Annotated in this window: 89 protein-coding genes; 44 read left to right on the top strand and 45 right to left on the bottom strand. The window is 67.5% G+C overall.

Features of this window, described 5'->3' with window-relative positions; translation table 11 throughout:
* Positions 1-85 precede the first annotated feature (85 nt).
* A complete protein-coding gene (locus tag H3H37_RS11500) occupies positions 86-1648 on the top strand; it encodes a fatty acyl-CoA reductase (protein ID WP_182162507.1) in 1563 nt (520 codons plus the stop codon).
* A gap of 84 nt (positions 1649-1732) precedes the next feature.
* The gene (locus tag H3H37_RS11495; RefSeq protein ID WP_182162505.1) at positions 1733-3178 is read left to right on the top strand and encodes a WS/DGAT domain-containing protein; all 1446 of its coding nucleotides are present in this window, start codon (positions 1733-1735) and stop codon (positions 3176-3178) included.
* A gap of 80 nt (positions 3179-3258) precedes the next feature.
* Here the strand turns inward: H3H37_RS11495 and H3H37_RS11490 are convergent, their stop codons facing one another.
* On the bottom strand, positions 3259-4152 hold the full coding sequence (locus tag H3H37_RS11490) for a LysR family transcriptional regulator (protein WP_182162502.1): 894 nt from the start codon (positions 4150-4152) through the stop codon (positions 3259-3261).
* A gap of 113 nt (positions 4153-4265) precedes the next feature.
* On the opposite strand from H3H37_RS11490, the gene H3H37_RS11485 reads away from it, so the two are divergent.
* The 5 genes from H3H37_RS11485 (at position 4266) to maiA (ending at position 9435) form a co-directional block, all read left to right on the top strand.
* Positions 4266-5501 (top strand): 3-hydroxybenzoate 6-monooxygenase, encoded by a 1236-nt coding sequence (locus tag H3H37_RS11485; RefSeq protein ID WP_182162500.1) that lies wholly within the window; start codon positions 4266-4268, stop codon positions 5499-5501.
* A gap of 31 nt (positions 5502-5532) precedes the next feature.
* Entirely contained in the window at positions 5533-6585 is a 1053-nt protein-coding gene (gtdA, locus tag H3H37_RS11480) for a gentisate 1,2-dioxygenase (RefSeq protein WP_182162498.1), read from the top strand.
* A 36-nt stretch (positions 6586-6621) separates the two neighbouring features.
* Positions 6622-7332: a fumarylacetoacetate hydrolase family protein gene (locus tag H3H37_RS11475; protein ID WP_182162496.1), complete on the top strand. Its 711-nt coding sequence runs from the start codon at positions 6622-6624 to the stop codon at positions 7330-7332.
* A 100-nt stretch (positions 7333-7432) separates the two neighbouring features.
* Complete coding sequence (locus H3H37_RS11470; RefSeq protein ID WP_182162494.1) at positions 7433-8794, top strand: MFS transporter; 1362 nt, start codon at positions 7433-7435, stop codon at positions 8792-8794.
* Positions 8791-9435 (top strand): maleylacetoacetate isomerase, encoded by a 645-nt coding sequence (maiA, locus tag H3H37_RS11465; RefSeq protein WP_182162492.1) that lies wholly within the window; start codon positions 8791-8793, stop codon positions 9433-9435. The genes H3H37_RS11470 and maiA overlap by 4 nt, the downstream gene beginning before the upstream one ends.
* A 112-nt stretch (positions 9436-9547) precedes the next feature.
* On the opposite strand, the gene H3H37_RS11460 is transcribed toward maiA, so the two are convergent.
* From H3H37_RS11460 to acsA, 8 genes are all read right to left on the bottom strand, one after another.
* Entirely contained in the window at positions 9548-12658 is a 3111-nt protein-coding gene (locus H3H37_RS11460; protein ID WP_182162490.1) for an efflux RND transporter permease subunit, read from the bottom strand.
* A gap of 10 nt (positions 12659-12668) precedes the next feature.
* A complete protein-coding gene (locus H3H37_RS11455; RefSeq protein ID WP_182162488.1) occupies positions 12669-13808 on the bottom strand; it encodes an efflux RND transporter periplasmic adaptor subunit in 1140 nt (379 codons plus the stop codon).
* A gap of 39 nt (positions 13809-13847) precedes the next feature.
* A complete protein-coding gene (locus H3H37_RS11450; RefSeq protein WP_311197463.1) occupies positions 13848-15353 on the bottom strand; it encodes an efflux transporter outer membrane subunit in 1506 nt (501 codons plus the stop codon).
* Between the two features lie 108 nt (positions 15354-15461).
* Positions 15462-15707, bottom strand: a complete 246-nt coding sequence (locus H3H37_RS11445) for an acyl carrier protein (protein WP_182162486.1) — start codon at positions 15705-15707, stop codon at positions 15462-15464.
* A gap of 13 nt (positions 15708-15720) precedes the next feature.
* Entirely contained in the window at positions 15721-16980 is a 1260-nt protein-coding gene (locus H3H37_RS11440; protein ID WP_182162484.1) for a dihydrolipoamide acetyltransferase family protein, read from the bottom strand.
* Positions 16977-17936 carry an alpha-ketoacid dehydrogenase subunit beta gene (locus H3H37_RS11435; protein ID WP_220456415.1) on the bottom strand — a complete coding sequence of 320 codons (960 nt, stop codon included), beginning with the start codon at positions 17934-17936 and terminating at the stop codon, positions 16977-16979. Before H3H37_RS11435 ends, H3H37_RS11440 begins: the two co-directional genes overlap by 4 nt.
* Positions 17937-17956: 20 nt before the next feature.
* Positions 17957-18937, bottom strand: coding sequence for a pyruvate dehydrogenase (acetyl-transferring) E1 component subunit alpha (gene pdhA / locus H3H37_RS11430; protein WP_182162480.1), 981 nt, complete (start codon positions 18935-18937; stop codon positions 17957-17959).
* Positions 18934-20700 (bottom strand): acetate--CoA ligase, encoded by a 1767-nt coding sequence (gene acsA, locus H3H37_RS11425; RefSeq protein WP_182162478.1) that lies wholly within the window; start codon positions 20698-20700, stop codon positions 18934-18936. Before acsA ends, pdhA begins: the two co-directional genes overlap by 4 nt.
* Positions 20701-20962: 262 nt before the next feature.
* Between acsA and H3H37_RS11420 the strand changes: the two genes are divergently transcribed.
* The 6 genes from H3H37_RS11420 to H3H37_RS11395 all read left to right on the top strand — a co-directional run bounded on the left by H3H37_RS11420 (position 20963) and on the right by H3H37_RS11395 (position 31320).
* Positions 20963-21670, top strand: coding sequence for a phosphoribosyltransferase (locus H3H37_RS11420; protein WP_182162476.1), 708 nt, complete (start codon positions 20963-20965; stop codon positions 21668-21670).
* On the top strand, positions 21651-22325 hold the full coding sequence (locus tag H3H37_RS11415) for a dienelactone hydrolase family protein (RefSeq protein ID WP_182162474.1): 675 nt from the start codon (positions 21651-21653) through the stop codon (positions 22323-22325). Before H3H37_RS11420 ends, H3H37_RS11415 begins: the two co-directional genes overlap by 20 nt.
* 182 nt (positions 22326-22507) lie before the next feature.
* On the top strand, positions 22508-24355 hold the full coding sequence (locus tag H3H37_RS11410) for a DUF885 domain-containing protein (RefSeq protein WP_182162472.1): 1848 nt from the start codon (positions 22508-22510) through the stop codon (positions 24353-24355).
* Positions 24356-24444: 89 nt separating this feature from the next.
* Entirely contained in the window at positions 24445-28215 is a 3771-nt protein-coding gene (locus H3H37_RS11405; protein WP_182162470.1) for a DUF748 domain-containing protein, read from the top strand.
* Between the two features lie 406 nt (positions 28216-28621).
* The gene (locus H3H37_RS11400; protein ID WP_182162468.1) at positions 28622-29944 is read left to right on the top strand and encodes an NRAMP family divalent metal transporter; all 1323 of its coding nucleotides are present in this window, start codon (positions 28622-28624) and stop codon (positions 29942-29944) included.
* A 17-nt stretch (positions 29945-29961) separates the two neighbouring features.
* On the top strand, positions 29962-31320 hold the full coding sequence (locus H3H37_RS11395) for a carbohydrate porin (RefSeq protein ID WP_182162466.1): 1359 nt from the start codon (positions 29962-29964) through the stop codon (positions 31318-31320).
* 26 nt (positions 31321-31346) lie between these two features.
* Here the strand turns inward: H3H37_RS11395 and H3H37_RS11390 are convergent, their stop codons facing one another.
* A complete protein-coding gene (locus tag H3H37_RS11390) occupies positions 31347-32120 on the bottom strand; it encodes a transporter substrate-binding domain-containing protein (RefSeq protein ID WP_182162464.1) in 774 nt (257 codons plus the stop codon).
* Positions 32121-32170: 50 nt separating this feature from the next.
* Positions 32171-32938: a type 2 periplasmic-binding domain-containing protein gene (locus H3H37_RS11385; RefSeq protein WP_182162462.1), complete on the bottom strand. Its 768-nt coding sequence runs from the start codon at positions 32936-32938 to the stop codon at positions 32171-32173.
* Positions 32939-33103: 165 nt separating this feature from the next.
* Here H3H37_RS11385 and H3H37_RS11380 point away from each other — a divergent pair, with 165 nt between their 5' ends.
* Both H3H37_RS11380 and H3H37_RS11375 read left to right on the top strand, forming a co-directional pair.
* Positions 33104-33811 carry a glutathione S-transferase N-terminal domain-containing protein gene (locus H3H37_RS11380; RefSeq protein ID WP_182162460.1) on the top strand — a complete coding sequence of 236 codons (708 nt, stop codon included), beginning with the start codon at positions 33104-33106 and terminating at the stop codon, positions 33809-33811.
* A gap of 236 nt (positions 33812-34047) precedes the next feature.
* Positions 34048-35409: an amino acid permease gene (locus H3H37_RS11375; RefSeq protein ID WP_182162458.1), complete on the top strand. Its 1362-nt coding sequence runs from the start codon at positions 34048-34050 to the stop codon at positions 35407-35409.
* A 149-nt stretch (positions 35410-35558) separates the two neighbouring features.
* On the opposite strand, the gene H3H37_RS11370 is transcribed toward H3H37_RS11375, so the two are convergent.
* The 8 genes from H3H37_RS11370 to H3H37_RS11335 form a co-directional block, all read right to left on the bottom strand.
* Positions 35559-37271, bottom strand: coding sequence for an AMP-binding protein (locus H3H37_RS11370; RefSeq protein WP_182162456.1), 1713 nt, complete (start codon positions 37269-37271; stop codon positions 35559-35561).
* A gap of 283 nt (positions 37272-37554) precedes the next feature.
* A complete protein-coding gene (locus H3H37_RS11365; protein ID WP_182162454.1) occupies positions 37555-38895 on the bottom strand; it encodes an MFS transporter in 1341 nt (446 codons plus the stop codon).
* 98 nt (positions 38896-38993) lie between these two features.
* Positions 38994-40124 carry a porin gene (locus H3H37_RS11360; protein WP_182162452.1) on the bottom strand — a complete coding sequence of 377 codons (1131 nt, stop codon included), beginning with the start codon at positions 40122-40124 and terminating at the stop codon, positions 38994-38996.
* Between the two features lie 129 nt (positions 40125-40253).
* Positions 40254-40724 (bottom strand): type II 3-dehydroquinate dehydratase, encoded by a 471-nt coding sequence (aroQ, locus tag H3H37_RS11355; RefSeq protein ID WP_182162450.1) that lies wholly within the window; start codon positions 40722-40724, stop codon positions 40254-40256.
* Between the two features lie 11 nt (positions 40725-40735).
* Positions 40736-41623 carry a sugar phosphate isomerase/epimerase family protein gene (locus H3H37_RS11350; protein ID WP_182162448.1) on the bottom strand — a complete coding sequence of 296 codons (888 nt, stop codon included), beginning with the start codon at positions 41621-41623 and terminating at the stop codon, positions 40736-40738.
* Positions 41620-42465, bottom strand: coding sequence for a shikimate dehydrogenase family protein (locus H3H37_RS11345; RefSeq protein ID WP_182162446.1), 846 nt, complete (start codon positions 42463-42465; stop codon positions 41620-41622). Before H3H37_RS11345 ends, H3H37_RS11350 begins: the two co-directional genes overlap by 4 nt.
* Positions 42458-43342 (bottom strand): 4-hydroxyphenylpyruvate dioxygenase, encoded by an 885-nt coding sequence (locus tag H3H37_RS11340; RefSeq protein ID WP_182162661.1) that lies wholly within the window; start codon positions 43340-43342, stop codon positions 42458-42460. The genes H3H37_RS11345 and H3H37_RS11340 overlap by 8 nt, the downstream gene beginning before the upstream one ends.
* 211 nt (positions 43343-43553) lie before the next feature.
* Positions 43554-44792, bottom strand: coding sequence for an MFS transporter (locus H3H37_RS11335; protein ID WP_182162444.1), 1239 nt, complete (start codon positions 44790-44792; stop codon positions 43554-43556).
* Between the two features lie 227 nt (positions 44793-45019).
* Between H3H37_RS11335 and H3H37_RS11330 the strand changes: the two genes are divergently transcribed.
* On the top strand, positions 45020-45802 hold the full coding sequence (locus H3H37_RS11330) for an IclR family transcriptional regulator domain-containing protein (RefSeq protein WP_182162441.1): 783 nt from the start codon (positions 45020-45022) through the stop codon (positions 45800-45802).
* 1 nt (position 45803) lies between these two features.
* Here the strand turns inward: H3H37_RS11330 and H3H37_RS11325 are convergent, their stop codons facing one another.
* From H3H37_RS11325 to H3H37_RS11300, 6 genes are all read right to left on the bottom strand, one after another.
* The gene (locus tag H3H37_RS11325; protein ID WP_182162439.1) at positions 45804-48221 is read right to left on the bottom strand and encodes an efflux RND transporter permease subunit; all 2418 of its coding nucleotides are present in this window, start codon (positions 48219-48221) and stop codon (positions 45804-45806) included.
* A gap of 5 nt (positions 48222-48226) precedes the next feature.
* On the bottom strand, positions 48227-49426 hold the full coding sequence (locus tag H3H37_RS11320) for a WD40/YVTN/BNR-like repeat-containing protein (protein WP_182162437.1): 1200 nt from the start codon (positions 49424-49426) through the stop codon (positions 48227-48229).
* Positions 49427-49558: 132 nt separating this feature from the next.
* Positions 49559-50905, bottom strand: a complete 1347-nt coding sequence (locus H3H37_RS11315; protein ID WP_182162435.1) for a DUF1329 domain-containing protein — start codon at positions 50903-50905, stop codon at positions 49559-49561.
* A gap of 13 nt (positions 50906-50918) precedes the next feature.
* Positions 50919-52883, bottom strand: coding sequence for a DUF1302 domain-containing protein (locus H3H37_RS11310; RefSeq protein ID WP_182162433.1), 1965 nt, complete (start codon positions 52881-52883; stop codon positions 50919-50921).
* Positions 52884-52983: 100 nt separating this feature from the next.
* A complete protein-coding gene (locus tag H3H37_RS11305; protein WP_182162431.1) occupies positions 52984-54936 on the bottom strand; it encodes an alkyl/aryl-sulfatase in 1953 nt (650 codons plus the stop codon).
* Between the two features lie 28 nt (positions 54937-54964).
* Positions 54965-56629 (bottom strand): GMC family oxidoreductase, encoded by a 1665-nt coding sequence (locus H3H37_RS11300; RefSeq protein ID WP_182162429.1) that lies wholly within the window; start codon positions 56627-56629, stop codon positions 54965-54967.
* A gap of 139 nt (positions 56630-56768) precedes the next feature.
* On the opposite strand from H3H37_RS11300, the gene H3H37_RS11295 reads away from it, so the two are divergent.
* Positions 56769-57716, top strand: coding sequence for a LysR family transcriptional regulator (locus tag H3H37_RS11295; RefSeq protein WP_182162427.1), 948 nt, complete (start codon positions 56769-56771; stop codon positions 57714-57716).
* Between the two features lie 75 nt (positions 57717-57791).
* Here the strand turns inward: H3H37_RS11295 and H3H37_RS11290 are convergent, their stop codons facing one another.
* Positions 57792-59426: an AMP-binding protein gene (locus H3H37_RS11290; RefSeq protein ID WP_182162425.1), complete on the bottom strand. Its 1635-nt coding sequence runs from the start codon at positions 59424-59426 to the stop codon at positions 57792-57794.
* 44 nt (positions 59427-59470) lie between these two features.
* Positions 59471-60208: a 3-oxoacyl-ACP reductase FabG gene (fabG, locus tag H3H37_RS11285; RefSeq protein WP_182162423.1), complete on the bottom strand. Its 738-nt coding sequence runs from the start codon at positions 60206-60208 to the stop codon at positions 59471-59473.
* A gap of 89 nt (positions 60209-60297) precedes the next feature.
* Here fabG and H3H37_RS11280 point away from each other — a divergent pair, with 89 nt between their 5' ends.
* Complete coding sequence (locus tag H3H37_RS11280) at positions 60298-61029, top strand: TetR/AcrR family transcriptional regulator (protein WP_220456406.1); 732 nt, start codon at positions 60298-60300, stop codon at positions 61027-61029.
* Between the two features lie 55 nt (positions 61030-61084).
* Here the strand turns inward: H3H37_RS11280 and H3H37_RS11275 are convergent, their stop codons facing one another.
* The 6 genes from H3H37_RS11275 to H3H37_RS11250 are packed head-to-tail and all read right to left on the bottom strand — an operon-like array spanning position 61085 to position 66191.
* Positions 61085-61546, bottom strand: a complete 462-nt coding sequence (locus tag H3H37_RS11275; protein ID WP_182162421.1) for a cache domain-containing protein — start codon at positions 61544-61546, stop codon at positions 61085-61087.
* A gap of 9 nt (positions 61547-61555) precedes the next feature.
* A complete protein-coding gene (locus H3H37_RS11270; protein WP_182162419.1) occupies positions 61556-62545 on the bottom strand; it encodes a branched-chain amino acid ABC transporter permease in 990 nt (329 codons plus the stop codon).
* A gap of 10 nt (positions 62546-62555) precedes the next feature.
* Positions 62556-63440, bottom strand: coding sequence for a branched-chain amino acid ABC transporter permease (locus tag H3H37_RS11265; protein WP_182162417.1), 885 nt, complete (start codon positions 63438-63440; stop codon positions 62556-62558).
* Positions 63441-63446: 6 nt separating this feature from the next.
* A complete protein-coding gene (locus H3H37_RS11260; RefSeq protein WP_182162415.1) occupies positions 63447-64655 on the bottom strand; it encodes an ABC transporter substrate-binding protein in 1209 nt (402 codons plus the stop codon).
* A gap of 58 nt (positions 64656-64713) precedes the next feature.
* Positions 64714-65421 carry an ABC transporter ATP-binding protein gene (locus H3H37_RS11255; RefSeq protein ID WP_182162413.1) on the bottom strand — a complete coding sequence of 236 codons (708 nt, stop codon included), beginning with the start codon at positions 65419-65421 and terminating at the stop codon, positions 64714-64716.
* Complete coding sequence (locus tag H3H37_RS11250) at positions 65421-66191, bottom strand: ABC transporter ATP-binding protein (RefSeq protein WP_182162411.1); 771 nt, start codon at positions 66189-66191, stop codon at positions 65421-65423. The genes H3H37_RS11255 and H3H37_RS11250 overlap by 1 nt, the downstream gene beginning before the upstream one ends.
* Before the next feature lie 415 nt (positions 66192-66606).
* On the opposite strand from H3H37_RS11250, the gene H3H37_RS11245 reads away from it, so the two are divergent.
* The 12 genes from H3H37_RS11245 to H3H37_RS11190 all read left to right on the top strand — a co-directional run bounded on the left by H3H37_RS11245 (position 66607) and on the right by H3H37_RS11190 (position 84898).
* The gene (locus H3H37_RS11245; RefSeq protein ID WP_182162409.1) at positions 66607-67833 is read left to right on the top strand and encodes a porin; all 1227 of its coding nucleotides are present in this window, start codon (positions 66607-66609) and stop codon (positions 67831-67833) included.
* Between the two features lie 100 nt (positions 67834-67933).
* Positions 67934-69127: an E22 family MetX-like putative esterase gene (locus H3H37_RS11240; protein ID WP_182162407.1), complete on the top strand. Its 1194-nt coding sequence runs from the start codon at positions 67934-67936 to the stop codon at positions 69125-69127.
* Positions 69128-69251: 124 nt separating this feature from the next.
* Positions 69252-69488 (top strand): antitoxin, encoded by a 237-nt coding sequence (locus H3H37_RS11235; RefSeq protein WP_182162405.1) that lies wholly within the window; start codon positions 69252-69254, stop codon positions 69486-69488.
* Positions 69488-69913: a type II toxin-antitoxin system VapC family toxin gene (locus tag H3H37_RS11230; protein WP_182162403.1), complete on the top strand. Its 426-nt coding sequence runs from the start codon at positions 69488-69490 to the stop codon at positions 69911-69913. The genes H3H37_RS11235 and H3H37_RS11230 overlap by 1 nt, the downstream gene beginning before the upstream one ends.
* Positions 69914-70113: 200 nt before the next feature.
* Complete coding sequence (locus H3H37_RS11225) at positions 70114-72369, top strand: TonB-dependent receptor (RefSeq protein WP_182162401.1); 2256 nt, start codon at positions 70114-70116, stop codon at positions 72367-72369.
* Positions 72370-72473: 104 nt separating this feature from the next.
* A complete protein-coding gene (locus tag H3H37_RS11220; RefSeq protein ID WP_182162399.1) occupies positions 72474-73322 on the top strand; it encodes a carotenoid biosynthesis protein in 849 nt (282 codons plus the stop codon).
* The gene (locus H3H37_RS11215; protein WP_182162397.1) at positions 73322-74710 is read left to right on the top strand and encodes an oxygenase MpaB family protein; all 1389 of its coding nucleotides are present in this window, start codon (positions 73322-73324) and stop codon (positions 74708-74710) included. The genes H3H37_RS11220 and H3H37_RS11215 overlap by 1 nt, the downstream gene beginning before the upstream one ends.
* Positions 74707-78279 (top strand): hybrid sensor histidine kinase/response regulator family protein, encoded by a 3573-nt coding sequence (locus H3H37_RS11210; RefSeq protein ID WP_182162395.1) that lies wholly within the window; start codon positions 74707-74709, stop codon positions 78277-78279. Before H3H37_RS11215 ends, H3H37_RS11210 begins: the two co-directional genes overlap by 4 nt.
* Positions 78276-79223, top strand: coding sequence for a diguanylate cyclase domain-containing protein (locus H3H37_RS11205; protein ID WP_182162393.1), 948 nt, complete (start codon positions 78276-78278; stop codon positions 79221-79223). The genes H3H37_RS11210 and H3H37_RS11205 overlap by 4 nt, the downstream gene beginning before the upstream one ends.
* A gap of 13 nt (positions 79224-79236) precedes the next feature.
* The gene (locus H3H37_RS11200; RefSeq protein ID WP_182162391.1) at positions 79237-79920 is read left to right on the top strand and encodes an Hpt domain-containing protein; all 684 of its coding nucleotides are present in this window, start codon (positions 79237-79239) and stop codon (positions 79918-79920) included.
* Between the two features lie 132 nt (positions 79921-80052).
* Positions 80053-84000: a PAS domain S-box protein gene (locus tag H3H37_RS11195; protein WP_182162389.1), complete on the top strand. Its 3948-nt coding sequence runs from the start codon at positions 80053-80055 to the stop codon at positions 83998-84000.
* On the top strand, positions 83981-84898 hold the full coding sequence (locus H3H37_RS11190; RefSeq protein ID WP_182162387.1) for a diguanylate cyclase: 918 nt from the start codon (positions 83981-83983) through the stop codon (positions 84896-84898). The genes H3H37_RS11195 and H3H37_RS11190 overlap by 20 nt, the downstream gene beginning before the upstream one ends.
* Before the next feature lie 57 nt (positions 84899-84955).
* Here the strand turns inward: H3H37_RS11190 and H3H37_RS11185 are convergent, their stop codons facing one another.
* The 3 genes from H3H37_RS11185 to H3H37_RS11175 form a co-directional block, all read right to left on the bottom strand.
* The gene (locus H3H37_RS11185) at positions 84956-86032 is read right to left on the bottom strand and encodes a GGDEF domain-containing protein (protein WP_220456405.1); all 1077 of its coding nucleotides are present in this window, start codon (positions 86030-86032) and stop codon (positions 84956-84958) included.
* A 409-nt stretch (positions 86033-86441) separates the two neighbouring features.
* Complete coding sequence (locus H3H37_RS11180; RefSeq protein ID WP_220456404.1) at positions 86442-87299, bottom strand: pyridoxamine 5'-phosphate oxidase family protein; 858 nt, start codon at positions 87297-87299, stop codon at positions 86442-86444.
* The gene (locus tag H3H37_RS11175) at positions 87296-87931 is read right to left on the bottom strand and encodes a glutathione S-transferase family protein (protein ID WP_182162385.1); all 636 of its coding nucleotides are present in this window, start codon (positions 87929-87931) and stop codon (positions 87296-87298) included. Before H3H37_RS11175 ends, H3H37_RS11180 begins: the two co-directional genes overlap by 4 nt.
* Before the next feature lie 106 nt (positions 87932-88037).
* Here H3H37_RS11175 and H3H37_RS11170 point away from each other — a divergent pair, with 106 nt between their 5' ends.
* The gene (locus H3H37_RS11170; protein WP_182162383.1) at positions 88038-89123 is read left to right on the top strand and encodes a LysR family transcriptional regulator; all 1086 of its coding nucleotides are present in this window, start codon (positions 88038-88040) and stop codon (positions 89121-89123) included.
* On the opposite strand, the gene H3H37_RS11165 is transcribed toward H3H37_RS11170, so the two are convergent.
* From H3H37_RS11165 to H3H37_RS11150, 4 genes are all read right to left on the bottom strand, one after another.
* Positions 89029-91479 carry a hybrid sensor histidine kinase/response regulator gene (locus H3H37_RS11165; protein WP_182162381.1) on the bottom strand — a complete coding sequence of 817 codons (2451 nt, stop codon included), beginning with the start codon at positions 91477-91479 and terminating at the stop codon, positions 89029-89031. The two genes, H3H37_RS11170 and H3H37_RS11165, sit on opposite strands and share 95 nt — an antisense overlap.
* Positions 91476-91862 carry an Hpt domain-containing protein gene (locus H3H37_RS11160; RefSeq protein ID WP_182162379.1) on the bottom strand — a complete coding sequence of 129 codons (387 nt, stop codon included), beginning with the start codon at positions 91860-91862 and terminating at the stop codon, positions 91476-91478. Before H3H37_RS11160 ends, H3H37_RS11165 begins: the two co-directional genes overlap by 4 nt.
* Positions 91859-93547, bottom strand: a complete 1689-nt coding sequence (locus H3H37_RS11155; protein WP_182162377.1) for a sensor histidine kinase — start codon at positions 93545-93547, stop codon at positions 91859-91861. Before H3H37_RS11155 ends, H3H37_RS11160 begins: the two co-directional genes overlap by 4 nt.
* Positions 93548-93657: 110 nt before the next feature.
* Positions 93658-94308, bottom strand: coding sequence for a response regulator (locus H3H37_RS11150; protein ID WP_182162375.1), 651 nt, complete (start codon positions 94306-94308; stop codon positions 93658-93660).
* Between the two features lie 241 nt (positions 94309-94549).
* Between H3H37_RS11150 and H3H37_RS11145 the strand changes: the two genes are divergently transcribed.
* The 4 genes from H3H37_RS11145 (at position 94550) to H3H37_RS11130 (ending at position 98034) form a co-directional block, all read left to right on the top strand.
* Positions 94550-95428 carry a GGDEF domain-containing protein gene (locus tag H3H37_RS11145; RefSeq protein WP_182162373.1) on the top strand — a complete coding sequence of 293 codons (879 nt, stop codon included), beginning with the start codon at positions 94550-94552 and terminating at the stop codon, positions 95426-95428.
* 16 nt (positions 95429-95444) lie between these two features.
* Complete coding sequence (locus tag H3H37_RS11140; RefSeq protein ID WP_182162371.1) at positions 95445-96506, top strand: response regulator; 1062 nt, start codon at positions 95445-95447, stop codon at positions 96504-96506.
* Positions 96503-96748, top strand: a complete 246-nt coding sequence (locus H3H37_RS11135) for a helix-turn-helix domain-containing protein (protein WP_182162369.1) — start codon at positions 96503-96505, stop codon at positions 96746-96748. Before H3H37_RS11140 ends, H3H37_RS11135 begins: the two co-directional genes overlap by 4 nt.
* Before the next feature lie 116 nt (positions 96749-96864).
* Positions 96865-98034: a GGDEF domain-containing protein gene (locus H3H37_RS11130; protein WP_182162367.1), complete on the top strand. Its 1170-nt coding sequence runs from the start codon at positions 96865-96867 to the stop codon at positions 98032-98034.
* 54 nt (positions 98035-98088) lie between these two features.
* Here H3H37_RS11130 and H3H37_RS11125 read toward each other — a convergent pair whose 3' ends face one another.
* Both H3H37_RS11125 and H3H37_RS11120 read right to left on the bottom strand, forming a co-directional pair.
* Positions 98089-98337 (bottom strand): hypothetical protein, encoded by a 249-nt coding sequence (locus H3H37_RS11125; protein WP_182162365.1) that lies wholly within the window; start codon positions 98335-98337, stop codon positions 98089-98091.
* Positions 98338-98422: 85 nt separating this feature from the next.
* The gene (locus H3H37_RS11120) at positions 98423-99871 is read right to left on the bottom strand and encodes a M20/M25/M40 family metallo-hydrolase (protein ID WP_182162363.1); all 1449 of its coding nucleotides are present in this window, start codon (positions 99869-99871) and stop codon (positions 98423-98425) included.
* Positions 99872-100074: 203 nt separating this feature from the next.
* On the opposite strand from H3H37_RS11120, the gene H3H37_RS11115 reads away from it, so the two are divergent.
* The gene (locus H3H37_RS11115; protein ID WP_182162361.1) at positions 100075-100650 is read left to right on the top strand and encodes a GNAT family N-acetyltransferase; all 576 of its coding nucleotides are present in this window, start codon (positions 100075-100077) and stop codon (positions 100648-100650) included.
* Between the two features lie 104 nt (positions 100651-100754).
* The gene (locus H3H37_RS11110) at positions 100755-101231 is read left to right on the top strand and encodes a YMGG-like glycine zipper-containing protein (protein ID WP_182162359.1); all 477 of its coding nucleotides are present in this window, start codon (positions 100755-100757) and stop codon (positions 101229-101231) included.
* 68 nt (positions 101232-101299) lie between these two features.
* Here H3H37_RS11110 and H3H37_RS11105 read toward each other — a convergent pair whose 3' ends face one another.
* On the bottom strand, positions 101300-101965 hold the full coding sequence (locus H3H37_RS11105) for a hypothetical protein (protein WP_182162357.1): 666 nt from the start codon (positions 101963-101965) through the stop codon (positions 101300-101302).
* 445 nt (positions 101966-102410) lie between these two features.
* Here H3H37_RS11105 and H3H37_RS11100 point away from each other — a divergent pair, with 445 nt between their 5' ends.
* The 7 genes from H3H37_RS11100 to H3H37_RS11070 all read left to right on the top strand — a co-directional run bounded on the left by H3H37_RS11100 (position 102411) and on the right by H3H37_RS11070 (position 111582).
* Positions 102411-102785, top strand: a complete 375-nt coding sequence (locus H3H37_RS11100; RefSeq protein WP_182162355.1) for a four-helix bundle copper-binding protein — start codon at positions 102411-102413, stop codon at positions 102783-102785.
* A gap of 99 nt (positions 102786-102884) precedes the next feature.
* On the top strand, positions 102885-103925 hold the full coding sequence (locus H3H37_RS11095; protein ID WP_182162354.1) for a serine/threonine-protein kinase: 1041 nt from the start codon (positions 102885-102887) through the stop codon (positions 103923-103925).
* Positions 103922-106555, top strand: coding sequence for an FtsW/RodA/SpoVE family cell cycle protein (locus tag H3H37_RS11090; RefSeq protein WP_229218781.1), 2634 nt, complete (start codon positions 103922-103924; stop codon positions 106553-106555). The genes H3H37_RS11095 and H3H37_RS11090 overlap by 4 nt, the downstream gene beginning before the upstream one ends.
* A gap of 12 nt (positions 106556-106567) precedes the next feature.
* Entirely contained in the window at positions 106568-108223 is a 1656-nt protein-coding gene (locus tag H3H37_RS11085) for a hypothetical protein (RefSeq protein WP_182162352.1), read from the top strand.
* Between the two features lie 20 nt (positions 108224-108243).
* A complete protein-coding gene (locus H3H37_RS11080; protein ID WP_229218780.1) occupies positions 108244-108801 on the top strand; it encodes an SH3 domain-containing protein in 558 nt (185 codons plus the stop codon).
* Positions 108798-109856 carry a PP2C family protein-serine/threonine phosphatase gene (locus tag H3H37_RS11075; protein WP_229218779.1) on the top strand — a complete coding sequence of 353 codons (1059 nt, stop codon included), beginning with the start codon at positions 108798-108800 and terminating at the stop codon, positions 109854-109856. Before H3H37_RS11080 ends, H3H37_RS11075 begins: the two co-directional genes overlap by 4 nt.
* A gap of 175 nt (positions 109857-110031) precedes the next feature.
* Positions 110032-111582 (top strand): FHA domain-containing protein, encoded by a 1551-nt coding sequence (locus H3H37_RS11070; protein ID WP_182162348.1) that lies wholly within the window; start codon positions 110032-110034, stop codon positions 111580-111582.
* A gap of 33 nt (positions 111583-111615) precedes the next feature.
* Here the strand turns inward: H3H37_RS11070 and H3H37_RS11065 are convergent, their stop codons facing one another.
* Entirely contained in the window at positions 111616-113274 is a 1659-nt protein-coding gene (locus H3H37_RS11065) for a methyl-accepting chemotaxis protein (protein WP_182162346.1), read from the bottom strand.
* An 83-nt stretch (positions 113275-113357) separates the two neighbouring features.
* A complete protein-coding gene (locus H3H37_RS26135; RefSeq protein WP_311197456.1) occupies positions 113358-115145 on the bottom strand; it encodes a sigma-54-dependent Fis family transcriptional regulator in 1788 nt (595 codons plus the stop codon).
* Between the last annotated feature and the right edge of the window lie 198 nt (positions 115146-115343).

The raw sequence follows: 115343 nt of genomic DNA, 5'->3' as shown, positions 1-115343 counted from the left end.
AAGCCGTAACAGTACAAGCGCGGTGTGGATATTTTCCTGCCGTACAGATCGAAGGTTGCAGACAATTAAAGAGGTTGAGAAGCTTATGAACAGTGTTTTGAACGCCGGGCCCACCCTGGGTGTCGGACCGGCGCTGGCCGGCAAGCGCGTCTTCATCACGGGCACCACCGGCTTCCTGGCCAAGGTGGTGCTGGAAAAACTGATCCGCGCCGTGCCCGACGTGGGCGGCGTCATCCTGCTGATACGCGGCGGACGCAACGGCGTGACGGCGCGCGCCCGCTTCGAGCGCGAAGTGGCCGCCTCCTCCGTGTTCGACAAGCTGCGCGCCGAACGGCCCCGCTACCTGGAACAATTCTTCGCCGAGAAGCTCGAATGCGTGATGGGCGAAGTGACGGAGCCGAGCTTCGGCCTCGACCCGGCCGAGTTCTACGCCCTCTCCCGCCGCGTGGACCTGGTGATCAACGCCGCCGCCAGCGTCAACTTCCGCGAAGCGCTGGACCAGGCGCTGGCCATCAACGCCCTGTCCATCGCCAACCTGTCCACGCTGGCGCGCGCCGCCAACGCGCCGCTGATCCAGGTCTCCACCTGCTACGTCAACGGCTACCAGCGCGGCGCCATGCAGGAAGAAATCGTGCGCCCGGCCCGCGCCAGCATCGCGCGCCACGCGGACGGCTATTACGACCTGTCCAACCTGCTCGACTACCTGAACCACCGCATCAGCCAGGTCAAGGCGGAAGTGAGCGACCCCGAACAATTGGCCACGCGCCTGACGGAACTGGGCATCGCCGAAGCCAACTACCACGGCTGGAACGACACCTACACTTTCACCAAGTGGATGGGCGAACAACTGGCCATGCGCGCCATGCAGGGCCGCGCGCTGACCATCGTGCGCCCGTCCATCATCGAAAGCACGCTGCAGGAGCCGGTGCCGGGCTGGATCGAGGGCGTGAAGGTGGCCGACGCCATCATCCTGGCCTACGCGCGCGGCAAGACCAGCTTCTTCCCGGCCCGCCCGGACGAGGTAATCGATATCGTGCCGGCCGACCTGGTGGCCAACAGCATCCTGCTGGCCAGCGCCGAGGCGCTGACGGAGGCGCCGGCCCGCCGCATCTACCAGGCCTGCACGGGTTCGGGCAACCCGATCAAGCTGGGCAAGGTGATCGACCTGTTCCAGACCGAGGCCAAGCGCAACTGGCGCCAGTACGACCGTCTGTTCTACAACGTGCCCAAGCGCGACTTCCAGGTGGTGAGCCGCCCCGCCTTCCTGCTGATGCTGCGCGCCATGCGCGCCGGCACGGGTGTGTGGAACGGCGTGCGCCGGCTGCTGGGCGCGGGCGAATCGCCGGCCATCGAAGCACTGCGCACCACCCAGACCCTGGCCGTGACGTTCTCGTTCTACACGGCGCCGCGCTACCGCTTCCACAACAACCAGCTGATGGCGCTGGCGCGCCGCTTCGGCGCCGAGGACGCGGCCCGCTTCCCGGTCGATCCGGCGCAGATCGACTGGCCCGACTACCTGTGCCGCATCCACATGGGCGGCTTGAACCGCTATGCGCTGCGGCCGCGCGGCGTATCCAAGGCCGCCGCCACGGCCGCAGCAGCGGCAGCGGCGCCGGCCAGCTGCCAGGAGGCCAGCGTGGGCAGCTAGCGAGGGCAGCCAGTACAGCATCGCATCGATAACAGGCCGACGCCACTACAACTATAACGGCGCGGCAAGAGGAGACAGCAGCACATGAACCAGACTTCCGCACCGCGCGCCCACGCGCACCCGCAGCCGGACCAGCAAGGCGCCGAGCCGGCACGCCCGGCTGGCGCGCCCCGTTCGCGCATGACCCGGCGCGACTACGCCTGGCACCGCATGGACACCAACAAGAACCTGATGGTCATCAACAGCATCCTGCTGTTCGAGGGCGAGGTGGACATGGAGCGGCTGGTCTCGACCATCGCCCACCGCTTGCCCAACTATCCGCGTTTCACGCAGAAGGTGGTGACGCGCTGGGGCCGCACGCACTGGGTGGAGGACGAGGAATTCAACATCCTCGACCACATCAAGCACGAGCGCATGGTGGAGGAAGTGAGCCGCGCCGAACTGCAGAACCACCTGACCCGCATCGCCCACCTGCCGCTGGCCACCGACCGGCCCATGTGGCACATGACGGTGCTGGACCGCGTGAACGGCGGCCACGCCATCGTGTTCCGGGTCCACCACTGCATCACGGACGGCCTGGGCCTGGTCCATGTGCTCAACCACCTGACCGACGACAACGGCCTGCACGGCCGCACGCCCTCGCCCGTGGGCCATCCGCACCGCGCCGCCGTCACCGGCAATCCGGTCTGCTTCAACCTGGCGCGCGCCGTCTCGTGGCTCAAGATCGCCTTCCACGTCACGCGCCTGTCGGTACTGTGGCCGGACGCCAGCACCCGCCTGAAAGCGCCCATGCACGGGGAAAAACAACTGGTCTGGCTGCCGCCGCTGGAAATGGACCGGGTGCGCACGCTGTCCAAGCGCATGGGTGTGACGCTCAACGACGTGTGGGTGGCCGCCGTGTCGGGCGCGCTGCGCGCCTACCTGTCGTCCAACGGCGAACACGTGGACGGCCGCTCGCTGCGCGCCGCCGTCACCTTCAACCTGCGTGAGAAGGCCAATGCCTTCCAGCTGGGGAACGAGTTCGGGCTGGTGGCCGTGGAGCTGCCCACCAACGTGGACGACCCGTGCCAGCGCCTGCGCCAGTCCAGCGCCCGCATGACGGCCATCAAGCGCTCGCACCAGCCGCGCGCCACCATGACCTTCCTGTCGATCGCCGGTTGCCTGCCGACGGCGCTCCAGCACTTCGCGCTGAACCTGTTCACGTCCAAGGGTTCGGTGGTGCTGACCAATATCGAAGGCCCGGGCAGCCGCCGCTACCTGGCCGGCTCGCGCATGACGGACCTGATCTGCTGGGTGCCGCAAGCGGGCAAGCTGGGCGTGGGACTGGCGTTCATCTCGTACGCGGGCCAGATCCAACTGGCCCTGTTCGTCGACACCGACCAGGTGCGCGATCCGGACCGCCTGATGGCGCTGACGGTGGAAGCCTTCGCGGAACTGGAGACGGCCACGCGCGCCATGATGGAAACGGCGCCCGAAGCGGCAAGCGAAGGCGTGCCCGGCGTGCCGCTGGCCTCCGCGCGCGCCGCCTGAGTTGCCTTCGCCGCCGTAGTCGCCCGAATCGCCCGGGTCGACTTAGCCGGCGGCGTCGCCTTGCATCGCCGCCGATCGCGCTAGTGGGAAAACAGCTGCGCCATCACCTGGCGCAGCCAGCGGTTCGACGCGTCCTCGTGATAGCGCTCGTGCCAGTGCTGCTTGACGGCGAAGCTGGGCAGCGCTACCGGTGGCGCCAGCAGACGGATGTTCTCGCGCCCCACCATCGCCGCGCCATAACGGTGCGGCACGATCGCCACATAGTCCGTCTGCGAGACGATATGCGCCACCCCCAGGAAGCTGGGCATGTGCAGCACCACGTTGCGCCGTATGCCTTCACGCGCCAGCACCTTGTCCACGATCGAGTGGCCGGTGCCGGAACTGCGGATCACCAGGTGCCCTTCCCGTTCCAGATCCTCGCGCGTGAGCGTGGCGCCGATGCGCGGATGCTCGGTGGCCACCAGGCAGATGAAATCCTGGTCAAACAGCTTTTGCTGGTAAAAACCCGCCTCCAGGTGGGGCATGAAGCCCACCGCCAGATCAACCAGCCCCTGCTCCAGGTCCGCCGGACTGTCCGGTGAAATGCTCGACACATCGAGCTTGATGCCCGGCCCCACTTCCCGCAAATGATTGAGCAGCGTGGGCAGCAGCACCACCACGCTGATGTCCGTCATGCAGATGCGGAACTCGCGGTCGCTGCCGGCCGGATCGAACACCGGACGCTCGGCCAGCGCCGATTGCAGCGACGCCACCGATTGCCGCACGTGGGCCAGCGCGTTCTGCGCGCGCGGGGTCGGCTCCATGCCGCGTGCGGTCCGCACGAACAACTGGTCGTCGAAGGCCGCCCGCAGCTTGCCCAGGCCGATACTGACGGTCGACTGGGGCAACCCCAGGTTATCGGCGGCCTTGGTCACGTTGCGGGTCTTGTAGATCTCGTCGAAAATCAGCAGCAACTCCAGGTCGAAGCGGGCCATGTCGGTTCCACCAATATTTAAAAACACGATTATAACAATCAAATTTAATCCGTTTCCTAAATACAGCGATGCGCTCACACTGTGTTCACCAACTCAACACAGTGGAGACCAGCATGAACACCCAGACTCAACTCCCTCCTTCAGCACTGATCGCGGGCGGCGGCATCGGCGGCATGGCAGCGGCATTGTCGCTGGCGCGGCTTGGCATGCCCGTCACCGTGCTCGAACAGGCCGCCCAGCTGGGCGAAATTGGCGCTGGCATCCAGCTTGGCCCGAACGCCTTCGCCGCGCTCGACGCGCTGGGCGCCGGCGCCAACGCCCGGGCCCGCGCCGTGTTCACCGACCGCCTGATCATGATGGACGCGGTGGACGCCACTGAAGTGGGTACCTTCGAAGTCGGCCAGGCCTTCCGCCACCGCTTCAACAATCCCTACGCCGTGATCCACCGCGCCGATATCCACACCGCCATCCTGGAGCAGGTGCAGAAGACGCCCGGCATCACGCTGGTGACCGGCTGCCACGTTGAAGCGATCCGGCAGGACGACAGTGGCGTCGCCGTCACCGACAGCACGGGCCGCAGCTTCCACGCCGACGTGCTGGTGGGCTGCGACGGCGTCCGTTCGGTGGTGCGCGACAAGGTGGTAGGCGACAACGTGCGCGTCTCGGGCCATGTGGTCTACCGCGCCGTGATCCCGGTTGAACGCATGCCGGCGGCGCTGCGCATCAACGCGCCGGTGGTGTGGGCCGGTCCCAACTGCCACCTGGTGCACTACCCGTTGCGCAATGGCGAACAGTACAACCTCGTGGTGACCTTCCACAGCCGCGAACAGGAAGTGTGGAATGTGCGCGACGGCAGCAAGGAAGAAGTGCTCAGCTACTTCACCGGCATCGATGCGCTGCCGCGCCAGTTGCTGGAACTGCCCGAGAACTGGAAGCGCTGGAGCACGGCCGACCGCACCCCGGTCGCCAACTGGACCGACGGCCGCATCACGCTGCTGGGCGACGCCGCCCACCCCATGCTGCAATACCTGGCCCAGGGCGCCTGCATGGCACTGGAAGACGCTGTGACGCTGGGCGAAGCGATCCGCCACTGCCGCTTCAACATGGGCGCCGCCTTCGCGCTGTACCAGAAGTCGCGCATCGCCCGCACCGCGCGCGTGGTGCTGTCGGCCCGCGAGATGGGCCGCCTGTACCACGCCTCCGGCGTCGAGCGCCTGGTGCGCAACGACCTGTGGAAAGGCCGCGACGCCAACGGCTTCTATGACGCCCTGGCCTGGCTGTACGGCTGGACCGTGGATAACTGCCTGGCGCTCGAACAGCCTGCCGCCCCCCTGGCCCAAGCGGCCTGACCGCCCCGCCCACCATTTGAAGGAGACCGACATGAAAGACGACCTGCGCACCGCAAGACTAGCGCTGTACGAAGACATGCGCGCACAGAAGCTGATCCCGTTGTGGGAATCGCTGCACGCGCTGGTGCCCACCCACCCGGCTGCCCAGTACCAGCCGGCACTGTGGCGCTATGCCGACATCCTGCCGCACCTGAAGCGCTCCGGCGAAGTGATCACGGCCGAGGAAGCTGTGCGCCGCGTGCTGGTGCTGGAGAATCCCGCGCTGCCCGGCAGCGCCGCCATCACCAGCACGCTGTATGCGGGCCTGCAGCTGATCCTGCCCGGCGAAGTGGCCCCCGCCCACCGCCACAGCCAGTCCGCGCTGCGCTTCGTGGTCAGCGGCCTGGGCGCCTACACCACCGTCGATGGGGAGCGCACCTCCATGCATCCGGGCGATTTCATCATCACCCCGTCGTGGACCTGGCATGACCATGGCAACACGGGCGTGGACGGCGCCTGCGAGCCCGTGGTCTGGCTCGATGGCCTCGACATTCCGATGCTGAGCTTCTTCGGCGCCGGCTTCGCCGAGAACGCCGACCAGGCGTCTCAGACCGTGACCCGGCCCGAGGGCAGCAGCTTCGCGCGCTATGGCTGCAACATGGCGCCCGTGCGCCAGTTGCACCAGGGCCGCCATTCGCCCGTGTTCAGCTATCCCTATGCCCGTTCCCGCGAAGCGCTGGAAACGCTGCGCCGTACCGCGGCCATCGACGCATGGCATGGCGTGAAGCTGCGCTACGTGAATCCGCAGACCGGCGGCTACCCGATGCCGACCATGGCCACTTTCATGCAGCTGCTGCCGCGCGGGTTCAGCGGCCAAGGCCACCGCAGCACGGACGGCACGGTCTACAGCGTGGTGGAAGGCAGCGGCGTGGCGACCATCGCCGGCCAGCGCTACACGTTCGCGCCGCGCGACACCTTCGTGGTGCCGTCCTGGGCCACGGTGGCCTTCGACGCGCCCAGCGAGGACGTGGTGCTGTTCAGCTATTCGGACCGCCCGGTGCAGGACGCGATGGGCATCCTGCGCGAAGAATTCCTGCCGGCCTGACCGTCCCCCAACACTTATTTGACAGCGAAAACCATCATGACCACTTCCTTCATCTTCCCGCCGCAAGCCATCGTCGGCTTGCCCGTGGCCGGCACGGACAGCCGCTTCCCCGTGCGCCGCATCTACTGCGTGGGCCGCAACTACGCCGCCCATGCGCGCGAGATGGGCTTCGACCCCGACCGCGAACCGCCTTTCTTCTTCTGCAAACCGAATGACGCCCAGTCCGTGTTGCCGGTGCAAGCCGGCACCACGGCAGAAGTCCCCTACCCGGCCCAGACCAGCAACTACCACCACGAGATCGAACTGGTGGTCGCCATCGGCAAGGGCGGCAGCAATATCGCAGCCGACGACGCACCCGCCCACATCTACGGCTACGCCGTGGGCCTGGACATGACCCGCCGCGACCTGCAGATGCGCATGCGCGAACAGGGCCGCCCATGGGAGATCGGCAAAGCCTTCGATTATTCGGCCCCCATCGGCCCGATCACCCCGGCCAAGGCGATCGGGGAAGTGCAATCCGGCGCCATCGCGCTGGAGGTGGACGGCAAGGTGGTGCAGCACAGCGACCTGTCGCACCTGATCTGGAACGTGAGCGAAACCATCGCCCAGCTTTCCACGCTGTTCGAACTGCACCCAGGCGACTTGATCATGACGGGCACCCCTGAAGGCGTCGGCCCGGTCGTCGCCGGCCAGACCATGGTGGCCAGCATCGCCGGCCTGGAGACGATCCGCGTGCACGTGGCCTGACCACGAGACCGCAGCTGGCGCCACGGGGCCGCAGAAGTCCCGGGCCAGCGCGCAAACCCGGCCGCCCGCGTGGCGGCACCCCAACATCATCGGAGATACCATGACTGACACCACACTCGATGTCCAGGCGTTCATCGACCGCCAGCCGTTCGCGCGCTTCCAGAAAACCATCCTGGCGCTGTGCTTCCTGATCGTTGCCATCGACGGCTTCGACACCGCCTCGATCGGCTTCATCGCCCCCGCCCTGCGGGCCGAGTGGCACATCAGCGCCGCCGCGCTGGCGCCGCTGTTCGGGGCAGGCCTGTTCGGCCTGATGGCGGGCGCCCTGCTACTCGGCCCCCTGGCCGACCGCATCGGCCGCAAGCCGGTGCTGCTGGTGTCGGTCGGCTTCTTCGGCCTCACGTGCCTGCTGTCCGCGTTCGCCACCGACATGCAGTCGTTGCTGGTGCTGCGCTTCCTCACCGGGCTGGGGCTGGGCGGCGCCATGCCAAGCGCGATCACGCTCACGTCCGAATACTGCCCGCAGGCGCGCCGCGCCACGCTGGTGACGACCATGTTCTGCGGCTTCACCATCGGCTCCGCGTTCGGCGGCCTGGTGGCGGCGCAGATGCTGTCCACCATCGGCTGGCGCGGCGTGCTGGGTATCGGCGGCGCGCTGCCGCTGCTCCTGCTGCCGGTGCTGATGCTGGCCTTGCCCGAATCGCTGCGCTGGCTAGTGCTGAAAGGCCGCAAGCCGGCATCGGCACGCCGCATCGCGGCCCGCATCGCGCCCGCGCTGCGGGACACGCCGGCGCTGGTGGTCAGCGACCGCAAGGCCGTCGGCTCGCCGGTGGCCGCGCTGTTCCGTGACGGCCTGCTGGGCGGCACCCTGCTGCTGTGGCTGACCTTCTTCATGAGTTTGTTGATCGTCTACCTGCTCTCCAGCTGGCTGCCGACGCTGCTGACCAAGGCCGGCCACGGCTTGTCGCAGGCGTCCTTCATCAGCTCCGCGATGCAGATTGGCGGCACCGTCGGCGCCATCGTGCTGGGCCGGTTGATGGACCGCTTCCGCCCGCACAACGTACTCGGCGTGGCCTACCTGGCGGCGGCTGGTTTCATCGTACTCGTGGCCGCAGCGGCCAGCACCGTGGCGCTGCTCGTGGTCGCCGTGTTCGCCGTCGGCTTTTGCGTGAGCGGTTCGCAGGTGGGCGCCAATGCACTGGCAGCCGCGTTCTACCCCACGGCCAGCCGTGCCACCGGCGTCAGCTGGGCCAGCGCCGTGGGCCGCAGCGGCTCCGTGCTGGGCTCCATGGTGGGCGGGCTGCTGCTGTCGCTCCAGCTCAGTAACGAAACCATCTTCTACCTGCTGGCTGTGCCGTCGCTGATCGCGGCAGCGGCGATGACCGCCATGGGCGTCATCACGCGCGCCCGCGCCAGCACCGCCATTCCCCATCCACTCACCCTGTCGGAAAGCGCAGCATGAAACTCCATACGTATTACCGCAGCTCGGCCTCGTACCGGGTGCGCATCGCCATGAATCTCAAGGGCATCGAAGCGGAGCACCTCCACGTGCACCTGTCGCGCAATGGCGGCGAGCAGTTCGGCGCCGCGTTCGACGCGCTCAATCCCCAGCACCTGCTGCCCGTGCTGGAAGACAGCGCGGTACAGCTGACGCAGTCGCTGGCCATCATCGAATACCTGGACGAGACGCAGCCGGGCCAGCGCCTGCTGCCGGAAGACCCGGCGGGCCGGGCGCGCGTCCGCGCCATCTCGCAGCTGATCGCCTGCGACATCCACCCGCTCAACAACCTGCGTGTGCTCAAATACCTGAGCGAGGAACTGAAGCTGACGCCCGATGCGAAGAACGGCTGGTATCGCCACTGGACCGGGCTGGGACTGGCCGCGCTGGAGCAGCAATTGGCGCGCGACGGCGCCACCGGCAGTTACTGCCATGGCAACACCCCCACCATGGCCGACTGCTGCCTGATCCCGCAACTGTACAACGCGCGCCGCTTCGAATGCGACCTGTCGCCCTACCCCACGCTGCTACGCATCGCCGCGCGCTGCGAGGAAATGCCGGCCTTCCAGCTGGCGCGGCCGGAGGCACAACCGGACGCCGAATAGGCGAAACCACCAGTGACGACTCTGCGGAGTCACCGCGGCTGCGCTCCGGCGACGCTCCGGCAATACTGCGGCCGCATCTGCCGTGCACACCCAGTTCCGGTGCGCCGCTGCATCAGCCATGCGCCCCCAGTTCCGGCCCGCTGGGGGCGGGGCCGCCCTCGCCAGGCGCCGCTTCCGCCGCATCCGGCTGCGGCGACGGCGCGACCGCCACGTGCTTCCCGGCCAGGAACATATACATGGCCGGCACCACGAACAGCGTGAACAGCGTGCCGATGGCCAGCCCGGTGAAGATCACCAGCCCCATCGCGTGGCGCCCTGCCGCACCCGCGCCGGAGGCGATCACCAGCGGCACCACGCCGAACACCATGGCCGCCGTGGTCATGAGGATGGGACGCAGCCGGGTGCCGGCTGCTTCCTCGATGGCCGCCCGCTTGTCCTTGCCGGCCGCTCGCAGATGGTTGGCCACCTCCACGATCAGGATGCCGTGCTTGGAAATGAGGCCCATCAGCGTCACCAGCCCCACTTCCGTGTAGATGTTGATCGAGGCGAAGCCGAGGAAAATGAAGATCATGGCCCCGAACAGCGCCAGCGGCACCGACACGAGGATCACGACGGGATCGCGGAAGCTCTCGAACTGCGCCGCCAGCGTCAGGAACACGATGATGACGGCAAAGCCCATCGTGACGAGGAAGCCGCCCGACTCCTGCACGTACTGGCGCGACTGGCCGGAATAATCGACCGTGTAGCCGGTCGGCGCCACCTGCTTCAGGGTGTCGCGCATGAATTGCAGGATCTCGCCCTGCGATAGCCCCGTCACGCCGGCGAAGGTCACGGCGTTCAACTGCTGGAAGCGCGTGATCGATTCCGGCACCACGCTGTATTTGAGGCTGGCCACGGTGCTGGCCGGGATCATGCCACCATTCGGCGTCTTGATCTGGAAGTCCAGCACCTTGGCCGGATTGAGCCGGTCCACCTGCCGCACCTGCGGAATCACCTTGTACGAACGGCCCGCGATGGAGAAGTAATTGACGTAGCCGCCGCCCAGCCCCGCGCCCAGCGCGTTGCCGAAATCCTGCTGGGTCATGCCCAGCGAGGTGAGCTTATCTCGGTCGACCACCACCGTCGCCTGCGGTGAATCGACCTTCAGATCCACGTCCACGAAATAGAACTTGTTGGCCGCACGGACCTTCTCCAGCATCTGCTCAGCCACCGTGTTGAGGTTCTCAAACGGCTCCGTGGTCGTCACCACGAACTGCACCGGCAAGCCCGAACTGCCCGGCAAGGCCGGGAACTGGAACGCCGCCACCCGCGCGCCCGCGATCGTGTTCCACTTCTGCTGCAACTCCTGCTGGATCTCGTGCGCCGACCGGGTACGCCGGTCCCATGGCTTGAACAGCACGCCGCCAAAGCCGGAATTGATGGTCGGGACGCCCGTGATCTGGAACATCTGCTCGTATTCGGGGATAGCTTTGCCGATCGCGAAAATCTGCTGCGCGTAGGTCTGCATCTGGTCGGAGGTCGCCGTGGGCGCGCCCACCACCTGGGACAGCACGATGCCCTGGTCCTCCTCCGGCGCCAGCTCCGACTGCGACATCTTGAACATCAGCGCCAGCAGCACGCTCAGGATCACGCCCATCACGATCAGCACCGGCCACGTATCGAGCAGGCTGTGGAGGATGCGCAGGTAGCGTCCATGCACGCGCTCGAACACGCGGTCGATGGCCTTGACGAAGCGGCCCTCGTCCTGGCTGGCCCGGAAGAAGCGCCCGCACATCATGGGCGACAGCGTAAGCGCCACGATCCCCGACACCGCCACGGCGCCGGCCAGCGTAAACGCGAATTCCGTGAACAGCGCGCCCGTCAGCCCGCCCTGGAAGCCGATCGGCACATAGACGGCGATCAGCACCACGGTCATCGCCACGATGGGGCTACCGAGCTCGCGGGCCGCCACCAGCGCCGCGTCGAACGGCGCCATCCCCTGCTTCATGTGACGGTCCACGTTTTCGACGACGATGATGGCGTCATCCACCACCAGGCCGATGGCCAGCACGATGGCCAGCAGCGTGAGCAGATTGATCGAATAGCCGAACATCAGCATCACGAAGAAGGTGCCGATCAGCGACAGCGGCATGGCGATCACCGGCACCACCACGGCCCGCAGGCTGCCCAGGAACAGGTAGATGACGATGGTGACGATGATCAGCGCTTCCACCAGCGTCTTGACCACTTCATGGATCGAGGTATTGATGAAGTCCGTGGAGTCGTAGACGATCTCCCCCGTCAGGCCGTTCGGCAGCTGTTCCCGGATCGGCGGGAAGGCCTCGCGCACGCGCTTGGCCACGTCCAGGATATTGGCCTCCGGCGCCACCTTGATGCCGATGAAGACCGAGCGCACGCCGCTGAAGGCCACGTTGAAGTCATAGTTCTCCGATCCCAGCGTGACGTTGGCCACGTCCTCCAGGTGCACGATGGCGCCGCCGCTCTGGCGGATGGCGAGCTGCTTGAATTCCTCCACCGTGTGCAGGTCGGTGCCCGCCGTCAGCGGCACGCTCACCATCTGGCCCTTGGACGAGCCGAGCCCCGTCAGATAGTTGTTGGACGCCAGCGCGGCGCTGACATCGGCCGCCGTCACGCCATGGGCTGCCATCTGGTCGGCATTGAGCCACGCCCGCAACGCGAACTGGCGCGCGCCCAGCAGCTCGGCCGTCTGCACGCCTTCGATGGCGTCCAGCTTGGGCTTGACCACACGGGCCAGGAAGTCCGTCACGTTATTGGTGGGCAGCGTGTTGCTGTAGAAGCCCATGTACATGGCGTCCGTGGTCTGGCCCGTCTGCACCGTCAGCACGGGTGTCTGGGCCTGGGCCGGCAGCTGGTTCTTGACGGAGTTGACCTGGGTGGTGATTTCCGTCAGCGCGCGATTGGCGTCGTAATTGAGCCGCAGCGTGGCCGTGATGACGGACACCCCGCTATTGCTGGACGAGGACAGGTAATCGATGCCCTGGGCCTGCGCCACGGCCGATTCCAGCGGCTGGGTGATGAAGCCGGCCACGGTCTGCGCATCCGCCCCGTAGTAGGTGGTGGAAATGGTGACCACCGCGTTCTGGGTGCGCGGATACTGGTTGATGGGCAGGCTGAATAGCGACCGCAGCCCCAGCACCACGATCAGCAGGCTGATGACACTGGCCAGCACCGGCCGCCGGATGAAGATGTCGGTGAATTTCATGGGAGCGCCCTCAATGTTCCTGCGGCGTGGGCGCGGGGCTGTCGGCCGGCTGCACCTTGTTGTCGATCACCACCGGCGTGCCGTTCTTCAGTTTGAGCTGGCCACTGGTGACGACGGTCTGCCCTTCCTTGAGCCCCGTGAGCACGGCCACCTGGTCACCGCGCGTGCCGCCCGTGGTGACGAACTGCTGCTGCGCCACCAGCAGCGGCTGGCCCTTGTCATCCTTCGGGGCGTCCTTGCCCTGCCCCGGCGCCAGCACGAACACGGTCGAGCCATACGGGTTGTAGGTGATGGCCGTCTGCGGCAAGGTCAGGTGACGCTGTTTGTCGCCCTGCTCCAGGCTCACGTTAGCGAACATGCCGGGCACCAGCTGGCGTTTGCCGTTGGCGACCGTGGCCTCCACCAGCACGTTGCGAGTGGCGGGGTCCACCTTGGGACTGATGGCCGTCAAGCGCGCGGGAAAGGCCGCACCCGGCCACGCATCGCTGACCAGGCTCAGTTTCTGGCCCACAGCCAGCCCGGCCAGCTGTTTTTGCGGCACGTAGAAGTCCACGTACACCGGGTCCATCGTCTGCAGCGTCACCAGCTTGTCGCCGGGATTGACGAACTGGCCCGGATTGATGGCCGAGATCCCCAGCTTGCCCGCGAACGGGGCCCGTATCGTCTTCTTGTCCAGCAGCGCCTGCTGCTGGGCCGCTAGCGCGCGTCGGCTTTTCAGTTCGGCCCGGTCGTTGTCCAACTGGGCCTGGCTGATGGCCTGGGCCGCGAACTGCGCTTCGTCGCGCTTGAGCACCGTGGCCGCCAGTTCCGCCGCCGCCTGTAGCGCATGGAGCTGGGCCAAATCGGCATCGGCGTTCAGCGCGAACAGCACCTGGCCGGACTTGACCTCGTCGCCCGAGCGGAAGCGCACCTCGCGCACCATGCCGGCGATCTCGCTGCTGATGTCCACGCCGCGCACGGCCACCAGCGTGCCCACGGAATTGAGCTGCGGTTGCCATTCCAGTGCTTGTACCTTGATCGCCGTGACGGTCTGAGGGCCCGGCTTGGGCGAGCTGGCTATCATCTGCCGGATCTGCAGGAATTTTCCCAATGCGAGCACCGCAACCAGCAGCACAACACAGCCCACCATGATGAACATACGCTTGGTCATGTCACCCTCTGCTCAAGGAACGATGAAAGAACTACGGAACTACGGCGTGGCCGCGCCGGACGGCGCGCGGTTCCACCAGCCGCCGCCCAGCGCCTGGAACAACGCGGCCGTGTCGGCATAGCGGGCCGCTTGCGCCTGGGCCAAGGCCACATGCGATTGCTGGTAGCTGCGCTGCGCATCGAGCAGCGACAGGTAACTGATGGCGCCCAGCTGGTACTGGCGCTTGGCCAGCGCCAGTGTCTCCGCCGCCAGCGCCTCGGCGTCGGCCTGCGCCTGCAACGCACTGGCGTCGAACTCCAGTGCCCGCAGGCTGTCGGCCACGTCCCGGAAGGCGGCCAGCACGGTGGCGCGGTATTGGGCGGCGGCCGCGTCGTAGGCCGCTTCGGCGGCGCGCCGTTTCGCGGTCAGCGCGCCGCCATTGAACAGCGGCTGCGTCAGGCCGGCGGCCAGATTCCAGAACACGTTATTGGCCTGGAATAGCTCGTGCGGGCTGGCGCCGGCCGCGCCATAGCTGGCGCTGAGCGTGAATTGGGGATACAGGTTGGCCGTGGCCACGCCGACCTGCGCGCTGGCCTGGTGCAGCAGCGCTTCACTGGCGCGCACGTCGGGCCGCTGCCGCGCCAAAGCCGAGGGCAGCGACACAGGCAATTGCTCTGGCAGGGCCAGCGCGGCCAGTTCGAACTGGGGCAAGTCCGGCGTGCTCGGTAGCTGGCCAACCAGCACGGACAAGGCGTGGCGGCTTTGCGCCAGCGCTTTTTCCAGCGGCGGTACGGTGGCCGCCGTCTGCGCCACCTGGCTGCGCTGCGTCAACAGCACGGCGCGCGCCACGGCGCCGGCCTGCAACTGTTTGTCGATCACGTCTAGCTGCTGGCGTTGGGCGGCCAGCACTTCGCCCGTGGCCTGCAACTGCGCCCGCAACGACGCCTCGCGGATGGCCGCCGTGACCACGTTGGCCGTCAGCGCCAGTTGCGCCGCCTCCAGCTGGAAGCGCTGGTAGTCAATGGCGGCCTGCGCGCCTTCCAGTACGCGCTGCGTGCCCCCGAACACGTCGGGTGCATAGCTGACGTTGACGGAGGCGTTGTACAGGGAAAAGACGCCATTAACGGTCTTTCCCTGGTCCGCCAGGTGCTCGCGCGCCGCGCTCAGTTGCGCGTTCACGGCCGGGAAAACCCGGTTGCCCCGCTCTGCATTGTAATTTTCCTGCGCCTGCCGCAAGGCCGCTTCGGCCGCCGCCAGCGTGGGGTTGTGTTCCAGCGCACTGCGGACCAGCTGGTCCAGCGCCTGGGAGCGGAACACGGTCCACCAGAGCGCCGGAATGTCCTGTCCCATCGCGAGGTGCTGCGCCGCGCCGCCGGGCACGGGCGCGGAGACCGTATCGGATGGCTGGGCGGCGGGCGTGTAGCTGTCGTCGCGCAAACCCGATGGCGGTGCGGGGGGATGGTAATCAGGGCCGACGGCGCAGCCGGCCACCGCCAGGCCGAGCAAGGCAGCCAGGGCACAGCGGCGCCCTCCCAACGGAAACTGCTTGAAGTCGTGGTTCTTCACGCAAAGCCCCCCGCGATAACTGAATGCAGGGTCGATTATAGGGAAAAACCTGAAGAAATTGACAATATATTCTACGGTGCGGGCTGGACTATTGCCCTGCAAGCCGCGTCAAGGTAGCCGCGCGGCAAGATAATCGGCCAACTCATTCAAGGTGCGCAGGCGGCCGTAGTCGGCCTCGGGGATATCGACTTTCAAGGTGTCATGCAGGCCAATCAAGAAGTTCAGCCAGTCCATCGAATCGAGATCCACCTGGGCGCGCAGCGCTTCGTCCGGCGCCAGGTCGGCCGCGCTGACCTCGGGTGCGATGGTTTGCAGCGTCGCGATCACGGCGGCCATCAGTTGTTCGCGTTCCATGGATACCTCCGTTTTAAAGCGCGGCCGGGTTTTGCAGCAGGTCGCGGATCGCGGCCAGGAACAGTGCGCCCCGGTGACCATCGGTGACGCGGTGGTCGGCTGCCAGGCTGGCCGTTACCGCCGGCATCACGCACAGGCCACCGTCGCGCACCCACGGCCGGTCCGTGAGCCGGCCAAAGCCGACCAGCGCCACCTGCGGCGGGTAAATCACGCCCGACACCATCTCCACGCCCTGTTCGCCCAGATTGGTGACGGTGATGGTGGCATCGCCCATTTCGGAACTGCGCAGCGATCCGGCCCGGGCGCGGCGCACCAGGTCGGACAGTTCGCGCATCAACTGATCGAGCGGTTTGTTCGCCGCGTCGAGCAGGGCCGGCGCGACCAGGCCCCCCTGGCGCAGCGCGATGGCGACGCCCACATGGGCCGCCGCGACGGGCTGGAATGCGCCGTCCCGGTAGTAGCCATTCATGTCCGGGAAGCTGTGCAGCGCCAGCGCGACGGCCTTCAATTGCAGCACGGCCAGCAGCAATCGCTCGGTGATTGGGCGCTCGGGATTCGTCGCGGCCAGCCAGTCCAACGCGGCGCGCATGGGCACCGGCTCGCTCAGGTAATAGTGCGGAATCTCGCGCTTGCTGCGGCTCATGGCGGCGGCAATCGCTTTGCGCATCTCGGCGTGCCGGTCAGCTGGCGGGGCCTGGACAGCCTGCGCAGCCTTAGCCGCCTGCGCTGCGGCCTCCACGTCCTGCAAGGTGATGGCGCCGTCCGCGCCCGTGCCGGTAAGCGTATCGACATTGATGCCGCATTCGCCTGCCTTCTTGCGGGCGGCGGGCGATATGCGGCGGCGCGCCCGTTCGGCCCCAGATGCAGTAGCAGGCGCAATGACAGTTGTGGCGACAGCGGAGGCCGCACCGGCAGCGCGCCCAGGACGGGCCGTGTCTGGGGTCGTGGCTGGGGATGGGGCCGGGTTTGGGGCTGAGGCGGACGGCATGGGCACTGCACCCGCTCCGCTGCGGAGCGCCATCGCGCCGGCATCCTCCCCCTCCTCCAGCACCGTGGCCAACACCGTGCCCACCGGGACCGTCTCGCCGGGCTGCACCAGCAATTCGGCCACCGTCCCATCCTGCCAGATTTCCACGTCCACGGCAGCCTTGGAGGTATCGACCACGGCCACCACCTGCCCGCGCTTGACGGTGTCGCCGGGCTGGATATGCCAGGCCAGCAGCTTGCCCTCATCCATGTCCGAGCCCAGCGACGGCAGTTTGAATTCGATCATACGGCCCCCAGCATGCGTCGCGCAGCATCGACAATGGCGTCAACTTGCGGCAAGGCCGCCTGCTCCATGTGGGCCGCATAAGGGATGGGCACCTCCGCGCTGCAAACGCGTGCAGGTGGCGCGTCGAGCTCATAGAACGCTCCTTCCACCACGCGCGCCATGATCTCGCCCGCCAGGCTGCCGCTCTTCCAGCCCTCGTCCACCACCAGCACCCGGTGCGTCTTGCGCACGGATGCCATGATCGTGTCCGTATCGAGCGGGCGCAGCACGCGCAAGTCCAGTACTTCCGCGTCCACGCCCTGCGCGGCCAGTTGCTGCGCCGCCTGCATGGCCTTGGGCAGACAGCCGCCATACGCGATCAGCGTCAATTGCGTGCCGGGACGGCGCACGGCGGCATGACGCAGATCGCACGCAGGCGGCCACGCGACGCCGCCCACTTCCTCCTCCATGTTGTACAACTGCGCGTGCTCGAAGATGACAACAGGGTCGGGATCGGCCAGCGCCGGCGCCAGCATGGCGCGCGCGTCGGCCACCGTGGCCGGGGCCAGCACAGTCAGGCCGGGCACGTGCGCGTACCAGCATTCCAGGCTGTGCGAGTGCTGTGCCGCGAGCTGACGGCCCGCCCCCGTGGCCATGCGGATCACCAGCGGCACATGGAACTGGCCACCGGACATGTGACGCATGGCGGCGGCCGTGTTGACGATCTGGTCCAGCGCCAGCAGGCTGAAATTGACGGTCATGATCTCGACGATGGGCAGCATACCGCCCAGGGCAGCACCGATGCCCGCGCCCACGAAACCGAGTTCGGACAGCGGCGTATCGCGGACCCGTTCCGGCCCGAACTGATCGAGCAATCCCTTGGACACGGCATACGAGCCACCGTAGCGGCCCACGTCCTCGCCCATCAGGAACACGCGCGGATCGGCCAACATGGCTTCCCGGATCGCCTCGCGCATGGCTTCGCGGTAGCTGATCTTCACGGCTGGCCCTCCGGTGCGGATACGCCGTCGAGCAGCGTGTCCACGCTTTCCCACGGCGCCGCTTCAGCGTATGCAACGGCGGCCCGCACTTCACTTTCAGCCTTCGCGTCCAGCGCCAGGAAGTCCGCTTCCGTCAACACGCCCTGCTCCTTGAGGCGGGAGGAATAGCTGTGGATCGGGCCGCGCTGCTTCCATTGCTCCACCTCGGCCTTGTCGCGGTACAGTTCCGGGTCGAACATGGAGTGGGCACGAAAGCGGTAGGTGCGGCATTCGAGGAAGAACGGGCCATGCCCTTCGCGCACATGATGCGCGGCCGCGCGGGCGGCGGCCAGCACGGCTTCCACGTCCATGCCGTCCACACTGGCCGTCGGCACTGCGTAACTGGCTGCCTTGGCGCACAGGTCCACCTGCGATTCGGAGCGTTCCAGCGCCGTGCCCATCGCGTACAGGTTGTTCTCGCAGATGAACAGCACGGGCAGCTTCCACAACGCGGCCAGATTGAGCGACTCGTGGAACGCGCCTTCGGCCATCGCGCCTTCACCGAAGAAGCAGGCGTTGACGCGCTTCTCCTTGCGCATATGATCCGCCAGCCCCAGTCCGGCCGCCAGCGCCAGCCCGCCGCCGACGATGGCATTGCCGCCATAGAATCCATGCGCCTGGTCGAACAGGTGCATGGAACCGCCCCGGCCACGCGAACAACCGGCCGCCTTGCCGAACATCTCGGCCATGATGGCATCCATCGCCACCCCGCGCACCAGCGCGTGTGCGTGCTCGCGGTAGGTGGCCACCACCCGGTCTTCGGCGGCCAGGGCGTGCAGTACGCCCACGGCCACCGCTTCCTCGCCCACGTACAGGTGCAGGAAACCGCGTATCTTCCCCTCGCCGTACAACTGGGCCGACGTTTCCTCCATACGGCGGATGCGCAGCATGTCGGCCAGCAGCGCAAGCCGCTGCTTGGTGGCGGGTTTGGCACTCATGCGCCGGCCTCCAGGGTGGACGTGTCGCCCTCGGGCAGGCCGAGTTCGCGCGCCTTGAGCAGCCGGCGCAGGATCTTGCCGCTGCGGGTGCGCGGCAGCGAGGGGAGGAAATCGATCTCCTTGGGCGCCACGGCCGCCCCCAGCCGCTTGCGCGCGTGGCCCAGCAGTTCCATGCGCAGCGCCGGCGTACCTTCGTAGCCGGGTTTGAGCGAGACGAAAGCCTTGATCATTTCGCCCACCGTGGGATCGGGCTTGCCGATCACGCCCGCCTCGGCCACGGCCGGATGTTCGAGCAGCGCGCTCTCCACCTCGAACGGCCCGATCAGGTGGCCGGACGACTTGATCACGTCGTCCGAGCGGCCCACGAACCAGTAATAGCCGTCCGCGTCGCACCGGGCCAGGTCGCCCGTCAGGTACAAGTCCCCGTCGAAGCACTTGCGGTAGCGGGCATCCTCATTCAGGTAGCCGCGCCACATGGACGGCCAGCCGCGCTTGAGGGCCAGTTCGCCCACCGTGTCCGGCTCGGTGGCCACGTGCACGGCGCCGTCCGCATCGCGCGTGACGATGCAGGCGTCCACACCCGGCAGCGGGCGGCCCATGGAGCCGGGCTTAATGTCGAAGCCGGGCGTGTTGGCGATCATGATGCCGCCCGTCTCGGTCTGCCACCAATTGTCGTGGATCGGATGGCCCAGCACTTCCTCGCCCCACCACACGGCTTCCGGATTGAGGGGCTCGCCCACGCTGGCCACCATGCGCAGCGCCGGATAGGTGGATACCCGCGCCGGCGCCGGGCCGGCCCGCATCAGCATGCGGATCGCGGTGGGCGCCGTGTACCAGACCGTCACCGCCTGCTCGCGCAGGATGCGATACCAGCGCTCGGCGTCAAATTCGGCTTCGTCGATGATGGACGTCACGCCATGCAGCAGCGGCGCGACGATGCCATACGAGGTGCCGGTCACCCAGCCCGGATCGGCCGTGCACCAGTAGATATCGTCCGGATGCAGGTCGAGCGCGTATTTGCCGGTGGTCCAGTGGGTGAGCGCGGCGCCATGTACATGCAGCGCGCCCTTGGGTGTGCCGGTGGTGCCACTGGTGAAATGCAGCAGCGCGTAGTCGTCGGCGCTCGTGGGCGCGATGTCGAACAGCCCTGAAGCGCCGTCCATCGCCTCGTCCCAGTCCAGCGTACCCGGTATCTCCTGGCGCGCCTCGCCGGGGGCGCGCACCAGCAGCACGTGCCGCAGGCCAGGCAGCCTATCCCGCAGCGCTTCCACCTTGCGCCGGTACAGGGTGGGCGTGGTGACCAGCACGCGCGCGTCGCCCAGCGACATGCGGGTGGCGATCGGTTCAGGGCCGAAAGCCGAAAACAGGGGGCACACCACCGTCCCGCGCTTCATGCTGCCCAGGACCGCGATGTACAGCGCCGGCACGCGTCCGGCCAGCACGAACAGTCGCTCGCCGCGACCCACGCCCAGCCCGGCAAGCACGTTGGCGAAGCGGTTGGTCTGGTGTGAGAGCTGGGCGTAAGTGAGGTCGCTCTGCCCCTGCTCGCCGATAAAGCGGAACGCCACCCGCTCGCCCTGCTCGCCACGGGCATGGCGCTCCACGGCCTCATGGGCGATATTGAGGCCGCCGCAGGGCAGGAAATCGAGCGCGGCGCGCACGCCGTCCCAGGAAAAACCGGCCCGTTCGGCCTCGTAGTCGGTCCAGTTCGGGGCTGGCCGCAGGGCCGCCGCACGGTGCTTGATGATGCCAGGTCTCTCCACAGCAGCCCCCCAATCGGGTTCGTTCCATCAGCGCTACCGTTCCAATGTAGGGTTCTTCATTTCCCCTGTCACCGGCCGGTTTTGATCTACATCAATTGGCGGCCGAATTGCGGCACTGCCGGCCAACAGCATTCAGGCGCGAAATCGGTACAAAATTCGCCCCGGTTGACACGAATCAGCGTGCTTTCCTGACGTGGCGCAAAATTCGGACTACATTGGTCATATAAGCCGACAGCACATGGGCGAACAGGGGGAGGCGGACATGAGCAAGGTAAGCAGATTCAAGGACCGCGTGCACGCGGGTAAGTTACTGGCCCACGCGCTCGACGCTTACGCCGGGCGGGCCGACGTGGTGGTACTGGCCCTGCCGCGCGGCGGCGTGCCGGTGGGCTATGCCGTCGCCCGCGAACTGGATGTCGACCTGGACGTGCTGGTGGTGCGCAAGCTGGGCGCGCCGGGCCAGGAGGAACTGGCCATCGGCGCCGTCGCCAGCGGCGGCATCCGGGTGATCCACCACGACATGGTGGCGGAACTGGGCGTTTCGCCCGACTACGTGGAAGCACTGGCGGCCCGCAAAATGGCCGAAGTGGCGCAGCGCGACGAATTGTTCCACGGCGGCCGTCCGCCCGTGGCGCTGGAAGGACGGGTCGCCATCCTGGTCGATGACGGCATCGCCACCGGCGCCACGATGGAAGCGGCCGTGAAGGCGCTCTACCACGCCGGCCTGGCAAGGGTGGTGGTGGCCGTGCCGGTGGCGTCGGCGGAGGCGGTGCACACGCTGCGCCCGCAGGTGGACCAGCTGGTGTGCCTCACCGTGCCCGAGCCATTTTTCGCCATCGGCATCTGGTACGACGATTTCGAACAGACCAGTGATGCGGAAGTGATAGCCCTGCTGCAGCGGGCCGACGCCGCCCGCCGCGCCGATGCGCGCCTAAGCCAGGGAGACGGCCATGCCCACCCCACGCCATGAACTGGTACGTATCCCGGCCGGTTCCGGTCCCGCTGCGGTCCACATGGAAGGCATGCTGGAACTCCCCGCCGAGCCATTCGCGGTGGTGCTGTTCGCCCATGGCAGCGGCAGCAGCCGTTTCAGCCCCCGCAACGGTTACGTGGCCACCGAGTTGCGGCGGGCCGGCATGGCCAGCCTGCTGATCGACTTGCTCACTCCCGAGGAAGACCAGGACACCAACGCCCGCTTCGACATCGCCCTGCTGACGGACCGGCTGGCCACGGCCGCCGCCTGGCTGCGCCGCCATCCGTCCACCGCGCCGCTGCCGCTTGGCCTGTTTGGCGCCAGCACCGGCGCGGCCGCGGCGCTGCGGGTGGCCGCTGGCGCCCGCAACGGCGCCGTGGGCGCAGTCGTCTCGCGCGGTGGACGGCCGGACATGGCTGGCACGGACGCCTTGCAGCGCGTGGCCTCGCCCACCCTGCTCATCGTCGGCGGCGCCGACGACGTGGTGCTGGACCTGAACCGCGCCGCCTACGCCCAGCTCCATTGCGAGAAATCGCTGTCCATCGTGCCGCACGCCACCCACCTGTTCGAAGAGCCGGGCACGCTGGAAGAAGTGGCGCGGTTGGCCACGGCGTGGTTCGCCGGCCATCTGGGACCGGCCACCTGCAATTGAGACGACCGGGCTGCGCCCATCCTCCCCTATCGCCCGGCCGTGTGGCCCCCACGCGCGCGGGCGGGCGACCGCTTGAAATTATCAAAAACGCAAAATTCGCATAAACGATTGACACCCGCGCGCCACTCGCGCTAAGGTCTGCGGCGCTTTGATTCTTTCTCCCCAACAATCAAAAGGCCCCCATGACCCCTGCCCTGTTCACCCGCCGCGACATGCTGCGCGCCGCCCTGTCGGCCGCCGCTGTTTCCTCCCTGCCCACGCTGGCGCACGCCCAGGCGCCAGCCGATGCCCGCCTGAACGCCCTGCTGTCCGACTTCGCCGACGAGATCCTGCGCCTGTCGCCCACCTCAGCCACCTCGCTGGGCCTGGACACGGGCGCGCGCGCCGCGCTGCGCTCGCAACTGGAAGACGCCTCGCCGGCCGGCGACGCCCGCTGGGCCGAGCAGGTCAAATCCATGCTGACCCGGCTGGCCACTATTCCCCGCGACCAGCTGGGCGACGACGCGCAAATCCGCTTCGACTGCGTACGCTACGCGGCCAGCGAAGGCGTGGCCGGCCTGCGCTTCCCATTCGGCGGTGCGGCCAGCGGCTTTTACGGCGGCACCGCGCCCTTCCCCGTCACCCAGCAGGATGGCGCGCTGACCCACCTGCCTGAATTCCTCGATTCCCAGCACCGCATCACCAACGCGGACGACGCCGAAGCCTACCTGGCCCGCGTGTCCGGCATGGCCCGCGTGCTGGACCAGGAAACGGACCGCATCAAGGCCCAGGCCGCGCAAGGCGTGATGCCGCCCAATTTCATCGCCCACACGGCGCTTGGGCAGTTGCGCGCCTACCGCAAGACGGCCATCGCGCGCCAGAAACTGGTCACCTCGATCGCCACCCGCACCAAGGCGCTGGGACTGGCCGGCGACTGGCAGGCACGCGCCGCCAGACTGGTCGAAACCCAGGTCTATCCGGCATTGGATCGCCAGTTCGCCGCCTATGCCAAGGCCACGGCCCGCGCCACCGACGTGGCGGGCGTGCACCGCCTGCCGGACGGCGAGGCCTACTACGCCTGGGCCCTCGAACTGGGCACCACGACCACCAGCACCCCGGCCGAGATCCACGCCATCGGCCTGGAACAGACCCGCATGCTGCAAGCCCGCATTGACACCATCCTCAAGGCCCAGGGCATCACGCAGGGCACGGTGGGTCAGCGCATCCAGGCGCTGGCCAAAGACCCGTCGCGCTTCTACGCCGACGATGCGGCCGGACGCGAGCAGTTGATCGCCTTCTGCAACGAAAAAGTGAACGCGGCCCGCGCCCTGATGCCGAAGATCTCGCACCTGGACTTGAAGGTGCCGCTGGTGATCAAGCGGGTGCCGCAGGACATCGAAGCCGGCGCGCCGCTGGGCTACATGAACTTCGCCGCGCTGGACGGCTCGCGCCCGGCCATCTACTACATCAACCTCAAGTCCACCCATTTGTGGCCCAAGTCCGAGCTGACCACGCTGACGGCGCACGAAGGCATCCCCGGCCACGCATGGCAAGGCGCCTACCTGGCCGAGCACCACGCCGAACTGCCGATGATCGCCTCGCTGATGGGCTTTAACGCCTTCGTCGAAGGCTGGGCCCTGTACGCCGAACAGTTGATGGATGAATTCGGCCTGTACGCCAACGACCCGTTTGGCCAGATCGGCTACCTGCAAGGCCAGATGTTCCGCGCCTGCCGGCTGGTGGTGGACACGGGCCTGCACGCCAAGCGCTGGACGCGCCAGCAAGCGATCCGCTTCCTGGTCGAGAACTCGGGCCGCGGCGAGGCCGCCATGACCAGCGAGGTGGACCGCTACACCGTGTCGCCGGGCCAGGCCTGCGGTTACAAGATGGGCCACAACGAGATCCTGCGCCAGCGCGAGCGCGCGCGCGAGGCGCTAGGCGAGCGTTTCGACCTGCCCGGCTTCAACGACGCCATCGTCAGCAGCGCCGGCGTGCCGCTGACCGTACTGCCGACCGTGATCGACCGCTACATCGCCCGCAGCAAGAGCTGAGCCTGTTGTTCATGCTTTACGGTTCAGTCTGTAAAGGGGCATACTCTCGTCTGTAAGCCAAGATTTGATGACATAAGGACGTGAGTTTGATGGAAATACGCTGGAAACGGTGGGTAGCGGGTAGCGCTGGCGTGATGGCCGTGTATGCGGGCGCAGGGTTTTGGTTGTTGCCACAGGTCATCAAAAGCCAGGTGCCCAAGATCGGACAGACTGTGCTGGAGCGGCAGATGTCCGTGGGCGACGTGCGCTTCAATCCCTACACGCTGCGGCTGGAAGTGCAGGACTTCCGGCTGGCCGAGGCCAACGGCGCGCCGCTGTTCTCGGCCGGCCAGTTGACGGTGGATCTGGAATGGCGCTCGCTGTTCCGCCGCGCGTGGACGCTGGCCGAAGTGCGCCTGACGGCGCCGCAAGCGCTGCTGGCCATCGGGCCCGATGGCACCTTCAACATCGCGCAGTTGATGGATACGCTGAACCGCCGCCCGCACGAGGAAAGCAGCGGCATGCCGCGCCTGTCCATCACCAGCTTCGTGCTGGAACAGGGCAAGCTGGTTTTGCGCGACCAGCACGCCGGCTATGCCGATCAATACACGCCCATCGATTTCAAGCTGGCCAACCTGAGCACCCTGCCCGATGAAAACGGCAGCTACACCTTCAGCGCCGACGCCACGGGCGGCGGCACGCTGCGCTGGCGCGGCGACGCCAGCCTCAACCCCATCGCCGGCAAGGGCGAACTGGTGCTCGACAAGGTGGCCCTGCCCGGCGTGGCGGCCTACCTCAAGCCCTACACGCGCGCCAGCGTGACGGCGGGCCTGCTGTCGGCCAAGCTGCCCTACCATTTCAGCTACAAGGACGGCAAGTTCGACGCCGGCCTCGATGGCGCGGCGCTGGGCCTGCACGACCTGGCCGTGGCCCAGGGCGCACCGGCCGCCACCTTCGCGGCCTTGAAGACATTTGAACTGACGGGCGTGCAGGCTGACCTGGCCAGCCGCACCGCGACTGTGGAACGCCTGAACGCCGCCGACGGCAAATTCTCGCTGCGCCGTAACGCCAACGGCGAACTGGATCTGGCCCAACTGGGCGCACCCGAGGCACCGAAAGGGGCCGCACCAGCCGCCGCGACAGCAGCAGCGGGACAAGTGGCACCGGCGGCACCAGCGGCACCCGGAGCGACGAAAGCTGCGGCACCAGCAGCGCCAGCAGCAGCTACCGTGGCGGCAGCACCCGCGTCAAACAAGACGGCAAGCGTCCCGCCGGCATCGGCAACCGCCAATCGCGCGCCGGCCCCGGCCAAGCCTAGCGCCCCACCGCCGCCTTGGAAGCTGCAACTCAAACAGCTCGACTTCGACCGCCTCGCCTTCGACGCCGTCGACGAAACGGCCAACCCCGCGCTCAAGGTCAGCATGGACAAGGCGCAACTGCACCTGCGGCTGCAAGCGGAGCAAGCCCCGGCCGGCGTTAAGCTCAATCTCGACGGCGCGACCTTCTCGCTGGCCGACCTGACACTGGCCAGCGGCACGCAAACGCCGTTCAAGCTCGGTGAACTCGGCTTCACCGATGGCAGCATCGACCTCGCAGGCCATCGCGCCACGTTCGGCCGCCTGTATGCGGACGGTGGCCAGTTGCAGCTTGCGTTCGACGCCAAGGGCCAACTGGCCTTGCTGGGCCACCTGCCCGGCAGCGGCAAGGCCGCGTCCACGGCCAGCGCCAAGGCCCCGGCTGCTGCAAAACCAGCGCCAACACCAGCCGCCGCGCCCGAGCCAGCGGCCTCGCCCTGGCAAGTGAACGCCAAGAGCGTGGAATTCAACAAGTTCACGGCCGCGTATGCGGACCAAAGCACGGGCATCAAAGCCAACGTGCAGGACTTCAACCTCAAGCTCGATGACGTCAGCAATGACCTCAAGCAGGCCGTCAAGTTCCAGGCCGGCCTGGCCGTGCGCGAGGGTGGCAAGCTGACGGCGCAAGGTTCCGTCGTCCCGGCCACCGGTGCCGTCGATACGGCCGTCGAAGTCAAACAACTGGCGCTGGCGCCCGTGCAGCCGCTGCTGGCCAAGTTCGTGAAGCTGAAACTGGCCGGCGGCACCGTTTCCGCGCGCGGCCAATTGAACACCAAACCAGGCCCCGCCAGCCGCACCAGCGTGCGTTACGTGGGCGCGTTCGACGTGTCCGGCCTGGTGCTGAACGAGGACGATGGCGACCGCTTTGCCAGCTGGAAGACGGTGCGCACCGATAAACTGACCCTGAGCCTGGCGCCGGACCTGCTCGATATTCCTGAGCTGCGCATCGTCGAACCGAACGCCAAACTGATCATCGAGAACGACCGCAGCTTCAACGCGGCCCGCTTGCTGGTCGAACCGGCCAAAGGAACGAGCGCCGGTACGCCAGCCGCCGCCAGCGCATCTGCCAAGCCAGGCGCAACGGCTGCTACCGCTGCTACCACGTCTGCCAAGCCAGTTGTCGCTGCCGCGAACAAACCCGCGGCGCAGGCCAGCCAACCGTTCCCCGTCCACGTCCAGCGCGTGCGGCTGCAGAACGCCAAGCTCGATTTCACGGACTTGAGCCTGCGCCCCCAGTTCAGCGCCAAGATTTATGAACTGGGTGGCGTGATCACGGGCCTGTCCTCGAAACGCGATGCGCGCAGCCAGGTGGAACTCGACGGCCGCGTGGACGAATTCGGGATGGCCCGCGTGCGCGGCCAGCTTAATCCCTTCGCCGCCAGCGAGAACACGGATCTGAACGTCGTGTTCAAGAACGTGGACATGGTCTCGGCCTCGCCGTACACGATGAAATTCGCCGGCTACAAGATCGCCCAGGGCAAGATCTCGCTGGACCTCGAATACAAGGTGCGCCAGAACCAGCTCGAAGGGAACAACCACATCGTGCTCGACCAGCTCACGCTGGGCGAACGCATCGACAGCCCGGACGCGCTCAAGCTCCCGCTCGAACTGGCGCTGGCCATCCTCAAGGACAGCGACGGACGCATCGACCTGGGCCTGCCGGTGGCCGGCGACATGAACGATCCCCAGTTCAGCTACGGCGCCGTGGTGTGGAAAGCCGTGGGCAACGTGCTGACCAAGATCGTGACGGCACCGTTCCGCGCGCTGGGCAACCTGTTCGGCATCAGCGGCGACAAGCTGGAAGCGATCAGCTTCGATCCCGGCAGCGACGCCCTGCTGCCGCCGGAGCGCGCCAAGCTGGCGCAAGTGGCGCAGATCCTGGCCAAGCGCGGCCAGTTGACCCTGTCCGTGCCGGGCCAGTACAGCGAACAGGCCGACGGCGCCGCCCTGCGCGCGCGCGCCGTGCGGCGCGAGATCGCCAAACGGGCCGGCATCAAGCTCGAAGCGGGCGAGGAACCAGGACCGCTGGACCTCGGCAGCAGCCCGGTGCGCAGCGCGCTGCGCAGCCTGTACGGCGAGCGCTTCGGCTCGGCGGAACTGGACAAGGAGAAGAAGGCGGCCGAAGCGGCAGCAGCGGCGCCGGTGGCAGCTAGTGTTGCTAATGCAGCCAATGCCGCCAAGGCGGGCGATGCGGCCAGTGCGGCCAACGCAGCCAACGCCCCCGCGCCAGCCGCCGCCCAGAAGAAACTTGCCGTGTGGCAGAAGCTTGGCAAGCTGATCCAGGGCGAGCCGCAGGTGGCCGACGCCAGCGCCTTCTATCGGACGCTGCAAACGAAGCTGGAACAGCGCCAGCCCCTGCCGGCCGACGCCCTCACCCGCCTGGGCACACAGCGCGCCGGCGCCATCGTGGCCGCGCTGACGGAAGGCGGCGTCAACCCTGCCAGCACCCGCGCCACGGCGCCGGAAGCGGTGGCGGCCGACGTGGGCCAGCCCGTCAACCTCAAACTGGGATTATCGGCCAAATAATCGCCCCCCTCCCGCCCCGCGAATTGCTGGTTGACTTTGTAGCCACAAACCATTACATTCGCGGGGTTTTCATTTTATGGAGCCCCGTCATGGGCACCTGTTCAGGTGATTGTAGTGGTCAGCTTCGCGCTGACACCGCCAGAGCAAGATAACGCAGGATAATCTCCCGCCGTCATCTCGCCTCTCGCGGATGACGGTATCTCCAGGCCGACTTCGGTCCGCCTTCCGATGTACCATTCCCCTAGCCACCGGCCGCGCCGGTGTTTGCCGTGTGCGCGTGCGCATGCCATGCGGGGAATGCGCCAGTCACACTACGCCACAAGTTTTATCGTCGTGCCGTCCGCACCGGACGGCGCCAGGTCACGACCGGATGCGCCGCGCGCGCTCCCTTGTAGCGAGAATTTGCATGAAGAATCAACGTATCGACAGCACCAGCGCCACCGGTGCGCCGCCAGCCCCACGGTCCAGGAACCGGCTGCAAAGCTGGTTGAAGAAACTCGGCCCCGGCCTGATCACGGGCGCGGCCGACGACGACCCGAGCGGCATCGCCACCTATTCGCAGGCCGGCGCCCAGTTCGGCCCCAACCTGCTGTGGACCATGTTCTTCACCTACCCGCTGATGGTGGGCATCCAGGTGGTGAGCGCCCGCATCGGCCGCGTCACCGGCATGGGCCTGGCCGGCAATATCCGCGCCCACTTCCCGCGCTGGCTGCTGTATGTGATCGTCAGCCTGCTGTTGGTGGCCAACACCATCAACATCGCGGCCGACGTGTCGGCCATGGGCGAGGCGCTCGGTTTGCTGATGGGCGGTTCGTCGCGCCTGTACGCGGCCTGCTTCGGCGTGGTGTCGCTGGTGCTGCAGATCATCGTGCCGTATTCGCGCTACGTGCGCGTGCTCAAGTGGCTCACGCTGGCCCTGCTGGCCTACGTGGGCGTGGTGTTCGCTGTCCACATCTCCTGGGGTGAGGTGGCGCTGTCGCTGGTGGCGCCCAAAATGGAATGGAACGCGGCCGCCATCACCACCATCGTGGCCGTCTTCGGCACCACCATCAGCCCCTACCTGTTCTTCTGGCAGGCGTCGCAGGAAGTGGAGGAACTGGAGGCCGATCCCAAGCGCCGGCCCTTGCTGGAAGCGCCTGAACAGGCACGCCCCAGCTTCCGTCGCATCAAGATCGACACCTACCTGGGCATGGGCTTTTCCAACCTGGTGGCGTTCTTCATCATCCTGACCACGGCCGTCACGTTGCATGTGCAAGGCATCACGACCATCCAGACCTCGGCCGAGGCGGCCAGCGCGCTGCGCCCCATCGCCGGCGAATTCGCCTTCCTGCTGTTCGCGGCCGGCATCATCGGCACCGGCTTGCTGGCCGTGCCCGTGCTGGCCGGCTCGGCCGCCTACGCCATCGCCGGCGCGTTCGAATGGAAGAAAGGACTGGAGCACAAGCTGTTCGACGCCAAGGGCTTCTACGGCATCATCGCCGTCTCCACGCTGGTGGGCGTGGCGCTGGGCTTCACGCCGATCGACCCGATCAAGGCCTTGTACTGGAGCGCCGTCATCAACGGCGTGATCTCGGTGCCCATCATGGCCGTGATGATGATCATGGGTTCCAACAGCAAGGTGATGGGGCGCTTCGTCGTCACCCGCAAACTCAAGTGGCTGGGCTGGCTGGCCACGGCCGCCATGACCGTGGCCGTGGTGGCCATGTTCCTCACGCTCGACCTGTCCTGAAAAAAGGAAGCAACTGAATGAAGAAGCACCATCTGCGCCGCCTGGCGGCTGCCCCCTTCTGCCTGTTGGCGCTGTCCCACGCCCACGCCCAGACCACCACTGCCGACGACAACCCAGCGCCGGAAAGCTGGGCCATCCACGGCCAGCTCACCAACGTCACCCAGGGCCACAAGCGCTTCGCCTCGCCCTACCAGGGCCAGAACAGCCTGGACGCGGCCGGCCGCACCGAGGAAACCACCGACATCACGCTGTACGCTGGCGTGCGCCTGCCCAGCGGCACGGAACTGTGGCTCAATCCCGAGATCGACCAGGGATTCGGCCTCAGTAACACGGTTGGCATGGCCGGCTTCCCCAGCGGCGAAGCGTACAAGGTCGGCGCGGACACGCCCTACCTGCGCCTGCCGCGCGCGTTCTTGCGCCACACGTTCGCGCTCGGCGGTGCGCAGGAAGCCGTGGAAGCGGGACCGAACCAGCTGGGCGGCGCCCGCACGCAGGACAACGTGGTGCTGACGGCCGGTAAATTCTCCGTCACCGACATTTTCGACACCAACAGCTATGCCCACGATCCACGCGGCGACTTCCTCAACTGGTCGCTGATCGACGCCGGCGCCTTCGATTACGCAGCCGACGCCTGGGGCTTCACCTACGGCGCGGCGCTGGAATGGAACCAGGGCAGCCGCACGGTGCGCGCCGGCGTGTTCCAGTTGTCGGCCCAGCCGAACGGCAAGATCATCCGCCCCACGCTCAGCCAGTTCATGCTGGTCGCGGAACTGGAGCAGCGCTACCAGTGGGATGGCCACGGCGGCAAGGTCAAGCTGCTCGGCTTCGCCAATCACGCCAGCATGGCGCGCTACGCGGATGCCGTGCACCAGGCGGCAGGCGTCGCGTCCAGTGTCCCTGGTGTGCCCAGTGTGCCCGACGTGGCCGGCGTGCGCCGCACGGCCTGGCGCACCGGGCTGGCCGTCAACCTGGAACAGGAACTGACGGCCGACGTGGGCCTGTTCGCGCGCGCCAGCGTCAACGACGGTGCCAAGGAAGCCTATGAATTCACGGAGATCAACCGTTCGCTGTCGGGCGGCGTGGCCGTCAAGGGCGCGGCCTGGGGCCGTCCGGACGACACGGTGGGCGTGGCCGCCGTCGTCAACGGCCTGTCCGGCGACGCGCGTGCCTATTTCGCGCAAGGCGGCATCGGCATCCTGATCGGCGACGGCGGCATGCAATATGGCGCGGAGCAGATCCTGGAGGCCTACTACGCGGCGCGCCTGGGTAAGCACCTGAGCCTGACGCTGGACGTGCAGGAGGCCAACCATCCGGCCTACAACCGCAGCCGCGGCCCGGTGCACCTGCTGGCCGCGCGCGTGCACGCGGAGTTCTGACGACGGGGACCGGTCTTACCTGATGCTTATTTGATGCCCTTGATGGCCGCCTTGTACTCGGCCGAGGCGGCCGCCCTGGGGATGGCATCCCACAGGGCCGCCGCCAGTTCCGGATGCGCATCGCGGAACTGGTGCGACAGGCACAGGTAATAACGCTCCTGTGAAAACACCACGGGCAGCGCTTCGATCTTGCCGGCGAACGGGGCACGCTCAATCAAGGGCTGACCATCGCGTTCGAAACCGATCGCCAGGTCGTCACGCCGCGCCAGCAGCTTGGCGAAGTTGGTTGCCAGGTCGGCTGCGCCGTCATCCGTCTCTGCCCCCAGCGCCCGCAACCGATCGCGCATGACGAGTGCGCCATGCGAGGAGAGCACCTTCCCGTTCAGGTGCAACAGCCGCTTGCCATCCCAGTCAACCAGTTCGCCGGTGCGACGGTACAACATCAGCCGCGCCTGCGCCGTCGCCTGCTGCGGATCGGGCTCCTTGTTATCAACGGAAAAAGCGCAGAAGTCAGCCACCTTGGGCGCATAGCCGGCGGCCGGATAACCCTGCGCCAGATTACGCCGTATCTCCTCTGCGCAGCGGGCCACGGGAGCGTGGTGGTACTCCACCTGAACCCCCACCCTGGCCGCCGCCATGCGCACCAGGATCTGCGCCGTGCCCTCGCGTTCCAGCAGCACGTAGGGCGGGTGTGGTCGCGCGTCTACGCACAGCCGCAACGGCGCCGGTGCGTCCTGCGCCCAACCGCTAGCGGCCAGCGCCCACGCCGCGATCCATCCCCAGTTTGCAATTCGAACCATGCACGCCCCTACGAAGTTCGCTCAACCGTAAGCACGATTATAGCGTGGCGCTATTTGATGCCTCTGATGGCGGCACGGTACTCGGCCGAGCCGGCCGTGCGGGCAATGGCGTTCCACAGGGCCGTCGCCTGCGCCGGGTTGGCGTCGCGGAACTGGTGCGACAGACACAGGTAGTGGTACTCGTTCGCAAAAGCCACCGGCAGCGCTTCAATCTTGCCGGCAAAGGGCGCGCGCGCCAGCAACTGCTGGCCGTCGTTCTCGTAACCGAGTGCCACGTCGCCCCGGCGGGCCAGCAGTTTCGCGAAATTGGTTTCCAGGTCGGCGGCGCCATCGTCGGTCTCCAGGCCCAAGGCCTGCAGGCGCTCGCGCATCAATACGGCGCCGCGCGAAGACAACACCTTGCCACTCACATTCGACAGGCGCTTGCCGTCCCAGTCTGCCGGGTCGCCCGCACGACGGTAGAGCATCAGGCGCAGCAGCCCCGTGGCCCGCTTCGGGTCGGGATCGTCGCCCTCCATGGGAAAAGTGCAGAACGCTTTCGCCCTGGGTGAGAAGCCGGTGGCCGGATACCCCTGCGCGAGATTGAGCCGGATCTCCTCGGCGCAGCGCGCGGCAGGCGCATGGTAATACTCGACCTGCATGCCGGCCCTGGCAGCCGCCATGCGCACCAGGATCTGGGCCGTGCCTTCACGGTCCAGCAGGACATAGGGTGGATGGGGACGCGCGTCCACGCATAGCCGCAGCGCAGTTTCCGCGCCCTGCGCCCAACCACTGGACGCGAGCGCCGCTGCCAACCATGCCGATGCGTTTCGACCCATGCATTCCCCGAAATAGGATAGACCCCTGTGCGCCAGATTATAGCGCCGCCCCGCCAGGGTCAACATTCATGCAGATTAGCAATTCGGCCCGCACGCCGGCTTCCTGCACGCGCCGCGAAATAGGACGATAATAAAAGGCCATTCTTACTACCCGCACAACCGCACATGACTGCTCTCGCCGCTTTCCCGATCACGGCCAAATGGCCCGCCACCCATCCCGAGCGCTTGCAACTATATTCGCTCACCACGCCCAACGGCGTGAAAGTCTCTATCGCGCTGGAGGAAACGGGCTTGCCTTACGAAGCCCACCTGGTCGATTTCGACAGCAACGACCAGATGTCGCCCGCCTTCCTGTCGCTTAATCCGAACAACAAGATCCCGGCCATCATCGATCCCAACGGCCCGGACGGCAAGCCGCTGGCCCTGTTCGAATCGGGCGCCATCCTGCTCTACCTGGCCGAGAAGACGGGCCAACTGCTGCCCAAGGACGCGGCCGGCCGCTACGAAACCATCCAGTGGCTGATGTTCCAGATGGGCGGCGTCGGCCCCATGTTCGGCCAGGTCGGTTTCTTCCACAAGTTCGCCGGCCGCGAGTACGAGGACAAGCGCCCGCGCGACCGCTACGTGGCCGAGGCGGCGCGCCTGCTGGGCGTGCTCGAACAGCGGCTGGCCGGGCGCGACTGGATCATGGGATCGCAGTACACGATCGCCGACATCGCCATCTTCCCGTGGGTGCGCAACCTGATCGGCTTCTACGAGGCCGGGGAACTGGTGCACATCGAACGCTTCCCCAACGTGCAACGCGCGCTGGCCGCCTTCCTCGCGCGTCCCGCCGTGGTGCGCGGACTGGCCATCCCGGCCCGCGGCGCATAACGGGGCGCTAATGGGGCGGGTGCGGTAACGGGGCATCTGCGCGGGCGAGTGTTGTTGGCAAACTACAAGACGCGATACGCCCGCGTTCGCTCCGCTGCGCCGTTCCGCCCCGCTCACCTGTCTCCTGCTTAGTTCTTGCTTTGCTAGCAATGGCCGGCTGTGCGAGAATCGTCGGGTTTTGCGGCCCGGCCGGCAACCCGCCCGCCTCCGGCCACGGAACGACACCAGGAGATAAGATGTCAGGTGAGCATAACGAACTCAAACGCGGATTGAAAAGCCGCCACATCCAGCTGATCGCGCTGGGCGGGGCGATCGGCACCGGGCTGTTCCTGGGCATCGCACAAACCATCCAGATGGCCGGCCCGTCCGTGCTGCTCGGTTACGGCGTGGCCGGCTTCATCGCCTTCCTCATCATGCGCCAGCTGGGCGAGATGGTGGTGGACGAGCCGGTGGCCGGTTCCTTCAGCTATTTCGCCAACAAATACTGTGGCCACCAGGCCGGCTTCATGTCGGGCTGGAATTACTGGGTGCTGTATGTGCTCGTCAGCATGGCCGAACTGTCGGCCGTGGGGATTTATGTGCAGTACTGGTGGCCGGGCATCCCGACATGGATGTCGGCACTGGCCTTCTTCCTGATCATCAATTCGATCAGCCTGAGCAACGTGAAGGCCTTCGGCGAGATGGAATTCTGGTTCGCCATCATCAAGGTGGCGGCCATCGTCGGCATGATAGGCTACGGCGGCTGGCTGCTGCTGTCTGGCGGCGCGGGCCCCGAGGCCAGCGTGGCCAACCTGTGGCAGCATGGCGGCTTCTTCCCCAACGGTGTGGGCGGACTGGCGATGGCCATGGCCGTCATCATGTTCTCGTTCGGCGGGCTGGAACTGGTCGGCATCACGGCGGCCGAGGCGGACAACCCGTCCGTCACCATCCCCAAGGCCACCAACCAGGCCATCTACCGCATCCTGATTTTCTACATCGGCGCGCTGGGCATCCTGCTGTCGCTGTATCCATGGCAGAAGGTGGTGAGCGGCGGCAGCCCGTTCGTGCTGATCTTCCACGCGCTGAACAGCAATCTGGTGGCCAACGCCTTGAACGCCGTGGTGCTGACGGCCGCACTGTCCGTGTACAACAGCGGCGTGTACTGCAACACGCGCATGCTGTACGGCCTGGCCCAGCAGGGCAACGCGCCGCGACTGCTGCTCAAGGTGAATGGACGCGGTGTGCCGCTGGCGGCGCTCGGCGTGTCGGCCGTGGCCACGGGGGCCTGCGTGGCGGTCAACTACTTCATGCCGGGCAAGGCGTTTGAAGTGCTGATGGGGCTTGTGGTGTCGGCGCTGATCATCAACTGGGGCATGATCAGCTGGATCCATCTGCGCTTCCGCGCGCAGAAACGCGCCACCGATCAGACCACGGCGTTCCGCAGCCTGGGCTACCCGCTGACCAACTACCTGTGCCTGGTCTTCCTGGCCGGCATCCTGGTGGTGATGTATCTGACGCCGGACCTGCGGCTGTCGGTCTACCTGCTGCCGGTGTGGCTGGTGGCGCTGGCCATCGGCTACCGCCTGCGGGCCAAGAACGCCCCGGCGGTCGCCGCCTGAGGAAAACTCAACATACGTCGTTCCCGCGCACGCGGGAACCCATACTGACTGTCCAAATATGTGGTCTATGGATTCCCGCCTGCGCGGAAATGACGAACTGGAAGCTTTCGGGTCCCCTTAATGGTATGGTCCATTAGGGGGCACCATATTCAAGCAGTCTTCGCTTCCTGCACACCCAGTTCCTGCTTCATCAGGTCGCGGATCTTGAACTTCTGGATCTTGCCCGTGATCGTCATCGGGAACTCCTCGACGAAGCGGATGTAGCGCGGCACCTTGTGGTACGCGATCTGCCCTTCGCAGAACTTGCGCACGCCCTCCTCCGTCAGGCTCTGGCCGGGCTTGACGACGATCCACGCGCACAGCTCCTCGCCGTATTTCGTGTCCGGCACGCCCACCACCTGCACGTCCTGCACGGCCGGATGGCGGTACAGGAATTCCTCGATCTCGCGCGGATAGATGTTCTCGCCGCCCCGGATCACCATGTCCTTGATGCGGCCTACGATGTTGACGTAGCCTTCCTCGTTCATGGTGGCCAGGTCGCCCGTGTGCATCCAGCCGTCGGCGTCGATGGCTTCGCGGGTCTGGGCCTCGTCGCCCCAGTAGCCCTGCATCACGGAGTAGCCGCGCGTGCACAGTTCGCCCGGCTGGTTACGGGCCGTGACGGCGCCCGTGTCCGGGTCCACGATCTGCACTTCCAGGTGGTCGCGCACCATGCCGACCGTGGAGACGCGCATGGCCAGCGGCGTATCGGTGCCGCTCTGGCAGCTCACCGGGCTGGTTTCCGTCATGCCGTAGGCGATCGTCACCTCCGACATGTGCATGTCGCCCACCACGCGCTTCATCACCTCCACCGGGCACGGCGACCCAGCCATGATGCCGGTGCGCAGCGTGGACAGGTCGAATTCGGCAAAGCGCGGGTGATCGAGTTCCGCGATGAACATGGTGGGCACGCCATGCAGCACCGTGCAGCGCTCGTCCTGCACGGCCTGCAGCACGGCCAGCGGTTCGAAGCCGCTGCTCGGATAGACGATGCAGGCGCCATGCGTGAGGCTGGCCAGATTACCCAGCACCATGCCGAAGCAGTGGTACAGCGGTACGGGAATGCACAGGCGGTCGCGGTCCGTCAGCTTCATCGCTTCGCCCACGAAGAAGCCGTTGTTGAGGATATTGCGGTGGGTGAGCGTGGCGCCCTTGGGGAAGCCCGTGGTGCCGCTGGTGAACTGGATATTGATGGCCTGGCACGGCTGCACGCCGGCGGCCACCGCGCGCACGCGCGCGTCGTCGGCCTGGCCGTGCGCCAGCAGCGCGGAGAAGCGCAGCATGCCCGCCTCCTCGGCGCCGGCGCCCGGCTCGTCGATCCACACCACGGTGCGCAAGTCCGGCAGGCGCGCGCAATGCAGGTCACCCGGCGCGGCGCCGGCCAGTTCGGGCGCCAGTTCACGGATCATGGACAGATAGTCGCTGGTCTTGAAACGGGCCATGCTGACCAGGGCCTTGCAGCCCACCTTGTTGAGCGCGTACTCCAGTTCCGCTACCCGGTAGGCCGGGTTGATATTCACGAGGATCAGGCCCAGGCGGGCCGTGGCCAGCTGCATCAACACCCATTCCACGTTGTTATGCGACCAGATGGCGACGCGGTCGCCCGTGGCCAGCCCTGCGCCCAGCAGCGCGCTGGCCAGCCGGTTCACCTCGGCCTGCAGTTCACGGTAGGTGTAGCGGCGCTGCTGGTGCAGGCTCACCAGCGCTTCGGCATCCGGGTGGCGCGCCACGATGGTGTCGAAATAATCACCGATGGTTTGTTCGATCAGCGGCTTGTCGGTCTGGCCGCGGGCATAGCTTTGTTCAACCTGGTGCTGCGTCATCTAAGTCTCCTGTTATTGCACTTTTGACCACTCTTGAATTAGAGCATTTGATTTATTTATGTAAAGATACCGCAACTGACATGCGCCCCGCCGCACTTTTTGCGGCAGCCGTGACTTGGCGACGGGAATGACACAACAGCGGTAAAAAATCGAACAAAATCAAGAAGATGTAAGCAAAGTGTAAGCCTGCGCCGATAGCCGGAAGTGATAAACAACGATACCCTGAAAACGACAAGGGAGGCGCATGGCCTCCCCCGTTTCAGGCAGCGACGAAACGTCCGTGTCAGGACACCGCGCCCCCCAGTTCATGCATCGGCACCTTGTAGGTTTCGCGCGCCGTCGCCACGGAGATGGCCGCGATGATGCTGGTGACCGTCACGAAGGCAGCCACCGGCACCCAGCCGCCGGCGCCCGGCTGCAAAATGGCGGCGCTGATGGTGGGCGCAAAGCCGCCCAGCGCGAAACCGATCTGGGTACCGATCGCCATGCCGGACAGGCGCACACGCGTGTTGAACATTTCGCCATACAGCGAAGGCCAGACACCGTTGGCTGCGCTGTACACCAGGCCAGACAGCAGCAAGCCGAAGGTGAAGATCAGCGGCACGTTGACGGCGGCGATACTCCACATATAAGGCCAGATCAACGCGGCCGAGCCCAGCGCGCCGAAGATGAACACCGGCTTGCGGCCGATGCGGTCGGCCAGCGAAGCGAACATCGGGATCGCGCCGAGCGCCACCACGTTGGCCAGCACCAGCACCGTGAGCATGGTGGCGCGGGGTATGTGCATGGTGTTGACGGCATAGGACAGCGTGAACACGCCAAAGATGGTGCTGACCACCGACACCAGCGCGGCGAAGATCACGCGCAGCAGGTTGGCCTTGTGGTGCTGGAACAGGATGGCCACGGGCATGCGGCCGGCCTTGTCGGCGCGCTCCTCGGTGAAGGCGGGCGTTTCCGGCAGCGTGCGGCGCACCCACATGCCCACGGCCACCACCACGGCGCTCAGGAAGAAGGGAATGCGCCAGCCCCACGCCAGCAGCTGATCTTCCGGCAGCGCCGAAATGGGCAGGAACACCAGCGTGGCCAGGATCAGGCCGGCCTGGGTGCCGCTCAGCGTGAAACTGGTGAAGAAGGCGCGCCGGTGGGCCGGTGCGTGCTCCAGCGTCATCGAATTGGCGCCCGCCTGTTCACCGGCCGCCGACAAGCCTTGCAGCATGCGCAGCACCACCAGCAGGATGGGCGCGGCGATGCCGATCTGGCCGTAGGTGGGCAGCAGCCCCACCGCGAAGGTGGAGATCCCCATCAGCAGCAGCGTGAACGTGAGCACCTTCTTGCGCCCGTACTTGTCGCCCACGTGGCCCAGCAGGACGGCGCCGATCGGGCGCGTGACATAGCCCACGCCGAACGTGGCGAAGGCGGCGATGGTGGCCGTGGCCGGATCGAAGGCGGGGAAGAATATCTTCCCGAACACCAGCGCGGCCGCCGTGCCGTAGATGAAAAAGTCGTAGTATTCGACGGCGCTGCCGATCCAGCTCGCGAACGCCGCCTTGCGCGGCGATCGTTGCGGCTTCGATTCACCGTTGGCGGCCTGGCTGCGGGCCGTGCTTGCACTTGCTATTGACATGTCTTCCTCCAGGAACTTGAATGTACCCCGTTTGCGCGCGCGCGGGAATGGCTGTTCCAGCACGTGCGCCGGGTGGACTGTTGTTAAATTTTGTGTACTTAAAACTTGTGCACGATGCCGGCCTGCAAGCCCGTCAGCCGCTTGCCGTTGACGTCAGATCCCGCCAGGTTGGCCGAAGGGCCGGCCGAGCCGCTGAAGCGGAAGCCGGCGTTGGCCTCGTTCGTCATCACGCTGGCAAAGCCGTACAACACGGTGCGCTTGGACAGGTCGTAATAGGCGCCCACGTTGCCGCCGCGCGCGCCGGCGGCGCCGCCCGAGGTGTCGCGTATCACGCCGTACAGGGCACCCACCCGCAACTGGGGCGCGACGCGGTAGTCGGCCGACAGTTGATAGATGTTGTAGTAGCGGCCCGCATTCACGTCCGTGCCGGCGAAGAAGTTGTTCGGGTTGCTCACGTTGTTGAGGATGGTGCCCGCGTTGCGGCCATTGGCGCTGGCCGTCGAGTTGTTGCTGCGGGCGACGGCCAGGTAGATGGTGCCGGCGCTGTACTTATAGTCGGCGTAGACGTTGTGGTACACCACCTTGTCATGCACGGTGGCCGTGATGCTGTTTGGGCTGGCCTGCAGTCCGGCGTAACCGGCGCGGTAAGGGCCGTTCTGGTAATCAAGCGCCAGCTGCACGATGGCGCTGTTGCCACGGGTGGCGCCACCGTTCTCCGGCAGCGCGTAGTGCAGCGCCAGTTGCACGCCGCCCAGGCGCGGCGACCGGTACGACAGGTCGTTGTCGTAGCGCGAAGGAATGCCGAAGGTATTGAAGATGGAACCGAAGGTGGTGCGGTCGGTGTAGTCGATGGCGCCGCCGATCAGGAAGATCTCCGTGTTCTGGCGCCCGATGCGGTACTCGCCATGCGGCGCCGCGATCCCCACCCAGGCCTGGCGGTCGAACAGGCGGGTGGTGTCGGCGCCCGTGCCCGTGTCCGCGTTGAGGCCCTGTTCCAGGTTGAAGCGCACCTGGTAGCCGCCGCCGAGATCCTCCACGCCACGGAAGCCGAGCCGGCTGCGCAGGATGGCGCCATCGTTCAAGCCCGTGATGTGGGCGCCGCTGTTGCTGCGGATGTAGCCCAGGTATTCGTCGAAATTGCCGTAGATGGTGACGTTCGACTCCGCTTGCACCGCGCCTGCGGCCGACCAGGCGGCCACACAGGCGAGCGCCAGTAATTGCTTGTTCATGCTATCTCCAGATTGTTTTCATTGTTTCGCCGCGCCACCGGTGCCCCGGCGTGCCGCGCATGTCCCCTCTGGTACTGCCGCGAAGCGAGGGGGCTCTTCGTTTTGCTCAACTCTTGCCAGACTTCGGTGTTAAACCTGTTCAACCTGTTCACCGGCCAGCGCAGCGATGGCCAGTCCGTACCCGCGTATGCCGAACCCCAAGATCACACCCGCCGCCACCGGCGACAACCACGAGTGATGGCGGAACGGTTCGCGCGCATGGACGTTCGAGATGTGCAGCTCGATCACCCGCACCGCCGCGCCCTTGATGGCGTCATGCAGCGCCACCGAGGTGTGGGTGTAGGCGCCGGCGTTGAACACCACCCCCAGCAATTCGCCGCGCGCCTGGGCGGCGCCCGCCTCGTGCAGCGCATCGATCAGCACACCCTCGTGATTCGACTGACGGAAGTCCAGCGCCAGGCCATGCTGCTCGCACACCTGCGCGCACAGGCGCTCCACGTCGGCCAGCGTGGCCGCGCCATACACGGCCGGCTCGCGCTGGCCCAGCAGATTCAGATTGGGGCCGTTCAGCACCAGCACCTTGTTCGTTTGCGTTCCCATCGCGCCCTCCTTCACGCCATGGCCGCGTGCGCGGCGCTGGGGCGGCGCACGTCGAGACTGCGCCGCAGGACCTGGTCCGTCACCCACTTGGCGGAACGGTGGGCGCGCTGCGCCACGATCTCCGGCGCCAGTTGCAGGTAATCGTCGTTGAAGACTTCGAAGCTGTAGTCGCCGCGGTAGCCGCCCCGATCCAGGCGGCGCAGCAGGTCGGTCAACTCGGCCGAATGGGCGCCCTCGCCCGGAAACACGCGCAGGTGGCGGGCCGTCTCCAGCCGCTCCTCGGCGCTGCGGATGTCGCGCCACATGAAGTCCGACAGCTGCACCATCGCGATCTTGGCGCTGGGGATATCCTCCAGCCCATCGAGGCTGGCCCGGTTGGCCAGCATGTGGAAGGAGTCGATCACCACGCCCAGGTTGGCGTGGTCGGCCAGCTCCACCGCTTCCCACGATTGTTCGTACTGGTTGACGTGGCGGCCCCAGGACAAGGCCTCATACCCCACCTTCACACCCAGCGGCACGGCCAGCGTGGCCAGCTTGGCCAGATGGCGGGCGATCAGCGGCATGGAGGCGCTGGCATGGCTGGAGGTGCTCGAACAAACCATCAGCAAGGGCGCACCCACGGCCTGGCACACCAGCAGCATCTGGCGGGCGATATCGAGCTTGTACTCGTGCAGCGCACCGTCCAGCCCTTCGTAATCGCGCATCACCTGGATGCCTGTCACCCGCACGCCGCTGGCGCGCACCAGCCGCACCGCCTCATCGAGTCCGCCCGGGTGGCCGGCCAGATCCCTGGCCCACAGCATGATCTGGCTGAAACCCGATGCCCGCGAGGCGCGCAGCTTGGCCTCCAGCGGGCCGGCCAGCGTGATGCTGTCCATGCCGAAATTGGAGAGGTTCATAGGGCCTCCAGCGCGCGGAAGGCGTCCGACGACACGCCGGGCCAGCCAAACAGTTCCAGGTACAGGGGCGCCTGCTCGATCAGCATCTCCTTGCCCTTCTGGATGTGGCAGCCAATTTCCTGGGCCTGGCGCAGCAACCGGGTCATTTCGATCTTCATGCCGCAATCTGCCACCACGCAGTCGGGCGACACGCCGCGCAGGTCGATCGGCAGCGGGTCGTCGCCGTGCATGCCCAGCGGCGTCGAGTTGACGACGACGTCGAATCCGGCGGCGACCGGCGGCGCGATCACAAACTCCACGCCGGGAAACGCTTGCTGCAGCCGATCCTGCAAGGCGCTGGCCTGTTCGGTGCGGGTATCGTAGATGGCCACCTGGCCGATACCGCGCTCGGCCAGCGCATAAGCGATGGCGCAGCCGACGCCGCCAGTCCCGACCACCAGCGCGCGGGCGGAGGGCCAGTTCAGCGGCTTGTCCGCACAGGTGCGGTCGAAGGCGCGGATAAAGCCTTCGCCGTCGATCAGATCACCCAGCAGCTTGCCGTCCGCATCCTTGTAGATGGCGTTGCAGGCGCCGGCCAGCACGGCGCGGGCGCTGGGCTGCTCGACCGCGCTCACGCTCATCGGCTTGTGCGGGATGGAGACGAAGATGCCGCCTACATTGGGCAAGGACATCAGCATGCGCACGGCCGCCGTGTACGACGCGGGCGGCACCTTGAGCGGCACCACGCAGGCGTCGATGCCGTGCCGCTGGAAGTAGGCGTTGAACAGCGCGGGTGCCTTGACCTGCTCGACCGGCCAGCCGATCACGGGGAAAATACGGGTGGTGCCGGAAATCTCAATCATGGTGGTTCTCCAGGTGGCTTACGACCAGCTCGAAGCTGACGCCGCCTTTGTAAAGTTGGGTAAGTGCGCCGCGTTCGCTGGACTGGGCCGGCGCGCGGTCGATGAAAACGATGCCGCGCCGCTGCAAGGCCCGCACGGCCTCCAGCACGTCGGGCACCCCGAAGCCGACGCGGATCAATTGTTCGCCCCACTGCAGGCCGCCCGCCCCTTCGGGTGGTTCGACCAGTTGCAGGTAGAAGCGGTGGCATGGGCTTTCCAGCAGCGTGCCTTTCGGGACGACGCCGAAATAGCGCCCTTCCGGCAGCACGTGGAAGTCCATCAGCTGCTGGTAGAAATCGATCCACTCCGGCGCGCGGCCGGCGCCGATGGCCTGCACCACGCCGAAGAAATGCATGCCGGCGATCGCGGGCGGGTTGGCCGGCGCATGGGGGATAGGCTTGAAATCGACGTCGTAGATGGAAAAGTCGCGGAACCTGTCGACGAAATAGAGGATCGAGTCGCCGGCGCCATGGACGCCGGGGATGTTCAGCTCCATCACCCCGGCCCGGGTCTGGATCGCCCAGGCGCCCATGTCGATCGCGTGGCGGTAGGCAGCGTCCGCATCGCGCACCCGCAGGGCGATGGCGCTGATGACGGTCGACTGGGGATCGGTGCCCGACTGCGGCAGGGCGCGCGGATCGGCGTTGACGATCACGTTCATCGTCCCCTGGCGGTACAGCGTTACTTCCCGCGAGCGGTGGCGGGCCGTGGCCACGAACCCCATCTGCTCCAGCAGTGCGCCAAACGCGAGCGGTTGGGCGCTGGCATATTCGACGAACTCGATGCCGTCGATGCCCAGCGGATTGTGCGGTTCCGGATTGTGTTCTTGCGCCGTCATCATGTTCCTCACTCGGTTGAATGAGGCCAGTGTAGAAAGCGGCGGGGGCGAAGAACAGCCGTCAAAACAGCGATTATTGCGGCATCCGCGCACATTGCGCGATTAGCGCGCAAACACCCCTGTTTTTCTTATCCTGGGTCAAAATTGAACGGCCGCGTGGCATATCATCGCAGCCCATCCGCATGCAAACCCTGAGAGCGCCGCCATGTCTTCACGCCTGTACCGCACCGGTGCGCCGGTAAGCGCGCTCCATGCCCGCGAACGCAAGCAAGCCCAGTGCGGCGCTGATGCCGCTCATGGCCAGCACCAGCGTGGCCGAGGCCCCCAGCTGGCTGTGCGACACCAGCTGGCCGGCCACAAATGCAATGGCCGTGATGATGAAGCCCGATGCCGCCGCCGCGCGCCCGGCCTGGGCGGGAAATGGCTCGACCGCCCCGCCCTGCCCGCACGGCTGGTGGAAGCCATGTCCCAGCATGTAGACGCATTGGGGCAGCAGCAGCGCCCATGGCGTGTGCACGCCGGCCTGCGCCAGCAGCAACTGCCCTGCGCCGCCGGCCAGCGAAAGCAACGCCCCCATGCGCGCCACGCGTGGCACGGCATGACGGCGCAAGCTGCGACGGCAGAGCACCGTGCCGACCAGGAAAGCGAGCGTGCAGGCAGCCGGCACGGCGCCATAGGCCACGCGCGACATGCCGAAGTCGCGGATGAAGACGAACGGCGACAGCAGCAGGAAGCACATGGCGCCGCTGAAGCTGATCCCAGCCAGCAGCGAGGAAGCCAGGAACCGGGGATGGCGCACCATGGCCCAGTAGCCGGTCGCATCGGCATGATCGGCGGCAGCGGCGGCGGCGACAGGCAAGCGCGTCTCAGGCAATCCGCGCCACACCGCCAGCCAGGCCAGCGCGCCGAAGCCCGCCACCAGCGCGAGCGTCCAGTGCCAGCCCAGCCACTGCGTGACCAGGCCGCCGGCCAGCGGGCTGAGGACACCGATCATGCCCATGCCCGTCATGCTGCGCGCCATCACGCCCATGCCGGCCGGGCCGGCATACTGGTCGCGGATCACGGCCCGCGCGCCGATCACGCAGGCCGCCGCCGCCATGCCCAGCAAGACCCGGCTGGCGATCAGCATGCTCAAGCCGCCGGCCAGCGCGCCCATTGCGGCGGCCACCACGTACAGCGTCAAACCGCCCAGCAGCAAGGGACGGCGGCCGATGCGGTCGGCGCGCCAGCCTATCGCCAACTGGGCCAGGCCGAAGGCGAGGATGAAGGCGGTCAGCGTCCACTGCACCGGGCCGGAGCGGCCGCCAAACTGGCCGGCGATCTGCGGCAAGGCGGGCAGGTAAACATCAGTGGCAACGAGCTGGCAGGCCAGCAGCAGCACCAGCACCGTGCCCAACGCGGGCCGCTTGCGCGCGCTGCCGCGCACGTCGGCGCTCAAGCCGGCGCTCATGCCGGCACCGTCGGGGCGTGGTTGGACATGGCGGCATGCCGCGCGGGATGGAAGGCGGGGGTCATCGGGAATCCTTGTCTGTCGGCGCGAGCTGCCGTGGCACGGCCGGGAAACCGGACGCCTCCCGATTGTAGAAACGACGGCCCCGCCCGCACAGGGGGCGCAACCATCATTTATGCGACAATCGCCCATCATGCGCGATTAACGCGCATTTCGAGGAGCACAGTATGAAAAAGCCGGCGTTGCTGGACGTGGTCGTGGCCAAGCGCGACCAGATTGAAGGCCTGATCAAGGGCGTGGACGTGATCCGCGCCTTCGACCATGAATCCGTGCGGCTCACGCCGACGGAACTGGGCGAGCGGGTCAACCTCAGTCGCACGGCGGCGCGCCGCTACCTGCTCACGCTGGTCCATATCGGCCTGGCCGCCACGGACGGGCGTACCTTCTGGCTGCGCCCCAGTGTGCTCAGCCTGGGGCACGCCTACGTCGATTCGGCCCGTTTGCCGCGCGCCGTGGTGCCCTACCTGCAACGGCTCACCAACCAGTTGCAGGAGTCGACCAACTATTCCGTGCTTGATGGCGACGACGTGGTCTACGTCAGCCGCGTGAACGCGCCGCGCATCCTGCTGGCCGGCTTCGATCCCGGCATGCGGCTGCCCGCCTACACCTCCACGGCCGGCCGCGTGCTGCTGTCGTCGCTCACCGATGAAGCCCTGCACGCCTACCTGGCCCGCATCACCCCCATCGCCTACACCCACCTGACAGTGACGGACAAGGAGCAGCTGTTCCGCGAGATCGTCGCGATCCGCGAAGACGGTTTCGGCTCCACCGAGAACCAGTACGAGATGGGCCTGCGCGGCATCTCCGTGCCGGTCAAGAACCGTGGCGGCACGGTGGTGGGCGCGCTGTCGACCTCCATGGCCACCACCAACGGCACCCGCAAGGAAGCCATTGCCCGCTGCGTGCCGGCCATGCAGGCGACGGCCAACACGCTGATGCTGTGGGTGTGATTCAGCCGTTGCCGCAGGCGGCGGACGGCACCGTCTCCACCGCCCCCGGCCTGCGCGCGGGACGCACGACCAGCGCCGCCAATGCGGGAATCATGACGATGGCGCCGACCATATTCCACAGGAACATGAACGTCAGCAGCAGGCCCATGTCGGCCTGGAACTTGATGTCGGACCAGACCCAGGTCAGCACGCCCAGCGCCAGCGTCACGCCCGTCAACGCCACGGCGGCGCCGGTGCCCTTGAGCGTCTCGCAATAGGCCGCCTTCAGGTCCAGTCCCCGGTCGAGGAAATGCTGGAGCCGGTTGTAGATGTAGATGCCGTAGTCCACGCCGATGCCGATGCCGAGCGCGATCACCGGCAGCGTGGCGACCTTTACGCCCAATCCCAACCGCGCCATGATGGCCTCGCACAGGGCCGACGTGACATACAGCGGCAGCATGATGCAGACCGCCACACGCCATGAGCGGAACTCCCACCACACCAGCAGCGCCACGATGGCATACACCAGTACCAGCATCTGTGTCTGCGCCTGGGCGATGACGATGTTGGTGGCCGCGTCGATGCCGGCATTGCCGCCGGCCAGCGTGAAGCGGGCCGTCTGGTCGTCGTTCGCCGCCGCAAAGGCCTGGGCCGCGCGCACCACCCGGGCCAGCGTCTCGGCCTTGTGATCGGCCAGGAAGATCATCACCGGCACCATCGAGCAGTCGTTGGAATACAGCTCGGACGGCAGCACGCGCTGGGCCGCATTGGACACATAGCGGTTGCGCGACAGCGCATGCCAGCGCAAGTCGCCGCCATTGGCCCCGGCGATGACCTTCTTCATGCCGCTGAACAGCGAGGTGGTGGACTCCACGCCCGCCAGGTTCTCCATCTCCCACTGGAAGCGGTCCACCTTGTCGGCCACCGGATAGGAGCCGCATTCGCCGGGCGCCGTCTTCACCATCACCACGAACACGTCGGCGCTGGTGGCGTAATGGCCGCTGATGTAGGCGCTGTCGCGGTTGTAGCGCGACTCGGCGCGCAGCTCGGGCGCGCCCGGATCGAGGTCGCCGATCTTCAGGTCGCGGCTCATGCTCCACGCCCCGCCCAGCACCAGCAGCGCGAACGCGACGGCCAGGCGCGCGAAACGGGGCTCGGCGAAGCGGGCCAGCGCGCGGGCCAGGCGGTGCTGGCTGGCCTGCTTGCGGGCCTGGTGGCGCAGGCAGGCGTCGGACACGCCCACGTAGGACATCAGTATCGGCAGCAGGAACATCTTGGTGAGGATGATCACGGCCACGCCGATGGAGGCGGAGATGGCCAGTTCGCGGATCACGCCGATATCGATTACCAGCAGCGTCGAGAAGCCCACCGCGTCGCACAGCAGGGCCACGCTGCCCGGGATGAACAGCTGGCGGAACGTGAGCCGGGCCGTCTCCATGTTGGAGGCCCCGGACAGGCGGGCGGCGGCCATGGTGTTGATGTTCTGAACCGCGTGCGAGACGCCGATGGCGAACGTCAGGAACGGCACCAGGATGGAATAGGGATCGAGCCCGAAGCCGATCAGGTGCACGATGCCAAGCTGCCACAGCACGGCCAGGCTGCAGCAGAACACGGTGGCCAACGTGCTGCGCCAGCAGCGCGAGTACCACAGCAACAGCGCCACCGTGAGCCCGAAGGTGATGGCGAAGAACAGGCCGATGGCACTGGCTCCAGCTATCAGGTCACCCACCACTTTCGCGAAGCCGGTGATGTGGATGCGCACGCCATCCTTGCCGTACTTGTCGCGCACCAGCTTTTCCAGCCGCTGCGACAACTGGCCGTAATCGAGTCTGGCGCCCGTGTCCGGGTCCGTTTCCAGCAACGGCACGAGCACGATGCTGGAACGCTGGTCGGCGGCCACCAGGCTGCCGATGCGGCCGGAGCGGACCACGTTGGTGCGCACCTCGGCGATCTTCTCAGGCGAGCCGTCGAAACCCTGCGGGATGATCTGGCCGCCCACCATACCCGCCTCCGTCACTTCCGTCCACAGCACGTTGGGTGTCCACAGCGATTTCAGGTTGCCCCGGTCCACGCCGGGAATGTAGAACACCTCGTCGGTGATGCGGCGCAGCGTTTCCAGATAGGCGCGGCTGTAGATATCCTTGTCCTGGGTTTCGACGGCGATGCGCACCACATTGCCCAGCGGGCGCAGTTCGGCCTCGTATTTCAGGTAGTTGGCGATGAACGGGTGCGATGCGGGCACCATCTTCTGGAAGCTGGCATCCGGCTTCAGTTGGGCCGCCTGCCAGCCAAACAGCACGCTCGCCAGCAGGAACAGGATCAGGATCGGCAAACGCCACGCGAACAGGCGTGGTTCCAGCGTCCGCTCCAGCATGCCGAGCTTGTCGTGGCCGCAGGCGGCATCGCCAGCGGCCGGGGAGGATTTGTCGTTCTGGTTCATGGGATTCATTTCGAATAGAGGTGGGTGGACAGGTGGACGCCGCCCACGCCGGCCAGCACCACCGTGTGGCCATGCAGCGCGATGGCGGCCAGTTCCAGGCTGCGCGCGGGCGCCTGCGCGGCGAAGCTGCGGCCCTGGTCCGCGCTGCGGTACAGGGTGCCGTCGCGCGCGGCCAGCAGCAGCGCGCCGCCATCCTGCGCCGCGCCGATCAGGCTCTTGTCGCCCAGACGGGGCAGTTCCCGCCATGTGGCGCCTGCATCCCCGCTAAGCAGCACGTGGCCGCCGAAGCCATAGGCCAGCAGCGTGCCGGGTGCCGTTTCAACAACGCCGTACAGTTGCCCCTTGTAGCCGCTGTCGGCCACGCGCCAGCTTTCTCCATCGTCACCGGAGCGGTACACTTTGCCGCCCTCCCCGGCCAGATACAGCGCGCCGTCGGCGCCGTGGCCAATGGCGTTGTAGTGCAATCCCTCCGGATTGGGTAGGCGGCTGGCGATCGATTCCCAATGGGCGCCACCGTCGCGCGTGCGCAGCGCCTGCCCGTAGGAGCCGACCGCCCAACCCAGCGCGCGGGTCTTGAACCACACAGCCAGCAGCGGCCGCGAGGGGCCGGACTTGACCGCTTCCTGCATGTCCTGCAGGGCGTTGTCGGCCTGTTCCACGGCGGCCAGCGCGGCCTTGGCCTCGCCCGCGCGCGCGCCCGCCTGCGCCGCGTGCGCCCGCACTGCCGCTTGTTCGGCATCGGCCAGCATCATGGCGTTGATCTGGTTGCCGTCCAGGCGCTTGTCCCAGCTTAGGCCACCGTCGCTGCTGGCCAGCAGCACACCGTCATGGCCAACGGCCACGCCATGGAGGCTATCGGTGAAGTGCATGGCGGTCAGCGTGACGCCGACCGGCACCCAGGCCTGGCGCCAGGTGGCGCCGCCATCGTCCGAGACGATCACGATGCCCCGTTCACCGGCCGCCACCAGCCGTGCGCCGGCCGGGGCCAGCGCCAGCATGAGCGAACGGGCCGCGAGCGCCGAACTGCGCGCGGGCGTGGCCAGCGGATCGGCCAGCGCGGGCGCTGCCAGCGTGGGGAGGAATGTGGCGGCCAGGCAGATGGCCGTTGGCGCGACGATGGGCCCGACTAAGGGAGCGACTATGGTAGCGACTAAGCGCGCGGCCAGCGGGGCGGCGCGCCGGAAATTGCGCAGGTGCTGCTTCATGAATGTGTCCTTCGGTCTTGCGGTTGTGCCGCGCCGGGCAAAAAGACGCCCGAGTCCCACCGGCGGCGGGAACGGGCGTAAGGAGATACACAGCGAGTTCTGTTGGCGCGCCGGCGCTGGCGCAGATGTTGGTCAGTTGCTGCTGCGGCGCAGCGTGTCGGGGGTGAAGTTACCGGCGCTCAGCCTGGCGCCGAATTTGGCCGGTTTTTCCTGGTTGCCCAGGCCCGTCACCAGGTAGCGGCGCGCCTGCAGGTCGTAGAACACCTCGGCGGCGAACCATGGCGTGGGCGCGTCGTAGAACTGGATCGCGTCGATCTCGTGCACGCGCCACAGTTCACCCCGGCCATCGTAGGCGTCGGCGTGGGCGATCTGCCAGCTGTCCTCGTCGATGTAGAACACCCGCTTGGCGTACACATGGCGCTTGCCCGGCTTGAGCGTCGCTTCCACCACCCATACGCGGTGCGGCTCGTAGCGCACCAGGTCCTGATTCAGGTGGCCGGGGCGCACGATGTCGCTGTACTTCAGGCGCTTGCTGGTGAGCTTGAAGTTGTTGTACGAGACGATCATCTCCTTCTTGCCGACCAGCTTCCAGTCGTAGCGGTCGGGCGAACCGTTGAAGCCGTCGTAATCGTCCGTCGTGCGCAGTCCGTCGGCGCCGGAGCCGGGCGTGTCGTAGGCCACGTCGGGCGCGCGCAGCACGCGGCGCTGGCCGGGGTTGTACATCCACGCGAGGCGTGACTCCTTCACCTGGTCGATGGGGTCCACCACCAGCAGCGCCTCGCCAGCCACGCTGGTGGGGCCGGTGATGGTGCCCATGTAGTACAGCAGGCGGTTGGGTTCCGGCTTGTCCATAGCGTTGGCGAAGGCCAGCGTCTCGGTGCGGGTCACGGGCGTGAACGCGCCGTTGGCCTGCACCGGGAACTCGGCGCTGTAGCGCTGCACGGCGCCGCCCCGGTAACGCATGATGTGGTTCCACACCACTTCCACGCCCGTTTTTGGTTGCGGGAATGGCACCGTCGAACGGGCCACATTGATCACGCCGTTGCCGCCCGGCGCCAGTTCCGCCTTGGGCGCTTCAGCCTTGATGCTGTCGTACACGGCCTGCGGATAGCCCGCCGTGCGGTGGCTGGGGTAGACGTTCAGCTTGTAGGTCGGGAAGCGCTTGAGCATTTCCATCTGCCCCGGCGCCAGTTTGTCCTTGTATTGGGCCATGTTGGCGGCCGTGATGGTGTACAACGGCTTCTCGCTGGCGTAGGGATCGAGGTAGCCGGCCATGGCATCGAAGCCGGCCGGCGCCTTGACCAGGCCACCATCCCAGGCCGGGATGACGCCGTCCTTGCTGCCCGCCTTCTCCGCGCCCATGGGCGTCAGGTCCTTGCCCAGGCGCTCCACGTCCGCCGCCGGCATGCCGGCCCAGGCCCAGTTGCCGCTCACCAGCGCCACGGCGCCGGCCAGCACCATTTTGTTCATCGCTTTCATGCTGTCTCCATGGTTAGAAATTGACGCCGACGACGAAGGAATAATTGTCCCGGTCGTGCAGCACGTCGTATTTGGCGTTCTTGTTGTAGCGCGTGTAGCTCAGTTCCGCGTAATAGCGGTTGTTGTAGTCGGCGCGCAGCGTGGTGCCCAGCGTCTGGCGGTCCTGGACGAAGGTGCCGTCGCCCGCATAGCCCTTCACGTCGTGCGACCAGAACACCTTGGGTTTGAGGTTGATGCCGGCATAAACGTCGCTGAAGGTCAGCTCGCCCTGCAGGCGGTAGCCCCAGGCGCTGGTGGTCACGTAGCCCTGGTTCTCGCAATACGGGGCATAGCCGTTCAGGCCCGCGCACGTGCCGCCCAGCGCCGCCGTCGGGCCGAAGCCGTACAGGAAGCCGCGCCCATAACGGGTGGAGGTGGCCGGGTCGCCGATCCCGCTCCAGTGCTGGAAGCCGATCTCGCCCAGCACGCTGGCGCTGCTGGCGCCCAGCATGGGGCCGAACAACTTCAGGGCAGACACCTGGATCTGGTCCTTGTTCTTCAGGTCGTAACCATGCGCGAGCGAGCCCTGCGCAACAGAGGGATCACGCACCCAGCGCGCCAGTGCGGCCTGCGGGCCGAGGCCCAGTACACTGCCCACCACCAGGTCGGGCGCGTTGATCTGTACCGGCACACCATGCGTGTGGCTGGCCTCACCGAACACGGACACACCGCCCAGCTCCGTGGCCGCCGACACGGCCAGCGACTGGATGTTGGTGGCGCCGTAGTCCCACGCCAGTTCCGTGCCGGGGAAAGCGCCCAGCATGCCGATCTGCTTGGCCGCTGCGGCTTGGCCCATGCCGCCCAACACCTTGGACAGCGCAGTCAGTTGCGCCGCATACTGGCCCGAATACAGCGATGGCGCCGGCGATGGCGCATGGACGGCCGACAGCACGGGCGTGCGCGCATGGTAGTTGGCGAAGTAGAAGCCGAAATCGGTGCTCACCGCGTCCACGAACACGTGCGAAGACAGGCCGAACTGGCCGCTGTTCTTCGGCGTCGCGTCAGGCGCGCGGCCCAGGCGGAAGTTGAACGGCACGGCGGCCAGCGCGCCCGCACCCGCCGCCTTCAGCAGCGCCGGCGGCAAGGCGGCCAGCACGGGCACGCCGTTGTACTGTTTCTGGTCGTTGCCCAGCGCATCGCCGAACACCACGGCGCCGCCGGGGCAATTGAGCGAATCGACCAGCGACCAGTAGGTGCCGCAACCGTCGAACAGCGTGTGCTCCCATTTGAGCTGGTAGAACGCCTCAATCGATACGCCATCGCCCAGCCCGAGGTTGGCCGTCAATTGCGGCAGCGGACGCAGGATCTCCTTGACCTGGGCGCCGGGCCGGTGCGCCGCCGTCAGGTCGAACGCGCCCATGGCGTTGATGCCGGGGATGAAGGCGCTTTCGCCCCAGTTCACCACCTGGTTGCCCAGCTTGACGTTGAGCGGCTTGCCGGCCAGGTCGAATTCGCCGAACACATAGGCATCGGCCAGCGCGGCGCCGGAGAAGCCGGTGTTGGCGTAGAAACCCAGGTCGCTGAGCTTCGCGCCCGGCACATAGCCGTTGTTGAAGCTACCGTGCGCCACGCCCTTGTCGCTCAAGGTGGTGTCGTACCACGCGTTGGCCCGCACGAACAGGCCCAGGTTGTCGCGCTTGAGCTGCAATTCGCCCGTGGCCTTGGGGCCGCTCGCGTAGGCCGTGCCCTTGTTGAAGTTCAGATTGCCGTCGTCATGGCCGTTGCCCACACCGGGCGCACCGCCGTTGGCGCCCGACACCAGCGCCGGGTCGCGGTCGTGGGCGCGCCAGCTGGCGCCCATGCTGGCGTTGAGCGACCAGCGCCCTTCCACACCGTTGTCGAGCGTGAAGCTGTCGGCGCGCGCGCCGTGGCACCCCGCCAGCGCCATCGCGGCCAGCGCCGCGCGGCAGGCGACGGCCAGCACCGTGGGGCGTGCCATGCGCGGCCCGATTATTTGCTGCTTGTGCATCCTGTCTCCCTTGCGTTTTTATTGGAATGACTGCGCCCGCCACAGATGGCCGGCGCAGGTACAACACCCGTCAGCGCGTGACGATGGGGAACAGCGGGTCGAACTGATCGAAATTGCCGAACAGCGCGGCCAGCGCCTTCGGATCGCCTTCCAGCTTGACTTCGCCCGCCTGGACCAATTGCGCCAGCGGCACCTTCGCCAGCAGCATCTTGAACAGCGCGTCGCGGCTCAGCGTGAGCGCGGCGTCGGGCTGGGCCAGCACGCGGCCACGGGTGTTGTTGAGCACGGAGTTCGACAGCTCCAGCGCGTAGTTTTCATGGGTGTCGGTAAAGGCGATGTTCACACCCAGGCGCAGGCCATCGGCCTTCTCGTGGTTCAGGCGCACGGCCAGGAAGTCGAAGATCATCTCGACCGACATGGCGCGCGTAAGGTCCGGCCCTTGCGTAGACACGTGCAGCGCCTTGAGGCCGTCGCGCAGTTCGCGTGCGCCCGTCAGGTACTCGTTGCGCCAGATGGCCGATTCGGACTGGTAGCCCAGTTGCTCCAGCGTGTCCGCCTGCAGCTGGCGGGCCGCCTGGTTGGCTGGATCAGCCTTGACGAGATGGTTGAGCATCTCGGCCACCCAGCGATAGTCGCCGGCCGCGTAACCGGCCCTGGCCTGCTTGAGCACCGCCTTGGCGCCGCCCATGGCGGCCACGTAATGCTGGGCGCGGGCCTTGCCCGTCAACGGGTTCAGCGTGGCCGGATTGCCGTCATACCAGCCCAGGTAGTAATCGACCACGGCGCGCAGGTTGTGGCTCAGCGTGCCGTAGTAGCCGTGGGTGGAGAAGTCCGTCTTCAGGCCCTTGGGGAAGAAGCCCGCGTCGCCGATCTCGTCGAACGGCACACCACGGTTGGCCAGGTTCAGCGCCTGGTCGTTGAGGAAGCGGTACATGTCGCGATGGTTGGCCAGTTGCTGGCGCAGCCGATCCTTGCCCCATACGGGCCAGTGGTGGCTGCGGAAGCCAACTTCCGCGTCGGGGAACAGGTCCAGCATTTCGTTGATGTACTTGCTCCAGCCCAGCGCATCGCGCATGCGGGCGCCGCGCGGCGTGTAGATGTTGTGCATATTGGTCGTGACCACCTCGGCCAGGCATAGCGCGTGGCGCTCGGGCAGGTAGAACGTCATCTCGGCTGGCGCCTCCGAGCCGTTCGCCAGCTGGAACACGAAGCGCACGCCGTCGATGTCCATGGTCTGTCCTGTCCTGGCCACGGTGTCCGTGGGCGCGATCAGGCCGATGGTGCCGGTGGAGACTTTCTTGCCCAGGCCCGTGCCCACGTTGCCCAGCGGGCCGGCGTCCAGCGGCATGCCGAAATGGTAGTGGGCGCGGCGCGCCATGGCGTTGCCAGCCAGGACGTTCTCGGCCACCGCCGTTTCCATGAAGCCGTCCGGCGCGATCAGGCGCGCCTTGCCGATAGCCAGATCGGCTTCGCTGATCACGCCGCGCACGCCGCCGAAGTGGTCGGCGTGGCCGTGGGTGTAGATGACGGCGGCCACGGGGCGGCGGCCCAGTTGCTGCTGCGCGAACTCCAGGCCGGCGCGCGCCATCTCCGCGCTCACCAGCGGATCGACGACGATCCAGCCCGTCTTACCTTCGATCAGGGTCATGTTGGAGATGTCGAATCCGCGCAGCTGGTAGATGCCGTCGCTGACCTTGTACAGGCCATGCTTGTTATTGAGCGTCTCCTGGCGCCACAGGCTGGGGTTGACGCTGGCCGGGGCCGCGCCATGGATGAAATCGAATTCGTGCGGCTGCCAGACCACGTTGCCGTTGGCGTCCTTGTAGGGGCCATCGGGCATGACGGCCACCAGGCCGCGCGCGGCGTCGTCGAAATCCTGGCGGTCGGCCAGCGGCAGGCCGGCGCCGAAGGCCTGGTTGGCGGCCGCCGTGATGGGGCTGGCCGGTTGCGATGGGGTGGTTGCGCTGGCCTGCAGGGTGCAGACGGCCAGCGCCAGCGCCGTGAGGCGGGCGATGCGTGCCATGGTGGGTCTTCCTTCGGTTGGGTTGGTGTCAGGCTGCGTGGCGCGAACTGGTGTTGGCGTTGGCATTTACGTTGGCGTTGGCGCGGGCGTCGGCAACGATCATCTGGGCCGCTTTTTCCGCGATCATGATGGTCGGCGCGTTGGTGTTGCCGCCAACGATGGTGGGCATGATGGAGGCGTCGACCACGCGCAGGCCGGCCATGCCGCGCACCCGCAGGCGCGCGTCCACTACGGCCATCTCGTCGTGGGCCGGCCCCATCTTGCAGGTGCCCACCGGGTGGTATTGGGTATCGGCGCGGGCACGGATGTCGGCGATCAGGCCGGCCGTGTCGCCGGCGGCCACCGGGTACAGCATGTCGCCGCGCACGGCGTCGAACGGGGCCGACTCCATGATGGCCTGCTGCACCCTGGCGCCCTTGACCAGCACCTCCAGGTCGCGCGGATCGGACAGGAAGCGAGGGTCGATCACGGGCGCCGAACGCGGATCGCGGTCGTGCAAGGTGACCGTGCCCCTGCTGTAGGGGCGCAGCACATCCACGTGGCACGACATGCCATGCCCCAGGTGGGCCTTGCGCGCATGGTCGTCCACCATGGCCAGCACGAACACCAGTTGCAGGTCCGGCGCGGGCAGATCGGGGCCCGAGCGGAAGAAGGCGCCCGCCTCCGCGATCATGCTGGCCACCATGCCTTTGCGGTGGCGCCGCCATTCCAGCATGGCCGCCGCCAGCTTGGCCGTGCCGCGCAGCGAAACGCCGAAGCTCTCGGTATCGCTGGGCAGGCGCCAGCCCTGCACGTAGTCGATGTGGTCCTGCAGGTTGCGGCCCACGCCGGCCAAATCCTGCACCACGGGGATAGCGTGCGCGGCGCAGTGGGCGCCGGGGCCGATGCCCGACAACATCAGCAACTGCGGCGAGCCGAACGCGCCGGCCGACACGATCACTTCACGCCGCGCGTGGGCCTCATGCTGCACGTTGTCGCGGATATAGGCCACGCCCTTGGCCACCTTCCCCTCGCACAGGATGCGCGACGAGATGGCGTGCGTGATCACGGTCAGGTTGGGGCGCGACAGGTTGGGCGTCAAATAGCCCTTGGCGGCGCTGCAGCGCTCACCGTCGCGGTGGGTGGCCTGGTACAGGAAGGCGCCGTCCTGCTCCGCGCCGTTGTAGTCGGCCGTGTAGGCGATGCCCTGGGTGGCGGCGGCGTCGATGAACATCTGGTTGAGCGGGCTGGCGTGGCGCGGATAACACACGTTGAGCGGGCCGCCCCGGCCATGCCACGCGTCGAAACCGTCGCCCAGTTCGTGGTTCTCGGCCTGCTTGAAAAACGGCAGTACCTCGTCGTACGACCAGCCGGGATTGCCCAGCGACTGCCAGTGATCGTAATCCCAGCGGTGGCCGCGCACGTAGAGCATGGCGTTGATGGAGCTGCTGCCGCCCAGCGTCTTGCCCCGTGGCTGGTAGCCGCAGCGGCCGTCCAGGCCCGGTTGCGGCACGGTGTGGTAGGCGTAGTTGTTGATTTTGGTCGGCACCATGGCCACCAGGCCGGCCGGCGCGTGGATCAGGACGCTGCTGTCTGGCCCGCCGGCTTCAAGCAGGCAAACCGTCACGTCGGGGTCTTGCGTCAGGCGCGCCGCCAGCACGCAGCCGGCCGACCCCGCGCCGACGATGACGTAGTCGAAAGTGTGTTTGTTCATTCCAGTCTCCGTTATTGCGCCAGTTTTTATGTTTTTGCCCGGCGTCAAGTTGGAAACCAGTGTAGGGGCGACGATTTTTGCTGTCCAATGCATCATTTTGATCGTTATAATGCATCCACTGCATGAATTGGACCTCACCATGGACCTCAAACGGCTGCGCCACGCCATCGCCCTGGCCGAAGAACTCAATTTCGCCCGCGCGGCCGAGCGCGTGCACCTGTCGCAGCCCGCGCTGAGCCGCAGCATCCAGACGCTGGAGGAGGAACTAGGCCTGCCGTTGTTCGACCGCGACAACCGCAACGTCAAGCTGACGACGGCCGGCGCCGTGTTCATGGAGCGGGCCCGCAAGCTGACCTTCCAGATGCGTAACCTGGAGCGCGACATGGGGCTGATCCGCGATGCGGAAATGGGCGTGGTGGCGTTTGGCGTGGGGCCGCTGCCCACCGCCTCCATGCTGCCGCAGCTGGTGCGCCATGTGCGGCAGACCCGCCCCGGCCTGGCGATGCGGGTATCGAGCAACAACTGGCGCAACCTGCTGGTGAATTTGAAGGCGGAACAGATCGAGTTCTTCATCGCCGACGCGCGCGACATCCTGCCCGACCCCGACCTGTCCATCACGCCCATCAGCCGCCAGCACGGCCGCTTCATGGTCCGCGCCGGGCACCCCTTGCTGGCCCGGCCCGAACGAACGCTGGCCGACACCCTGCCCTACGGCTTCGCCTCCCTGCTGCTGCCGCTGGCGATGAAGGCCCTGTTCCGGCAGGTGCTGAGACTGGCGCCCGAGGCGCCGCTGCCGGTGATGTTCGAGTGCGACAACATGCATATCCTGAAAGAGGTCACGCTGGAGGACGACGTGATCCTGCTGGCGACGGAAGCGGCCGTGGCGAACGAAGTTGCGAGCGGCACGCTGGCGCCGCTCGATTTTCCGGGCTTGCCGCCCATGTATGCGGAAATCGGCGCGGTGCAGCTGGTGGGCCGCACGCTGTCACCGGCGGCGCGGCTGGTGCTGGAGCGCCTGCACGACATCGCCGCCACGGCGCCCGGCAGCACCGTGTTCCGGGACGGGCGGTACCAGGCTATGGCGTGAGCGGTGGCGGCACCGGCCCGGTGCCCCGTCACTCCGTCACGCCATCACCTTTTTGCCCGGCCTCCCCGCGCCCGCCTACGCGCGCAAGGCGCGGCGCAGGATCTTGCCCACGTTCGACTTGGGCAAGGCGTCCACGAACTGCACCAGGCGCGGCACCTTGTAGGCCGTGAGCTGGGTGCGGCAATGGGCGATCACCGCCTCTGCACTTAACTGCATGCCCGGCACGGCCACCACGAACAGCTTGACCGCCTCGCCCGTGCGCTCGTCCGGCACGCCGATGCACGCGCATTCGGCCACACCCGCCAGCCCCGCTGCCACGGCCTCGATCTCGCCGGGGAACACGTTGAAGCCCGACACCAACACCATATCCTTCTTGCGGTCGACAATGCGCAGCAAGCCGCGCGCGTCGATCGTGCCCATATCGCCGGTGCGGAAGTAACCATCCCTGGTGAACGCGGCGGCGTTGGCTTCCGGCTGCTGCCAGTAGCCGCGCATCACCTGCGGGCCCTTGACGCAGATCTCGCCCGCCTCGCCGGGCGCGACAGGCGCGCCATCATCGTCGCGCAACTGCACGTCGGTGCCGGGCACGGGCAGGCCGGTGGTGCCGTTGAAGTCGGCCATGGCCAGCGGGTTAAACGACAGCACGGGCGAGGTCTCGGACAAGCCATAGCCCTGGCAGATGGGCCGCCCCGTCAGCACCTGCCACTGGTCGGACGTGGCCTGCAGCACGGGCGCGCCGCCGCCCACCGCCAGCCGCAGCTGCGAGAAATCGACTTCACCGATGCGCGGATGGCGCGCCAGGCCGCCGTACAGCGTGTTCACGCCGCTGAACATGGTCAGGCGCGACTGCTTGAGGATATCGATCAACTCGTCCATGTCGCGCGGGTTGGCCACCAGCCAGTTCTGCGCGCCCACCGAGAAACAGGTGATGAAGTTCACCATCAGCGCGAAGATGTGGTACAGCGGGATGGCCGTCACCACCACCTCCTCGCCTTCCTTCAGCGCGCCCGTCATCTGGGCCCGGAACTGGGCCGTGTTGGCCACCAGGTTCCCATGCGACAGGGCCGCGCCCTTGGACAAGCCCGTGGTGCCGCCCGTGTATTGCAGGAACAGCAGGTCGTCCGGACCCAGCGCGACGGGCAGGCGTTCCAGCGCGGCGCCTGCCCGCAGCGCGTCCGTAAAGCGGTGCGTCCGGCCCAGCCGCGCATCCACGGCCGGCGTGGTGGTGGCCGATGGCGCGCCATCGGTCAAGCCCACCGTCACCACGGTCTTGATGGACGTATGGGGCAAGGCATCGGCCAGCGTGGCCGTGGCGCCATCGAAGACGATGATGACTTCGCAGCCGGCGTCGTTAAGCTGGTGAACCAGTTCGCGCGCCGTGTACATGGGGTTGACGTTGACCTGCACGGCCCCGGCGCGCGCTAGGCCCAGGCAGGCCAGCGGGAACGCCAGCACATTGGGCAGCATCAGCGCCACGCGGTCGCCCTTGCGCACGCCCAGTTCGTGCTGCAGCCAGGCCGCGAACGCGCCGGACAGGCGGTCCACGTCCGCATAGCTGAGCGTGTGGCCGTAAGCGTGGAATGCGGGGCGCGCCGCGTGGCGGTGCATCGCGCCTTCCAGCAACTGCACCACGTTGTTGCAGCCGGCCGTGTCTATCTGTTCAGGGATGCCGTACTCGCGGTAGGTGGCGAGCCAGGGTTGGGTATGCATGCGCAAAACTCCTTGAGTAGTCAATGAATTCAGGGATGGGCCGCTCACAGGGACAGGCCGCCGCTCACTTCCAGCGTGGCGCCATTGACGTAGCTGGCCTCGGCCGACAGCAGGAACACGACGGCGGCCGCGATCTCGGCTGGCTGGCCCGTGCGCCGCTGCGGTATGCGCGCCACCATGTCCTCCATGGCGGCCGGCGGGATGTCCTTCACGATGGTGGTGGCGATGAAGCCGGGGCAGACCGCGTTGCTGCGCACGCCCTTGGGACCCAGCTCGCGGGCCCAGGTCTTGGTCATGGCCAGCACGCCGGCCTTGGCGGCGGCGTAGTTGGTCTGGCCGAAATTGCCGCTCAGGCCCACGATGGACGAGATGTTGACGATCGCACCGCTTCGCCCGATCAGCTCTGCCACGCAAGCGCGCGTGCAATGGAACACCCCTTTCAGGTTGATGTCGATCACGCGGTCCCACTGGGCCTCGCTCATCTTGATCAGCTGGGCGTCGGCCACCACGCCCGCGTTGTTCACCAGGCCATCGATGCGGCCCAGCGCTTCCAGCGTGGCCGCCAGCGCCGCCTGCACGGACGCGCCATCGGACACGTCCACCACGCAGCCGGCCGCGCGCGCGCCCGCCGCGCGCAGGCGCTCCACCGCGTCCGCTACCGCATCGGCCCGCACGTCCCACACGGCCACGGCGGCGCCCTGCTCCGCGCAACGCTCGGTGATGGCCAGGCCGATGCCCTGCGCGCCGCCCGTCACCACGATCACTTTATTCGTCAAATCCATCATTTCTCCTGTTCAGACAACTATCCCGCGCCTGTGCAAACGGGGTGCTTCATGTAAAATTAAGACCACTGCTATCGCCACCAACACTGATGAAAAACGACTCCCTCAACGTCAACGACATGGACGCCGACACCAATCACCGCCCCGCCACGGGTGTGGGCCGGCCGCGCAAGAACAAGACGGAAGGGAATCCCGAAACCGCCAGCCGCATCCTCGACGCAGCCGAAGAGCTGTTTGCCATGCACGGCTTTTATGGCGTCACCGTGCGCGCGGTAGCCACCCATGCCAACGTGGACGCGGCGCTCGCGCACTACTATTTCGGCACCAAGCAAGGCTTGTTCGACGCCGTGTTCCTGCGCCGCGCTGAAGTCATCAACCGCGAACGGGTGGAGGCCATGCAGCGCTACCAGCAGGAGCATGGCGACGCCATGACGGTGGAAGGACTGGTGACCGCCTTCCTGATGCCGCTGCTGAACCTGGAACGGCACCGTGACCGCGGCTGGCGCAACTACTTCGCGCTGGCGGCCCAGATGAACAACACGCGCGACTTCGGCACCGACACCATGACCCGCTATTTCGATCCGGTGGTGCTGCACTTCATCGAGACGCTGCACCGCATCCTGCCGGCCGCGCGCAAGGAAGACCTGTTCTGGAGCTACCACATGCTGACCGGCTCGCTCACGCTGACGCTGTCGGACACGGGACGACTGGACCGCCTGTCCGGCGGCCTGTGCTACTCGGCCGACATCGCCGCCGCCACCCCGCGCTTGATCGCTTACAGCACGGCGGGCATCAAGGCCGTGTGCCTGGGGCGGCGCTGATGTGCGCTAAACCAGGGTCTGCCCCGAGGGTCAGACCCTATACCTTCCCTGACTTTTACTGCTTGTAGTAGCCGGCGGCAAATACCAGCTCGCCGCTCTTTTCGAAATACGCAGACTTGGCTTCGATCTTCTTGCTCACCGGGTCCACCCACTTGTAATCCACCCAGCCCTGGCCGGCGCTGGCCGCCTTGGTCAGGATCTCGCGGACGAAATACTTGTTGTCGGCATCGCGTACCTGCGACGCGTCGATGCCGATGATGCGCTTGTTGGCGCCGTGCGCCACCACCTTGCCGTTCAGGTCGTACACGCTCAGGTACAGGTCGCGGTCCACGAACTGGCCCTGCTGGTTGCTCACTTCAGCCAGGGTCTTTTCAGCACCATTCTTCTTCAGGAACGTGATGGCTTGCTTGACGAGGGCCGACGCCTCCTCGGCGGTGCCGCGTTGCGCCGCGCCGGCGACAGGAACAAAGGCGGTCAGGCAGCAAACGAACAGCATGTTTTTCAAAATCGTTTTCATATTGCTCTTTCAGTGATGGGAAGAAGATGGAGACGGCCGCGCTCCCCAGCGAGCAGCCAGCTCGCCGACGATGCCGCGCCGGGACAACAACACGCAGGCGACGAAGATCAGGCCCGTCACCATGCCCACAGCCTCGCCAAGGCTGTTGAACCAGTCGATGCCGGTGTGGCCGGCAAGGACAGCGCCGACATCACCGAGCTTGTTTTCCAGCGCGATGATGAGCATGGCGCCCAGGATGGGGCCGGCCTGGGTGCCCATGCCGCCCACCAGTGTCATCAGGATCACCAGGCCAGACATGGACCAGTGCACGTCCGTCAGTGTTTCAAACCCCTGCACCAGCGCGTTGGTGGCGCCGGCCAGCCCCGCCAGCGCGGACGACAGCACGAACGCCAGCAGTTTGTAGCGCGCCACGTCGTAGCCGAGCGACACGGCCCGCGGCTCGTTTTCCTTGATCGCCTTGAGCACCTGCCCGAACGGCGAATGCACGGTGCGCACGATCAGCGCGAAACCGGCCACGCACACGGCCAGCACGAAGTAGTACAAGGTGGTGTCGTTGGCCAGGTCGAACATGCCCAGCAGCCTGCCGCGCGGGATGCCCTGCAAGCCATCCTCGCCGCCCGTCAGTTCGCCGGCCCGCAGCGCGCCGAAGAACACCAGTTGCGCCAGCGCCAGCGTGATCATGGAGAAGTAGATGCCCTGGCGGCGGATCGCCAGTGCGCCCATCACGAGGCCGATCAGCGCGGCCGCGCCGGCGCCGGCCAGCAGGCCCAGTTCCGTCGGCCAGCCCCACACCTTGAGCGCATTGCCGGCCACGTAGCCCGCCGCGCCAAAGAAGGCCGCGTGGCCGAACGACAGCAGCCCCGTGAAGCCGATCAGCAGGTTGAAGGCGCAGGCGAACAGCGCGAAGCACAGCAACTTGGCCAGGAACGGCGGATAGCCGGCCAGCGGCGCGGCCAGCGCGATGGCGAACGCGATGGCGTAGCCCAGATTCTTATTCATGCCCAACCTCTCATTTCTCTTTGCCGAACAAGCCGGCGGGACGCAACAGCAGCACGACGATCATCACGAGGAACAGGACGGTGGACGAGAACTCGGGATAGAACACCTTGGTCAGCCCCTCGATCACGCCCAGTCCCAGCCCGGTGACGATGGAGCCCATGATGGAACCCATGCCGCCGATGACGACCACGGCGAAGACGACGATGATCAGGTTGGAGCCCATCAGCGGCTGCACCTGGATGATGGGTGCGGCCAGCACGCCAGCGAAACCGGCCAGCGCCACGCCGAAGCCGTAGGTCAGCGTGACCATCAGCGGCACGTTGACGCCGAACGCTTCGACCAGTTTGGGGTTCTCGGTGCCGGCGCGCAGGTAGGCGCCGAGCCGGGTCTTCTCGATCATGAACCACGTGCCCAGGCAGACCGCCAGCGACGCGGCCACCACCCAGGCCCGGTAATTGGGCAGCACCATGAAACCGAGGTCGGTGGCGCCGGCCAGCAGTTCCGGCACCTCGAACGTCTGGCCGGACACGCCGTAGAACGAGCGGAACACGCCCTCCACCATCAGCGTGATGCCAAAGGTAAGCAGCAGGCCGTACAAATGATCGAGCTTGTACAGCCAACGCAGCATGGTCTTTTCGATGACGATGCCGAAGGCGCCCACCAGCAACGGCGCCAGCACCAGCATCACCCAGTAGTTCAGGCCCAGGTAGCTCATGCCCATCCAGGCCAGGAAGGCGCCCATCATGTACAGGGCGCCGTGGGAGAAGTTAATCACGTTCAGCAAGCCGAAAATGACGGCCAGCCCCAGTGACAGCATGGCGTAGAACGAGCCGTTGACCAGCCCAAGCAGCAACTGGCTCAACAGCGCTTGAAGCGGAATACCGAAAATTTCCATGTCAGCTTACTTCCACAGCGCGCACTTCGATTCGGCCTTGGTCAGATAAGCCTGCTCGCCGGGGATGGTGGCGGCGATCCGGTAGTAGTCCCATGGATACTTGGACTCGGACGGCTTTTTCACCTCCATCAGGAACATGTCGTGCACCATGCGGCCGTCCGGACGGATGGTGCCGTTGGTGGCGAACATGTCGTTGATCGGGGTCTTCTTCAGGTAGGCCATGACCTTGTCGCCATCGTCCGTGCCCAGCGCGTGCACGGCCTTCAAGTAGGTGGCGGCGGCCGAATAGTCGGCTGCCTGCAGCATGGAAGGCTCCTTCTTCATCTTGGCGAAGTAGCGCTTGGCCCACTCGCGGGAGGCCGGTGTGCGGTCCCAGTACCAGGCGTCGGTCAGGTACATGCCCTGGGTGACGTTCAGGCCCAGCGAGTGCACATCGTTGATCGACACCAGCAGGCCGGCCAGCTTCATGCTGCGCAGGATGCCGAACTCGTTGGCCGCCTTGATGGCGTTCATGGTGTCGCCGCCGGCATTGGCCAGGCCCAGGATCTGCGCCTTGGAGGCCTTGGCCTGCAACAGGAAGGACGAGAAATCGGCCGCCGACAAGGGATGCTTGACGCTGCCCAGCACCGTGCCGCCGTTGGCCTTGACCACGTCAGCCGTGTCCTTTTCCAGCGCGGCGCCGAACGCGTAGTCGGCCGTCAGGAAGTACCACGACTTGCCGCCCTGCTTGAGCAGCGCGCCGCCGGTGCCGCGCGCCAGTGCCACCGTGTCGTAGGCGTAATGCACGGTGTAGGGCGTGCACTCCTCGTTGGTCAGGCGCGCGGAGCCGGCGCCGATCGAGATGAACACCTTCTTCTTCTCGGCCGCCACCTTGGCCATGGCCAGGTTGGCGCCCGAGTTGGTGCCGCCGATCAGTAGGTCCACGCCCTGCTGGTCGAACCATTCGCGCGCCTTGGAGGCGGCGATGTCGGCCTTGTTCTGGTGGTCGGCCGAGATGAATTCGACTTTTTTACCGGCCACCACCACGCCCGCATCGACGATGGCCATCTTGATCGCTTCCGCGCCACCGGGACCGTCGATGTCCGAATACAGGCCGGACATGTCGGAAATGAAGCCGATCTTGATGGTGTCGCCCGAGACCTGCGCTTGCGCGGCGCCGGACAGGCCCATGGCGCACACGGTGGCGGCGGCGATGGCGATTGATTTCAACTGCATAGAGTCTCCGTTTGGTATGGTTGTTGTTGGTTTGTTTGTTACGCCGGCCGGGCCGGTGTTACACACCCAGCAGCTCGGTCAGCAGCGGCATCTTGGCGTTCAATTCGGGGGCGGCGAAGGTTTCCACGATCTGCCCGTGCTCCATCACGTAGAAGCGGTCCGCCAGCGGCGCGGCGAAGCGGAAGTTCTGCTCCACCATCACGATGGTGTAGCCCTTGGCCTTGAGCGTGGTGATCATGCGGGCCAGGCCCTGCACGATGACGGGGGCCAGCCCTTCCGAGATTTCATCGAGCAGCAGCAGCCGCGCGCCGGTGCGCAAGATGCGGGCCACGGCCAGCATCTGCTGCTCGCCGCCCGACAGCCTTGTGCCCTGGCTATGCTTGCGTTCTTCGAGATTGGGGAACATGGCGTAGATCTCCGCCACCGACATGCCCTGCTCGCCCGTGGCCAGTTGCGGCGGCATCATCAGGTTTTCTTCCGTCGACAGCGACGAGAAAATGCCGCGCTCCTCCGGGCAGTAGCCGACGCCCAGGTGCGCCACCTTGTGGGTGGGCAGGCCGATCGCCTCCACGCCGTTGACCTTGATCGACCCCGTGCGCGCCCCCGTCAGGCCCATGATGGCGCGCATGGTCGTGGTACGGCCGGCGCCATTACGGCCCAGCAGCGTGACCACTTCGCCCGGTTGCACCTTCAGGTTCACGTTGTGCAGGATGTGGGATTCGCCGTACCAGGCTTGCAGATTGGTGATTTCCAGCGCGGCCGTCATCAGTGCGCTCCTTCCAGCGCTGCCGCTTCCGTGCCCATGTAGGCTTCCATCACTTGCGGGTTGCTCGACACTTCGGCATAGCTGCCCTCGGCCAGCATGGCGCCGCGCTGCAGGACGGAGATCTTGTCGCAGATGCCGGACACCACTTTCATGTTGTGCTCGACCATCAGGATGGTGCGGCCTGCCGACACTTTCTTGATCAGTTCCGTGACCCGGTGCACGTCCTCGTGGCCCATGCCCTGGGTCGGTTCGTCGAGCAGCATCAGTTCCGGTTCCATGGCCAGCGTGGTGGCGATTTCCAGCGCCCGCTTGCGCCCGTACGGCAGATCGACCGTGATGGTGTCGGCAAACGCCGTCAAGTCCACTTCAGCCAGCAAGGCCATGGCCCGTTCGTTGAGTTTGGCGAGCGTGCGCTCGCTCTGCCAGAAACTGAAGCTGCTGCCCAGTTGCCGTTGCAGGCCGATGCGCACGTTCTGCAGCACGGTCAGGTGCGGAAAGACCGCCGAAATCTGGAACGAGCGGATCACCCCCATGCGGGCGATCTGCGCGGGCTGGTGGGCGGTGATGTCCTTGCCGTTGAACAGGATCTGGCCCGAACTGGGGACCAGGAACTTGGTGAGCAGGTTGAAGCAGGTGGTCTTGCCAGCCCCGTTGGGGCCGATCAGCGCATGGATATGGCCGCGCTTGACGCGCAAATCCACGCCCTGCACGGCACTAAATCCCCGGAACTGCTTGCACAGCTTGCGGGTTTCCAGGATGACGTCGGTCATCGTGTCTCCTTGTTGATGTCGTTCTTATCGCCGGCCGTGGCCGTCCCGCGCATGGCGCTGCGTACAGCTGGTACGCCCTGCGGTCGTGTGGTTTTGTTCGCCACATCGCCGCTTTATTCATGCGTCGGTGAATAAACTATATCAATGCGTTCACCGGGCCGCAAGCGATTTTATTGTGCAAGTCACGCATTCATGCGGCTTACAACGCCTTCTGTGCTACGTGCGCCACAGGCAATTGATTTATCTTGCGGTAAATTTTTACCGCTGCTAGCATTTATTCATCGACCAATGAAATTTAGGTCGAACAGGGAAACCAGCCCCATACCTGGAGCCACCCACGGTGGCGCCGGCCCGGTCTACCCGGCGTCCATCGCTTATTTTCTGGACCGCAACACAACAAGAAATAGAGGAAGACATGCAACAACGACTCAAACCGATGGCGCTCGCGATCTGCCTGGCCGCTCCCCTGCTGGGCAACGCGGCGGAATTCAACGTCGGCAGCAACACCGTCATCAACCTGGGCGGCCTGTTCGCCGTGGGCGCCAAGAGCGCCGAGGTGACCGACACCGCCCGCGCCGTGCAACGCGAATCGCGCGTGGACGACAACACCTCGCGCGTCATCATTTCCGGCAACACGGATCTGGGCAACGGCCTGAAAGCCATCTTCCGCCTGGAAAGCCGCTTCACGGCCGACACCCGCCCCAGCACCCCGCTGGTTCCCGGCTCCACCACCAACGTGGGCGCCGGCACTGGCTGGGCCGACGGCGACACCTGGGCCGGCCTGGCCGGCGACTTCGGCAGCGTCTACTTCGGTAAATCCACGCTCTACTACGCCGACACCATGGCCATCCCCAACCTGGGCATCAAGGGCGCGGGCGAGTCCTACCGCATCTGGGACGGCAACGGCCTGAGCACCTTCAACATGCTGAGCCAGGTCGGCACCAAGGGCGGCGTGCTGACCACGCTGGGCATCACCCGCTCGCAGAACGTGGTGCGCTGGGATACGCCCACCGTGAAAGGCTTCGACGGCAGCCTGGCCTACACCAAGAACGCGTCCGGCGACGAAAACCACTTCGGCTGCGCCGGTTGCGCGGCGGACTATGAGTCGGGCGGCACCTGGTATGGCCGCCTGCGCTACAACGAAGGCCCGATCTCGGCCTCGATGAGCGTGTTCCACACCAAGGTGCAAGGCGCCGTCGTCACCGCGCCCTACCTGGGCCCGCTGGACAAGACCGGCTACCGCGCCGGCGTCGCCTACACCTTCCCGACCAACCTGAAAGTGGGCCTGGTGTACGACAACACCAACGTCCACAACGGCATCCCCGGCGCCACGGGCGACGCCAAGCGCGGCGTGTTCTCCATCCCCGTCAGCTACATGTGGGACAAGCACGCCGCCTACCTGACCTACACCAGGGCCGGCAGCACCAGCAACCTGGACAGCAGCGGCGCCAAGCAGCTCAACCTGGGCTACGACTACGCGTTCGCCAAGAACACCTTCATCGGCGTGTTCTTCACCCAGTTGAAGAACGACAGCAACGGCAGCTACTCGCCGTTCCTGAGCAACAGCGCGCTGGGCGGCTCGGCGCCCAAGACGGGTGAAGGCTTCCGCCAGATCTCGCTGGACATCAACTACTGGTTCTAAGCTGGCGCGCGCGATAAACGCGCCAAGCCAGTAACGCCCTGATGCGGAACGGCCGGCTCCGGCCGTTCCCGCCCTCCCCTCCCTATTTTCTGGACATCCTATGCGTACATTGAATCGCCTGGCAGTATTCGCACTGGCCGTGGCCGGCCTGTGCGGCGCCCGATCGGCCTGGTCCTACGACCAGCTGGTGGAAAAGAAGACCTTCACCCTCCCTGCCCTGACCACGGTGGGCGGCAAGACCATCAAGCAGGTCAAGGTCGGCTACGAAACCTACGGCACCCTGAACGCCGAAGGCAGCAACGCCATCTTCATCCCCCACTATTTTTCCGGCACCTCGCACGCGGCCGGTAAATATGCGGCCACCGATCCGGCGCCCGGCTACTGGGACGCCCTGATCGGCCCCGGCAAGCCGCTCGACACGGACAAATACTTCATCGTCTCGGCCGACAACCTGGTCAACCTGAACGTGAAAGACCCGCACGTCGTCACCACCGGCCCGGCCAGCATCAACCCCGATACGGGCAAGCCCTATGGCATGACCTTCCCCATCGTGACCTTCCGCGATTCCGTCAACGTCCACAAGGCGCTGGTGGACGCGCTCGGGGTCAAGCACCTGCAAGCGGTGATCGGCGCCTCCGGCGGCTCGATGCTGACGATGGAATGGGCCGCCTCCTATCCCGAGCTGGTGGAACGGGCCATCCCCGTGATTCCGGGCGGCGTGGCCTTCAATCCCTACGCAGTGGAAGTGGCCAGCGTGTGGGCATCGGCGGTGACCAGCGACCCGAAATGGAACCACGGCGACTATTACGGCAAGGAGGAACCGCTGCAAGGCGTGGCCGAAGCGATGAAGATGGTCAGCCTGTCGTCGCGCCACTACGGCTGGGCCGACCGCACGTTCGGCCGCAAGCCCGCGCAGGCCGGCCATGAGCCGATCGATAGCTGGGACAACCTGTACGCGATTGAAGCCACCTTCAACGCCGGCGCCGCCGCCGCGGCCAAGCGCACGGACGCCAACTCGCTGCTGTACACCATCAAGGCGAACCAACTGTTCAGCGTGTACCAGGCGGCCGACCTGCAACAGGGCCTGCAACGGATCAAGGCCCGCGTGCTGTTCATCCCGGCCGACTCCGACCTGCTGCTGTTCCCCGACTACAGCCGGCAAGCCATGGCCCTGCTTCGCGCCCAGGGCAAACAGGCCGAGATCTTCGAACTGCATGGCGACGGCGGCCACCTGGACGGCATCACCCAGATCATGCAGGCCGGACCGGCCATTCGCGCGTTCCTGAGCAAGTAAGCGCTTGTTCGCTACGCTTGGGTCAGCCAGAACATCTTTGACCCAAGCAATACCGGCCTTTCCTTATGCGCAAGCCTCAAAATTCGTGCTAAAGTACATCCAAGTACACACGAGGATAAACCACATGCGAACCACGCGGGCATTCAAGAACGGTAACTCGCAGGCCGTACGTATTCCTGCCGAAATCGCCTACGATCGGACAGACATCGAGCTGGAAATTGAGCGCGTTGGCGAAGAAATCAGGATACGTCCGGCGCGTCGGCCTTTAACTGGTGTCATGAAAAAATTCGCCCGGTTCGGACCAGACTTCATGGCTGAGGGCCGTGGCGAACAGGAACAAGAAGAGCGGGATACGTTGTAATGCCGTTATACATGCTCGACACCAATATGTGCATTTACCTGATGCGGAACCAACCAGAACAGGTCGCCCGCCGCTTCGCCCAGTGCTACGCCGGCGACGTCGTGATGTCCGCCATCACTTTTGCCGAGTTGCAGTACGGTGTAACCGTTGCGCAAGACAGCATGCTGCAAGGGCGTCATCTGGCCGCGCTCATTGAAGACATCCCGGTTGCGCCATTCGATGCGGCCGCCGCCTTGTCCTATGGCCCGATTCGGCAAGCCACGCGCGAGCGCAAGAGAGACCAGCTCGATAAACTCATCGCGTCGCACGCCGTTTCGCTGAATGTCACCCTGGTCACGAATAATGAGCGGGATTTTGCCGCCTATCCCGGCTTGCGCATCGAGAACTGGCTGACCCCGCCCCTGGCGCCTCCCGCCCGCCCATGATGGCCCATTTGTCGCCGTTGTCGCCGTTTTTCCACTCGCGCCCCAGCGAGGGACTATTTCCCAGCATCATGACCTGTTAGACTCATAAACCTTGCAGTATCAGGCAACATCATTATCAAATAATTATATGTGTAGTGAGACTAACATTCCGTGGCCGGGCCGGGGGTGGCGGTAGCACGACCAGACTGGGGAATGGTTCTATGATCAACAACAAAGCGCGCTGGCAGCCGGCGCTGCTGGCCGCATCCGTGTCGGCCGCCTTGCAGGGCATGGCGCACGCGCAATCCGTGCCGCCCACGCCCGACAACACCGACGGCCAGGTGCAGGAAGTCGTCGTCACCGCCCAACGCACCGCATCGCTCGAATCGCGCACGCCGGTGGCCATGTCCGTGCTGACGGGCGAGCAACTGCGCCAGGCCGGCCTGGACCAGCCCTCGGCGCTGGCCGCCCGCCTGCCCAATGTGCACCTGGACGGCGCCGCCGCCGCCCTGAAAATCACCATCCGCGGCGTGACCAACGCCGACACGACGGAAAAAGGCGACCCCTCGGCCGCCTTCATGGTCGATGGCGTCTACCTGGCCCGCCCCACCCAGCAGAACCTGAGTTTCTACGACGTGGACCGCATCGAAGTGCTGCGTGGTCCGCAAGGCACGCTGTACGGCCGCAACACGACGGCCGGCGCCATCAACGTGATCACCAACGCCCCCAGCCGCCAGCTGGAAGGCGCCGTCGGCGTGGAGCTGGGCGACTACGCCAGCCGCAAGGTCAACGCCATGCTCAACGTGCCCGTCAACGACGCGCTGGCGCTGCGCGCGGCCGTGGCCGCAAACCGCCACGACAGCTACCTGATCAACGGCCAGGGCACGCCCTACACGCTGGGCCTGGACCGCGACGACGTGTCGGGCCGCCTGTCGGCCAAGCTCACGCTGAGCCCCGCCGCCTCGCTGCTGCTGCGCGCCGACCATAGCTCGGTGCGCGACAACAGCGACCGCATCGTCCCGGACACCAATTTCTACCACGGCGTGGCCAGCGGCCAGCCCACCTGGTACGACGCCAGCACCGACCAGCGCTTGACCAACGGCTTCGTGCCGCCCAACACCCGTCCCGAGCAGGGCTACGACCACAAGACCACCACCGGCCTGTCGGCCGAACTGGCGTGGGACCTGGGTCCGGCCACCGTGACCTGGCTGGGCGCCCACCGCCGCTTCGACAACCACGTGCTGTTCAACTACTACTACCGCGTCAAGCCGACCTTCGCCATCGGCGTGCACCAGAATTTCGATGGCGTCAACACCCAGGATTCGCACGAGCTGCGCGTGGCCACCAACGGCAATGGCCCGCTCAGCGCGCAGGCCGGCCTGTACTACTTCCGCGAAGAGACGAACACGCTGTATACCTTCCGCGACCTGGCCCTGCTTGGCCTGCCGCCGTACTATGTATTCCCCACTGGCCCCACCATCGCCCGCAGCAAGGCCGTGTTCGGCCAGGCCACGTGGCGCCTGACGGACCGCCTGCGCGCCACGGCCGGCGTGCGCTACACCAGCGACGACAAGTCGCGCGTGGGTTCGACCAACTTCCAGCAAGGCCCGGTGTTCAACCCGGCCACCGACTTCAAGCTGCTCAACGCGGCCGATCTCGACACGCACAAAAACACCTGGCGCCTGGGCCTGGACTATGACGTTACGCCCACCACCTTCGCCTACGCCACGCTATCGACCGGCTACAAGGCGGGCGGTTTCAACGACGGTTGCCTGGCTGGCAGCAGCGCGCTGGGCATTCCGTGCCCGGCCGCCCTGGCCGTCCCCGCCAGCACGCTGTACTACCAGCCCGAGACGCTGACCTCGCGCGAGGCCGGCCTCAAGACCCGTTTCTGGGACAAGCGCGCCAGCCTGAACCTGGCCGTGTTCGACTACGACTACCGCAACCTGCAGTTGTCGGGCGTGGCCATCGTACGCGGCGCGCCGCAGTACGTCACCACCAACGCCGGCGTGGCCAGCGTCAAGGGCCTGGAGGCCGATGGCCAGATCAATCCAACCATCGACGACCGCATCAGCTACGGCCTGACCCTGCTCGACGCCCATTACGTGTCCTACACGCCGGACGGCGTGCACTCGTGGGCCGGCACCAAGCTTGATCGGGCGCCGTCGAACACCGTCACGGCCGGCTATGAACACCGGTTCCTGCTGGCTTCCGGCCAGCTGCGGGCCGGCATTGTGGCGCGCCGCAGCGCGGCCTACATCATCGGCGTGCCGACCCAGCAGCTGCGCTACACCATCCCGGCCCGCACCGCCAGCGACGCCACCGTGCGCTACCAGCCCAGCGGCGCGCCATGGAGCGTGCAGGCGCAAGTCAGGAACCTGGAGAACAAGGTGCAACCGATCGCCATCGACAGCTTCGGCATGGTGGTGCCCAGCGACCCACGCACCATCGCCGTGCGGTTCGACTATCGTTACTGAGACGCGTTACTGAAGTTCGTTATTGAAGTCGTCATTGCAAGCCCGCAGTCAGTCCGCCGCGTTCGCGCGGCGCCCGTCAACTCTATGATCCGAAAAAACCGCTCATGAAGTCTGCCCTGCACCACCTGCCCCGCTTCACCAACGTCCTGCTGATCGTGTTCCTGGCCGTGACGCTGTCACGCGGCTACGGCGACACCACCAAGCTGTTGATCGTCAGTTCGCTCGTCATGTTCGCCTGCTGCTGGAGCAGCGCCATCCACCTGCTGGGCGCGCGCGCCGCCCGCAACTTCGTCGTCATCGGCGTGGTGCTGGGCTGGATCGCGGAACAACTGGGCTCCAGCTACGGCTGGTTCTTCGGCAGCTACACCTACACGGACGTGCTGGGCCCGCGGCTGGGCGACGTGCCCGTCATCATCCCGCTGATGTGGTTCGCGCTGTGCTACGTGGCCTACGTGATCGGCAACCTGATCGTGTGGCAGTCGCCCACCGACGGCAAGCCCGCCTTGCGCCAGACGCTCGTCATGTCGCTGCTGGCGGCCATGATCGTCACCGCCTACGACCTGGGCGCCGATCCCTACATGGTGTACGGCCTCAAGGCCTGGATCATGACCAAGACCGACGGCTGGTGGTTCGGTGAAACCCTGCAAGGCTTCGTGGGCTGGATGCTGGTGTCGTTCACCATCGTGTTCCTGTTCCGCCTTACGCTGCGCAAGCGCGCGCCCGTGGCAGCGCTGCCCGTGGCGCGCGGCCACGCCATGGTCCCGCTGCTGGTCTACGGCGGCAGCATGGCGTTCCAGGCAGCCGAAGGCACGCCGGTGGAAACCCGCACCATCGCCCTGTTCGCGATGGGCATCCCGCTGCTGGTGGCGCTGTGCGGCTTCGAACGCTGGCAGCAGCCGGCCCGGGAGAGCGCGCCGGCCAATGACGCAACCCCGCAATCGGTGAGGGCATAATGCGCGACACCATCACCCGCTCCAGCACCCTGCGCGCCGATCCGCTGGCCGACGATACCATCGCCCGCATCCTGGGCCCATGGGACAAGCACGGCGACAACGCGGCCCAATGGCAAGCCATCGCCACCGTCAACGACCAGCTCACGCAATGGCAGGCCAACGGCGCCCTGCCCGGCTGGCGCGCCAGCGAGCATGTACCGCCCGCCATCGCCGCCGCGCTGGAAGACTACATCCAGGCCGGCCTGCGCCTGCCCGACTGGGCCGAACCGGCCAAGATCGCCCGCGCCGAAGCGCTGTTCATGGACATGAGCATGCTCTCGTGCACCCTGCTGTTCTGCGCCAGCCTGCCCGAATGCTATGTGATCCCCGACCTGGCCGGTGTGTTGCACGCGGCCGGCCAGCTGGAACAGCACACCGACTACCGCATCCGCTCCACGGCGGCCATGCTGTTCCCCGTCATGATGCACGGCGGCCTGACCGACGCCAGCGGTGGCGGCGTGGCGCAAACGCTCAAGGTGCGGCTGATCCACGCCACCATCCGCCACCTGATCTTGCGCGGCAATCCATCCGACGCGGCGCGTCCCGAGGCGCCGGCCCAGGTGCCGCCGCTGCCCATGCTGGCCGGCCAACCGCGCAGCATGCAGGGCACCTTGTACGCCCACGGCTGGAATGTGGAACGCGATGGCCTGCCCTGCAACCAGGAGGAACTGGCCTACACCCTGCTCACCTTCAGCTATGTGTTCCTGCGCGCGCTGCGCAAGCTGGGCCTGGGTTTGCCGGCGGAAGACGAACACGCCTACCTGCATACCTGGAACGTGGTGGGCCACGTGCTGGGCATCGAGCGCACCATGATGGCCGACACCATGGAACAGGCCGAAGCGTTGTTCAACCGCATGCAGGCGAGCGGCCGGGTGCACCCTTTCCTACCCGATTCCCGTCCCGCGCTGGGCGCGGCCCTGATGCAGACCATGGAAAAGGAACTGCCGCTGCGCATACTCAAGCCCTTCCCCGTGCTGCTCACGCGCCACCTGTGCGGGCCGGCCGCCTCGCAGGACCTGGGACTGACGGGCCGCGTCTCGCTGCTGTCGCGCGCCCTGTTCGCCATTTCGATGGGCACCATCCGCCTGATCGATGCCACAGCGCGCCTGTTCTGGCCCCAGTTCTCGCTCTCGCGCCTGGTCACGCGCGTGGTCGGCTACCAGTTCACCGTCAAGCTACTGATGGACCAGACCCGCCCCCTGAAACTGCCCGACGCCCTGCTCAACCAGGTCGGCGCCGTCACGTCCGGCTGGGACCAGGACCGCCAGGCGCCGCGCTGGGTCAACGCGCTCGAAACCCGCCTGACGGGCCGTCGCAAGCACCTGATCCCGACCGGGCCGCAGCCATGACCGGGGCGCCGTCGTTCGCTTTCCGCGCGTCGCGCGCGGCCCGGGCCTTGCGCGCCCGGCTGGCCGGCTGGCCACCATTGCCGGCGTTGCCATCCGCATTGCTGTCCGTTCTGCTGTCCTTGCTGTTACTGCTGCCCGGCGCCAGCCGGGCCGCCCCCCTCTTGCTGGACGACGCGGTGGGCCAGGTCGACGCCTGGCCCGCCCTGACCGTCCTGTCCGACCCCGGCGGCAAGCTCGATGTGCATGGCGCCGTCGCCGCCGCCAGCCGCTTCGCCCGCCCCGATTCCGCCTACGCCACCCTGGGTGTGCACCGCGATGTGCTGTGGCTGCGCATTCCCGTCGCCGTGGCGCCCGGCGGCGAGGGCGACTGGATACTCAATATCGACTACGCGGCCCTGAACCGGGTCGACCTGTACGTGAGCGCCAACGGCGCCATCGTGCGCCACGCGGCCATGGGCAACCTGCTGCCCCGCTCCGTGCCCGGCGGCCGCGGACGGGCGCCCGCCGTGGCCCTCAAGCTGGCGCCGGGCACTGGCCAGGAACTGTGGCTGCGGGTGCAGAACACAGGCTCGATGATCCTGCCGATCCGCCTGTCCACGCCGGCCACCTTCCACGCCGCCGCCCTCAATGAGCAGATGCTGCAAGGCCTGCTGATCGGCCTGAGCCTGTGCCTGCTGCTCTACAGCCTGGCCCAGTGGATCAACCTGCGCGAACCGTTGTTCGGCAAATACGCGCTGCTCACGGCCGGCACCACCATGTTCTCGGTCGAGTTCTTCGGCCTGGGCACACAATACCTGTGGGGCAGCGAACCATGGATGACCATGCACGCCGGCGGCCTGTTCGCGCTGATGGCGTCCTGCGGCGCCTACCTGTTCGTGGAGCAGGCGCTGGCCCGCCCCGGCATGGACCGCGTGTTCAGCCGCCTGATGCACACCGGCGCCGTGCTGGCCCTGATCAGCGCCGCCGCCTACGCCACCGACATCATCGGCGTGCAGACGCTGGTGGCCATCGTCAGCACGCTGGGCCTGATGCCCATGCTGCTCGGCCTGCCCGGCGCCTTCATGCGCGCGCGCCGCGGCGACGCCGTCGGCATCTACTTCCTGATCGGCTGGGCCGTCAGCTTCATGTCCTCGGTGCTGCTATCGCGCGTCATCAACGGCGCCGTGGCCGCCAACTTCTGGACCATGCACGCGCTCCAGTTCGGCAACATGTTCGACATGCTGGTGTTCATGCGCATCCTCGGCCTGCGCACCAAGGCCATGCAAAGCGCCATGCTGCGCGCCGAAGCGGCCACCCGCATGAAGTCCGACTTCCTGGCCAACATGAGCCACGAGATCCGCACCCCGCTCAACGCCATCATCGGCATGAGCCAGCTGGCCATGATGGCCGAACCGAGCCCCCGGTTGCGCAATTACGTGAGCAAGATCGAAGGCGCCGGCCAGCACCTGCTGGGCATCATCAACGACATCCTGGACTTCTCCAAGATCGAGGCCGGCAAGCTGGCGCTCGAATCCGTGCCGTTCGCGCTGGACGACCTGCTGGAGCACCTGGCCAGCCTGACGGCCATCAAGACCGACGACAAGCGCGTGGAACTGGTGTTCCGGGTCGAGCGCGGCGTGCCGGCCCGCCTGGTGGGCGACCCGCTGCGGGTGGGCCAGATCCTGATCAACCTGACCAACAACGCCGTCAAGTTCACCGACCGCGGCGAGATCGTGGTGGCGGTGGACGTGGCCGAACGCAAGGGCGATCAGGTGACGCTGCGCTTCAGCGTCAGCGACACCGGCATCGGCATGAACGAGGAACAGCTGGTGCGCCTGTTCCAGTCGTTCAGCCAGGCCGACGGGTCCATCACGCGCCGCTACGGCGGCACGGGCCTGGGCCTGTCCATCTCCAAGCAACTGGTGGAGCTGATGGGCGGCAGCATCCGCGTCAACAGCACACCCGGCGTGGGCAGCCGCTTCACCTTCACCGTCACGCTGGACGTGGCCGATCCGGCCAGCGCTCCCGTGGTGGCGCCGGCCGAAGCGCTGCGCCAGGTGCGCGTGATGGTGGTCGACGACAGCGCCACGGCGCGCGACGCGCTGGTCGAGATGCTGTCCTCGTTCGGCGTCACGGCCCATGGCGCCAGCTCCGGCGAGGAATCGCTGTACCTGCTGGCGCGCGCGGCCGACGAGGGTGTGCCCTACCAGGTGGTGCTGATGGACTACATGATGCCCGGCTGGGACGGCGTCGAGACCATCCGCCGCATCCACGCCGACCCGCGCCTGGCCGCGCCGCCGGCCATCCTGATGGTCAGCGCCTGCACCCGCGAAACGGTGCAGCAGCAGGAAGGCCAGTTCCAGCTGCATGGCTTCCTCACCAAGCCGGTCGGCCCGGCCCTGCTCTATCACAGCCTGCTGCAGGTGCTGCGCCCCGACTTGGCCGGCGCCCCCGCCAACGGGGACGGCCTGTCCATGCGCGCGCCGGACCTGGCACGCCTGGCCGGCGCCCGCATCCTGCTGGTGGACGACAACGCCAACAACCGCGAAGTGGCGCAGGACTTCCTGGCCATGGCGCGGGTCGAGGTGGACGTGGCCATCCACGGCGGCGAGGCCGTGCGCATGGTGCAGGAGCGCGACTACGACGTGGTGCTGATGGATATCCAGATGCAGGAAGTGGACGGCCTGACGGCCACCATCCAGATCCGCGCCCTGCCCGGCCTGCGCGAGCTGCCCATCATCGCCATGACGGCGCACGCCATGGCGGGCGACCGCGAAAAGAGCCTGGCGGCCGGCATGAACGACCACGTGACCAAGCCGATCAACCCGGAATTGCTGTTCCGCGCCCTGCACAAGTGGATAGACCCGGCCCGGCTGGCCGGGCGCCAGCCGGCCGCCATGCCCGGCCTGGCCGCCGGCGACGACGCCCCGCACGCGGCCGCGCCGCTGCCGCCCGTGCCCGGCATCATCTGGCAACAGGCGCTCGACAGCGTGGGCCAGCAGCGCGCCCGGCTGCACAAACGCATCGCCAGCTTCGTGCAGGAATACCAGGGCGGGCCGCAAGTGGTGCGCGAGGCGCTGCGGGCCGGCCACCACGCGGCCCTGCAAAGCCTGGCCCACAACCTCAAGTCGAGCGCGGCCTACCTGGGTGCGGCCGAACTGTCGGCCCAGGCCAACGCTGTCGAACAGGCGTTGCGCTCGGGCCAGCATGAGCGCTGCGCGGCGCTGGCGCCGGAACTGGCCGACACGCTGGCCACGGTGCTGGCCGGCCTGGCCGCCATCGAAGCACCGTCGCCCGCTCCGGCCGCAGCCCCGGCCAGTCCGGCCGCCAGCAGCGCGCCGCCCGCCGCGGCGCCCGACATGCCCGGCGCCGCCGCCCTGATCCGCCAGCTCGAAGCCTACCTGCGCGACGACGACGCGCGCGCCGAGGATGCCTTGCACGCGCTGCAAGCCCTGCCCGGCGCGGCCCGCCATGGCGCACTTTTGGCGGTGATCCAGCATGCCGTGGACGAGATCGAATATGATGTGGCATTGGCACCGCTGGCCGAATTGGCGCGCGCCCTGAATCTGAATCTGGAAGTAAGCGCATGAATTTGCCTGGAATGCAAAAAGTACTGGTCGCCGACGACGACGCCATCAACCGCCAGGTGCTGGCCGAACTGCTCAAACCGGACTACACGGTACTGTTGGCCAAGAATGGCGCCCAGGCCCTGGAGCGGGCCACGCGCCACGCGCCGGACCTGATCCTGCTGGACGTAATGATGCCCGACATGGACGGCTACGAAGTGCTGCGCCGCCTGCGGGCCGACCCGCAGATGGCCGATATCGCCGTCATCTTCATTTCCGGCCTGGACCGCCCCGAGGACGAGGCCAACGGCCTCAAAATGGGCGTGGCCGACTACATCGCCAAGCCGTTCAACGCCACCGTGGTGCTGGCGCGGGTGGCGCTGCACCTGCAGATGGTGCGCCAGCGCCGCATGCTGGAACACCTGGCCCACGTGGACGGCCTGACGGAACTGGCCAACCGGCGCCGCTACGATGAGGTGTACGCCAACGAATGGCTGCGCACCCAGCGCAACGGCCGGCCGCTGTCGCTGGCCATGCTCGATATCGACTGCTTCAAACAGTACAACGACCATTACGGCCACCCCGCCGGCGACCGCGCGCTGCGCGCCGTGGCGCGCGCGGCGGCCGGCCACATGCGCCGCCCGGCCGACCTGGCGGCCCGCTACGGCGGCGAGGAACTGGTGCTGCTGATGCCCGACACCGACGGCGCCCAGGCCCTGCAAGTGGTGCAGGCGATCTGCGCGGAAGTGGCGCAACTGGCCATCGCCCACGCCGCCTCCACCGCCAGCCCGCTGCTCACCCTCAGCGCCGGCGGCGCCACCCTCCGCCTGCACAAAGGGGAAAGCGCGCAGGACCTGCTGGCCGCCGTTGACAGCCACCTGTACCTGGCCAAGCAGGCAGGCCGCAACCGCATCATCTGGCGGCCGGACCCGAACCTGGCGCCAACACCGGCCCCGGCCCACGGCTGAAGTGGGGCATGCCATGAACAAGGACGCCGGCCCGCCCGTCCTGGACCTGGAGGACGCCAGCGCCCGCAACGGCGTGCAGCGCCCGCTGCTGCTGAGCGCCGCGCGCGCCTTCGCGCACGCCTATGGCAACTTGCCGCCACAAGTCACCGCCCATCTGGCAGCCGGCGAACTGGCCGCGCTGGGGCAGGCCGCGCACCGCGTCAAGGGCGCCGCCACGCTGCTGGGCGCCTACCGGCTGGGCGCAGCCGCCGCCGCGCTGGAAGAAGCGGTACGCGCTGGCGATCCGGCCCACTTAACCCCGCTGACGCACAGCTTCGCCACGGAGCTGGAGGCGGCGCTGGCCGCCATGCGCGCCGTCTTCACACCGAATCCGCCGGACGTGGCCACCCCGTCAAACCTGCCGAACCGGCCAAACCTGCCGCCGTCGGACAACCCGACAGCCGCCCCGGACGGCACATCGGCGCCGCTGGCCGCCAACCCGGCACGGCACGCGGCAGCGGCCCGGCTGACCCGGCAACTGGTGCCGCTGCTGCGCGACGGCGATTACGCGGCCGCCGCCCTGCTCGACCAGCTCGATGGCCTGCTGGCCGGCGGCGCGCACGCCCCGCTGCTGGCCGAAATCCGCCAGCAGTTCGACGACCTGGAGACGGAACAGGCGGTGCAACTGGCCGAACGGCTGGGCGTCGCGCTGGGCTGACAAAAGCCCCCGCGCGGTCACAGCGCCGCCATTTTTTTCGCCAGTTGTCCAATACGAGGCAGTACAATAAAAAATCCCCCCAGGCGGTGGGCCGGAGGCGCGCACCCATGCGGGCCCATTTAGAAAAAGACAATGCGGGACAAAACCAGCGCGATCGCGCCCTACCTCAAACGGTATGCCACCTGGCGCCGGGCCGGCGTGGCGCTGCTGCTGGCCGGCGCGCTGGGCGCGGTCACCTACTGGGTAGGCCAGCGCGAGGAGCAGCGCGCCATTGCGGCTGCGGAGAGCCGCCTGCTGGGCCGCAGTGCCGCCAACGCCAGCCTGCTGGCGCAGCAGATCGGCACACTGGAGCGGGACGCCCTGTTCCTGGCCAGCCTGCCGCCGTTGCGCGGCATCGCACGCGCTGACGCCAACAGCGGCTACGACACGTTGGAAGCCACGCCCATCGGGCTGTGGCAGCGGCGCCTGACCAGCATCTTCAAAGCCTATGCCGGCACCAATCCCGACATCCTGCAAGTGAGCTTGATCGACGTGGCCGGCCAGGGCCGCGAACTGTTGCGGGTCAACCGGATCGGCGCGAGCATCGTCGCCGCCAACGCCGGCCAGTTGCGCCAGGCCGCGCAGGAACCCCACGTGCAGGCGGCGCTGCGCCTGACGCCGGGCCAGGTCTATGTGTCCGACATCGGCTTTGAACGGGCCGGCGGCCGCACCGCCACGCCTGCCACACCCGTGCTGCTGGCCGCAACTCCTGTCCTGGACGAACAACACCAGCCATTCGTCGTCATCGTCATCGACTACGCCGCCCGCGCCATCCTGACGCCGCCGGCCGCCAACCTGCCTCCGGACCTGAGCGCCTACCTGACCAATGGCCGGGGCGACTTCCTGCTGCACCCGCAGCCGGGCCACGCGTTCGGCTTTGAACGGGGCCGCCCGCTGCGCTGGCAGGACGAATTCCGCCTGCAGGACGGCAGCGCGCGCCCGCCGCTGGCCCGCTACGACGGGCCGGATGGCCCCGTGCTCGTGGCTGCGCGCCGCGTCAGCATCGACCCGCGCCATCCGGAACGCGACCTCACGCTGGCCCTGGCCGCCCCGCTCGCCCCCGCCATCTGGGCCGGCCACATGGCCCAGCTCATGCTGCTGGCGGCCATGCTGTGCGGCGGCCTGCTGGTGGGCGGCGCCGGCTACACGCTGCGGCGCCAGCGCCGCCGGCTGGATGAATACCGGGTCGCCGCCACGGCCCGCATCCGGGAACTGAACGTGTCGCTGGAACAGCAGGTACGCGAACGCACGCGCCAGATTGAATCGGTCACCATCCTGCAACGCGCCATCCTGGCCCATGCCTCGTACTCCATCATCGCCACCGACACGGACGGCATCATCCGCCTGTTCAACCCGGCCGCCGAGCGCATGTTGGGCTACCAGGCGGCCGAACTGCTGGGGAAATACACCCCCGAGCGGCTGCACGACCGCGACGAGGTGGCGGCCCGCGCGGTCGCCCTGTCGCAGGAACTGGGACGCGAGATCGCGCCCGGCTTCGAAGTGTTCGTGGCCAAGGCCAGGATGGGCATGGACAACGAGTACGCCTACACCTACGTGCGTAAGGATGGCAGCACCTTCCCCGCCCTGTTGTCGGTCAGCGCGCTGCGCGAGGATAGCGGCGCCATCATCGGTTTCCTGGGCATCGCCTCCGATATTTCCGCCCGCGAGCAGGACCGGCGCACGCTGGTGGCCGCGCGCGACCAGTTGCTGAACGCCTCGCGCGTGGCAGAGCTGGGAATCTGGACCTGGGAGCCGGCCAGCGACACGGTGGAATGGAACGAGCGCATGTTCGACTTCTACGATGTGCCGGAGCAGGAACGCGGCGGCCCGTCCTACGCCGGCTGGCAGGATCGGCTGCATCCGGACGACAAGGCGCGCGTGCTGGCCGGCCTGCGGGCCGCCGCCAGTGGCACGGCGCGCCAGCAGACCACGTTCCGCATCGTCTGCCGCGACGGCACGCTGCGCTATATGCAGGCCGTCACGTCGCAGGAACGGGACCGCCTGGGCCAAGTGGTGCGCGTGCTGGGCATCAACCGCGACATCACTTCCGAGCACGAGGCCGAGCAGACCTTACGGGCCGCGATGGCAGCGGCCGACGCGGCCAGCCGGGCCAAATCGGAATTCCTGGCCAACATGAGCCACGAGATCCGTTCGCCGCTGAACGCCGTGCTGGGCATGCTGGCCCTGCTCAAGCAAACCACGCTGGACGCGCGCCAGCGCGACTACACGGACAAATGCGAAGGCGCAGGCCGGGCCCTGCTGGGCATCCTCAACGACGTCCTCGACTTTTCCCGCGTGGAGGCCGGCAAGCTGACGCTCGACCCGCACACCTTCAGCATCCGCGACCTGCTGCACGAAGTCGACATCATCCTGAGCGCCAACGTGGGTGCGCGCGCCATCGCACTCCACTATGAGCTGGCCGACGATCTGCCGCCCTGGGTGGTGGGCGACGCGCTACGGCTGCGCCAGGTGCTGCTCAACCTGGGCGGCAACGCCATCAAGTTCACCCACGAGGGCGAAGTGGCGATCTCGGTCGCGGTGGTGCCGGCCGACGTGACGGCGCCCGCGCCGGAGGACGATCATGGCGGCCAGGGCAGCCAGGGTGGCGACGACAACCGGGCCGCGCTGGCGCTGCGTTTCGCCGTGCGCGACACGGGCATCGGCATCGCGCCCGAACAGCTGGCGCACATCTTCGACGGCTTCTCGCAGGGCGAGGCATCCACGGCGCGCCGCTACGGCGGTTCCGGGCTGGGCCTGGCCATCAGCCAGCGGCTGGTCCAAATGATGGGCGGCACGCTCACGGTGGACAGCACGCCCGGCGCCGGCAGCACATTCAGCTTCGTGCTGCCGCTGCAGCGCGGCCTGGCCCCGGCGCAAGGCACACCGGCCATGGCGCCAGTGACAGCCGCCGGCGCTGGCGCTCCGGCCGGCACCACGCCGGCCGCGCCGCTGACCGGCCTGCGCCTGCTGCTGGTCGAGGACTCCCCCATCAACCAGCAAGTGGCGGGCGAGTTGCTGCGCCACGCCGGCGCCACCGTCGACGTGGCCGATCATGGCCAGGCCGCGCTCGATGCGCTGGCGGCGGGCCCGCGCTACGACTGCGTGCTGATGGACGTGCAAATGCCCGGCATGGACGGCTACCAGGCCACGCGCCTGATCCGCGCCCTGCCGGGCATGGCGGACTTGCCCATCATCGCCATGACGGCCAACGCCATGCAGTCAGACCGCGAGCTGGCATTCCAGGCCGGCATGAACGACCACGTGGGCAAGCCCTTCGACCTGCCCCGGCTGCTGGCCGTGATCGCCCACCACACGGGCCGCGCCGCCAGCGACGGTGCGCCCCACGCCACGCCGGCGGCGCTGGCGCCGCTGCACGTGCCGCCGGCGCTGGGCATCAATGGTGCGGCCGCGCTGGCGCGCTTCAACGGCAACGCGTCCGTCTACCAGCGCGCGCTGCAACGCTTTGCCGCCGACTGCGGCCCGCTGGCGGCCCAGGTGCCGGAAACGCTGGACAGCCCCGCCGCCAAAGCCGCGGCGGCGCGCCAGCTCCACAGCATCAAAGGCCTGGGCGCCACCGTCGGCGCGGACGCGCTGGCGGCGCTGGCCCAGTCGATGGAACTGCTGCTGCGCAGCCAGGCCAGCCCCATGGACTGGCAAATGGAGCACGCCAGGCTGATCGCCGAAGCCCGGCGCGCCGCCTCGGCCGCCGCGGAACTGGCGGCCGGCATGGCCCAGCACCTGGCCGCGTTCACGGGTGAGGCCGACGATGGCGTGCGCGCCGACGCTGGCGCCTTGCCGCAGGAACTGGACCGGCTGCGCCGCCTGCTCGAAGCGTCCAGCCTGGACGCGCTGCCCCTGTTCGAGCGCCTGCTGCACGAGCAGCGGACGGCCCTGGAACCGGAAGCGGCCAGCCTGGAGGCGGCCATGGAAAGCTTCGACCTGGTGCGCGCGGCCGCCATCTGCCAGTCCATCCTGGACCGGCTGTCCCCCACCCCTCACTCTGGAAGGCAGGAACCTGATCATGCACAAGCTCTCTCCTGAACGGCGCGGCCGGGTGCTGGTGGTGGACGACCAGCCGATCAACATCCGCATGCTTCATGCCGTATTGGCCGAGGAATTCGAGGTGTTCGCGGCCACCAGCGGTGAACAGGCGCTCGAATTCTGCCGCAACAACAAGCCGGACCTGATCCTGCTGGACGTGGTGATGCCCGGCATGGACGGCCTGGCCGTGTGCCGCCGCCTCAAGGAAGACCAGGACACACGGGCCATCCCCGTCATCTTCGTCACGGCCGGCACCCTGGCCGAGGAGGAGAACGCCTGCTGGAGCGCGGGCGCGGCCGACTTTGTGTCCAAGCCGGTCAACCCGCTCACGCTGCGCAACCGGGTGCTGGCCCACCTGCAGTTCAAGTTGCACATGGACGCGCTGCAGGCCATGGCGTTCGCCGACGGCCTGACGGGCGTGGCCAACCGGCGCCTGTTCGACGATACGCTGGGCGCCGAATTCCGGCGCTGCGGCCGCAGCGGCGAGCCGCTGGCCATGCTGATGATCGATGTGGATGTCTTCAAGCGCTACAACGACCACTACGGCCACCAGGCCGGCGACGAATGCCTGAAGCGGGTGGCGCTGGCGCTCAAGCAGCACCTGAAGCGGCCCTACGACCTGGTGGCCCGCTACGGCGGCGAGGAATTCGCCTGCCTGCTGCCGGACACGGACGAAGCGGGCGCGCTGGCCATCGCCGAGGAACTGCGGCTGGCCATCGCGGCGCTGGCGATCGCCCATGCGGACAGTCCGGTGGCCGGCCACGTCACCATCAGCGTGGGTGTGGCCGCGCTGCGGCCCGAGCCCGATGGCGACAGCGCCGCCCTGCTGCGGCTGGCCGACCAGGCCCTGTACCGGGCCAAGCACGAAGGCCGCGACCGCTGCCGCCTGGCCCACTGAACGCGGGCCGGGGCCGGGGCCGAAGCCGACGCCGAAGCTGGAATCGGGGCGGCGCCGTCAGAACAGGTCGATGCTGCCCGACTGGACTTCCGCCAGCCGGCCCGTGCGGATCAGCTCATCGTAGAAATAGATGCGGTTGCGGCCATCGGCCTTGGCTTCATACAGGGCGCGGTCGGCGCGGTTGATGATGGTCTGCGGCAGCACCGTGGGATCGGCCATGCTGAAGCCACCGCTGATGGACAACCGACCCACCTGCGGGAAGATGAAATGGGCCACGGCCTGGCGTGCCCGCTCGAAGATCTGGGTGGCGGTGGCCACGTCATTGGCGGCCACGATCACGATGAATTCCTCGCCGCCGTAGCGGTACAGCAGGTCCGAGCGGCGGAACGCGCCTTCCAGCAGGCGCGCCGTCAGCAGCAGGATCTCGTCACCGATGATGTGTCCGTGGGTGTCGTTGACCTGCTTGAAGTGGTCGATATCGAGCACGCCCACCCAGTAGTTCTGGGCCCGGCCGCCGCGCCGGTTGGTCTGCGGGCGCTCGCCGCCATGCTTGTGGCGCTGCGCCAGCACGTCCCACATGCGGTTCAGGTTCAGTTCCAGCGAATAGCGGTTGAGCAGGCCCGTGAGGCGGTCGCGCTGGCTGGCGTCGAGCAGCGCGTAATAATTGGAGAACACTTCCAGCACGCCGTGGATGACGGCGTGCTCGGTCGGCGTCACCTCATGGTCACGCTCGAACACGAAGTAGCCGCACAGGTGGTCGGCCCCGTGCAGCGGGTAGCCAATCAGGTAGCCATCGCCCTGCTGGCGCGTGCTGCTGCGGTCGAGCAGTCGCAAGGTGTCGAGCAGGTTGGCGACGGCCGGATCGAGCTCGATGGCGCTGCTCAACTCCTCGATCTGGTCGCTGGTGCGCTGCAGCTCCCCGCCCACGATGGCCGCGTCGCGCGTGTGGTGCAGCGCGCGCGTGACGATGCCCTGCTCGTCCACCCGGTACAGCGAGGTGCGCTTGATGCCCAGCACCGGTCCCAAGGTGCGCAGCAAGCTTTGCTCGACCAGGTGCATTTCGCGGCAGGCGGTCATTTCTCCCAGCTGTTTGAGTACGCTGGGCGCGGGGCGTTCCGATTTCAGAGTCAGCATGATGTCATTCCAGGTGCGGGTACAAAAGACACTCCGGCGGGCGCGCTATGCCAGGGCGGGAGGGTCGGGTCTCGATGTTGTTTCAGCGGGAAGCGCGCATCGGAAGTCTGGGCAAGGGCGGGACGCCTTGCGACACGGCGCGGCGGCGAAGGCCACGCGGGATGCCTGCGGTACAAACGAATGGGGGGCTGCGGGGATGGGGCGGCCGGCGCCGGATTTTGTCCGATTTTGCCTGCCGTGCCGCATGGGAGCGGCGGCGCAATCCCTGACAAATAACGCTTTGCACGCATCGTAGCAAGGAATGACGACTGCAACAAGCGACAATTTGTGACAATTGGAAATTTGTGGCCACCGGGCGGGCGTGGCGGCCCGCCCCGCAGGCCAGGGACTTCTTTCTCCTCCGGGCGTCTCACTCCTCCGGGCGCGGGCGCCAGCGCAGCGGCACGGCGCCGCGCCGCAGTGTGCCGCGCTCGACCTGCAACCGCCACAGCCGCTCGGCGCCAGGCAGGCCTGCGGTCTCCCCCGTCCATTGCACCTCGGCCCGTCCTTGCAGGTGGAGCACGTCGCCTGTGGTGTAATCGATCACCAGCAGGGCCACCCGGTCATCGATCAGCATATTGCCCAGCGTGTTGAAGTAGCGGTTGCCAGCGTAATCGGGCACGGTCAGCGTGTCGCCGTCCATCTGCACGAAGCCCGGTGCGCCGCCCCGGTGCGAGATGTCGGCGCCGTACTGGCCGCCGGTGGTGGCCACGAACAGCGTGTCGGCGGCGGCCAGCATGTCGCGCGCCTGCTCACTGATGCCCTCAAAGCTACCCTCGGCCGCCGCCGCACCTGTCTCCGCCGCCGGCACCACGTCACGCAGCCGGATATATTTCGGACAGTTGCCGAACGATTCCCCAACGTCGATGGTGAACCCGGCGCCATCCACTTGCGCGATGACGCCATTGGCGCGGTTGCGGCGGCGCGTGCTGAAATCCAGTCCCAGCACGCCAATCCGGCTACCCACCGGCACATCGAGCGGCGCAGCCACCCGCAACGTCGCCGGGTCCGGGCTGTGCACGAAGCCGGGCGCGCCGCTCAGCACCGTGGCGCGCGGCCAGCCATCGTCCTCCACCGTGGCCACCAGCAGGAACGGCAGCATGGCAAAGAATTCGCGGTGCTGCTCCGGCATGTAGCTGCGGATGGCGCCGCCGCTGCTGCCTTTGCCGGCCAGTTGCTGGGCGCGCAGCTCGCCGGGGTGGAAGGGGCCGTCCATGGCGGCGCTCATGTGCGCACCGGCGGTGTGCTTTCGGGCATGGGGACGAAGCCGGGCAGCGCCTCGACCCGCTGCAGCCAGGCCCGCACGGCAGGATAGGCGTCCAGCGCCACCCCGCCTTCGGGTGCGCGGGCCACGTAGGCGTAACAGGCCACGTCGGCCAGCGTGGGCCGGCCGGCGGCCAGGAAGGTGCGCGCGGCCAGGTGCTGCTCCATGAACGCCAGCACGCGCGCCGCGATGGCGTGGGCGCGCGGCACGTCGGCGTCCAAGTTCCACAGCGCGTTGGCGCGCGCGGCAGCCGGGCCGAAACGCAGTTCGCCCGCCGCCACCGACAGCCAGCGCGTGATCTCGGCCGCTACCACCGGGTCATCCGACAGCCAGCCGCCATCGGGCGCATAGCGGCGCGCAAGGTAGGTGAGGATGGCGTTGCTGTCGGCCAGCGCCAGGTCGCCGTCCTGGAGCACGGGGATCTGGCCCAGCGGGTTCATGGCGCGGAAAGCGGCGCCGGCGCGCACCTCGGGCGGCGCGGCGACCAGTTCGTAGGGCAGGCCCAGCATGTGCAGCAACAACTCGACCCGGTGCACATGGCCGGACAGATGGGTGCCGTGCAGGGTCAGCGTGGGGGTATGGGCAGGGGTGGTCATGGTTGCGTCCTCGTTTGGTTGGTCGGTGCAGCCATGGTAGGCATTCCACTATTTGATGTAAATAATGCTATAGTGGAAATTACTTTTTCACTTACCGGAAGAATCAGTGGATCGTCTGGACGAACTGGCCGTCTTTATCGCCATCCTCGACTGCGCCAGCCTCAGTGGCGCCGCGCGCCGCCTGCGCCGTTCCGCGCCGGCCGTCACGCGGGCGCTGGCCGCGCTGGAGGAACGCCTGGGGACCCGGCTGATCGAGCGCACCACGCGCCGGCTGGCGCCCACCGAGGCCGGACTGCGGCTGGCCGACATGGCGCGCCGCGTGCTGGCCGACTATGAACAGGCCGTGCGCGAGGACCCGGACGCGCCGCTGCGCGGCAAGCTGCGCATCACGGCGCCGCAAGTGTTTGGGCGCCGCCACGTGACGGCGCTGGTGATGCGCTTCCTGGACGCCCATCCCGCCATGCAGGTGGAACTACTGTTCAACGACCGTAACCTGGACCTGATCGAAGAAGGGCTGGACCTGGCCGTGCGTATCGGCCCGCTGGCCGACGCCGGCATGGTGGCGCGCCGCGTGGGCGAGGTGCGGCGCATGGTGGTGGCCAGCCCCGCCTATCTGGCGCGGCACGGCACGCCGGACACGCCGCAGGCACTGGATGGACATGATGTGGTGTTCACGGCGATCCGCTCGCCCCAGGAGGAATGGCGCTTTCGCCACGCCGGACGCGATCTGGCCGTGAAGCTGGCGCCGCGCCTCACGCTCAACGACACGGAGGCGACGCTGGTGGCCGTGCGCGACGGCTTCGGTCTCGGACGGGCGTTGTCCTACCAGGTGGCCGACGACCTGGCGGCCGGCACGCTGGTGCGCCTGCTGGCCGACTACGAACCGGAACCGCTGCCGGTGCACCTGGTGGTGTCGAGCGCGCGCTACATGGCGCCCAAGCTGCGCGCCCTGCTCGAATTCCTCGCCGAGCGGCTGGCCGCCCTGCCCCCGCTGCAACCGCAGGTGCAGGTGCAGGCGCAGCCCCATGTGCGGCCGCAGAAGCAGCAGCGCACGCCTGCGGCCTCTGCTTCGACTTCGGCTGCTGTCGCGGCCCCGGCTACGGCACCGATGGCGGCGGCGCCGGCATCGGCGGCGGCGCGGACGGCAAACGCCCCCAGCGCACCACCATCGCGGAAAACTCGGCGGCCGTGAAAGGCTTGGACAGGTAATCGTCCATGCCGGCGGCCAGGCAGCGCTGGCGGTCGCCCTCGATGGCGCTGGCCGTCAACGCGATCACGGGCAAGCGCGGGGCGCCCGTCTCGGCCTCGCGCTGGCGCAGGCGCCGGCAAGCCTCGTAGCCATCCATCACCGGCATCATGCAATCCATCAGCACCAGGTCGTAGCGGCCCGTCTCCAGCGCTTCGAGCGCCAGTTGGCCGTTGATGGCTTCGACCACCTCGCAGCCCAGCCGCGTGAGCAGGATGCGCGCCAGCTGGCGATTCATTTCCGTATCCTCGGCCAGCAGCACGCGCGGCGCCTGGCCCGGTTCGGCCGCCGCCGGCGGTGCGGCCGGCACATTGCTATCGCGAGGCGCTGATCCGGCCAGCGCACCCGGCGCGGGCACGGGTTCGGCGGCCCGCGCCGGCCACGACGACGCCCCGTCGGCCGTCCCGCCATTGACGGCGCCGGCCGGCGCATGCAAGCGGCAAGGCAGCTCGACCCGGAACACAGAACCCTGTCCGGGCGTGCTGCTGCATTCGATGTGGCCGCCCATCAGGCGCACCAGGCGGCGGCAAATGGCCAACCCCAGGCCCGTGCCGCCGTACTGGCGGCTGATGGTGCTGTCGGCCTGGATGAACGGCTCGAACAGGCGGTGCTGGGCCTCGCTGTCCATGCCGATGCCGCTGTCGCGCACCGTGTAGCACAGGCGCCAGTTGCCGCTCCGCCCCGCCTCGGGGCGCGCCTCCAGCCCGATGGCCACGCTGCCGGACGGCGTGAACTTGATCGCATTGCTGACCAGGTTACCCAGCACCTGCCGCAAGCGGGCTGCGTCGCCATACACCTTGCGCGGGCAACTGCCCACCACCACCTCCAGCTGCAGACCCTTGGCGTCGGCGCTGGCGCGATGCAGGGCCGCCACCTGCCGCACCGGTTCGGCGGGATCGAACAAGCCTTGCACCAGCTCCATGCGGCCCGATTCGATCTTGGAAAAGTCCAGCACCTCGTTGATGATCTGCATCAGCTCCAGCACGCCGCTGTGGACGTTGCGGGCATAACCGCGCTGGGTCGCGTCGAGCTGCGTGCCGAGCATCAGTTCAGACATACCGACGATGGCGTTCATCGGCGTGCGGATCTCGTGGCTCATCATGGCCAGGAAGCGCGACTTGGCTTCGCTGGCCGCGTCGGCCATCCGCATCAGGGCGCGCGCCTGCTCCGCATCCTGCTCGCGCCGTTTGAGCAACTGGCCCATCATCCAGAACGCCACCGACAGCGCCACCAGGCTGCCCAGCGCGATCCCGCCCAGCAGGCGCAGGTTGCGCCAGTAGCCGGCCAACAGCAATTCCTCGGTGATGGTGGCGTTGATCACGAGCGGATAATTACGCACCAGCCGCACCGCGCCCATGCGGTACACGGGCTGGCCGCCGGCCGCCTCGCGCGGACCGGCGCTGAGCCGCACGTCATGATCGAGCCCGCGGGCCAGCACCTGGCTGGTGTTGCCGGTGACCACGCGCTTGCCCATGATCTGCTCCACCTGCGGCCAGCGCGCCAGCAAGGTCTGGTCGCGCCGGTACAGCGAGATGGCCGCGTGCTCGCCCAGGCTCACGTTGCGGAAGAACTGGCTGAAGAAATCGCACGACACCCCCACCAGCACCACCCCGGCGAAGCGCCCCTGGCTGTCGTTCAGGCGCCGGCTCACGTAGAAGGTCCATTTGCCATTGCCCTTGTTGCGCACGGGCTCGCTCAGGAACGGCGCGTTGTCCGCGTGGTCGCGGTGGTAGGCGAAGTAATCGCGGTCGGCCAGGTTGATGGGTGGCGGCGGGAAGCTGCGCGTGAAATTGAGCACCGTGCCGTCCGCATCGACCACGGTGGCCACATCGATCTGGGGCAAGCCGCTGATCTTGTCGCGCATGGTCTGGAACAGCGGTTCATTGCGGGTGGCGGCGGCCAGCGGACCGGGCGCGCGCACCTGGATGCCATGCACCACCTCCGTCAACCCGTCCAGCACCAGGTAGGTCGACGCCATGGTCTGCGATACGTTCTCGGCCAGCACCAGCGACAGGCTGCTCATGTCGCTGCGCCAGTCCTCGATGGCGCGCTGCCGCAGCAGCCAGGCCGCCCCCAGCGTGGCCAGGCATAGCAACAGGATCACGGCGCCGCCGATCACGGCCGCCGCCTGGCGCGCGCTCAGGCCGGTCCAGCGCAGCGGGTGGCGCCGCTCGCGCCGGCGTGCGCCATCGGCCCCCCCTGGCGCGCCGGCCGCCTCGCCCGCCGCCGTGTGTTCCGCCGCACGCTCCCCGGTGCGCTCTCCTGCGCGCTCAGTTGTACGCTCATTCCTGCGCTCCGTCATGCGCCCCCCGCCGGCGCGCCCAGGTAGTGCACGATGCTGTCGGTCACCTCGTCCATCACCAGCCCGAATTGCAGTTCCAGCTCGGGCCACAGGGCCGCCAACCCGGCGCCGGCCGCGACACCTGCGCCAGCCTCCTGCTCGATGCGCTGCAGCAGCGCGCACAGCGCGTGCGCGCCCACCAGGACGGCGCTGCCTTTCAAAGCATGGCTCTCGTGCGCCAGCGCACGCGCATCCCCGGCCGCGCGCGCGGCGCGCATGCGCGCCAGCGCCGGCGGCGCGATGGCCAGGTACACCTGCGACAGGCTGCGGAACGTCGGCAGGTCGCCGGCCACGGCCTTCATCAGCACGTCGGGCGCAATCGCCTGGTAGCGCGGGCCGCTCATGCCGGCTCCGCCACGGGGAGCGACGCGTCCACGGGCCGCACGGGCGGCGCCAGCGGCGGCAGCACGACGGTGAACACGCTGCCCTGTACCGATCCGGGTTCGCCCCAGATCCGGCCCTCCATCAGGCGTACCAGCCGGGCCGCGATGGCCAGTCCGACCCCGGCGCCGCCCTTGGCGCGGCTGGCCGAGTCGTCAAGCTGGGTGAAGATCTGGAACAAGCGCCGTTGCTGTTCGGGCGAGATGCCGCAACCGGTGTCCGTCACGCGCAGCAGCAAACCTTCGGACACGGGCAGCACGTCAAGCTGCACGGCACCGTAGCTGGTGGCGGCCAGCGCATTGCGCAGCAGGATGTCGAGCACGCGCAGCAGGCGCGCGCGGTCGCACACGAATTTCTCAGGCAGGTCGGGGCCGTAGTTGACGCACAGGCCCACGTGGCGCTCGGCAGCGGCGTCGCGCTGCATGCCCAGCGCCTGCTCCATCACCTCGCGCAGGGGCTCGGGCTGCAGGGCGAGCGTGGTGCGGCCCGATTCCAGCGCACTCAGCTCCAGCACCGACTCGATCAAACCGAGCAGGCGGCGTCCGCTGCTCTGCACGGCCCGCGCGAAGCCGCCCAGGCGGCTGTCGCCCAGTTCCTCGGCCAGCAGCTCGGAATAACCGAGGATGCCGTTGAGCGGCGTGCGCAATTCGTGCGACATATTGGCCAGGAAGCGCGACTTGGCCAGGCTGGCCGCGACGGCCTGCTCGCGGCGCGCGATCAACTGCGCCACCAGCACGATGATGGCGCCGCTGAACAGCGCGATCAGCACCGTGGTGGCAGTGGCCAGGCGCAGCGCCTGGCTGCGCCGCACGCCGAAGTTGACCATGCGGTCTTCCAGGTCGATCCCCACCACCACGTACAACGGGAAATGATCGAGCTTGGCGTAACGATAGATGCGGCGCCGGCCATCAATGGGACCATCGGCCGTCATCCCGCCATGGCCCTGGGCGACGATATTGGCGAACAGCTTGCTGGTATGGATGTCCTGCCCCAGCGACGCCTCGCCGCCCACGCGCCGCACCCGCATCACGCCGTCCGCGCCCACCAGGGCGATCACGCCATGCGGGCCGACGTCGATATCGCGGTACAGGCGGATGAAATACTCGGGGTCCATCGACACCACCACCACGCCCTTGAAGCTGCCGTCCGGGTAGTTGATGCGGCGCGTGAGCTGCAGCGACCATTTGCCCGACACCCGCCCCAGCACGGGCTGGCTCACATACAGCTGGCCCGTGTCGGTGCGCATGTGGACGCGGATGTGCTCACGGTCGCTCAAGTTCATCGGCTTGAACGGATGACTCGACAGCACCACTTCACCATGCTGGTCGACGATGGAAAACAGGTTATACAGGTCGAGCGTGCCCAGGCCGCTTTTGAGTTCGGCGGGAATGTCCAGCGCCAGCCCCTGGCTCTGGTAGCGATGGCGCAGGAAAATGACGGCCTGGTCGGCCGCCTCCAGCGTGCGGCTGGCGTGCTCGTCGGACAGGCGCACCAGCGCCTGCGCGTCGCGCTCCGCATCGGCCAGCTCGGTGCGCTTGGCGTCGGCCAGCTGGGTCAAGGTCAACCACCACAGACCGGCGATCAGCAACAGCCCGAAGCAGGCCACCAGCCAGCGCACATCCAGTTTCTTGACTGACCCTCGCCACATTTCGCTCTCCCCGCCGCGGCCGCCACGGGCCGGGGTGGCCGCGCGCTGCGCCTGCAATCAGATAGTGCTCCAGTTTCAAAGAAATGTCAAATTCGTTTAATTTGATAAAATCATTTCAACTCACGCAGGCGCTGGGCGATGCAGCCCCGCAGGTAACCGCGCAGCTCGTCATAATTGACGGGTTTGGCAAAGAACACCACGCCAGGCGGCACGCCGCCGCGCTCCTCCAGCTGCTGCTCCGTGAGGCCGGACAGGATCGCGATCCGCATCGAGGCCAGCTTGGGGTCGTCCAGGATGGTCCTGATGACTTCGTAGCCATCGATGCCATCCATGACTATGTCGGCCAGCAACACGTCAGGCTGGCCGCGCGCGATCTGCAACAAGGCCTGGTAACCGTTCTCGCAGAACGTCAGATGCACAGGCAACTCCCAGGCGTCGATCTGGCGCTCGTACAAGGCGCGCTGCATGGGATTGTCTTCGATCACCATGATGGACACACGGCCATCGGCGCCCAGCGGGCGGGCCGCGGCGGGCACGGCGGCTAGCGCGGCCCCGGTGCGCGCGCCGCCGGCCAACGCCGGCGCGGACTTGTACGCGAGCACCGCATGGCGCGGAATGCGGCGATGGCCGCCCTTGGTCTTCCACGCCTCGATCACGCCCGCTTCCACCAGTTGTTGCACTGACGACACAGAAATGCCCAGGATCTCGGCCGCCTGCTGCGTCGTACACACTTCGTCTGGCGCGTCTTCCTTGATTTTCATGTGAGGACTTTCGGCAAAATTAATTTTCGCAATTCCAACAATTCGCAAATAAATTCATTATAATTGGTTCAGGCGCTGGAAATTTTGGCATTTCCCTCCACGCCACTAGGGGCATTATGCCGCCAAAACGTCCACAGGCATAGCGGTGGGCCGGGCTGGCGCGATGCGAATTTGCGAATTGCGCGGAAATACCGTTTTTTCCGCGCCGAATGACGCACGCCGGCGACGGCGCGAGGCCACGATGAACCGACCAGACCAGACCTTCCATCCCCGCCGCCCGCACGGCGCGCCCCTGCCCTTGTATCCGGCCCGGCCCGGCGTGGAGAGCCTGCGGCCCTTGCCGCTGCTGGTCGCTGCCCTGCTGCTGCTGGGCGCCCTGCTGTACGCCCCGCGCTTGGCGGTGTGGGAACACACGCTGATCTTGGTGGTGCTGGTGGCCGGCGGCGCCGCCCTGGCCCTGCGGGCCGTGCTGGAATCAGGGCGCCTGCTGTCCCTGAACTCGGCGCCTGTCGCCGCCACCGGCACCGCCAGCCCGGCCAGCGCCGCCACGCCACAGCCAGCGGCGCCACACCCAGTCCTGCGGCTGGTCACGCCCGCAGGTGAACCGGAAGCCGGCGCGCAGCCGGCCCACGCCCCCTCATACCGTGGCGGCCACGATGGCGCCGCCGATCCGCTCACGGGCAGCTACAGCCAGCACGAGTGCCGCAAGATGCTGGCCATGATGTTCGTGCGGGCCAGCCGCTTCCACAGTCCGCTGTCGCTGGTCATGGTGCGGATCGAGCAGTGCGAACGGATCGGCGCCCTGTTCGGCGCCGCCGCCGCCGACACCGTGCTGGTTGAACTGGCCGCCTTCCTGCACCAGCAGGTACGCAGCAGCGACGTGGTGGCGCGCTGGGACGACGCCGCGTTCGCCCTGCTGCTGCCGGGCACCACGCATGCGGAAGCGGAGGAACTGGCGGCCCGCCTGCGCCATCTGATCGGCCACACGTTCTTCGCCGGCTTTAGCCACCTGAGCTGCGCCATCGGCGTGGCCGACAACGGCCAGCATGCCAGCGCTGAAGCCCTTGCCAACGCTGCCACGCGGCTGGCTACCCCATCGGCGCCCGCGCGCCAGGCCTGAACCGGAGCACATGACCATGGACGTGTTGATCGTCGACGACGAACCGACCAATCTCGAATTATTCAGCCACATGCTGGCCACCACGGTCGGCGCCACGCCACGCCTGGCCAGCGACCCGGTGGCGGCGCTGGACTGGTGCGCCACCAACGAACCCGACCTGGTGCTGCTCGACTACATGATGCCCACCATGGACGGCCTGGAATTCCTGCGCCGCTTCCGCGCGCTGCCGGGCAAGGCCATGACGCCGGTGGTGATGGTGACGGCCGACACCGAGTCGGCCGTGCGCCACCAGGCCTTGCAGCTGAGCGCCAACGACTTCCTGACCAAGCCCGTCAACACGGCTGAACTGCGGGCCCGCGTCGGCAACCTGCTCACGCTGCGCAAGGCCCAGCGCGAGCTGGCCAACCGCGCCACCTGGCTGGCTGACGAGGTGCGCAAGGCGACGGCCGCCATCGCCGAGCGCGACCGCGAGATCATCCTGCGCCTGTCGCGCGCGGCCGAATACCGCGACCCGGAGACGGGCGACCACCTGCTGCGCATGGCGGCCTACGCGGCCCTGACGGCGCGCAACCTGGGCATGGACCCGGACCAATGCACGCTGGTGCGCGACGCCGCGCCCATGCACGATATCGGCAAGGTGGGCATCGCCGACAGCATCCTGCTCAAACGCGGCCGGCTCACCAGCGAGGAAGTGACCGTCATGCGCGGCCACGCCCGCATCGGCGCCGACATCCTGGAAGGCAGCAGCTCGCCGCTGCTTCAGGTGGCGGCCCAGATCGCGCTGTCGCATCATGAGAAATTCGACGGCAGCGGCTATCCACAGGGACTGATCGGCACCGCCATTCCCATCTACGGCCGCATCACGGCCGTGGCCGACGTGTTCGACGCGCTCACCTCGGAACGGCCCTACAAGAAGGCCTGGACACTGGAAGCGGCGGCCGAGCACTTGCGCGCCGGCGCCGGCGCCCACTTCGATCCCGATTGCGTGCGCGCGCTGCTGGCCGACTGGCCGGCTGTGTGCGCCATCCATCAACAACACAACACGACTCCCTCCCAGCCTGAAAGGAAAGCAGCATGACAACCGCGCCCCGCCGCCCGCACAAGCCACGCAACCCGCACCGCCTGCTCGACACCGTGATCGCGCGCCATGACCTGAAGAACGACGCCGCCCTGGGCAAGGCGTTGCAAGTATCGGCGCCCCGCCTGAGCAAGATCCGCCACGGCAAACTGGCCGTCAATGCCGACCTGGTGCTGCGCATCCACGAGACCTTCATGATCCCCATCGCCGAGCTGAAAAGCCTGACCATGGAATGCAAATGACACTGCCAACAGGCACAGGGTGCCGGCCTGCGCCGGCTTTCCCGAAGCGTTTGACCCAGATCAAACACGAATAACTATTCACTTGCTATTCTGAATCTAAAGAATCGGAAAATGCGATGAATGCCACCCAGCGGCCCCCGGCCGCCCACCACGCCGCCCACGCGGCCTCCGCCGGGACGCCGCTGCGCCCACCCGCCCTGCAGCGCCTGGGCCTGCAGCGTTTGCGGGCCCTGCCCCAACCGGCCGAGCGCGCCATGCATGCCCAGCACGACGCGGAACTGGAACAGATGCTGCCTGTGCTGGGCCCGCTGTTCGGCCTGGGTATGTTGCTGTTCACCGTGTGGGACATGCTGCTCGATCCCCACCTGGCCCGCTACACGCTGGCGCTGCGGGCACTGGCCGTGCTAGCCGGCAGCGCCGCCTACTTCCCCAACGCGCTACGCTGGAGCGTGGAATGGCGCTGCACCCACATCTACGTCACCCATGTCTGCGCGCTGATCCTGTGCGCTTTCATCCTACCGCAAGGGCTGGTGTATGGCCTGGCCGGCATCGCCGCCTGCGATTTCGCGGCCGCCCTGTGCACGCTGCGCCTGCCCGTGTTCGCGCGCATGCTGGCCGCACCCACCGTGCTGTACGTGGTGCTGAGCGCATGGCGGCTGCCGTGGCTGCTGTGCGTGAGCGGGCTAATGCAATACGCCTTCACCGTCGCGCTGGCCACCGTCATGCTGCTGGTGATGCGCATGTTCCAGCAAAAGTCCTTCCTGCTGGAGCAGCAATTGCTGCACCTGTCGCAGCACGACAGCCTGACAGGCGCCTGCAACCGACGCTATCTTGAGGAAGTGGCCGAGCGCGAACTGGCCCTGGCCCAGCGCCATGGCCGCAAGCTGGCCGTGGCGATGCTCGACATCGATCATTTCAAGCAGGTCAACGACCAGTATGGCCACGAGACGGGTGACCGCGTATTGCAGGCGCTGGTGCGCACCTGCCAGGGGGAATTGCGCGAAATCGACCATTTCGGCCGGCTCGGTGGCGAGGAATTCGTCTGCGTGCTGCCGGAGACGGACCGCGACGATGCGCTGCGCTGCGCGGAACGGTTGCGCCATAGCCTGTCGATGCTGGCCATTGCCACCCCGTTCGGGCCGCTCCATTTCACCGTCAGCGTGGGGGTGGCCGTGTATGGCCCCGGCCACGCCAACTGGCCGGCCTTGCTGCATGATGCCGACCTGGCCCTGTACCGCGCCAAGCACGACGGCCGCAACCGGGTCGTGCTGGCCAGCCTGCGCTGAACGCAGCCCGGCCGCGCTGGCGGCCGGTGGCCAGGCCGATATTCAGGCCGATATTCAGGCCAGCCGCACCAGCGGGTTGGCGATCAGGTTGTCGATCTGGCGGATCGCTTCGTCGCAGGCGGCGGCGATGGCGTCGTCCTCCGTCTCGCGCAGGAACTGCATGGTGGCGCCTTCGAACACCTCCACGCCGTCCACCCCGGCGCGGGCGATGTCGCAGCTGGCTGTCCACCGCCTGTCGCTGGTGGGCAAGGCCACCGGCATGATTTCCCAACCCTTGTAGTGGATTTTCGACTGCTGGTCCATGGTCCTCTCCTTACGGTTCACCCCTACAGACTAGCACGAAGCAACGCCACGTGGCGGCGCGCAAGGTCAAGCCAGGCGCTGGCGCCTACGGCTTGGCCACGCGGCCGATGGGCTGGTCGGTATTGGCCAGGAACCAGGTCAGGGCCGACATCACGGCCACGTGGCGGCGCAGGTCGTCCGGGTTGACTTTGTCGAGCGTGTCGGCCGGGGTGTGGTGGTAGTCGAAATAGCGATGGGTATCCACCTGCGGCTCGAACACGGGCATGCCGGCCTGCTCCAGCGGGGACAGGTCAGCCGCGCCCAGCTCGTCGCGGCGGGTAAAGACGCCGGCGCCGATGGGCTCCAGCGCCGCCATCAGGGGCGCGAACAGCGGCTCCGCCTTGGGCCCCACGCTCGACAGCACGCCGAACGGCCGGCCGGAACCGCCATCGCTCTCGATGCCGGCCACCTGCTGGTCCATGTGGTCCTTGTTGGCGGCGAAATAGGCCTTGCCGCCACGGGTGCCGTTCTCCTCGTTCATCCAGGCGACCATGCGGATGGTGCGGCGCGGCTGCAGCTTGAGCTGCTTGAGCGTGGCCAGCACGCCCATGGCGCCGGCCACACCGGCGCCATCGTCGTTGGCGCCGGTGGCCAGGTCCCAGGAATCGAGGTGGCCGGACACGATCACCACTTCATCGGCCTTGTCGCTGCCGGGCAGGTCGGCGATCACGTTGTAGCTGTCGGCGTCGGGCAGGGTTTGCGGAGTCAACGTGAGGTGCATCTTCAGCGGGCCGCGCGCGAACAGGCGCCCCATCAGCAGCGCGTCCTCCGTGGTGACGGCGGCGGCCGGGATGCGGGCCTTGTCGTCGAGGAAGGTGGCGCCCGTGTGCGCGATGCGGTAGTCGGCGCCGCCCACGGAGCGCACCAGCGCCGCCACGGCGCCCAATTCAGCCGCCTTGCGCGGGCCGTTGACGCGGTAGTTGGCGCCCTGCCCGTAAGCCGGACCGGCCAGGCCACGGTCAGCCATCTGCTGGTCGAACGCCACGTCGAACAGCACGATGCGGCCCTTGACGTCGGCCGCGCGGGCCTGCAGCTCATCGAAACTGTGCACCACCAGCACCGGCGCCGTGAGGCCGGCGGCCGGCGTGGCGCCCGAGCCGCCCAGGGCCGTCAGCACCACGCGCTGGGTGATGCCAGCCGGACGGCCCGCGTACTCGACCAGTTCGGCCGACTCGGCGCCCCGCACCCAATGCGGCACCTTGACCGGCTGCAGCGTGACCTTTGCGCCCAGCTTGCGCATGGCCTCAGCCACCTGCTCCACGGCCGCCGCCGCGCCGGGCGAGCCGGACAGGCGCGGGCCCACCAGGTCGGTCAAGTCGGCCAGGCGATCGTAGGCCCAGTTGTCCTGCATGGCGCGGTCGCGAATGGCGGCCAGCGTGGCGCTATCGTTGGCCGGGGCGGCCAGCGCGGGCAAGGCGGCGGCGCCCAGCAGGCAGCCGGCCAGCATGGTCAGTACGGGCTTGTGGCCCAGGGCGTTCTTGAAAACGGTGTGCATGCGTATCCTGTCTCTCGGGTGTGGAATGGAACGTTTCATGATTGATAATTTTTCCCCTGCGGATGACGGGGGATAGCAACAATAGCCTATTTGATTATTTTTCGCAGCAACCATTACATTTTGACCATCCCCGAAGCCCCGTTGATTCGGCGGCAAGCTTGCCTTACCATGGGGACTCGTGCCCAGCCAGGAAGGAAGCGTCCATGCTCAAAGGGAAACTGTGCACCGTGCGCCATCTGCTCACGGCCGACCTGAACACCTTCATCGCGCTGGTCAACGACCTGCCCTCGCGCGGCGATTACTTTTCCAGCCAGTTCAAGTCGCCCGAAACCATGCGCAAGGAATTCATGCAGAACGGCTTCGCGTCCGAGGACAGCGAATTGTTCGTCATCGAGGACCTGGCCCACCACATCGTCGGCGTGATCACCCATTTCAAGGCGCGCACGCCCACCATGCGCGAAATCGGCTACCGGCTGTTCGATCCGGCGCTGGCCGGGCGCGGCTACGTGACCGAGGCCTGCACGCTGCTGATCGACTACCTGTTCAACGTGAGCCAGTACCACAGGCTGGAACTGATGACGGCGCCCGAGAACAAGGCCTCGGTGCGCGTGGCCGAGAAATGCGGCTTCACGGCCGAAGGCACGCTGCGCCAGTCCTTCTTCATCAACGGCAGCTTCCGCGACGTGACGCTGTACAGCCTGCTGCGCCCGGAATGGGAGGCCCGCCGCGCCGGCCTGACGGGAATGCCGGAAAATGTTACACGGCTTCCCCGAATGTAAGAATGTGTATAAGGCATGGTGGTTTTTTTGCCGGACGATATAGTGAAGCTCATACGACGGCCAAACTGATCATCCCGATAGTCGCCGATGCAAGGAGAATCACCATGTTGAGCAAGAAAATCCTGGGTGCGGTCACGCTGGCCGCGATGGCAATCTCGTCTGCCGCCATGGCCGGCGACCGGGACTTCAACACGGCGGCCGGCGCGGTGATCGGCGCCGCAATCGGCAGCAACGCGGGCGGCCGCGACGGCGCCATCGTCGGCGGCCTGGTGGGCGCGGCCGTGGGCAACAGCATCAGCACGGACGATCGCGGCTACCGCCGCGGCTATGTCGAAACCCGGGTCTACAGCCAGCCGGCGCCCGTGTACTACCAGCAGGCGCCCGTCTACTACGCACCGCCACCGCGCTACTACGGCCCGCCGCGCGTGGTCTACGTGGAACCGGCGCGGCCCTACTACCGCGAATATCGCGAGTACCGTGGCCACGGCTACTACGAACATGAACATGAACATCATCGTGGCTACGACCAGGGTTACGAACGGGGTTACGAGCGAGGCTACGAGCGCGGTTACGGCCGCTGATCATTTCGCGCCGCACACCCCGGCGGCCATGGCCTGACGCTAGCAGCGTCAGGCTTTTTTTAGGTTCTTCACGGATTGCCGGGAACGCGTTTTTGAGCCCGGCGCTTGCGGCGAGCACTTCTTCCGGCACCATGCTCGCGTTGCTTGCCTTCGTTTTGCACCCTCGCCGCCATATCGGGTGGGCGGACCGCCTGTTTCTTCGGCTTGAACTGGGGTTTTGCGGCGCGCTTCGCACGGCTCGCCGGCACCGGATGTGGTGCTGTGGCCCGATCGGCTGTCGGCGCATCGCCGTTGAACAGGCGTGAGATCGCCGCGTTCTGCCGTGCCCGGCGTACATCGGCCAGCAGCCATTGCTCACTGCCGGGAAAGCGCAGCCAAACAGCCTTCCACGCGTTGCGGTTGCCACACCCTTGCTGGTTGGCGAAGCCGGACGGCGAGACGGTCCGCCCGTCGCACACGATATCGTCGCCTTCCACCACGGCGAAGCTGGGTATTCCCCCGAAACTGGCACGCAACCTGGTACCTTCCGGGAGGAACAGTTGCTTCCATTGATACCCGCCCGCATCCATGTCCGCCGGCCGCTGGCGCGTTGCCGATGCCGGTTTGATGAAGGCGCGGATGGCCTCGACGATGACTGGTTCCAGCTCGGGGGCCGACCACCAATGACCGGAGTGATCCCCCAATGCTTCCAGTACATCGGAGGGCAAACGAACCTGCTTATAGTAGACAGCCATGGTGGTACTCCCGGTGAGGGCGGTTCTATAAACGCAGCTAATCCTTGCGAGGGACCACTGCAACGCGCTATCGCGCACTAAAAAGACCGCTGCGGCAACACTATATTCCGCTAATCGGCTATATAGTCTTTAGAGGCGTTCCGTGCGCTTTAGTTCCGCGATTTGCCACGAATCAGATCAGAATCGTGGCAGCTATAACGATCTACTAGTGAATCGCGCGATTTAGAAAAGCCGAAAGAAAAAGAGAGGACCACCCTGAGTCCTTCGGCTTGCGATCAGTGAGGGAGCCGAAGCGCCTGGAGCTCCCGCTAATCCGTGAAGAACCTTTTTTTTGCGCGCCAACATTTTGCAACCGTCTTTTCCGCTCCGTATGGTGCGGGGCAGTCAAACCAAGCGGTGCTAAGGTGACCGGACATGTTGAATATGGATCAAGAAGGAGCAGATCATGCAACAGAACCGATACCAATCATGCATCGAAGCATGCACCGAATGTGCGAATGCCTGCGATATGTGCGCGGCCGCCTGCCTGGGCGAGGAAATGGTCGGCCCCATGACGCGCTGCATCGCGCTCGACGTGGACTGTGCACAGTATTGTCGTCTCGCCGCCGGGATGATGGCCCGCGACAGCGAAGCCGCAGACCTGATGTGCCAGACCTGTGCCGAACTTTGCACCATGTGCGGCGATGAGTGCGGCAAGCACCGCGCCGCCCATTGCCAGGATTGCGCGGCGGCGTGCCGCCGTTGCGCGGCAGCATGCCGCCAAATGGGGGCCATGACGGCGGCCCGGCGTTCGACATCGGCCGGCATCACCGCGCACTAGGCGGCGCGCGCAACCGGGCCGGCGTGTCCGATAACGCCCCGCCCTTTTCCGCCTCCCCCCGCTACACCCGCATGACGGCACGGTGCCGGCGGGGGAATCATGACGGACACGATCATCACCTTGGAACTGGGGCACTACCGGCTGCGCGAGCAAATCGGCGGTTCGGCCTACGGCGTGATCTGGCGCGCCAGCGGGCCGCGCGCCACGCGCGACGTGGCCATCAAACTGATCAACAAGGAGCAGATGGCGCGCGCCCTGCCCGAACAACGCGCGCGCTGGATCGACAGCGCCCGTAACGAGATCGCCTTCCTGCAATCGCTGGAGCCATGGGACGAGCGCCACATCGTGCGCCTGCTCGACAGCGGCTGGCACGACGGCCTGCCCGTGCTGGCGCTCGAACTGATGGGCAGCGACCTGGCCCGCCACACCACCACCCTGAAAGCACGCGGCGAAACCGTTCCGCTGCCGCAGTTGCTGGACTGGATCGCGCAACTGAACCAGGCGCTGGCCAAGGTGCATCAGTACGGCTGGCGCTACCTGGACCTGAAGCCGGCCAACGTGCTGCTGGACCCGCAACTGGCCACCGTCAAGCTGGCCGATTTCGGCACCAACCGGCCACTCGACCACGCACAACCCCATTCCTACGCCGGCACCGCCAACTGGCAGGCACCGGAACAGTTCTTCCCGGGCGCCGACGGCGGCTACGCCACCGATGCGCGCAGCGACTACTTCTCGCTGGGCGCCCTGTTCTACTACCTCGCCACCGGCGGCGAGCCGCTACGGTTCTGCAGCGACTGCGGCCACGCCTACCGCGTGCACCACACGGCCGGCGCCGGCGTGCTGCGCGACGCGCACGGCGGCGCCATCCCGCCCGCCTTGCCGGAGGACGAGGCCCAGCACTTCGGCGACGCCATCGCGCGCGCGCGGCCGCAAGCGCGCGCGCCGGCCCTGCAACTGCTGCGCGCCCTACTGGCCACCGATCCCGCGCTGCGGCCCCGGCACGCGGTGCAGGTCAGCCGCCTGCTCGACGCCATCCGCCATACGCTGCCACGGACCGCCATCCCCGGCCCGTATGAACTGAGCCACGGACTGGCCCGCCCCACCGCCGCCAATGGCTGGCGCACCATCCAGAGCGCATGATGGGCACCACCATGCCATTCGTGCGCCGGCAACCCGCACCTGAAGGCACGCCGGAAGATGCTGCGCACCGCCGCCAGCATGCCGGGCACAAGGCCAATCCGACCCGTCCGGCCCCTTCGCCACGGTTCCCCGCGCGCGCATGGCCCAGCCAGTGCATGCAAACCTGCCGTGCCTTCCTGAACGCGCTCGCCCGCAACGGCGCACGCGCCGCCGTAGCCCTGCTGGTCGCGTTACTGTGCGCCTTGCAGGCATGGGCGCTGTGGCGCGCGCCGCCCGCCTGGCTACCAGCCACCATCAAGGTGATGCTGGCGCCGGGCGAGAGCGTGACGCTGGGACGGCATGAACTGGCGGCCCCGCAGGCCGACCCGGCCCACGTACTGCTGCGGCGCGATGCCAGCGGGGCGTGGATGCTGACCAACCTGAGCCCTTCCCGCCAGGTAGTGCTGCAGAACGAAGGCGGCGAACGGCGCATGGGCAGCGCCACCGTGCAAGACATGCGCGCCTTCCAGATCAACGACCGGCGCTTCACCATCGAACAGTCCAGCACCGGCAGCGTGGCCTTCAGCATGGCTGGCCAGCATTGGCGCTACGACGGCGCCACGCTGTACCGCGATGGCCAGCTGCAGCCACCCTGCCCCGATGCGCGCCTCGGTGCGCGGCTGATGGCGCACTGGAACCGCTGGGCGCCAGCCCTGCTGACGGTGCCCCATCCCCTCACGTTCGGCGGCAACCTCCATTGCGCCAACCGCCTCGGCTTGCCGGACGTCACGCCGGGCGCCGCGCGGCTGGCGCGCGAGGATGGACAGCTCGTGCTCAGCGCCGGCAATCCGGACGGCGCGCCTGCCGCCGTCCAGGCGCTGCGCGATGGCGAGTCCGCCGACCTGCGGCGCCAGGAAGTGCCGCTCGCCTCGGTGCGCGCCATCATCGTCGGCCACACGCGCTTCAGCCTCGCCATCGCCGGCAACGAACTGGCCATGACGCCCAGCCGCCGCATCGCGCTGTACAGCATGCCGCAAGCGCGGTTGCCGGCGGCTGTCGAATGGCGCTGGCAATTGCGGGATCTCTGGCACGGGGACGGCGACCGGATCGTTGCCGCGACACTGGCCGTTGGAGCAGCCGGCTTGTGCCTGGTGTTCGCCATCCGCATCGCTGCCAGCCTTGCCGCCCGCCTTGCCAGTCGTTTTGCCGCCCGTTTCTCCACCCGCTTTGCCGCCCCCATCGCAGCCCGCCGTGCCGGCCGCTTTGTTCCCGACACCCGCAGCCTTGCGGCCACGGGAATCCATTGGCGCACGGCGCCGCAATGGTGGTCCGTCAGTTGCCTGTTGGCCGGCGGCGCGGCGGCGCTGGTGCTGCAACGGGCCGGCCATCCCCCCAGCGCCGCCAGCGCGCTGCTGCTCGCGTGCTGTGCGCTGGCCATGGGGCTGCTCGCGCCGGGTCGCCTGTCGCCGCCCTTCGCCGCCGCCGTCATCCTGCTGGCGGCGGGACTGCTGGCGCAACTGGAACTGGGGCTGGGTGCGGATGAATCATCATGGCTACGCTACTACCAGAAGAGCGCCGCCATGCTGGCTGTCGGCACCGCGCTGGCCACCGCATGCCGTCTGGCGATGGGGTCCCTGGCTAGCCATCTCCGCCAACGCGGCGTGGAGTGGCTGTTGATGCTGCTCGCCGCCGTGGCGCTGGCAGCACTGGCGGCCCAAGTGCTGTGGGGCGACGAGACCGGCGTCTTCGACCTGCAGCCTGTGGAACTGGCCAAGCTGGCCCTGACCGCCCTCACCGCCCACTGCCTGGCCTTGCGCTTTGGCTGGCAGCGCGGACCGCATGATAGTCCCGGCCGCGCCATGCGCTGGCTGCAACTGGCTGCGCCCGCCCTGCTGTTCCTGGCGCTGCTGGGCCTCGCGCTGGTACAGGTGGACGATTATTCGCCGCTGATCCTGCTGCTGGTGTGGAGCACGTCCATGGCGCTGGCCTATGCCGCCGCCGCGCGCAACGGCAAGCTGGCGGCGGCCCTGGCGCTGCTGGTGCTGGCCGTCATCGCCGCCATCGCCTGGCTACGGCTAGCTGGCACCGATGACCTGATCCGCTGGGGCTTCTACGCCGACCGCTTCCTGGTCTGGCTCAATCCGGCCGAGCATCCGCACACGGGCCAGCAACTGCTGCTGGGCGCGCGCGCCATCGCCGACGGCGGCTGGTGGGGCGCCGACCACCTGTCCGGCCTGCGCACGCTGGGCCAGCCATTGGGCGCCGTACTGCGCATCCCCGCCGTGCAGGACGACTTCGCGCCATCGTTCTTCCTGAACCGCCACGGGCTGGCAGCGGGCCTGCTGCTGTGGACCGTGCAGGCCGCGTTCGTGACCGGCATCGCGGTGACGGCAGCGCAGCGCCTGGCCGCCGCCGATGCCGCCCGCCACCACCGCGCCGCGTGGGCCGGGCGCTGGGCCTATTTCGCCCTGTGCGGCGGCGCCGCGTTCACGCTGGGCCACTTCCTGCTGTCGTGGGGCACCAACCTGGCCATCTTCCCCATCATGGGCCAGCCCATGAGTTTCCTGTCCGCCGGCGGCAGCCACCTGCTGTTTTTCCTGTGCCCCCTGCTAGCACTGGTCGGGGCCAGCGCGCCGTCATCTGAGATCTGAGGAGAACCCATCATGCCGATCTATGTTCAACACCAAGTCCTGGGCCGGATACCGGACGTCTTCAACGCCGAGGCGATCTGGCAAGCGCCGGGGCTGGCGCTGTTCGCGCGCCGCCCGCTGTTGCGCGACCTGCTGGAGCGCTGCCCGCGCGAACACCGGGGCCGCGCCGCCACGCGCTGCTTCTCGCATGTGACGCTGATGCTGCCGCAGGAGGAAGTCGACGACGACTACCACCTCACGCGCGGCGCCCGCGCGCGCGACCTGGCCCAGACGCTGGCGGCCCTGCACCAGAAAGACTTCGGCGACCTGCTGGGCGCCGACCAGGTGCGCTACGACGTGGTGGGCGCGGACGCGCTGGCGCCCGGCCAGATCGAAGTCAAATTCGGCCACGCCGTCTACCTGCCGGCGCCGGACGAGAAGATCCTGTTCAACGTCAGCGTGTCGCGCGACAGCGCCGTATGGCATCCCGTATGCCCGGTCTATCCCGACCAGCGGCTGGTGCTGATCGGCGCCGACGCCAACGAAGCCAGTTGCGCCGCCCCCGGCTGGCCATTCGGCCCGGACGGCGCCATCCTCATCATCAACGATGGCCCGGACGCGCCGCCCACCGTGCAGATGCGGCCCAAGGACGCCTTCGATTGCCACTTCGACCCGCGCAGCGGCTACTACACGATCAAGTCCGCCACCGGAAGCATCAATGGCGGCGCCGGCGGCCCGCGCCTGCTGCTGAAAATCACGCGGGTCGGCCCCAGCCCGGCCACCACCAGCAACAGCGCCAACAACAACGCCACCTTGGCCACTAGGGCGACCATGGCCGCACCGCCCATTCCGGCCACGCCATCGCCCTCGCGCAACGGCATCAAGCCGGCGGTCTGGCAAAACCGCTCGGCCAGCCGTTCCGCGCCACCAGTTCCAGTCTCCGCCCCCGCGCCCGCCGCAACCGGCGACCTCACGGCGCTGCCCATCAGCCACAGGTCCGCGCCCCGTCCAGCCGAAAGTGAAGCCACGTATGCGCCAGCGGCCCAGCAGCGCGTCAGCCTGGTGGCATTGGCCCTGCCGCGCCTGAGCCGCTACCGCGACACGGGCGCCAGCGCACTGGAACTGCCGTTCGACACCGCGCTGGCCATTGCGCACGAAGCGGCGGCAGCGATCACCTTCGGCGTCACGGCCGGCGACGAGATCTATGCCCGCACGGCGGCCGGCCGCCAGCGCATCACTGCGCCCGCCACCTTCAACCCAGTCGATGGCCGCAGCATGGCACTGCTGGCGGTGGCGCCCGAGATGGCCGAACGCTATTGCGCGCTGCTGTCACTGGCCCAGCCGCTCACGGCGCCGGTGGCCGCCGGCGCGCGCTTCAGCTTTGGCCGTAGCAGCGCCATGCTGGCCGCGCTGCGGGTGCTCGATTCACCGCGCTTCCTGCACCGCGATGCAGGCGCCGACGGCGCCAGCGCCGACCGGCTCGGGCTGTCGCGCACCGCGTTCAGTTTCGAGGCCACGCCGCAAGGCTACCGGATCGGCCGCCTGGCCCCGGCCCAGGCCCTGTTCCATCTGGATGACAAGCTGGCCTTCGTCACCACCATCGGCGAAGCGAGCGCCGACGCGCCCTACCTGCTGCCCGCCGGCCACCACCTGGCCGTGGGCCATTACGTACTGCGCTTCGAAGCATGAACACGGAGGCCAGCATGGACATGGCTAAACTCTACGGCGCAGGCGCCTTCCTGGCCGGTCTGGTGCTGACGCTGTTCCTGGCGTCCGTGCTGACGCCGCGCCAGTGGTGGCGCCGTCCCAACGCGCGTGCGCTGCTGATCCTCGTGGCAGGCAGTTGGGGCATCGGCAGCGTGATCCTGGCGCTGGCGCCCACCCCGTCGGCATGGCACGCAAGCTGGCTACAGGCGACGGTCCGCAACCTGGCCGCCAACAACGGCAAGAACGCATCCGACGCAGCTCACGCTACCGACACCACGACCAACCCAGCCGACGCAGTACGCGCCCCCGCCGTCATCCCCAACGCGCACGACAAGTCGCTCACGGCCACGGCCGGCCAGCCGTTCCAGACGCACCGCGCCTTGCACCTGCGGGCGGCTGCCGGCGTGAATGCGCCGCTGCTGGCCACGGTGCCGCCCGGCACCACCGTCACGCCCACGGGCGCGCGCGACGGCGACTGGTGGCAGGTGCGCGCCATGGCGGCCAATGACGGAAAGGTCGGCTGGGTCAGCAGCCTGTGGCTGCGCCGGAGCGGCGAATGAGGTGGCTGCGCAACGCGTCAGCTGTTGAGCGCCCACCGGCCCACCGCATGCACTGTCTGGCCGATGGCCTTGATTTCGGCCCCGGCCTGCAGGTGGCCGCCCGCAGCAGCGCCAGCGCCAGCGCCAGCCGGCTGATGGTGCCCGAGAACCAGGACAACGTGCTGCTGATCGACGCCAGCGGCCACGCCGTTCGCCTGGGCGGCGAAGCACCGCTACGCACGCGCGTTCCCGGCTGGCCCGCCGGCCATATGCGGCTGGCCGTGCTCGACGGCATGGGCGGTCACGGCAACGGCAGGCAGGCGGCGGAAGCTGTGGCCACGGCCTTGCTGGACGTGCCGGCCTGCCGCACGCTGGCCGCGCTGTCGTCCCACCTCGACGCGCTGCACGCCACGCTGCAGGCCCGCTTCCGCCAGCCCGGCGACGCCGATACTTTCCGCCGTCCCGGCACCACCCTCACCCTGCTGGAAATCGCGCCCGGCCAAGCGCCGCTGCTGTACCACGTGGGCGATTCGCGCCTGTACGAAGTGACGGCCGATGCCGCCGTGCCGCTCACCATCGACCACGTGCCGGCCACCGGCTACGCCATGCATGGGCTGCTGGGCGCGCACGAATGGTGGCAGCAAGTGCATGGCGAACACCGCTCGCAGATCGCCCAGGCCTTCATCCTCGGCAACGCCTTCGCCAACCCGCAGTTGCTGGACGATGACCTGCGCGCGCTGGATGAGGCCACGCTGCCGCCCTTCCTGCACCCGCTGGCCGACCGCCGTGCGCTGGTGACGCGCCCCGGCGCCCTGTACCTGCTGGCCACGGACGGCCTGTGGGCCTGCGAACAGCCGCAGCCGTGGCTGGCCCGCTGGCCCCATTTGCTGACGCACGGCACGGACACCGTCGACGAAGCGCTCACCTGCCTGTTCGAAGCCTGCATGGCCAGCCCGCCGCCGCAGTTCTACATCGACAACATGACCGCCATCGCCATCCGCTTCACCGGCGACAACACTGGCGAAAACATTGACCAGACCGCATTGCCCCATTCCATTCTGACCACATTTTGCTGAGCATCGTTGTTATATAAACAGCAAACCGGCGCAATCGGTCCACAAATCATGATCAGCCTGAGCTCGCCGATTGCCAAGCGGCGGCAAAAGCGCATAAACTCATGGGTATCCCGTCGGTCTGAATGCCATGAAAAAATGCAGTAACCCGCAGCACCCGCACTGCACGTACTGGGTCATGCCTGGGGAAGACGTTTGCGCGGGCGGCCACGCCCAAGCCGCAGCGCAACCCTCCAGCTACGACCTGCTCAGTGCTGTGCGCCATGCGCGCGCCGATCATCCGGCGGCGGCGCAGGCGGCTGCCCGGCCTGCAAGCCAACCCGGCACCGGCACACCGGCCGCCCACACCAACACCAACGCTAACGCTCCCTCCGCCGCCGACCTGGCCCCGGCCTACGCCCGCACGCTGGTGCGCGCCCAGGCCGAGCGTCCCCAGCTCCACATCAGCGGCTTCGACCCGCGCGCCGCCGGTGGCCGCCAGACCCTGAAAATGGAATTGCGCGGCATGCCGCAAGGCTGCGCGCCGCAGCTGGACTTGCGGCTGCAGTCGGACCTGATCCCGCACAGCGCCGCGCGCCAGCAGATGGTGCGCTCGACCCATGGCGACTGGCGCCCCGTATTCGTGGAATTCTCGTCGCGCGGCATGGAACATGGCCAGTACCAGATCAGCATCGAGGTGCTGAGCCAGCACCCGGAACTGGCGTCGCGCAAATGGGTGTGCACCTTTGTGATCCTGGTGCCCCGGCCCGACGCCACGCTGACGGAGATCCACCGCATCTTCCTGTCCACCCACAAGAACGTGCGCGTGATGGCGGACGACGCCTCCATCGCGCGCGTGAGCGCGCAAGGTGGCGACCGGCTCGACATCGACGTCACGGCCCGCAACGCCGGCATCGCCCACCTGGACCTGGGCGCGCCCCAGGGCAAGGTGGACCTGGGCTTTTCCACCATCGCCTGGGATGAGGACCTGATCGAGATCGACATGCCGGCCACGTCGGCCTTGCATCCGCACCCGAGCCGCGCGGCCTGCCTGGTGAACGCGGCGCCGGAAGCGGGCGCGCAGCGCCAGATCCGCCTGTTCGCGCTGGAGGAATGCGTGTTCGGCCGCTTCGAGCTGGTCGATCCCGAGGCCGACGCCCTGCTTACCCATTACACCGGCGACGGCCAGGAAACCAACGGTCTCACGCGCCGCCTGTCCGGCCGCCACGCCGTGATCCGCCGCACCAGCCATGGTTTCGAGATCGAGGACGTGTCGCGCTACGGCCTGCTGCTGGACGGGGTCTGGCCCGGCAAGCACAAACCGACGCCGCTGCGGCTGGGCATGCGCATCGAACTGAGCGCCAGCATCAGGGGCATCGTGGTGCTGACCGTGTCGGCCATCCTGCCGCACGCCGTCGTCCTGCACCGCATCGACGAGGGCGCGCGGGCTGAATGCTTCTACCTGGTGGCGCCGGAAACCCATCCCGGCTACCCGATGCCGTCCTACGCCAGCACCCCGCTGGCATCCGCGCTGCCGCTGCTGCTGCACCACGACGGCGGCTTCTGGCACCTGGACCAGTTAAGCGGCAAGGAGACGGCGCTGGCGCCCGCCACCTCGCTCGACAAGCTGACCCGCATCGCGCGCCACAACCGCTTCGCCAGCGAGCCTTATCCCGAACACTGGATCATCCGCACCGGCGCGGCAGGCCTGCACAGCACCATCGCCGCGCACGACCTGTCGACCGCCTGATTCCTTACCGATCGTATTGCCCGATAACCGGCATCAGCGCGCCGCGCGCGCGGTCGCGCCCTGCAACGCCGGACGCCCGGTGGTGAGCGCCGCGCTCCGGCCACTGGTGGCGCGGACCGGCGATGCTGGCGATGCCGGCGCTGCCGCAGCCTGCGGCGCAGCCGCCGTGGAGGTGGCCGCGTCCGAACGATAGCCGATGCGGAAGCCACCCCAATGCTTGCCCCGCACCATGATGGGCGCGGACAGGTCGTGCATCACCTCGCCCGTATCGCGCTTGTAGGTTTGCAGCAGGAAGGGCTGGGTATGCGAACCGCAGCGGGCGCCGATGCGGTCATCGAAGATGCGCTTGGTGCGGTTATGCACCAGGTCGTATTCCATGTCGCCCGTCAGCGCCTGGCTGAACTTGCGGTTATGGGTGGGGAAGTAGCCATGGTCGTCCACCGCGCCGGCGTAGGCCAGTTGCGGCAGCCGTTCCAGCACCGCTTCCTGGATCGCCGGCAGCACGCTGTCGGTGTAGGCGTCGAAGGCGGTGCGGTACTTGGGCGGGTTGGTGCCGGCGATCGGCGTGTAGCGCCGGTCGAACAAGGCTTGTTCGCTGATGACGCCGCACTTGAGCCCCTGCTCGAACAGTTCGCCCACTTCGCGCGCGGCCTGCTGGGCGGCGGCGCGGATGGCGTCGTGGGCGCCGGCCGAATCGGCGCCCGCGCCCGCATGGAACAGCGCCTCGGCGCGCTCGCTGAGCATCATGGCCGACTGCGAGGCGAGCGGCAGCTCGGCCTGGGTGTTAAGCATGCCGTCGCGGATCGCCTCAATGGCGCCGCCGATGGCGCGCGAGGCGTCCACGTGGCCACGCGAGGACGAGGCGATGCCCTGCACTTCCCCTTCAGCCGTGGCCGAGGCCTGGTCGATGGTCTGGAAGAAGGCGTGCACCTGTTCCACCTTGCCGCTGGCCGCCACCACCTTGCCGCTCAGCGCCTCCATGCCGCCGGCCGCGCGCTCGGCCTGTTCGCTGATGGCGCGCACCAGTTGGCCGATCTCGTTGCTCGATTCGCTGGTGCGCTGCGCCAGTTGTCGCACCTCGCCCGCCACCACGGCGAAGCCGCGTCCATGCTCGCCGGCGCGGGCCGCCTCGATGGCCGCGTTCAGGGCCAGCAGGTTGGTGCGCTGGGCGATCTGGTTGATGGTGTCGGTGATGGTGTGGATGGTGCGCGACTTGTCCTGCAAGGCCCGCATCAGGGCCACGGCCGCGTGGGCGTCGTCGCGGGCCTGGCTGATTTGCTCCATGCTCTGGTCGGCCTCGCTGCGGCCAGCCGTGCTGGCCTGCCGCACCTGCGCCGCCACGGCCGACGCGCGCTCGGCGTTGGCCGCGATCTGTTCCGTGTTGGCCGTGGAGCGGGCGGCGTGGCGCACGATCTCCTGCACGGCCTGCAGGTCATGCTCGACCTGCTTGCGGATGGTGTCGATGAAATGCGAGGTTTCGGCCGCGCCTATCATCATCTGGTCGATCATGGCGCCGCTGCTGGCCAGCAGTTCGCCGGGCGAGCCCGCGCCGCGCCCGCGCAGCAACATGCCGAGCCAGATGCCGCCGGCCGCCGACAACGCCGCCGCCAGCCGCGCCGGCCATGCCGCCCCGGCCAGCGTGCTGAAACCCAGCGCCAGCGCGGTGAACAAGGCCACCGTCCCCACTACCATCCACCGCCGCCGCGGAACCGATTGCGCATACATAGTCGTCTCCCACTATCTCGTTATGGTGTCGCACCCGGCCAGGGCGCGCTTCACGCGGCCGCCAGCCTGTCCATGCCAAGCTTGCGGTAGATCGTGTTACGCGAAATACCCAGGGCGCGCGCGGCGGCCGAGGTATTGCCGCCGTGCGCGGCCAGCGTGCGCTGGATCATCTGCAATTCCATCTGATCGAGCGCAAGCGCCGGTGCACCGTCATAAGAAGCAGCTTCCGTGCCCGCGACGGCCGGCGCCAGGTCGTCCATGAAATCGTCGGCCAGGTGATCGAGTCCGATTTCCTGGCCCGGCCCCGCCATCACGGCGGCCGTACGCAGCACGCTGCGCAACTGGCGCAGATTGCCGGGCCAGCGGTGGCGCTCCATCAGCCGCGCCACGTCCGGCGCCACCGTGCAGCCACTGCCCTCCTCGCACAGCACGCGCGCCAGCAGCGCGGGCAGGTCGGTGCGCTCGCGCAGGGCCGGCAGCTTGACCACCAGCCCGTTGAGCCGGTAGTACAAGTCCTCGCGGAAGGCGCGGGCCTCGATCTGTTCGCGCAGGTTGCGGTGGGTGGCGCAAACCAGGGCGATATCGACCGGAATCGAGCGGGCGCTGCCCAGCGGCGTGACCTGGCGTTCCTGCAACACCCGTAGCAGGCGCGCCTGCAACGGCAGTGGCATGTCGCCGATCTCGTCGAGGAACAGGGTGCCGCCATTGGCCAGCGCGATCTTGCCGGGGCTGCCCTTGCGGCGGGCGCCCGTGAACGCGCCTTCCTCGTAGCCGAACAGCTCCGATTCGATCAGCGATTCCGGGATGGAGGCGCAATTGATGGCCACGAACGGCTGCCGCGCGCGCGGCGAATCGCGGTGGATGGCCTGCGCCAGCCACTCCTTGCCGCTGCCCGTTTCGCCCGTGATGAGGACGGCGATGTCGGTGCCGGCCACCTTGCGCAGCTTGGCGATCACCTGCGCCATGCGGGCGTCGCCCGTGTCGAGCCGTCCCAGCGCCGTCTCCGCCAGCGGGGGCGGCAGGTCCGGCAGCCGGCCCAGCCCCGCCCGCACCCTGCGCGCAGGGCCGGCGCCGGCGGCATCGTCATCGGCTCCGCTGACGACACCGCCGGCGCAGGGCCGGTCCATCGTGTCACAGCTGTCCCAAAATTGCACACGGCAGTGCGCCACGCCGCCATCGCGCAAGCACAGCGTGGCCGGGCCGGGGGCGGCCATCCGGCAGCGTTCGGCCAGTTCGGCCAGCGTGGCGCCAAACAGCGAGGCAAACGTGTGGGAGGCCAGCGCGGCGCGCGGCAAGCCCAGTTGCGCCAGGCCGGCGGCGTTGACCATGACGGCGCGGCCGTCGGCGCTGCAACTGGCCAGCCCGTCCTGCAGCGTGCCGATGCAGGCGCCGCGGGCGTGGAAATGCAGCGTCAGGCCTTGCGGGGCCGAGGCGAGGAATAGTTGGCGTTCTATCATGTTGGCCGACATGCGGGCCAGCGCCAGCATGCACGGCTGGTCGCTGGCGCAATCGCCGAGGATGGCCAGCACGCCGCACAAGCGGCCCTGGCCGTCGACGATGGGGGCGGCAGCGCCGCCGGAGGCCTCATGCTGGCATGGCGGCGCGCATGCCCCCGCGCACGGCGCCGGCAGGCACACCGGGTCGGGACCGGCCAGCGCGGCACGCAGCGCGCCGTCCGGGCCGGCCGCCCGCTGCGCCAGGGCGGCGTCGCCCCGCACATGGAGCGGCTGTCCCTGGGCATCGGCCACCAGCACAGCCATGTCCTTGCCACAGAGTTGATGTTGCAGCAAATCTAATACGGGTAATGCATGTACGAACAGCAGACTGGGTGAGTTCATTGCGCTCTCGTGCTGCATCCTGCAAAGCGCGTTCGCTGGGCGCACTACCAGATGACAGTGTTAGTTAAGGAAAGTGGTTCCTGACACAATCACTGTACCCGCTAGCGACAACGCGAAACCTTGATCCAGATCAAGGCGCTTTTCAAGGATGGCCTTGACAGCAAACTACCAACAAACTGTCCATGACAGCCCCGCCCG

This window comes from Rugamonas brunnea, from assembly GCF_014042345.1.
GTDB lineage: Bacteria > Pseudomonadota > Gammaproteobacteria > Burkholderiales > Burkholderiaceae_D > Rugamonas > Rugamonas brunnea.
The sequence above is the reverse complement of the archived record's forward strand: the minus strand, read 5'-3'. Positions and strand labels throughout refer to the sequence as shown.

Excerpts from the sequence above, each read along its gene's own strand:
- H3H37_RS11500 (WP_182162507.1), top strand. The coding sequence starts at position 86 with ATGAACAGTGTTTTGAACGCCGGGCCCACCCTGGGTGTCGGACCGGCG.
- H3H37_RS11495 (WP_182162505.1), top strand. The coding sequence starts at position 1,733 with ATGAACCAGACTTCCGCACCGCGCGCCCACGCGCACCCGCAGCCGGAC.
- H3H37_RS11490 (WP_182162502.1), bottom strand. The coding sequence starts at position 4,152 with ATGGCCCGCTTCGACCTGGAGTTGCTGCTGATTTTCGACGAGATCTAC.
- H3H37_RS11485 (WP_182162500.1), top strand. The coding sequence starts at position 4,266 with ATGAACACCCAGACTCAACTCCCTCCTTCAGCACTGATCGCGGGCGGC.
- gtdA (WP_182162498.1), top strand. The coding sequence starts at position 5,533 with ATGAAAGACGACCTGCGCACCGCAAGACTAGCGCTGTACGAAGACATG.
- H3H37_RS11475 (WP_182162496.1), top strand. The coding sequence starts at position 6,622 with ATGACCACTTCCTTCATCTTCCCGCCGCAAGCCATCGTCGGCTTGCCC.
- H3H37_RS11470 (WP_182162494.1), top strand. The coding sequence starts at position 7,433 with ATGACTGACACCACACTCGATGTCCAGGCGTTCATCGACCGCCAGCCG.
- maiA (WP_182162492.1), top strand. The coding sequence starts at position 8,791 with ATGAAACTCCATACGTATTACCGCAGCTCGGCCTCGTACCGGGTGCGC.
- H3H37_RS11460 (WP_182162490.1), bottom strand. The coding sequence starts at position 12,658 with ATGAAATTCACCGACATCTTCATCCGGCGGCCGGTGCTGGCCAGTGTC.
- H3H37_RS11455 (WP_182162488.1), bottom strand. The coding sequence starts at position 13,808 with ATGACCAAGCGTATGTTCATCATGGTGGGCTGTGTTGTGCTGCTGGTT.
- H3H37_RS11445 (WP_182162486.1), bottom strand. The coding sequence starts at position 15,707 with ATGGAACGCGAACAACTGATGGCCGCCGTGATCGCGACGCTGCAAACC.
- H3H37_RS11440 (WP_182162484.1), bottom strand. The coding sequence starts at position 16,980 with ATGATCGAATTCAAACTGCCGTCGCTGGGCTCGGACATGGATGAGGGC.
- H3H37_RS11435 (WP_220456415.1), bottom strand. The coding sequence starts at position 17,936 with ATGCGCGAGGCGATCCGGGAAGCCATGTTGGCCGATCCGCGCGTGTTC.
- pdhA (WP_182162480.1), bottom strand. The coding sequence starts at position 18,937 with ATGAGTGCCAAACCCGCCACCAAGCAGCGGCTTGCGCTGCTGGCCGAC.
- H3H37_RS11420 (WP_182162476.1), top strand. The coding sequence starts at position 20,963 with ATGAGCAAGGTAAGCAGATTCAAGGACCGCGTGCACGCGGGTAAGTTA.
- H3H37_RS11415 (WP_182162474.1), top strand. The coding sequence starts at position 21,651 with ATGCCCACCCCACGCCATGAACTGGTACGTATCCCGGCCGGTTCCGGT.
- H3H37_RS11410 (WP_182162472.1), top strand. The coding sequence starts at position 22,508 with ATGACCCCTGCCCTGTTCACCCGCCGCGACATGCTGCGCGCCGCCCTG.
- H3H37_RS11405 (WP_182162470.1), top strand. The coding sequence starts at position 24,445 with ATGGAAATACGCTGGAAACGGTGGGTAGCGGGTAGCGCTGGCGTGATG.
- H3H37_RS11400 (WP_182162468.1), top strand. The coding sequence starts at position 28,622 with ATGAAGAATCAACGTATCGACAGCACCAGCGCCACCGGTGCGCCGCCA.
- H3H37_RS11395 (WP_182162466.1), top strand. The coding sequence starts at position 29,962 with ATGAAGAAGCACCATCTGCGCCGCCTGGCGGCTGCCCCCTTCTGCCTG.
- H3H37_RS11390 (WP_182162464.1), bottom strand. The coding sequence starts at position 32,120 with ATGGTTCGAATTGCAAACTGGGGATGGATCGCGGCGTGGGCGCTGGCC.
- H3H37_RS11385 (WP_182162462.1), bottom strand. The coding sequence starts at position 32,938 with ATGGGTCGAAACGCATCGGCATGGTTGGCAGCGGCGCTCGCGTCCAGT.
- H3H37_RS11380 (WP_182162460.1), top strand. The coding sequence starts at position 33,104 with ATGACTGCTCTCGCCGCTTTCCCGATCACGGCCAAATGGCCCGCCACC.
- H3H37_RS11375 (WP_182162458.1), top strand. The coding sequence starts at position 34,048 with ATGTCAGGTGAGCATAACGAACTCAAACGCGGATTGAAAAGCCGCCAC.
- H3H37_RS11370 (WP_182162456.1), bottom strand. The coding sequence starts at position 37,271 with ATGACGCAGCACCAGGTTGAACAAAGCTATGCCCGCGGCCAGACCGAC.
- H3H37_RS11365 (WP_182162454.1), bottom strand. The coding sequence starts at position 38,895 with ATGTCAATAGCAAGTGCAAGCACGGCCCGCAGCCAGGCCGCCAACGGT.
- H3H37_RS11360 (WP_182162452.1), bottom strand. The coding sequence starts at position 40,124 with ATGAACAAGCAATTACTGGCGCTCGCCTGTGTGGCCGCCTGGTCGGCC.
- aroQ (WP_182162450.1), bottom strand. The coding sequence starts at position 40,724 with ATGGGAACGCAAACGAACAAGGTGCTGGTGCTGAACGGCCCCAATCTG.
- H3H37_RS11350 (WP_182162448.1), bottom strand. The coding sequence starts at position 41,623 with ATGAACCTCTCCAATTTCGGCATGGACAGCATCACGCTGGCCGGCCCG.
- H3H37_RS11345 (WP_182162446.1), bottom strand. The coding sequence starts at position 42,465 with ATGATTGAGATTTCCGGCACCACCCGTATTTTCCCCGTGATCGGCTGG.
- H3H37_RS11340 (WP_182162661.1), bottom strand. The coding sequence starts at position 43,342 with ATGACGGCGCAAGAACACAATCCGGAACCGCACAATCCGCTGGGCATC.
- H3H37_RS11335 (WP_182162444.1), bottom strand. The coding sequence starts at position 44,792 with ATGAGCGCCGGCTTGAGCGCCGACGTGCGCGGCAGCGCGCGCAAGCGG.
- H3H37_RS11330 (WP_182162441.1), top strand. The coding sequence starts at position 45,020 with ATGAAAAAGCCGGCGTTGCTGGACGTGGTCGTGGCCAAGCGCGACCAG.
- H3H37_RS11325 (WP_182162439.1), bottom strand. The coding sequence starts at position 48,221 with ATGAACCAGAACGACAAATCCTCCCCGGCCGCTGGCGATGCCGCCTGC.
- H3H37_RS11320 (WP_182162437.1), bottom strand. The coding sequence starts at position 49,426 with ATGAAGCAGCACCTGCGCAATTTCCGGCGCGCCGCCCCGCTGGCCGCG.
- H3H37_RS11315 (WP_182162435.1), bottom strand. The coding sequence starts at position 50,905 with ATGAAAGCGATGAACAAAATGGTGCTGGCCGGCGCCGTGGCGCTGGTG.
- H3H37_RS11310 (WP_182162433.1), bottom strand. The coding sequence starts at position 52,883 with ATGGCACGCCCCACGGTGCTGGCCGTCGCCTGCCGCGCGGCGCTGGCC.
- H3H37_RS11305 (WP_182162431.1), bottom strand. The coding sequence starts at position 54,936 with ATGGCACGCATCGCCCGCCTCACGGCGCTGGCGCTGGCCGTCTGCACC.
- H3H37_RS11300 (WP_182162429.1), bottom strand. The coding sequence starts at position 56,629 with ATGAACAAACACACTTTCGACTACGTCATCGTCGGCGCGGGGTCGGCC.
- H3H37_RS11295 (WP_182162427.1), top strand. The coding sequence starts at position 56,769 with ATGGACCTCAAACGGCTGCGCCACGCCATCGCCCTGGCCGAAGAACTC.
- H3H37_RS11290 (WP_182162425.1), bottom strand. The coding sequence starts at position 59,426 with ATGCATACCCAACCCTGGCTCGCCACCTACCGCGAGTACGGCATCCCT.
- fabG (WP_182162423.1), bottom strand. The coding sequence starts at position 60,208 with ATGGATTTGACGAATAAAGTGATCGTGGTGACGGGCGGCGCGCAGGGC.
- H3H37_RS11280 (WP_220456406.1), top strand. The coding sequence starts at position 60,298 with ATGAAAAACGACTCCCTCAACGTCAACGACATGGACGCCGACACCAAT.
- H3H37_RS11275 (WP_182162421.1), bottom strand. The coding sequence starts at position 61,546 with ATGAAAACGATTTTGAAAAACATGCTGTTCGTTTGCTGCCTGACCGCC.
- H3H37_RS11270 (WP_182162419.1), bottom strand. The coding sequence starts at position 62,545 with ATGAATAAGAATCTGGGCTACGCCATCGCGTTCGCCATCGCGCTGGCC.
- H3H37_RS11265 (WP_182162417.1), bottom strand. The coding sequence starts at position 63,440 with ATGGAAATTTTCGGTATTCCGCTTCAAGCGCTGTTGAGCCAGTTGCTG.
- H3H37_RS11260 (WP_182162415.1), bottom strand. The coding sequence starts at position 64,655 with ATGCAGTTGAAATCAATCGCCATCGCCGCCGCCACCGTGTGCGCCATG.
- H3H37_RS11255 (WP_182162413.1), bottom strand. The coding sequence starts at position 65,421 with ATGACGGCCGCGCTGGAAATCACCAATCTGCAAGCCTGGTACGGCGAA.
- H3H37_RS11250 (WP_182162411.1), bottom strand. The coding sequence starts at position 66,191 with ATGACCGACGTCATCCTGGAAACCCGCAAGCTGTGCAAGCAGTTCCGG.
- H3H37_RS11245 (WP_182162409.1), top strand. The coding sequence starts at position 66,607 with ATGCAACAACGACTCAAACCGATGGCGCTCGCGATCTGCCTGGCCGCT.
- H3H37_RS11240 (WP_182162407.1), top strand. The coding sequence starts at position 67,934 with ATGCGTACATTGAATCGCCTGGCAGTATTCGCACTGGCCGTGGCCGGC.
- H3H37_RS11235 (WP_182162405.1), top strand. The coding sequence starts at position 69,252 with ATGCGAACCACGCGGGCATTCAAGAACGGTAACTCGCAGGCCGTACGT.
- H3H37_RS11230 (WP_182162403.1), top strand. The coding sequence starts at position 69,488 with ATGCCGTTATACATGCTCGACACCAATATGTGCATTTACCTGATGCGG.
- H3H37_RS11225 (WP_182162401.1), top strand. The coding sequence starts at position 70,114 with ATGATCAACAACAAAGCGCGCTGGCAGCCGGCGCTGCTGGCCGCATCC.
- H3H37_RS11220 (WP_182162399.1), top strand. The coding sequence starts at position 72,474 with ATGAAGTCTGCCCTGCACCACCTGCCCCGCTTCACCAACGTCCTGCTG.
- H3H37_RS11215 (WP_182162397.1), top strand. The coding sequence starts at position 73,322 with ATGCGCGACACCATCACCCGCTCCAGCACCCTGCGCGCCGATCCGCTG.
- H3H37_RS11210 (WP_182162395.1), top strand. The coding sequence starts at position 74,707 with ATGACCGGGGCGCCGTCGTTCGCTTTCCGCGCGTCGCGCGCGGCCCGG.
- H3H37_RS11205 (WP_182162393.1), top strand. The coding sequence starts at position 78,276 with ATGAATTTGCCTGGAATGCAAAAAGTACTGGTCGCCGACGACGACGCC.
- H3H37_RS11200 (WP_182162391.1), top strand. The coding sequence starts at position 79,237 with ATGAACAAGGACGCCGGCCCGCCCGTCCTGGACCTGGAGGACGCCAGC.
- H3H37_RS11195 (WP_182162389.1), top strand. The coding sequence starts at position 80,053 with ATGCGGGACAAAACCAGCGCGATCGCGCCCTACCTCAAACGGTATGCC.
- H3H37_RS11190 (WP_182162387.1), top strand. The coding sequence starts at position 83,981 with ATGCACAAGCTCTCTCCTGAACGGCGCGGCCGGGTGCTGGTGGTGGAC.
- H3H37_RS11185 (WP_220456405.1), bottom strand. The coding sequence starts at position 86,032 with ATGCTGACTCTGAAATCGGAACGCCCCGCGCCCAGCGTACTCAAACAG.
- H3H37_RS11180 (WP_220456404.1), bottom strand. The coding sequence starts at position 87,299 with ATGAGCGCCGCCATGGACGGCCCCTTCCACCCCGGCGAGCTGCGCGCC.
- H3H37_RS11175 (WP_182162385.1), bottom strand. The coding sequence starts at position 87,931 with ATGACCACCCCTGCCCATACCCCCACGCTGACCCTGCACGGCACCCAT.
- H3H37_RS11165 (WP_182162381.1), bottom strand. The coding sequence starts at position 91,479 with ATGACGGAGCGCAGGAATGAGCGTACAACTGAGCGCGCAGGAGAGCGC.
- H3H37_RS11160 (WP_182162379.1), bottom strand. The coding sequence starts at position 91,862 with ATGAGCGGCCCGCGCTACCAGGCGATTGCGCCCGACGTGCTGATGAAG.
- H3H37_RS11155 (WP_182162377.1), bottom strand. The coding sequence starts at position 93,547 with ATGTGGCGAGGGTCAGTCAAGAAACTGGATGTGCGCTGGCTGGTGGCC.
- H3H37_RS11150 (WP_182162375.1), bottom strand. The coding sequence starts at position 94,308 with ATGAAAATCAAGGAAGACGCGCCAGACGAAGTGTGTACGACGCAGCAG.
- H3H37_RS11145 (WP_182162373.1), top strand. The coding sequence starts at position 94,550 with ATGAACCGACCAGACCAGACCTTCCATCCCCGCCGCCCGCACGGCGCG.
- H3H37_RS11140 (WP_182162371.1), top strand. The coding sequence starts at position 95,445 with ATGGACGTGTTGATCGTCGACGACGAACCGACCAATCTCGAATTATTC.
- H3H37_RS11135 (WP_182162369.1), top strand. The coding sequence starts at position 96,503 with ATGACAACCGCGCCCCGCCGCCCGCACAAGCCACGCAACCCGCACCGC.
- H3H37_RS11130 (WP_182162367.1), top strand. The coding sequence starts at position 96,865 with ATGAATGCCACCCAGCGGCCCCCGGCCGCCCACCACGCCGCCCACGCG.
- H3H37_RS11125 (WP_182162365.1), bottom strand. The coding sequence starts at position 98,337 with ATGGACCAGCAGTCGAAAATCCACTACAAGGGTTGGGAAATCATGCCG.
- H3H37_RS11120 (WP_182162363.1), bottom strand. The coding sequence starts at position 99,871 with ATGCACACCGTTTTCAAGAACGCCCTGGGCCACAAGCCCGTACTGACC.
- H3H37_RS11115 (WP_182162361.1), top strand. The coding sequence starts at position 100,075 with ATGCTCAAAGGGAAACTGTGCACCGTGCGCCATCTGCTCACGGCCGAC.
- H3H37_RS11110 (WP_182162359.1), top strand. The coding sequence starts at position 100,755 with ATGTTGAGCAAGAAAATCCTGGGTGCGGTCACGCTGGCCGCGATGGCA.
- H3H37_RS11105 (WP_182162357.1), bottom strand. The coding sequence starts at position 101,965 with ATGGCTGTCTACTATAAGCAGGTTCGTTTGCCCTCCGATGTACTGGAA.
- H3H37_RS11100 (WP_182162355.1), top strand. The coding sequence starts at position 102,411 with ATGCAACAGAACCGATACCAATCATGCATCGAAGCATGCACCGAATGT.
- H3H37_RS11095 (WP_182162354.1), top strand. The coding sequence starts at position 102,885 with ATGACGGACACGATCATCACCTTGGAACTGGGGCACTACCGGCTGCGC.
- H3H37_RS11090 (WP_229218781.1), top strand. The coding sequence starts at position 103,922 with ATGATGGGCACCACCATGCCATTCGTGCGCCGGCAACCCGCACCTGAA.
- H3H37_RS11085 (WP_182162352.1), top strand. The coding sequence starts at position 106,568 with ATGCCGATCTATGTTCAACACCAAGTCCTGGGCCGGATACCGGACGTC.
- H3H37_RS11080 (WP_229218780.1), top strand. The coding sequence starts at position 108,244 with ATGGCTAAACTCTACGGCGCAGGCGCCTTCCTGGCCGGTCTGGTGCTG.
- H3H37_RS11075 (WP_229218779.1), top strand. The coding sequence starts at position 108,798 with ATGAGGTGGCTGCGCAACGCGTCAGCTGTTGAGCGCCCACCGGCCCAC.
- H3H37_RS11070 (WP_182162348.1), top strand. The coding sequence starts at position 110,032 with ATGCCTGGGGAAGACGTTTGCGCGGGCGGCCACGCCCAAGCCGCAGCG.
- H3H37_RS11065 (WP_182162346.1), bottom strand. The coding sequence starts at position 113,274 with ATGGTAGTGGGGACGGTGGCCTTGTTCACCGCGCTGGCGCTGGGTTTC.
- H3H37_RS26135 (WP_311197456.1), bottom strand. The coding sequence starts at position 115,145 with ATGAACTCACCCAGTCTGCTGTTCGTACATGCATTACCCGTATTAGAT.